69 protein-coding genes and 2 pseudogenes (2 of these 71 only partly in view) are annotated in these 115,343 nt (G+C 47.7%); 46 read left to right on the forward strand and 25 right to left on the reverse strand.

The genetic code is table 11. The annotated features are described in order from the left end of the window. The 14 genes from NYE26_RS05655 to NYE26_RS05720 form a co-directional block, all read left to right on the forward strand. A protein-coding gene (locus NYE26_RS05655) for an NAD(P)-dependent oxidoreductase (RefSeq protein ID WP_339254505.1) crosses the window boundary here: on the forward strand, nucleotides 1–58 show its 3' end. Its footprint begins 920 nt before the window's first position; 58 of the gene's 978 nt are visible here — the last part of the coding sequence; its start codon lies off the left edge, out of view; the stop codon is at nucleotides 56–58. 11 nt (nucleotides 59–69) lie between these two features. Next, entirely contained in the window at nucleotides 70–699 is a 630-nt protein-coding gene (locus NYE26_RS05660; RefSeq protein WP_339254507.1) for a lysophospholipid acyltransferase family protein, read from the forward strand. 133 nt (nucleotides 700–832) lie between these two features. Continuing rightward, a complete protein-coding gene (locus NYE26_RS05665; RefSeq protein WP_339254509.1) occupies nucleotides 833–2,944 on the forward strand; it encodes an MMPL family transporter in 2,112 nt (703 codons plus the stop codon). 15 nt (nucleotides 2,945–2,959) lie between these two features. Further along, on the forward strand, nucleotides 2,960–5,545 hold the full coding sequence (locus NYE26_RS05670) for a PEP/pyruvate-binding domain-containing protein (RefSeq protein ID WP_339254511.1): 2,586 nt from the start codon (nucleotides 2,960–2,962) through the stop codon (nucleotides 5,543–5,545). Further along, nucleotides 5,542–6,348 (forward strand): 4'-phosphopantetheinyl transferase superfamily protein, encoded by an 807-nt coding sequence (locus NYE26_RS05675; protein WP_339254513.1) that lies wholly within the window; start codon nucleotides 5,542–5,544, stop codon nucleotides 6,346–6,348. Before NYE26_RS05670 ends, NYE26_RS05675 begins: the two co-directional genes overlap by 4 nt. Continuing rightward, nucleotides 6,348–7,259: an acyltransferase domain-containing protein gene (locus NYE26_RS05680; protein WP_339254515.1), complete on the forward strand. Its 912-nt coding sequence runs from the start codon at nucleotides 6,348–6,350 to the stop codon at nucleotides 7,257–7,259. The genes NYE26_RS05675 and NYE26_RS05680 overlap by 1 nt, the downstream gene beginning before the upstream one ends. A 57-nt stretch (nucleotides 7,260–7,316) precedes the next feature. Beyond that, nucleotides 7,317–9,581 (forward strand): ACP S-malonyltransferase, encoded by a 2,265-nt coding sequence (gene fabD / locus NYE26_RS05685; protein WP_339254517.1) that lies wholly within the window; start codon nucleotides 7,317–7,319, stop codon nucleotides 9,579–9,581. A gap of 28 nt (nucleotides 9,582–9,609) precedes the next feature. Further along, nucleotides 9,610–23,139, forward strand: coding sequence for an SDR family NAD(P)-dependent oxidoreductase (locus NYE26_RS05690; RefSeq protein WP_339254519.1), 13,530 nt, complete (start codon nucleotides 9,610–9,612; stop codon nucleotides 23,137–23,139). A gap of 40 nt (nucleotides 23,140–23,179) precedes the next feature. After that, entirely contained in the window at nucleotides 23,180–33,418 is a 10,239-nt protein-coding gene (locus NYE26_RS05695; protein WP_339254521.1) for an SDR family NAD(P)-dependent oxidoreductase, read from the forward strand. Between the two features lie 3 nt (nucleotides 33,419–33,421). Next, nucleotides 33,422–36,724 (forward strand): beta-ketoacyl synthase N-terminal-like domain-containing protein, encoded by a 3,303-nt coding sequence (locus tag NYE26_RS05700; RefSeq protein WP_339254523.1) that lies wholly within the window; start codon nucleotides 33,422–33,424, stop codon nucleotides 36,722–36,724. Nucleotides 36,725–36,766: 42 nt separating this feature from the next. Continuing rightward, nucleotides 36,767–37,036, forward strand: coding sequence for an acyl carrier protein (locus NYE26_RS05705; RefSeq protein ID WP_339254525.1), 270 nt, complete (start codon nucleotides 36,767–36,769; stop codon nucleotides 37,034–37,036). 99 nt (nucleotides 37,037–37,135) lie between these two features. Continuing rightward, entirely contained in the window at nucleotides 37,136–38,320 is a 1,185-nt protein-coding gene (locus NYE26_RS05710) for a pyridoxal phosphate-dependent aminotransferase family protein (RefSeq protein WP_339254527.1), read from the forward strand. 6 nt (nucleotides 38,321–38,326) lie between these two features. Further along, nucleotides 38,327–39,001, forward strand: a complete 675-nt coding sequence (locus tag NYE26_RS05715) for an isoprenylcysteine carboxylmethyltransferase family protein (protein WP_339254529.1) — start codon at nucleotides 38,327–38,329, stop codon at nucleotides 38,999–39,001. Nucleotides 39,002–39,924: 923 nt separating this feature from the next. Next, the gene (locus NYE26_RS05720; RefSeq protein WP_339254531.1) at nucleotides 39,925–40,293 is read left to right on the forward strand and encodes a hypothetical protein; all 369 of its coding nucleotides are present in this window, start codon (nucleotides 39,925–39,927) and stop codon (nucleotides 40,291–40,293) included. Between the two features lie 162 nt (nucleotides 40,294–40,455). Here NYE26_RS05720 and NYE26_RS05725 read toward each other — a convergent pair. The 5 genes and pseudogenes from NYE26_RS05725 to NYE26_RS05745 form a co-directional block, all read right to left on the reverse strand. Next, nucleotides 40,456–40,896: pseudogene (locus tag NYE26_RS05725) on the reverse strand (transposase); the annotation flags it as partial. A gap of 516 nt (nucleotides 40,897–41,412) precedes the next feature. Continuing rightward, a complete protein-coding gene (locus tag NYE26_RS05730) occupies nucleotides 41,413–42,081 on the reverse strand; it encodes a tyrosine-type recombinase/integrase (protein ID WP_339254533.1) in 669 nt (222 codons plus the stop codon). After that, nucleotides 42,078–42,422, reverse strand: a complete 345-nt coding sequence (locus NYE26_RS05735) for a site-specific integrase (protein WP_339254535.1) — start codon at nucleotides 42,420–42,422, stop codon at nucleotides 42,078–42,080. Before NYE26_RS05735 ends, NYE26_RS05730 begins: the two co-directional genes overlap by 4 nt. Continuing rightward, the gene (locus tag NYE26_RS05740; protein ID WP_339254537.1) at nucleotides 42,409–43,395 is read right to left on the reverse strand and encodes a tyrosine-type recombinase/integrase; all 987 of its coding nucleotides are present in this window, start codon (nucleotides 43,393–43,395) and stop codon (nucleotides 42,409–42,411) included. Before NYE26_RS05740 ends, NYE26_RS05735 begins: the two co-directional genes overlap by 14 nt. After that, entirely contained in the window at nucleotides 43,388–44,623 is a 1,236-nt protein-coding gene (locus NYE26_RS05745; RefSeq protein ID WP_339254539.1) for a site-specific integrase, read from the reverse strand. The genes NYE26_RS05740 and NYE26_RS05745 overlap by 8 nt, the downstream gene beginning before the upstream one ends. 906 nt (nucleotides 44,624–45,529) lie before the next feature. Here NYE26_RS05745 and sigK point away from each other — a divergent pair. After that, nucleotides 45,530–46,036, forward strand: a pseudogene (gene sigK, locus NYE26_RS05750) (RNA polymerase sporulation sigma factor SigK); the annotation flags it as partial. A gap of 87 nt (nucleotides 46,037–46,123) precedes the next feature. Here sigK and NYE26_RS05755 read toward each other — a convergent pair. Beyond that, nucleotides 46,124–46,972 (reverse strand): AraC family transcriptional regulator, encoded by an 849-nt coding sequence (locus NYE26_RS05755; RefSeq protein WP_339254541.1) that lies wholly within the window; start codon nucleotides 46,970–46,972, stop codon nucleotides 46,124–46,126. A 139-nt stretch (nucleotides 46,973–47,111) separates the two neighbouring features. Here NYE26_RS05755 and NYE26_RS05760 point away from each other — a divergent pair, with 139 nt between their 5' ends. After that, nucleotides 47,112–50,195: a glycoside hydrolase family 2 TIM barrel-domain containing protein gene (locus tag NYE26_RS05760; RefSeq protein WP_339254543.1), complete on the forward strand. Its 3,084-nt coding sequence runs from the start codon at nucleotides 47,112–47,114 to the stop codon at nucleotides 50,193–50,195. 242 nt (nucleotides 50,196–50,437) lie between these two features. On the opposite strand, the gene NYE26_RS05765 is transcribed toward NYE26_RS05760, so the two are convergent. Beyond that, nucleotides 50,438–51,265 carry an AraC family transcriptional regulator gene (locus NYE26_RS05765; protein ID WP_339254544.1) on the reverse strand — a complete coding sequence of 276 codons (828 nt, stop codon included), beginning with the start codon at nucleotides 51,263–51,265 and terminating at the stop codon, nucleotides 50,438–50,440. Between the two features lie 336 nt (nucleotides 51,266–51,601). Here NYE26_RS05765 and NYE26_RS05770 point away from each other — a divergent pair, with 336 nt between their 5' ends. The 4 genes from NYE26_RS05770 to NYE26_RS05785 all read left to right on the forward strand — a co-directional run bounded on the left by NYE26_RS05770 (nucleotide 51,602) and on the right by NYE26_RS05785 (nucleotide 56,768). Next, nucleotides 51,602–53,299: a hypothetical protein gene (locus NYE26_RS05770; RefSeq protein WP_339254546.1), complete on the forward strand. Its 1,698-nt coding sequence runs from the start codon at nucleotides 51,602–51,604 to the stop codon at nucleotides 53,297–53,299. A 76-nt stretch (nucleotides 53,300–53,375) separates the two neighbouring features. Beyond that, nucleotides 53,376–54,293, forward strand: coding sequence for an ABC transporter permease subunit (locus tag NYE26_RS05775; protein WP_051478221.1), 918 nt, complete (start codon nucleotides 53,376–53,378; stop codon nucleotides 54,291–54,293). Between the two features lie 16 nt (nucleotides 54,294–54,309). Beyond that, nucleotides 54,310–55,218 carry a carbohydrate ABC transporter permease gene (locus NYE26_RS05780; protein WP_036727859.1) on the forward strand — a complete coding sequence of 303 codons (909 nt, stop codon included), beginning with the start codon at nucleotides 54,310–54,312 and terminating at the stop codon, nucleotides 55,216–55,218. A 53-nt stretch (nucleotides 55,219–55,271) separates the two neighbouring features. Further along, nucleotides 55,272–56,768: an alpha-L-fucosidase gene (locus tag NYE26_RS05785; RefSeq protein ID WP_339254549.1), complete on the forward strand. Its 1,497-nt coding sequence runs from the start codon at nucleotides 55,272–55,274 to the stop codon at nucleotides 56,766–56,768. Nucleotides 56,769–56,940: 172 nt separating this feature from the next. On the opposite strand, the gene NYE26_RS05790 is transcribed toward NYE26_RS05785, so the two are convergent. Next, complete coding sequence (locus tag NYE26_RS05790) at nucleotides 56,941–57,423, reverse strand: ATP-binding protein (protein WP_155991596.1); 483 nt, start codon at nucleotides 57,421–57,423, stop codon at nucleotides 56,941–56,943. A gap of 21 nt (nucleotides 57,424–57,444) precedes the next feature. On the opposite strand from NYE26_RS05790, the gene NYE26_RS05795 reads away from it, so the two are divergent. The 6 genes from NYE26_RS05795 to NYE26_RS05820 all read left to right on the forward strand — a co-directional run bounded on the left by NYE26_RS05795 (nucleotide 57,445) and on the right by NYE26_RS05820 (nucleotide 65,404). Further along, nucleotides 57,445–57,657 carry a family 1 glycosylhydrolase gene (locus NYE26_RS05795; RefSeq protein WP_339254551.1) on the forward strand — a complete coding sequence of 71 codons (213 nt, stop codon included), beginning with the start codon at nucleotides 57,445–57,447 and terminating at the stop codon, nucleotides 57,655–57,657. Next, a complete protein-coding gene (locus NYE26_RS05800; RefSeq protein WP_339257339.1) occupies nucleotides 57,653–58,570 on the forward strand; it encodes a family 1 glycosylhydrolase in 918 nt (305 codons plus the stop codon). Before NYE26_RS05795 ends, NYE26_RS05800 begins: the two co-directional genes overlap by 5 nt. Before the next feature lie 217 nt (nucleotides 58,571–58,787). Next, the gene (locus tag NYE26_RS05805) at nucleotides 58,788–60,095 is read left to right on the forward strand and encodes a DUF2399 domain-containing protein (protein ID WP_339254553.1); all 1,308 of its coding nucleotides are present in this window, start codon (nucleotides 58,788–58,790) and stop codon (nucleotides 60,093–60,095) included. Continuing rightward, nucleotides 60,071–61,525, forward strand: a complete 1,455-nt coding sequence (locus tag NYE26_RS05810; protein WP_339254555.1) for a hypothetical protein — start codon at nucleotides 60,071–60,073, stop codon at nucleotides 61,523–61,525. Before NYE26_RS05805 ends, NYE26_RS05810 begins: the two co-directional genes overlap by 25 nt. Continuing rightward, nucleotides 61,509–62,183, forward strand: a complete 675-nt coding sequence (locus tag NYE26_RS05815) for a hypothetical protein (protein ID WP_076076691.1) — start codon at nucleotides 61,509–61,511, stop codon at nucleotides 62,181–62,183. Before NYE26_RS05810 ends, NYE26_RS05815 begins: the two co-directional genes overlap by 17 nt. Further along, nucleotides 62,183–65,404 (forward strand): chromosome segregation protein SMC, encoded by a 3,222-nt coding sequence (locus NYE26_RS05820; protein WP_339254558.1) that lies wholly within the window; start codon nucleotides 62,183–62,185, stop codon nucleotides 65,402–65,404. Before NYE26_RS05815 ends, NYE26_RS05820 begins: the two co-directional genes overlap by 1 nt. Nucleotides 65,405–65,820: 416 nt before the next feature. Here the strand turns inward: NYE26_RS05820 and NYE26_RS05825 are convergent, their stop codons facing one another. Beyond that, complete coding sequence (locus NYE26_RS05825; RefSeq protein ID WP_339254560.1) at nucleotides 65,821–68,934, reverse strand: amidase family protein; 3,114 nt, start codon at nucleotides 68,932–68,934, stop codon at nucleotides 65,821–65,823. A 318-nt stretch (nucleotides 68,935–69,252) separates the two neighbouring features. Between NYE26_RS05825 and NYE26_RS05830 the strand changes: the two genes are divergently transcribed. Continuing rightward, nucleotides 69,253–69,897 (forward strand): hypothetical protein, encoded by a 645-nt coding sequence (locus NYE26_RS05830; RefSeq protein ID WP_339254562.1) that lies wholly within the window; start codon nucleotides 69,253–69,255, stop codon nucleotides 69,895–69,897. Nucleotides 69,898–69,962: 65 nt separating this feature from the next. Here the strand turns inward: NYE26_RS05830 and NYE26_RS05835 are convergent, their stop codons facing one another. The 5 genes from NYE26_RS05835 to NYE26_RS05855 all read right to left on the reverse strand — a co-directional run bounded on the left by NYE26_RS05835 (nucleotide 69,963) and on the right by NYE26_RS05855 (nucleotide 75,471). Further along, nucleotides 69,963–70,973 carry a glycoside hydrolase family 130 protein gene (locus NYE26_RS05835; RefSeq protein WP_339254564.1) on the reverse strand — a complete coding sequence of 337 codons (1,011 nt, stop codon included), beginning with the start codon at nucleotides 70,971–70,973 and terminating at the stop codon, nucleotides 69,963–69,965. 65 nt (nucleotides 70,974–71,038) lie between these two features. After that, entirely contained in the window at nucleotides 71,039–71,989 is a 951-nt protein-coding gene (locus NYE26_RS05840; protein ID WP_339254566.1) for a DUF1861 family protein, read from the reverse strand. A 31-nt stretch (nucleotides 71,990–72,020) separates the two neighbouring features. Continuing rightward, on the reverse strand, nucleotides 72,021–73,583 hold the full coding sequence (locus tag NYE26_RS05845; protein ID WP_339254568.1) for an extracellular solute-binding protein: 1,563 nt from the start codon (nucleotides 73,581–73,583) through the stop codon (nucleotides 72,021–72,023). A gap of 58 nt (nucleotides 73,584–73,641) precedes the next feature. Beyond that, nucleotides 73,642–74,514 carry a carbohydrate ABC transporter permease gene (locus tag NYE26_RS05850; protein WP_339254570.1) on the reverse strand — a complete coding sequence of 291 codons (873 nt, stop codon included), beginning with the start codon at nucleotides 74,512–74,514 and terminating at the stop codon, nucleotides 73,642–73,644. Nucleotides 74,515–74,535: 21 nt separating this feature from the next. Continuing rightward, nucleotides 74,536–75,471, reverse strand: coding sequence for an ABC transporter permease subunit (locus tag NYE26_RS05855; RefSeq protein ID WP_339254572.1), 936 nt, complete (start codon nucleotides 75,469–75,471; stop codon nucleotides 74,536–74,538). A 226-nt stretch (nucleotides 75,472–75,697) separates the two neighbouring features. Between NYE26_RS05855 and NYE26_RS05860 the strand changes: the two genes are divergently transcribed. Continuing rightward, entirely contained in the window at nucleotides 75,698–78,022 is a 2,325-nt protein-coding gene (locus tag NYE26_RS05860) for a helix-turn-helix domain-containing protein (protein WP_339254574.1), read from the forward strand. A 152-nt stretch (nucleotides 78,023–78,174) separates the two neighbouring features. Here NYE26_RS05860 and NYE26_RS05865 read toward each other — a convergent pair whose 3' ends face one another. The 5 genes from NYE26_RS05865 to NYE26_RS05885 all read right to left on the reverse strand — a co-directional run bounded on the left by NYE26_RS05865 (nucleotide 78,175) and on the right by NYE26_RS05885 (nucleotide 84,544). Next, on the reverse strand, nucleotides 78,175–78,891 hold the full coding sequence (locus tag NYE26_RS05865; RefSeq protein WP_339254576.1) for an ABC transporter permease: 717 nt from the start codon (nucleotides 78,889–78,891) through the stop codon (nucleotides 78,175–78,177). After that, complete coding sequence (locus NYE26_RS05870) at nucleotides 78,891–79,841, reverse strand: ABC transporter ATP-binding protein (protein ID WP_339254578.1); 951 nt, start codon at nucleotides 79,839–79,841, stop codon at nucleotides 78,891–78,893. The genes NYE26_RS05865 and NYE26_RS05870 overlap by 1 nt, the downstream gene beginning before the upstream one ends. A gap of 121 nt (nucleotides 79,842–79,962) precedes the next feature. Then, nucleotides 79,963–81,006, reverse strand: a complete 1,044-nt coding sequence (locus tag NYE26_RS05875; RefSeq protein ID WP_339254580.1) for a HAMP domain-containing sensor histidine kinase — start codon at nucleotides 81,004–81,006, stop codon at nucleotides 79,963–79,965. A gap of 1 nt (nucleotide 81,007) precedes the next feature. Next, entirely contained in the window at nucleotides 81,008–81,703 is a 696-nt protein-coding gene (locus NYE26_RS05880; RefSeq protein WP_339254582.1) for a response regulator transcription factor, read from the reverse strand. Between the two features lie 135 nt (nucleotides 81,704–81,838). Continuing rightward, nucleotides 81,839–84,544: a cation-transporting P-type ATPase gene (locus NYE26_RS05885; RefSeq protein WP_339257341.1), complete on the reverse strand. Its 2,706-nt coding sequence runs from the start codon at nucleotides 84,542–84,544 to the stop codon at nucleotides 81,839–81,841. A 291-nt stretch (nucleotides 84,545–84,835) separates the two neighbouring features. Here NYE26_RS05885 and sbnA point away from each other — a divergent pair, with 291 nt between their 5' ends. From sbnA to NYE26_RS05940, 11 genes are read left to right on the forward strand one after another with little or no spacing between them, the layout of a single operon-like run. Then, on the forward strand, nucleotides 84,836–85,807 hold the full coding sequence (gene sbnA, locus NYE26_RS05890) for a 2,3-diaminopropionate biosynthesis protein SbnA (RefSeq protein WP_076076638.1): 972 nt from the start codon (nucleotides 84,836–84,838) through the stop codon (nucleotides 85,805–85,807). 39 nt (nucleotides 85,808–85,846) lie between these two features. Next, a complete protein-coding gene (locus NYE26_RS05895) occupies nucleotides 85,847–86,938 on the forward strand; it encodes a glycoside hydrolase family 88 protein (protein WP_339254584.1) in 1,092 nt (363 codons plus the stop codon). After that, complete coding sequence (locus tag NYE26_RS05900; RefSeq protein ID WP_339254586.1) at nucleotides 86,938–87,210, forward strand: hypothetical protein; 273 nt, start codon at nucleotides 86,938–86,940, stop codon at nucleotides 87,208–87,210. The genes NYE26_RS05895 and NYE26_RS05900 overlap by 1 nt, the downstream gene beginning before the upstream one ends. Continuing rightward, nucleotides 87,207–87,938: a CoA ester lyase gene (locus NYE26_RS05905; RefSeq protein WP_339254587.1), complete on the forward strand. Its 732-nt coding sequence runs from the start codon at nucleotides 87,207–87,209 to the stop codon at nucleotides 87,936–87,938. Before NYE26_RS05900 ends, NYE26_RS05905 begins: the two co-directional genes overlap by 4 nt. Nucleotides 87,939–87,947: 9 nt before the next feature. After that, nucleotides 87,948–89,189 carry a hypothetical protein gene (locus tag NYE26_RS05910; RefSeq protein ID WP_339254588.1) on the forward strand — a complete coding sequence of 414 codons (1,242 nt, stop codon included), beginning with the start codon at nucleotides 87,948–87,950 and terminating at the stop codon, nucleotides 89,187–89,189. After that, nucleotides 89,186–90,142 carry a triphosphoribosyl-dephospho-CoA synthase gene (locus tag NYE26_RS05915; RefSeq protein ID WP_339254589.1) on the forward strand — a complete coding sequence of 319 codons (957 nt, stop codon included), beginning with the start codon at nucleotides 89,186–89,188 and terminating at the stop codon, nucleotides 90,140–90,142. The genes NYE26_RS05910 and NYE26_RS05915 overlap by 4 nt, the downstream gene beginning before the upstream one ends. Continuing rightward, entirely contained in the window at nucleotides 90,082–90,600 is a 519-nt protein-coding gene (gene citX, locus NYE26_RS05920) for a citrate lyase holo-[acyl-carrier protein] synthase (RefSeq protein ID WP_339254591.1), read from the forward strand. The genes NYE26_RS05915 and citX overlap by 61 nt, the downstream gene beginning before the upstream one ends. After that, nucleotides 90,597–91,835, forward strand: a complete 1,239-nt coding sequence (locus NYE26_RS05925) for an MFS transporter (RefSeq protein ID WP_339254593.1) — start codon at nucleotides 90,597–90,599, stop codon at nucleotides 91,833–91,835. Before citX ends, NYE26_RS05925 begins: the two co-directional genes overlap by 4 nt. Then, nucleotides 91,823–93,049, forward strand: coding sequence for a hypothetical protein (locus NYE26_RS05930; protein ID WP_339254595.1), 1,227 nt, complete (start codon nucleotides 91,823–91,825; stop codon nucleotides 93,047–93,049). Before NYE26_RS05925 ends, NYE26_RS05930 begins: the two co-directional genes overlap by 13 nt. Next, the gene (locus NYE26_RS05935; protein WP_339254597.1) at nucleotides 93,027–94,268 is read left to right on the forward strand and encodes an ATP-grasp domain-containing protein; all 1,242 of its coding nucleotides are present in this window, start codon (nucleotides 93,027–93,029) and stop codon (nucleotides 94,266–94,268) included. The genes NYE26_RS05930 and NYE26_RS05935 overlap by 23 nt, the downstream gene beginning before the upstream one ends. A 13-nt stretch (nucleotides 94,269–94,281) precedes the next feature. Then, nucleotides 94,282–95,256, forward strand: coding sequence for a 2,3-diaminopropionate biosynthesis protein SbnB (locus tag NYE26_RS05940; RefSeq protein ID WP_339254599.1), 975 nt, complete (start codon nucleotides 94,282–94,284; stop codon nucleotides 95,254–95,256). Between the two features lie 91 nt (nucleotides 95,257–95,347). On the opposite strand, the gene NYE26_RS05945 is transcribed toward NYE26_RS05940, so the two are convergent. Continuing rightward, the gene (locus NYE26_RS05945; RefSeq protein WP_036723873.1) at nucleotides 95,348–95,554 is read right to left on the reverse strand and encodes a hypothetical protein; all 207 of its coding nucleotides are present in this window, start codon (nucleotides 95,552–95,554) and stop codon (nucleotides 95,348–95,350) included. Between the two features lie 104 nt (nucleotides 95,555–95,658). After that, the gene (locus NYE26_RS05950; protein ID WP_036723871.1) at nucleotides 95,659–96,048 is read right to left on the reverse strand and encodes a MerR family transcriptional regulator; all 390 of its coding nucleotides are present in this window, start codon (nucleotides 96,046–96,048) and stop codon (nucleotides 95,659–95,661) included. 118 nt (nucleotides 96,049–96,166) lie between these two features. On the opposite strand from NYE26_RS05950, the gene NYE26_RS05955 reads away from it, so the two are divergent. Next, entirely contained in the window at nucleotides 96,167–97,216 is a 1,050-nt protein-coding gene (locus NYE26_RS05955) for an NAD(P)-dependent alcohol dehydrogenase (RefSeq protein WP_036723869.1), read from the forward strand. A 105-nt stretch (nucleotides 97,217–97,321) separates the two neighbouring features. Here NYE26_RS05955 and NYE26_RS05960 read toward each other — a convergent pair whose 3' ends face one another. Further along, nucleotides 97,322–98,602 carry a glycoside hydrolase family 27 protein gene (locus tag NYE26_RS05960; protein WP_339254602.1) on the reverse strand — a complete coding sequence of 427 codons (1,281 nt, stop codon included), beginning with the start codon at nucleotides 98,600–98,602 and terminating at the stop codon, nucleotides 97,322–97,324. A 109-nt stretch (nucleotides 98,603–98,711) separates the two neighbouring features. After that, nucleotides 98,712–99,593, reverse strand: a complete 882-nt coding sequence (locus NYE26_RS05965) for an AraC family transcriptional regulator (protein ID WP_076076568.1) — start codon at nucleotides 99,591–99,593, stop codon at nucleotides 98,712–98,714. A gap of 108 nt (nucleotides 99,594–99,701) precedes the next feature. Here NYE26_RS05965 and NYE26_RS05970 point away from each other — a divergent pair, with 108 nt between their 5' ends. Further along, complete coding sequence (locus NYE26_RS05970) at nucleotides 99,702–100,769, forward strand: SGNH/GDSL hydrolase family protein (protein WP_339254605.1); 1,068 nt, start codon at nucleotides 99,702–99,704, stop codon at nucleotides 100,767–100,769. Between the two features lie 295 nt (nucleotides 100,770–101,064). On the opposite strand, the gene NYE26_RS05975 is transcribed toward NYE26_RS05970, so the two are convergent. Next, complete coding sequence (locus NYE26_RS05975; RefSeq protein WP_339254607.1) at nucleotides 101,065–103,119, reverse strand: ATP-dependent DNA helicase; 2,055 nt, start codon at nucleotides 103,117–103,119, stop codon at nucleotides 101,065–101,067. A 285-nt stretch (nucleotides 103,120–103,404) separates the two neighbouring features. Between NYE26_RS05975 and NYE26_RS05980 the strand changes: the two genes are divergently transcribed. From NYE26_RS05980 to NYE26_RS05990, 3 genes are all read left to right on the forward strand, one after another. Beyond that, entirely contained in the window at nucleotides 103,405–104,694 is a 1,290-nt protein-coding gene (locus NYE26_RS05980; RefSeq protein ID WP_339254609.1) for a DUF1963 domain-containing protein, read from the forward strand. Nucleotides 104,695–104,782: 88 nt separating this feature from the next. After that, entirely contained in the window at nucleotides 104,783–106,012 is a 1,230-nt protein-coding gene (locus NYE26_RS05985) for an ATP-binding protein (RefSeq protein WP_339254611.1), read from the forward strand. A gap of 4 nt (nucleotides 106,013–106,016) precedes the next feature. Next, a complete protein-coding gene (locus NYE26_RS05990; RefSeq protein WP_339254613.1) occupies nucleotides 106,017–111,725 on the forward strand; it encodes a HAMP domain-containing protein in 5,709 nt (1,902 codons plus the stop codon). A 128-nt stretch (nucleotides 111,726–111,853) separates the two neighbouring features. On the opposite strand, the gene NYE26_RS05995 is transcribed toward NYE26_RS05990, so the two are convergent. Beyond that, a complete protein-coding gene (locus NYE26_RS05995; protein WP_339257343.1) occupies nucleotides 111,854–112,891 on the reverse strand; it encodes a LacI family DNA-binding transcriptional regulator in 1,038 nt (345 codons plus the stop codon). Nucleotides 112,892–113,208: 317 nt separating this feature from the next. Between NYE26_RS05995 and NYE26_RS06000 the strand changes: the two genes are divergently transcribed. Together NYE26_RS06000 and NYE26_RS06005 are read left to right on the forward strand one after the other, a co-directional pair. Beyond that, entirely contained in the window at nucleotides 113,209–114,741 is a 1,533-nt protein-coding gene (locus tag NYE26_RS06000) for a DUF5605 domain-containing protein (RefSeq protein ID WP_339254615.1), read from the forward strand. A gap of 1 nt (nucleotide 114,742) precedes the next feature. Then, a protein-coding gene (locus NYE26_RS06005) for a Gfo/Idh/MocA family oxidoreductase (protein ID WP_339254617.1) crosses the window boundary here: on the forward strand, nucleotides 114,743–115,343 show its 5' portion. 437 nt of this gene lie beyond the right edge of the window; 601 of the gene's 1,038 nt are visible here — the first part of the coding sequence; its start codon is at nucleotides 114,743–114,745; the stop codon falls past the right edge of the window.

The raw sequence follows: 115,343 nt of genomic DNA on the forward strand, positions 1-115,343 counted from the left end.
GTATAAGGGGATATATTATACTTACCAACACTATATTAATTTAAAAAATAATAACTAAGGAGACTTATCTTGTATAACTTTATAGGCGGATTGATTTTTCTTTTCTTAAAGAGAATTAGCAAGCATCAATTCGTTAACAGGGAGCGTTTACCGAAAACCGGAGCGTATATCTTAGCAGGAAGGCATACCACATGGATGGACGTTGTGTGGTACGGATGCGCTGCATTGCCTCGTAATATTCATTTTATGGCAAAGGAAGAGTTGTTTAAAAATCCTGTGAGTTCATGGTTATTTAGAAAAATCAATGCTTTTCCTGTTAATCGTGATAACCCAGGACCAAGTTCATTAAAAGTACCAGGTAGACTTCTCAAAAAGGGAGAGATTTTTGGTATTTTTCCAAGCGGGACTAGGGAAAATAATACGGCGCTAAAGCTTGGTGTTGCCTCCATCGCGAGAAGGGGAAATGTTCCTATCTATCCAGTTGTGTACATCGGTCCTGAAAAATTTAAGTTTAAGAATTTTTTTAAACGTCCGAGGGTGATTCTGATCATTGGTGACCCTATCTATCCTCGAAACTATTTATCTGTTGAATCCAATGAAAAAGAGGAGAGAATACGACTTTTATCCAGCTTAGATCAAAAGATTGAGGAATTGTATCAAACTGGATTGACTGTATTAAGTACATTTGACAAGGAGTGAGTAGATAATCATGCGGCAGCCCTTTTTTGAGCGGATAGGATCTGGAATTTACAGGCGCCGATGGATCTGCTTGACGATCAGTGTCTTAATTCTTTTGATTTTCGGAAGTTATGCTGTGAAGGCAACTGATCGTATGAACGATTCCGAATACATTCCGAAAAATAGCGAATCCGAAAAAGGTCAGATCATATTGTTGGAGCAATTGAAGTACTCTCCAACTAAAATTATTCTCGTATATGAGAGCGAATCTAAAATTTCTAGTTCTACAATTAAGGATAATTTAAATAATAATATTCTCAAATCAATAAAGGAATTGGAAAAGCTTAATTATTTCACAGGCTACTCTTCAAAGCAGCCAACAGAAAGACAAGTTCTATCTACTCGGGATTTATTTATTTTCGAGTTATATTTTAATTTATCCACGGATGAGGCCTTGAATCATTATCAGGAAATTCAAGCGCAGGTCAGTGAAGTTAAAGGAACAAAACTGTATTGGACTGGAGATGTTCCCACACTTTATGAATCTCGTGAAGCCGGGAAGAAGGATATTTCTCGAGCAGAGCTTATTGGACTGCCTTTGACCTTAAGTGCTTTACTTTTCATTTTTGGAAGCGTTGGTGCTGCCATTCTTCCAATCATTGTAGGCATTACTACTGCTGCTATCACCATGGGGATTGGTTATTTTATCGCTGGACATATGCCTATTTCAAGTCATTTCCCTAATTTGGTAACTATGCTTGGCTTGGCGCTTGGTATTGATTATGCGTTGTTGATGGTTAATCGGTTTCGAGAGGAACTGGGGAGAAACTTATCTATTGAACAAGCTGTTGTTAAAACTGCAGGATCAGCAGGGCGGTCAATTGTTTTTTCAGGTCTTGCAGTGACGGTGGCTCTGGCAAGCATGTTTCTGATTGATCTATCCTTTTTTCGTTCGATTGCGATAGGAGGGGTGTTGGTCGTCTTTTTTTCGGTTTTGGTGAGCAACACTGTGCTTCTTTCCCTTTTAAGTATTTTTGGTAAACATCTGGATTTTCTTTCTGTTCTTCATAAAGGATATTTGAATTCATCAGATGAGAGTGGGTTTTGGAAAAAAGTCGCATTCTTCGTTACTAGAAAAAAACCGATTGTTTTGGTCCTAGCTACGTCCATCTTCTTGTTAGTAACGATTATTCCTGTATTCACCATGAAAATGGGGATTCCAGAGCCGAATACCCTTCCCAGTGATTACCCATCCCGCCAAGGATATGAACGGTACCTATCTGTATATGGAGATGTAGGGAATAAACAAATTCAAATAGTCGTAACGCTGGAGGAATCATTAGACCATTTAGCTCCGGCTGAAGCCTTGTACAATCTGACCAAAAAAATTCGTGGCGTTTCGGATATCTTAACTGTATCAAGTCCATTCGAGCTTGTCGGTGGATCTACAAAACAGGAATCGATTGTGAACATCCAAAATTCGGATAATCTGAGACGTCTGGAAGAGCTAAGAGTTGTTCATGATCGTTATGTTGTCATTACAGCAGTCAGTGCATACAATTACAACGATGCTAGAATCGATCGTGTTATTCAGGATATTAGAAATCTGGAATTTGAGAACGTTGAGGTGCATGTTACCGGATCGGCAGCGGTTAAGGTTGATCTCATAAATCGAATCAAAGAACGTGTAGATGCAGTTCTGTACTTCGTTTTTTTCTCAACGTTTATTATTCTGTTTTTTGCTTTCCGTTCTCTAGTGTTGCCGTTAAAAGCGGTATTATTAAATTTCTTGAGCATTGGCTCAAGTTTGGGGCTTATTGTGTTAATTGTTCAATATGGGATAGGTTCAGAACTATTCCAAATGCCATATACCGGGTTTATTATGCCAGCCGTCCCCATTATACTCTTTTGCGTCGTGTTCGGTATATCAATGGATTATGAGGTTTTTCTGCTATCACGGATTGCTGAAGAATATAAGAAGAGTGGTGATAATACTACAAGTACGGAACGTGGGCTTATTCATACTGGAAACATTATAACTAGTGCAGCATTTGTTTTCATTCTTATTGTGGGAGTGTTCATCTTTACAGATATCGCTCTTATCAAAACAATAGGATTAGGACTAGTGATTGCTGTCTTTCTAGATTCGACACTTGTACGAATTGCTCTTGTCCCGGCGTTAATGCGATTACTTGGTCAAGCAAACTGGTGGATGCCACAGCGATTTTCATCGAATCGAAAAACCAGTCTCAAAAAAGATTTATAAAAGGAGGTTGGTAGCTTGTATAAGGGATTTTTTGCTACTTGGGAGGAGTTGGGGAAATCCTCCCATAAACAATTTGGCGGAAAAGCTGTGAATTTAGGGCGACTGTATGACAATGCGATTCCTATTCCATCTGGATTTGCGATTTCCTCTAATTGGTACAATATTTATGTGAACCATAATCGTTTAGAAAGAGATATCGATGTGATTCTCAATCTTACTAAGGAAGGGGCTATGGACGAGGAGCGTTTAAAAATATTTGCACAAAAACTTCAATTAAAGATACTGGAAGGAACATTTCCTGAAGATTATATAAAAGAGTTGTTTCGTCATACGGATATTCACGGTATAACAAACAGATCAGTTGTTGTTCGGTCATCTGCCTCAGATGAAGATTCCGTTCAGCATTCATTCGCCGGAATATATGACTCAATTTTAAATGTTGTTTCTCCAGATTCAATTTTAGATGCCATCAAAAAATGCTATGCATCTTTGTGGAGTTGGAGAGCGATAACTTACCGTGTCAAAAAAAAAATACACCTATATGCACCTAGCATGGCCTTGATCTTAATGGAATTTGTGGAGGCCCAATCATCGGGTGTTTGTTTTACTATTGATCCACTTACTAATGAAAAAGATATGCTTGTTATACAAACTAACTATGGCTTGGGGGAATCACTAGTAGGTGGGCATGTAGATCCTGATGAATACCGAGTTGATATTGGCAATTTGCGCCCATCCATTACAAGTAAAAGAATAGGATTAAAGGAGAAAATTTTTATAAAAAATAAAAACAAAGGGATTGAATCAGTCAATCTTACGGAGACAAAGCGCTCCAAATGCGTCCTTAGCGATTCTTTAATTTTAAATTTAAGCGAGTTCGTGACCAGGATTTGGGACGCGCTAAGCCTAAGAGAAGAGCATCTTGATATCGAGTTTTTGTATGATGGAGAAAAATTCCTTTTCCTTCAAGCTCGTCCGATTTCCACCCCTGTTTTGTCTATATATCGAAAACTATCTGATCAGTCAACGATTTGGTCGAATGCAAACTTTCGTGATGTTATGCCGTTCGTACAAACTCCACTGGGATGGAGCTTAATGAAAAAGCCCCTTGGGCAGATGCTTACTGCTCCTATTCGCTCCGTTGGTTATCGGGTCGAGCCCCAAGTCCAACATGTAAAGCTTCATAATGGAAGAGCTTATATGAACTTAAGTGCACTTCAGTGGGAAATGTATGATGTTTTTGGCGTTGCGCCTGCTCAATTTAATGATGGTATTGGCGGACATCAGCCTGAAATATCTGTGCAGCATAAGACGTTCACAGGTAAAGTTTTTGAGTTAGGAAGGAAAATGTTCTTCGGTTGTACAATTGCCTTTATATTATGTAGGTTAAATAAATTTTTCAAAGAAATTCACCAGTATGTTAATGAAGAAGTGGACAGGGAAGTGAGTCTTGACGCAATTGATCGCACACATAAAAAAGCGAGTGTTTTAAATCCGAAAGTCCAGCTAATCAATATTTTTTCAGGGCTTGTCTTCCAGCTATTTATGGTACGTATGAATTCAAGATATGGTGAGGAAGCCGGTCGCATGGCTAACCAAATTCTTAGGGAAGCTGGTAATATCTCCACGGCAGAAATAGGTTATCGTTTAAGAGATTTGGCCCTTCTGGCTTCGACAGAGGGTTTAAACTTGCATAATATAGACAAGGAATTCATCATAAAATGGACAGCGGAAAATAAAAGCCAATTTTGGGAAGAATTTTCTTCTTTTTTAAAAGATTATGGACATCGTTGTATTAATGAGTTGGATTTGAGTGCTCCCCGTTGGAACGAAAATCCCCTTTATTTGATACAGATAATTAGTTCTATGATGGATCAAAATATTGTTTCTAATTACTCCAGCCCAAACGAACTTGCTCTCCCTAATTCGATTTTCGAAAAATACGAACGTATTTTTTTAAAGAAGCTGACTACTTTTGCTCTGAGAAAACGAGAAACGGCGAAATCTACTATGGTCAAATTGCTCGAAAAACTTCGTTTCCAGCTTCGAGAGCTCGGTTGCGCATTATGTGCAAGGAATCTTTTAGATAATCCAGATGATGTATTTTTCGTAAACTGGTATGAACTTGTCCATTTGTTCGAACAGAAGTGGGATGGTCAACAATTAAAGTTGATGATTAACGAACGAAAAAGAAGCAAAGTAAAATTCGAAGAAGCTGAGTATCCTGATTTTTTCACAGATGGGCATCTAACATCTATAAAATTTGAAACTATATCCCCGAATGTCCGGCTATTGAATGGACTCGGTGTCTCCTCAGGTGTGGCAACAGGGAGTGCTATTTGTATCAACGATCCCAATGAGGCAACTGCTCTTACTAAAGGTCAAATCTTAGTAGTTCCATCTACGGATCCAGCATGGACTCCACTTTTTCTTAATGTTTCCGCCATTGCTATGGAAACGGGTGGATACTTGTCACATGGAGCCATAGTGGCGCGAGAATACGGAATTCCTGCAGTCGCGAATGTAAAAAATTTAATGAAGAAAATTAATGGTGGTCATACCATAACGGTGGACGGTGACAAAGGGAAAATATATATATGAAATTTCAATCTCAATGTAAAGTAAATGTACTGAAGTCGATAGAGATGAACGAAGAATCGGTATGTTTCCCCATCTCTGTTGATCGTAAGATTGGGCTAACTTTCGTTGATACACCTGCGAATTTTAATGCAAGTGTTCTCCAGTCACATCTTCATCCACAAGAGATGAACTATTATAAGGGATTAATTACTGATAAGAGAATTTTTAGCTATATGATAGGTAGATATGTTGCAAAAAGGTCAGTATCTCTTCTGACAGAGGAGCGGCTTCTTGAAAGAATATGGATTGATCAGGGAATACTCAACCAGCCAATCCTTCGCTATGCTAATTTGTGTAACCATCAGGTCAGTATTTCTCACAGCGGTGGATTAGCCGTCGGTTTGGTTTACCCAGAATCTTTTCCTATGGGAATAGACTTGGAGGTCACACCATCCTTACGAAAAGCCAATTTAATCAAAAGTTATATGACTGAGTCTGAGATAATGTTAGCAAAACGTATTATATTTCCTTTTAATGAAGTTATTACATTATTATGGACTATGAAAGAAGCGTTATCTAAGGTGTTGAGAGTAGGACTAACTACGCCACTTAGTTTATTAGAGATCAATAAACTTGAGCTATCAAGTAAAGGTTTTGTCACGGGGAGTTATACACATTTTACTCAATATAGCTCTTATTCTTATATAGGTGAAGAATTTATTTCTTCAATTGTCGTGCCAAAGCAATTGGCATGGGATGGTCAGGAATTCAAACAGTTGTTTCATAGCTTTTCTCAAAATCATAGAGTTATAGGAGAAAATTAATGAGTAGAAAGATTGTTTTCTTGTTTGAAGGTCAAGGCTCACAATACCTTGGGATGGGGAAATCACTCTATGAGAAAAATGCGGTCTTTAAAGAATGGATGGATTGTTTAGATCAATTCGTTATAAACAGGACAAATGAGTCTATTATTAAAAGTTTGTACATACATCCAAATAAAATGGCGATCCATAGAACATTATTCACACATTCTGCAATTTTCATGGTGCAATATTCAGCTGCGCAAATGATTCTATCTAAAGGGATTATACCTACCCATGTATTGGGTATTAGCCTGGGGGAATTTACAGCAGCTGCAATAAGTGGTGTGTTGAAATTTGATGAAGCCATTGATATGGTTCTGGAACAGGCAACAATAATTGAAAAATTATGCCCTCCCACTGGTGGCATGATGGCGATTCTTCAATCTCCCACCTTTTATGAGCACTCAACAATACTTAAACAACATGTCGATCTCGTTTTACCGGTTGACTCTTCTCATTTCGTAGTTGCTGGAAGCGATAAACAATTAGATATAATCAGTAAATGTATGGAAAATGAAGGCATAAGTTGCTATCGTCTACTTCTTAGACATGCCTTTCATTCAAAATGGATTGATGCTGCAGCAGATCCGTACAAGAGATATCTGGAACAAAGAACTTATTGTTCCCCCCGTACCATATTCTTGTCTGGGCTTTTCGGTCGAGCACTCACTAATGTTACACAAAATTATTTTTGGGATGTTGTACGTAATCCCATATGCTCGCTATCTACATTGCTCGATCTGGAGTTAGGCTCCGATAGAGTCTTGTATTTCGATATAGGTCCGTCAAGAATGATGACAAACATCATTAAACGTATGAATTACAGGCAATCAAATTCAGAAATACAATCTGTACTATCGGTAGTGACTTAAAAGACGGTCTGTATTTTTTCTATCCCCAGATTTCAAATAAGAAAGGCAGGCAAAACAATGAGTGCATACTTGTTTCCCGGTCAAGGATCCCAATTTAAGGGGATGGGGAAAGGGCTCTTTGATGAGTTTAGTGAATTAGTTTCAAAAGCTAATAAAATTCTTGGTTATTCTATTGAAGAACTTTGCCTCACAGATCCCAATAATAATATAACTGAAACTAAGTATACTCAACCAGCACTATTTGTTGTAAATGCATTAAGTTATTTACGAATACGTAATGAAACCGGTAGTAATCCGAAATATGTTGCAGGCCACAGCCTGGGTGAATACAATGCATTATTTGCAGCTGGTGCATTTGATTTCGAGACCGGCCTCCAACTTGTAAAAAAAAGAGGAGAGTTGATGTCAAAAATTACAGGTGGAGCCATGGCCGCAGTTTTAGGTTTAAATGCGGATCAAGTCCAAGACATATTGATACAGAAAGGTTTTTCTACTATTGACATTGCTAATATTAATACCCCTGAGCAAATCGTAATATCAGGTCCTAAAGTAGATATTCTAGCTGCGCAAAGCATTTTCGAATTAGCAAATGCTAAAATGTTTATTCCATTGAAGGTTAGTGGTGCGTTTCATTCGCGTTATATGCAATCAGTTTCGGATGATTTTAAAGAATTCATTAAATCCTTCCAGTTCTCAAAGATGACTATTCCGGTTATATCTAACATTTATGCTAAGCCTTACGGAGAACAAGAACTTCGTGAAAATTTGGTGCTTCAGATTACAAATACAGTAAAATGGACTGAAACAATCCAATACTTATTGAATGAGAAAATAACCGAGTTGATGGAGATTGGACCAGGGAATGTATTAACAAAAATGTCAAACGAGATCCGTACGCTATACTTCGATGTCAAGAAAACGGAAGAAATCCCTCCTGCCTCTCATTTCTCAGCATCAGTAGTGCAGGATTCAGATCTGTTATTAACGGCTGAAACATTGGGAGATGAAGGATTCAAGCAGGATTATGATTTGAAATATGCTTATGTGGCCGGATCCATGTATAAAGGAATAGCTTCTGAAGAGATGATCATTCAAATGTCCAAAGCTGGAATGCTGGGGTTCTACGGATCAGCTGGACTGAGTTTAGAACAAATTGATAATTCTATTCAATTTATACAAAAATCTCTCCCGGATAAAAAAAATTATGGATTTAATTTACTACACTATCCTGATAATGCCTTTCGGGAAGAGCAAAATGTAAATCTATTTCTAAAGCGTGGGGTCCAATTGATTGAAGCATCTGCATTTATCGATATTACTCCCGCCTTGGTGCTATACCGTGCTAAAGGATTGTGTAAAACGAATAATAAGATTATTCGGAAGAATCGTATCATTGCTAAAATTTCAAGACCTGAAGTGGCAGAGGCTTTTTTAAGCCCTGCTCCGATACATATAGTTAATACACTTCTGAATGATATGAAGATTACACAATTTGAAGCTGAATTACTACGTATGGTTCCAGTTGCGGATGAATTATGTGTTGAAGCTGACTCTGGTGGTCATACCGATCAAGGAGTTGCGTATGTACTTATGCCATCTATAATTAGACTCCGTGATCAAATAATAGATACTTACCGTTACGACCAAAAGATAAGAGTCGGAGCAGCTGGTGGAATCGGAACACCGGAGGCTGCAGCAGCAGCGTTTATACTTGGAGCTGAATTTATTGTTACTGGCTCAATTAATCAATGCACTCTTGAGGCTAAAACGAGTAATGCAGTAAAAGATATTCTCGAACATGTTAATGTGCAAGATACGGAATATGCTCCTGCGGGAGACATGTTTGAGTTAGGAGCCAGAGTTCAGGTCTTGAAGAAGGGGTTGTTCTTTCCATCAAGGGCGAATAAGTTATACGAATTGTACAACAAGCATTCTTCTATTGAAGAGTTAAACACTAAAGACAGGCAAGTTCTCGAACAGCGTTATTTTAAACGAAGCTTGGAGGAAGTATATCAAGAGGTGAAATTATATAAAACTTCTAGGGAAATAGAGATAGCGGAACAGAATTCAAAATACAAGATGGCGTTAATATTTAAGTGGTATTTCGCTTATTCCACAAACATTGCTCTGAGTGGTGCTAGCGATGATAAGGTCAACTATCAAATTCATTGTGGACCATCGTTGGGAGCATTTAACCAATGGGTAAGGGGATCTAATTTAGAAAGCTGGAGAAATAGAAATGTCGCTGTGATTGGTGAAAAAATTATGACTGGGACTGCAGATTATTTAAACAATCGTTATCAATCGTTATACGGTTTATAAAACCTTGTTAATTGGAGTGGGTGAAACAATGCTACCTTTTATGAAAAATTATTACAATGGTTTAATTGTTATACCTGTTATTCTCGCTTTTAGAAAGCATGGAGTATTTGATGTATTATCACAAGAAAAAACGATTACTCTTAAACAATTGGTAAAAAAAACAAAGTCTAATGAAGTGTATTTAAGGATAGCTTTATCTGTTTTGGAATCTTTGAGATGGATTCATCGGATACCTAATACGGATAAATATTTGCTGAGCGATGATGTGGATCATTCTATTTTTAATATGGACGACTTTACTGAATTGTTGAACTTTCCTATGACAGAGTATTTGAACAATTCGAATAGTACTCAGTCAATAAATCGTTGGATAGAGTATTCAAAAAAAAAATGGGGGATTCAAAATTCACAACTGCAAGTGTATCTCGATGGATGTTTAATTGTTCCCCTTCTACAAAATTTAAAAAAAAGAAATAGTATAGAGGATATTTCTGGAAAATCTTTTCTTTCAGAGCTCTCCCTTAAGGCTAGGAAAGAAGTTACTGAATTATTAATTAATAAGGGTTGGTTATTGGCAGAGAAAAAAAGGGGGGGACTCACTGATCTGGGAAGAAAGGTATTTGAATATATCAGCGATACAGGTCCTGTTTTTGAATCGTGGATGTTTGAAATAGAAGAACTTATATTTGGAAATAGTGGTTCCGTATCAGTCTCCACCGATTTCACATCTTTAGCCTTTGCAAGAAACAAGTTAGAGTCGGATCTCGAAACCATATTCGTTTCTATATTCAGTGATCTCCCTTTTGATACTCAACCTAAATACATAGCGATTATAGGGAGTAAAGATGATACAATGATGCGAATCATTCAAGAAATCATTTTGTCTAAGACTGCCAGAGGTAGAGTGCAGACGCTTTATCCACTTCAGATTCTCAGGATAGATGTAGAGAACGCAGGGAATCCCGAGAAATTGATGAAGTATTTGTCCGCTCACGGATTGACAGACCCAGAAGATATACTGTACGTAAGAGAATCTGTCACTCGGACTGACCAGTTGAAGAATGAAGATTTAATCATAAACCGGTTCGGACTGATTACGATTGAGATACATGGATTAGAGCCGAGTACAATAGCTCAGTACTTACAGCAGAGTGACTGTTTGTATTTTGATTTCTCACGCAGATTTGCACAAGGGTATCTAGAAGGGGCAGATTCTTTTTTATTAACAAATGCTCAAGTTGGATTATTTCCACATCCAGAGACTTTTTCTAAATTTCCCCCAGAAACATCATTTACACAGATTACATTGAATCATTTCATGCGGAAAAATTATAGCATTCGTATAGCCAGACAATCGGACCTTCCCAAGTTATTGGAACTGGAAAAACTTTGTTGGGATGCCGACCTAGCGGCTTCAGGCCAAACCATAGCAAGGAGAATAAATAAATATCCTGAAGGTCAGGTCGTTTTGGAAATAGATGGAGTTGTAAAGGGGGCAATGTACAGTCAAAAAATTGAACATGTGGACATCGTACATAAGGCAACCTCAAAAACTGTGGAATCTCTTCATTCAGATAAAGGTACAAATATACAGTTTTTAGCAATTAATATTATGCCCGATGTGCAAGATCAAGGCTTGGGCGATCATATGCTAGAATTTATGCTCCAACGTAGTGAAGTAATAGAAGGGATTAAATCTGTGGTTGCAGTAACTCGCTGTAGAGATTATGGAAGATATCCTAACGTATCTAAGGCTGAATATATAAAAATGAGGACTGATACAGGGTGGCTTATTGATCCAATTTTAAGATTTCACGAATTACACGGTGCTCAAATCAAGGGGCTTGTACCTGGATATCGTCCCAAAGACAACATTAATGAAGGTAACGGGGTTCTAGTAGAGTACGATATTAATAAGCGGAATGGTCATAATTTCAACTGGGATATTATTTATGAATTGGATGAATATATAGATTTTGAACAAAAAGATGGAAATACTCGAACGCATGACAACAAAATTAATACTACTGTCTTATCACTTATCAATAGCATTCTAGGCAAGGAAGAGACAGACAATTCATTCGATGTTAATACTCCCCTAATGGAAGCAGGAATGGATTCCTCGGATATATTTGATCTCAAGGAACAGCTGAGTCAACTTTACGATATATCTTTGGGAGCTTCCTTCTTTTTTAAGTACAATACTCCTGCAAAGATTATATCTTTTTTACTACAACATACGAATCAAGGTCCTCAAATAGAAGAGAAGGAAGTAGAAGATGTTCAAGCTGATGAAAATGAAGATTCTGATTATAGAGGAATAGCAATTGTAGGAGCATCATGTCGATTGCCTGGCGGTATACGGACAATTACTGAGTTGTGGAGTCTTTTAGTTCGTGGTGAAGATAAGATTAGCCAATTGCCTTCCGAACGTTGGGAGTGGCCTTCCTCCATTGATCCGGCATCAGAACACCTTGGCATTGATTACGGGGGATTTTTAGATCGTTTGTATGAATTTGATCCATTCTTTTTTAGGATCCCCAAGCATACTGCAGAGTGGATGGATCCTCAACAGCGAATGCTTCTAGAGCTTGGTTGGGAGTGTATCGAAGATTCGGGTTACAACGCCAAAGATTTATGGGGAAGCAATACAGGCGTCTTTATTGGTGCAAGTGGTTCCGATTATCAGCGACTTACGGAGGGGTTACAGGAAGTAGACGAAAGTTACGCTCAGGGTACTGCAATGTCAATTCTGCCAAACCGAATTTCTTACTTTTTCAATTTCCATGGACCTAGTCTACTTATTGACACAGCTTGTTCAAGTTCGTTGATTGCCGTTCATGAGGCAGTCAAGGCGATTGAATGCGGAGAGTGCGAGCAAGCCTTAGTAGGTGGTATCCATTTGATGTGTCACCCTTCAAACAGTGTTTCATATTACAAGGCAGGAATGCTATCTAAAGATGGTAAGTGCAAAGCATTTGCTAATGATGCCGACGGATATGTTAGAGGGGAGGGAGGCGTAGTCCTCCTAATTAAACCGTTGAAAAAAGCAGTCGAGGATAAAGATGCGATCATGGCAGTCATTAAAGGAACTGCTACAAACCATGGTGGGCAAGCAGGTGGATTAACGGTTCCAAATCCAGATATCCAAGCTTCCTTAGTAGCGAATGCTTTACGTTCAGCCAATATTTTGCCGCAAATGGTTAGTTATATAGAAGCGCATGGGACGGGAACCCCTTTAGGCGATCCGATTGAGTTGGACGGGTTGAAAAATGCATTTAACCATTTTCCTGGTAATTTGTGCGTAGAAAATTCCTGTGGGATCGGTTCGATTAAATCGAACATCGGCCATTTAGAGGCCGCTTCAGGCATTGTTGGTTTGCTAAAAGTGGTTTTAAGCATGCAGAACCAGATGATCCCGTCATCTATAAATTGTAAAGAAGTGAGTACTTCGCTGGAATTAGAAGACAGTCCCTTCTATATAATGCGTGAAAATATGCCATGGGAGCGAAAAGAAGGGCTGAAGCATCTTTATGCTGGTGTAAGCAATTTTGGATCGGGTGGTGCTAACGCTCATGTGGTTCTGGAAGACTACTACTCACCAAATAGAGAATCTTCACCTGCTGAGAAGCCGTGTTATTTGATTGTCTTGTCTGGCAAAACCAAAGAAGCACTTAATCGTAGATTCTTACAATTAGATAATTGGATTGAACAGGAAGGATATCATTACCCTATACAGAGTATAAGTGCAGCATTGTTGCTTGGCCGGGCTCACTTCAAAGAGAGGGCCGCATTTGTTGTGAAAGATGCTGTGGAGCTGAAAACAAAACTGGCAGAAGTTCTAAATGACGGAAAAACCAAACAATATATATGTGGAACCATTGCCGAAGGGGGTAATGACGAAAGTTTTGAGCGATTAGCAGCTCAGATAGTATACGATCTCGGATTCTCTAATCCAATGCTTTCGACGGGAAAGTATAGGGAGACCATGGTGGAGTTATCTAATTTATATGTCAAAGGGTGCGAGTTTGATGGGAGGCCTTTGTTTCAAAATGTTCTCTGGCGTCATGTAAAACTTCCATACTATCCATTCGCGTCGGAGTTGTTTTGGCTGCCTACTAATCGCAAGATAAAGAAAAAGGGCCATGATCTATCTGGAATGCATCTGCACCCATTGATTCATCAAAATATTTCAAATATGCATGAGCAACTTTTTCGTTCATCCTTCAAAGGTGAAGAATTCTTTCTGGTAGATCATATGGTAGACGGGCAGAAAGTTTTACCTGGAGTGACATACTTGGAAATGGCCCTGGCGGCGACTGAAATTTCCATGGAAGGTACAGGTAAAGAATCTAATTATTCCTGCTTGAGCGAAGTAAACTGGATTCGTACTTATTCTCCAGAAAATAACCAGTATGATGTTCGAATAAAGCTGCTGCCCACTGAGGATTCCAACATGAGTTTTGAAATATTCGGCAATTGCCCGGAGCATGGCCCGATCATATATTGTGAGGGAATAGTTAAAAATGTAGGAAACGTGTCGCCTATAGTTCCGGAACTAGCAGATCTTCAATCCCGTTGTTCTAAAAAAGTCTTATCTGCAGAAAAATGTTATGAATGGTTGAAAGACAATGGCCTTTCTTATGGTGATCGCTTTCGCGGAATTCATTCCATTTATGTGGGGGATGAAGAGGTTTTAGCTGAGATATCTCTTTCTAAGCAGAATGGTATAGAAGGAGAGTTTAGGCTTGTGCCGGGACTTATAGATTCGGCATTGCAGGCAGTTTTGATTTTTAATATAGAGAAAGATGGAACGGTAATTAACAATCCGATGCTTCCTTATTCTCTTCGTGAAATGGAAGTTTACGAGCCCTGTACTTCTCATATGTGGGCTTGGGTAAGACATAGTGGTAAAAAGGGAGGAGACAAAGGTGAAACACCGTTATTTGATATCAGCTTAATCAATGATAACGGAAATCTTGCTGTCAGGTTGAAAGAATTGGTATTTCGTCGAAGAGGATCGGATAAGTCGATTGAGTCTTCGTTGAATAATGAACCAGTTGTGGAATCCCAGAAATTAAGGATTGCGCAGAAATCACTCTTGCAGGCTGTACAACGTAGTGTGACTCTCAAATTAGCCGAATCTTTAAGTGTAGATGTTGATTCAATTGATTCTGAGGAATCATTTATGGACTACGGAGTAGATTCTATTACGGGTATTCATTTGGTTAAAGTGATCAATCAGACACTCTCGGTCCAGCTGCGAACAACCGATTTGTTCGACTATAGTTCAGTGAATAAGCTTTCGGCTTATATTATAAAGAAATTCTCAGAAACCCTTCAGCCATTGGCGGATTCTAATTCCTTTTTACCTGAATTATTGAAAATCGAAGAAAAGGATGAAAAATCCAAGTTCCGTATACGTAGTTCAGAGTCTAAGAATGTCGATTCAGGGAAAGAATCAATCGCCATTATTGGTATGAGTGGGCGATTTGCGAAGTCCCAGGATCTGCAAAATCTTTGGGAACACCTTGTATCAGGGGATGATTTGGTTGAGGAGATAACCCGCTGGGATTTATCGAAGCGCTATACCGAGGGGGGAGTTGATCGAAAGAATTATTGCAATCATGGCAGCTTTTTGGAGGATGTTGATTGTTTCGATCCGATGTTTTTCAGTATTTCGGGAGTAGAGGCCTCATACATGGATCCTCAGCAGAGGGTTTTTCTGGAGGAATCGTGGAAGGCGCTTGAAGATGCGGGTTACGCCGGCAGTAATATGGACGAAAAGCGATGTGGAGTTTATGTTGGTTGCCAAGAGGGAGATTACCACCATTTATATGGAGATCATGCTCCCGCTCAATCTATGTGGGGACGAGCCAGTTCCATTATTCCGGCACGCATTGCGTACTATCTCAACCTTCAAGGGCCGGCGGTCACGGTTGATACGGCATGTTCCAGCTCTTTGGTAGCCATACATCTGGCATGCCAGAGCCTGTGGTCGAAAGAGACAGAAATGGCACTTGCGGGTGGTGTAACGATCCGAACTACACCCGAATTTATCATGAGTGCCGAGAAGGCAGGCATGTTGTCCCCAAAAGGCCATTGCCACGCATTTGATGAAAGCGCCGATGGTTTCGTATTCGGAGAAGGCGTCGGTGTCGTTGTCCTCAAGCGCCTACAGGACGCTTTAGCGGACGGTGACCACATTCACGGAGTTATTCGGGGCTCTGGTATTAACCAAGACGGAAAAACCAACGGTATTACCGCACCGAGTTCTAACTCCCAAGAGCGTCTGGAGTGCCAAGTCTATGAGGATTTCCACATTGATCCTGGCAAGATCCAAGTGGTGGAGGCGCACGGAACTGGCACCAAGCTGGGGGACCCAATCGAATTTGAGGCGTTGACTCGTTCGTTTCGAAAATATACTGGTGAAACGGAATACTGTGCGATAGGTTCTATCAAAACGAACCTCGGACATACAGTAACGGCAGCGGGCGTTGCGGGTGTGCTGAAAATTTTACTTTCCCTGAAACACAATCAGATTCCGCCATCTCTCCACTACCGTGTGGAGAATCCAAACATTACGTTTAAAGGAAGCCCTTTTTATGTAAATACCCGTCTGAAGGATTGGGAGATCGAGGAAGGTAACAAACGGATTGCTGCGGTGAGCTCTTTCGGATTTAGCGGGACAAACGCACACCTGGTTATCGAGGAAGCTCCGCGACGAGAGACAGCCCCCGCAGAAAAGCCAGGATATTTGATCGTATTGTCCGCCCGTACAGCCGTTCAATTGAGAGAGCAGGCCAAACGATTGATTACCTACGTTAAGCAAGAGTCTAAGATTTCTTGCGCTAATATGAGCTTTACTTTGTTAAAGGGAAGGAAGCATTGGAATCACCGTATGGCTTGTGTAGTCCGTGACCGTGAGGACTTGCAACAGGTATTGGAGGATTGGCTGGACCAGGGGGAAGCAGCTAACGTTTATATTGGGGAAATTCAGGACAATGCGCAACCGGTACAGAAGGAGGAAGCCTTGATCAATCGAGGTAACCAATGCCTTCGGAAATGTAATCAGGGGTGCCAGACACAAGAATATTTGGAAAACCTGGTCGTCGCAGCAAAACTATTCACGACAGGATATGAGCTGGATTTTGATGAACTATTCAGAAACGAAAAATATTTCCGTGTTCCCCTACCGGTATATCCGTTTGCCAAGGAGCGTTATTGGGTACAAGAGGCGGTAGGAAAAAGAGATGTTTCGAGCAGGACATATCTCGAAACGAATGAGATGCTTCATCCTTTACTGCATCGGAATACATCGACCTTGAGCGAGCAGCGGTTCTCTTCGTTATTCACGGGCAACGAATTTTTCTTGCGAGATCACGTGGTTAAGGGCCAGCGAGTATTACCGGGAGTGGCGTATTTGGAAATGGCTCGTGCAGCCATCGAACTTTCGACCGAGCTTGACGAAGAATCTGCTACCGATGTGCGGCTATATGATGTTGTATGGCTTCAACCCTATGTATTCGAAGGTCATGAAATACCACTGCATATTCGCTTGTTTAATGTGGAGACAGATAAGATCGGATTTGATATATACAGTGAAGCTCCTGGTGGTGCACCGCTTGTGCATTGTCAAGGTGCGGCTCGAATTGTACCTACTTCGAATAGTTGGCAGTTACGGGACTTGGCAGAGGCTCGATCCCGATGTTCTATACGGGATATGTCCTCGGAACAGATTTATCGGAATTTCGAATATTCTGGCCTCTCTTACGGAAAAACATTTCAGGGTGTCCAAAAGCTATTTGTAGGTCGTGAAGACGTGCTTGCAAAATTAGTTTTTTCAAAGGCTGGCCTTGCAAGCGAATCTGGATTTCGTCTTCATCCAAGCCTGTTGGACAGTGCTCTGCAGGCGTCCACCGGATTTACGGGAAATAGTGAAGGCTCTTCGCCAATGTTACCTTTTGTTCTTGAGGAATTGGAGTGGTTGGGACCTTGCGAATCATCGATGTGGGTATTCATGACAGCTAGCAACATGTTTGACAACACGACTGTGAAAACACGGAAATATGATTTGGAACTATGTAATGGTGAGGGACGCGTTTGTCTTCGAATAAAAGGACTGGTTCTCCGTCAGAGTGAAGAAAGTGGCTACAAACTAGAGGAGATCTCTGCTGATGAGAATAATGATACAGGCCAAGCTTATACATTAGTTCCGGTGTGGGATGCCGTAACTTTTGAAAAACAACCCATAAATACTGTACAAACTGTCCGTAAAGTTATGATCGGCGGGACTCCTGAACAGCAGGAGGAAGTTCGTCGAAACGAACCATATATAGAGATATTAGAGTTAGGACAGCATGCAACAGTTAATGAGATAGTTGGACGGCTGGAAGGGGAAAAGTCAATTTCCCGTTTGATGTGGGTGGCACCAACTGAGGGCCTGCATACCGGAAGGTTTGAAAATATAATCGAGGATCAAGGTGTCGGCGTTGTTCAGCTATTTCGCACCGTGAAAGCTCTGCTTCAACTGGGATATGAGTCGAAGGAATTAGAATGGGTTGTGATCACGACACAATCCCAGCAAATTCAACCGGAGGATGCCATTCATCCTACTCATGCTTCAATGCATGGATTTGCCGGTTCAATGGCTAAGGAATATCCGGACTGGAAAGTATGGATCCTGGATTTGGAATATGGTGAGTCGTGGCCTGCTGAAGAAATGGACAATTTAATGAAAAAGGAGACAGGCTTATGGGGAATCCGTAGGGGAGAATGGCACCGCCGACATCTGGTTTCAGTGTCATCTACAATAGCTGGAGTGCAGGATCGTCATGTATACCGGGATGCCGGCGTTTATGTGGTGATTGGCGGCGCAGGTGGCATAGGAGAGGCATGGTCGGAATCGGTTATCCGAAAATATGGTGCACAAGTAATTTGGATAGGACGTCGTGAAGAAAGTGAAGAGATTCGCAATAAACAAGAGCGACTGGGAAAGTTGGGGCCAAAGCCTCTATATTTAAAAGCCGATGCAACTGACGCAGAAGAATTGCGTCAGGCATATGCTGAAATTCGTCGTAACTTTGGCAGGGTTCACGGAGTTGTCCATTCAGCGATTGTGATGCTTGATCAGAGCTTGGCGCTTATGGACGAGGAGAGATTTCAATCCTCTCTAGCGGCGAAAGTAGATACGAGTGTACGGCTTGCGCAGGTTTTTGGCAACGAGCCCCTTGATTTTGTTCTGTTCTTTTCTTCAATTAATTCGTTTTTATATAACCCTGGTCAAAGCAACTATGTTTCAGGATGCACGTTTAAAGATGCGTTTGCTCAATGGTTGGGTCAATTATGGTCTTGCCCGGTGAAGGTGATTAATTGGGGTTTCTGGGGCAGTGTGGGCATTGTCTCCTCTAAAGATTATCGTAAGCGCATGACTCAGGCCGGGTTCGGATCAATCGAGCCTGAGGAAGGTATGAAGGCCTTGAACGAGCTATTAACAGGAACGTTCCAACAAACCGCTTTTATCAAAATAACTAAGCAGAGAATACTGGATGAGTTGGAAGTGCACGAAAGTTTGATTCAAAATGCTGAGGCCCCTTCTTGCTTGTTAGAGGTTAGTGCTTCAACTCCGGATGAGAGAGAACATGTACCATTCCTTGCTTCACTAATAATGGAGGATATTCTGTGCAAACTCCTTTGGGGGCAGATGCATGCAGCCGGATTATTCGGTAAGTCTAGTGGAACTGTTGAAGAACTGCGAGTACAGCTAGGACGTCAGGATCATTTTTATGGGAAGTGGCTCACCGAAAGCCTATCTTTTCTGGAAAAGAAAGAGTATCTCACATTCGATGGAACGACATACTGGCTTGGGAACCGGGACGTGCCTGATCTGAATATGATATGGAAAGAGTGGGAGGAACACAAGGTTTCCTGGATGGAGGATTCAGACACAAGGGCGCGGACACTCCTTGCGGAAATGACACTGCGCGCTATCCCGGATATATTAGCGGGTGCAGTGCAGGCAACGGAGGTGATATTCCCGGATGGATCAATAGATTTGGTGGAAGGTATATATAAGCAAAATCCGACTGCTGACTTCTACAATGAAACCTTGGCTGATACGGTGGAGGCATACCTGAGGGAACGGATCCAAATGGACAAGCATACCGGTATACGGATCCTTGAAGTGGGCGCTGGAACGGGGGGGACTACGGCTTCCGTTTTGGCAAGGTTAGGCCTATACCGGAAGAATATCGTTGAATACACCTATACCGATATGTCGAAAGCATTTTTAATGCATGCGAAGGATGAATTTGGATCGCGGCACCCGTATCTAAGCTATCAAATCTTGAATGCAGAAGAGGCATATGACGGCCAAGGAATCGAGAGAGGAAGCTATGATCTGGTGATTGCAGCGAACGTCCTGCATGCCACACGAAACATTCGTCGTACTTTAGGCCATGCTAAGGCTGCATTGAAAACCAATGGATTACTGATTCTTAACGAGATCACAGAAAATACCATATTTAATCACGTAACATTCGGCCTACTGGAGGGGTGGTGGCTGGCCGAGGATACTGATTTACGATTACCGGGATGCCCATGTCTTTCTTCTCTGTCATGGAAATCGGTTTTGGAGGAAAAGGGATGGCAATCAGTCAGGTTCCCAAATAGTGGGCCGGGTCGTGAAGGACAACATGTGATCGTAGCTCGAAGTGATGGGCGTATCCGAGTTACTAAGACTAATATTGGGGCATCGTTCTCGCTAACTGGAAATGAGCTTGACGCCGCCAAACTCGTAAATTGCGATACCAAATCAGATGCTTTTTACTTTGAGAACGCAAAACACATATTGGATAAGTGCAGAAGGTATTTGATTCGTCTCATGGCGGAATCCTTGCAACTTTCCGAAGACTCGATGGATCCATTAAAATCCTGGGAGCACTATGGTATTGATTCTATTCTAATAATTCAATTAACGAACGAACTTCAGAAAGCTTTTGGTGTGTTAAGCAAGACACTTCTATTTGAATATCAAACTATTGATCAGCTTGCGAGTTATCTAGTTCAGGCAAAGAAGGATGTGCTTCTAGAGTTTTTCTCAAAGATCGAAACAGAGATCGGACATATTGCCTCCAACAAGCAGGATTCGTTCCATTCTGTTGTTCTTCCTTCGAAAAAGGCCACTCATCGATCTCGTTGGTTTAACAGTCGAGCGATAGGTGGAATGTCGGGAAATCCTGCTGTTTGCAACAATAAAAGCCAACAAGTTGCCATTATAGGCTTGGCCGGACGGTATCCGCAAGCAGAGAATATGGAAGAATTTTGGGATATTCTAAAGCAAGGCAGAAATGTCATTACGGAAATTCCATTTGAACGTTGGAATTGGAAAAATTACTATGATCCGGAGAAAGGCAAGGAAGGCAGCTCATATAGCAAATGGGGAGGTTTTATCTCAGACATTAACAGGTTTGATGCTCTTTTCTTTCAAGTTTCGCCTGCCGAGGCGGAGCAGATAGATCCCCAAGAGCGGCAATTTCTTGAAGTGGCATATGAGAGCATACAAGATGCAGGTTACACTCCCTCTACACTCAGTAATAACAAAAAGGTAGGAGTATTCGTGGGAATTATGAACGGATACTATCCGACTGGATCCAGGTATTGGTCCATAGCCAACAGAGTTTCTTATTCACTTGATTTTCAAGGGCCAAGTATCGCTGTTGACACCGCCTGCTCCTCCTCATTAACCGCCATTCATTTGGCAGTCGAAAGCTTGTCGAATGGAGGCTGTGATTGTGCGGTCGCTGGTGGGGTTAGCCTGATTTTGAGTCCGCAGCACTTAATCAGGCTATCCGAGTTGACGATGCTGTCCGAGAGCAACACTTGCAAATCCTTTGGAGAGAATGCCAACGGCTTCGTGGATGGGGAAGGTGTCGGTGCCGTTGTTCTTAAACCGTTAGAAAAAGCAATTCGGGATGGAGACCACATTTATGGTGTTATAAAAGGAAGCACGATCAATGCTGGTGGGAAAACAAGTGGATATACGGTTCCCAATCCTGTAGCGCAGAGTGAGGTGATTTCCGATGCGCTTAATAGGGCTGGTGTTCATCCACGAATGGTAAGCTACATTGAGGCACATGGTACAGGAACTGCACTTGGAGATCCTATTGAAATCAGGGGATTGTCTCGTTCATTTGAGAAAGACACTTTGGATAAACAATTTTGTGCATTGGGTTCTGTTAAGTCAAATATAGGGCATAGTGAAGGTGCAGCGGGCATAGCAGGTCTTACCAAAATATTATTGCAGCTGAAGTATAAACTTTTAGTTCCTTCCCTGCATTCCTCAAGACTAAACCCCTATATTGATTTTGACTCATCTCCTTTCATAGTGCAGCAGGAATTATCAGAGTGGAAGAGACCTATGGTGGAACTGGGTGGCAGAATACAAGAATATCCCCGGATTGCAGGGATATCGTCATTCGGCGCTGGTGGTGCGAATGCCCATTTAATCATTGAAGAATTTCCTTCGGAAAAGGGAAATATCGAAAATGATCTGAAGGAATCGCAAGAGTCTGTACTCCTAGTTCTCTCCGCGCGAAACAATGAGCAACTTGTTCAACAAGCACGGAGATTGCAGCATGCTATCAGAATAGGTGATGTTACAGATCAAAATCTATCAGACGTTGCATATACCTACCAAGTTGGACGGGAAGCTATGGATGAACGTTTAGCTATTGTAGCGAAGTCGGTTAGTACCCTTGAGAGACTTCTTCTTGATTGGGTAGAACACAGAGAAGACGGCATTAGTCTTTATCAGGGAAATATCAAAAGAAACAAAGAATTGATATATCTTGTTTCCGGGGATGAAACCTGGTCGGAGTTGGTGGAGTTATGGGTTGAGAAAAAGAATCTCGAGAAAATAGCCGAACTTTGGACTAAAGGATTTGAGTTGAATTGGGAGCGACTGCATAAAGAAAGAAGAAGAAGGGTACCACTTCCAACGTATCCCTTCGGCGGAAATCAGTATTGGTGTTCTGTGGAATCATCTGGGTTCTCACCTTTTAAGGATGACGTGTTAGTCAACCAAAGTCGGAATCAAGTGCAGGAAGCGTCGGACGGAATGACTGATGAAATGACAGTGATGAATACAGGTGCACTTTATTCACATATTCAGAACATACGCGAAATGCTTCCGAAAAGAAGCTTTAAAAAGGGGATAGTAGAGCATCACGCAATACTTATTCCACCCGTGAATGATTCTTATGAGAAGGAGTGGCTTAAGCGGATAGAAGTAGACTTTGTTCAAGCTGTAGCATCATGTCTAAATGTTCATCCGAGTGATTTGGATCCCGATACGAAAATAAATGAGTATGGATTTGATCGATTCCTATTTGAACAGCTCTGCAATAAGATTAGTTGGCAATTCGGCGTAGTATATAGATGTGCTCTTGATCATGTAAATGGATTTCCCAGCATAAGACAAATGGTGGCATTGTTTGTTTCTGAATTTCGCGACCAGATAGTTTACCCAGCAGAATTTGTCGCTTTTCCTGCCGAGTAAATAATGAATCATAGGAAGATTTGGGAGGAGAATGTTCGAAATGGAGAATTTTCTGTGCAAACTCCTTTGGGGGCAGATGCATGCAGCCGGATTATTCGGTAAGTCTACTGGAACTGTTGAAGAACTGCGAGTACAGCTAGGACGTCAGGATCATTTTTATGGGAAGTGGCTCACCGAAAGCCTATCTTTTCTGGAAAAGAAAGAGTATCTCACATTTGATGGAACGACATACTGGCTTGGGAACTGGGACGTGCCTGATTTGAATGTGATATGGAAAGAGTGGGAGGAACACAAGGTTTCCTGGATGGAGGATTCAGACACACGGGCGCGGACACTCCTTGCGGAAATGACACTGCGCGCTATCCCGGATATATTAACGGGTGCAGTGCAGGCAACGGAGGTGATATTCCCAGATGGATCAATAGATTTGGTGGAAGGAATATATAAGCAAAATCCGACTGCCGACTTCTACAATGAAACCTTGGCTGATACGGTGGAGGCATACCTGAGGGAACGGATCCAAATGGACAAGCATACCGGTATACGGATCCTTGAAGTGGGCGCTGGAACGGGGGGGACTACGGCTTCCGTTTTGGCAAGGTTAGGCCCATACCGGAAGAATATCGTTGAATACACCTATACCGATATGTCGAAAGCATTTTTAATGCATGCGAAGGATGAATTTGGATGGCAGCACCCGTATCTAAGCTATCAAATCTTGAATGCAGAAGAGGCATATGACGGCCAAGGAATCGAGAGAGGAAGCTATGATCTGGTGATTGCAGCGAACGTCCTGCATGCCACACGAAACATTCGCCGTACTTTAGGCCATGCTAAGGCTGCATTGAAAACCAATGGATTACTGATTCTTAACGAGATCACAGAAAATACTATATTTAATCACGTAACATTCGGCCTACTAGAGGGGTGGTGGCTGGCCGAGGATACTGATTTACGATTAACGGGGTGCCCATGTCTTTCTCTTGAAAATTGGGAAACGGTTTTGACAGCAGAAGGCTTCCGCTCGGTGTTCTTTGTCGTAGCAGAACCAAACGAAGGCGGACAGCAAATTATTGTAACGGAAAGCGACGGTTGGATAAAAGAAGCACGTTCCTTTACCGAACAGTCTTTCGATATCTTTGAAGCCACCGATAGGGCCATAGCAGTTAATCCCATCCCTACAGCGCCAACAACACAGGAAGTGGAGTACCGTAACTTGACCAATTATGTGAAAGAGACAGTTATTGAGAAGCTTTGCGAATTGTTAAAAGTGGATGCTTCCTTAGTTGATCCGGATGAAGCTTTTTCTGATTATGGTCTAGATTCTATTACTGGTGTTCGTCTTGTGCAGAGTCTAAATCGGTTCTTATCCATTGAGCTTAGAACCACAGACATCTTCAATTACAGTACTGTTAATCAACTTGCAGATCATATTATGCAAACTTGTCATAAGAGAATCGTAGACAATACACATGTAGAGAAGGTCCAGACCTCAACACATGAAATCAAACGGGAGAGTGAGGAACTAAGCAAGAAACAGCCTGTAGGGAAACAGGAAAACTCTCTGAACTATGGAGTCTTTGAAAAAGGACCAATCGCCATTATTGGTATGAGTGGGCGATTTGCGAAGTCCCAGGATCTGCAAAATCTTTGGGAACACCTTGTATCAGGGGATGATTTGGTTGAGGAGATAACCCGCTGGGATTTATCGAAGCGCTATACCGAGGGGGGAGTTGATCGAAAGAATTATTGCAATCATGGCAGCTTTTTGGAGGATGTTGATTGTTTCGATCCGATGTTTTTCAGTATTTCGGGAGTAGAGGCCTCATACATGGATCCTCAGCAGAGGGTTTTTCTGGAGGAATCGTGGAAGGCGCTTGAAGATGCGGGTTACGCCGGCAGTAATATGGACGAAAAGCGATGTGGAGTTTATGTTGGTTGCCAAGAGGGAGATTACCACCATTTATATGGAGATCATGCTCCCGCTCAATCTATGTGGGGACGAGCCAGTTCCATTATTCCGGCACGCATTGCGTACTATCTCAACCTTCAAGGGCCGGCGGTCACGGTTGATACGGCATGTTCCAGCTCTTTGGTAGCCATACATCTGGCATGCCAGAGCCTGTGGTCGAAAGAGACAGAAATGGCACTTGCGGGTGGTGTAACGATCCGAACTACACCCGAATTTATCATGAGTGCCGAGAAGGCAGGCATGTTGTCCCCAAAAGGCCATTGCCACGCATTTGATGAAAGCGCCGATGGTTTCGTATTCGGAGAAGGCGTCGGTGTCGTTGTCCTCAAGCGCCTACAGGACGCTTTAGCGGACGGTGACCACATTCACGGAGTTATTCGGGGCTCTGGTATTAACCAAGACGGAAAAACCAACGGTATTACCGCACCGAGTTCTAACTCCCAAGAGCGTCTGGAGTGCCAAGTCTATGAGGATTTCCACATTGATCCTGGCAAGATCCAAGTGGTGGAGGCGCACGGAACTGGCACCAAGCTGGGGGACCCAATCGAATTTGAGGCGTTGACTCGTTCGTTTCGAAAATATACTGGTGAAACGGAATACTGTGCGATAGGTTCTATCAAAACGAACCTCGGACATACAGTAACGGCAGCGGGCGTTGCGGGTGTGCTGAAAATTTTACTTTCCCTGAAACACAATCAGATTCCGCCATCTCTCCACTACCGTGTGGAGAATCCAAACATTACGTTTAAAGGAAGCCCTTTTTATGTAAATACCCGTCTGAAGGATTGGGAGATCGAGGAAGGTAACAAACGGATTGCTGCGGTGAGCTCTTTCGGATTTAGCGGGACAAACGCACACCTGGTTATCGAGGAAGCTCCGCGACGAGAGACAGACCCCGCAGAAAAGCCAGGATATTTGATCGTATTGTCCGCCCGTACAGCCGTTCAATTGAGAGAGCAGGCCAAACGATTGATTACCTACGTTAAGCAAGAGTCTAAGATTTCTTGCGCTAATATGAGCTTTACTTTGTTAAAGGGAAGGAAGCATTGGAATCACCGTATGGCTTGTGTAGTCCGTGACCGTGAGGACTTGCAACAGGTATTGGAGGATTGGCTGGACCAGGGGGAAGCAGCTAACGTTTATATTGGGGAAATTCAGGACAATGCGCAACCGGTACAGAAGGAGAAAGCCTTGATCAATCGAGGTAACCAATGCCTTCGGAAATGTAATCAGGGGTGCCAGACACAAGAATATTTGGAAAACCTGGTCGTCGCAGCAAAACTATTCACGACAGGATATGAGCTGGATTTTGATGAACTATTCAGAAACGAAAAACATTTCCGTGCGCCCCTACCGGTATATCCGTTTGCCAAGGAGCGTTATTGGGTACAAGAGGCGGTAGGAAAAAGAGATGTTTCGAGCAGGACATATCTCGAAACGAATGAGATGCTTCATCCTTTACTGCATCGGAATACATCGACCTTGAGCGAGCAGCGGTTCTCTTCGATATTCACGGGCAACGAATTTTTCTTGCGAGATCATGTGGTTAAGGGCCAGCGAGTATTACCGGGAGTGGCGTATTTGGAAATGATTCGTGCAGCCATCGAACTAATATTTGAAGTAAAACACAAAATGGAATCTGTCATTTGTCTAAAAAATGTGGTGTGGTTACGTCCGTTTTCGATTGATGATCGGAATGAGGAGCTACATATCCGATTGATGCAGGAGGAAAAGGGCAATATCGATTTTGAAATTTATGGTAATTCATCGGACGGTGAGCTTCTTGTTCATTGTCAAGGAACAGCGTTCGTTTCCATTAATACGCGTCGAGCCCAAGTATGGGATTTGGCCGCAGCTAAAGAACGTTGCGATAAGTTTGTAATTTCTTCGAGTCAGGGTTATGAAAAATTGGAGAATGCCGATTTGCGATATGGCCCTGTTTTTCGGGGACTCGAAGTTATTTTTGTAGGGGAGAACGAAGCACTGGGTAAGTTGACTCTGCCAAAGAAAGTTTTTGATATTGGTTCAGAGTACATGCTACATCCCGGAATCATGGATGCTGCGCTGCAGACAACTTTAGGTCTTATGCTGGGTCATAATTTATCAACTGAACTGAAAACAATGGTACCTTTCGCGTTACAGAGACTGGAAGTATTATCTCCTTGTTCCCATACCATGTGGGCGCTGGTCTCCCGTGTGGAACATGAGAACCGGGATGAAAAGATGAAAGAATTTAATATTACTCTTTACGACGAGCATGGGCACACTTGTGTGACGATGACAGGTGTACTTCTTCGGGTGATAGAATCAATCCAATCTGACCGGTCAGTACCGGTGCAAGAACCCGAGCCAGTAGGAGAGGCGATCTATCATCCGGTGTGGAAGGAAGAAGCTGCACCAAAGGCCTTGGAGCTACATGAGAGTTTCTCCCGCCATATGCTGATAATGTGCGAACCTTCAGACGTGTCTCTTGAGGAAATTCAGCGGAAAAACAATGGAATTCACGGCCTCGTTCTTTCGGGACGAAGAGGAGGGATCGCGGAGCGATACGAATCCCATGCCCTTCGGATTATGAAAGAAATGCAGGAGATTCTTCGTTCCCCAGAGGAACAGAAAGTGCTTGTTCAACTGGTGATATGGCCTGAGGGAGAGCGGCAGCTATTAGCAGGGCTTCTCGGTCTGTTAAGATGTGCGCGTGCGGAGGATTCTCGACTGACTGTCCAACTCTTGGAATTAGAGCGAGAGGACGATCCGGTAAGCATTTCAGAAAAATTGAAGGCCGAAAGTCATATGAGAGCAGAGCATGTTCGTTATTCGGAAGGCAAACGAAAAGTTATAAACTGGACAGAAGCCCCGCGGTTTCCAGAGTCAGCTTCACTCCCATGGAGAGAGAATGGTGTCTATTTAATCACAGGCGGCGGCGGTGAGTTGGGACGCATATTTGCACGTGAAATTGTACACCAAGTGCAAGGGGCGAGAATCGTATTGACAGGGAGATCCGCACTGGAAAAGAATATGCAGGACTTCATGGATGAGCTGAATCGTACAGGGGCTCAGGTGGAATACCGGCAAACGGATATGACCGAAAAAAAGCAGGTGGACCGACTAATCAAAGGAATCGCGGGGGAACACGGGGAACTGCATGGAATTATACACGGTGCAGGAGTCATACGGGATCGAATGTTGATGAACAAAACCTCGGAGGAATTCCGAGAAGTGCTGAATCCAAAAGTAAAAGGACTAGTTAATTTGGATAAGGCAAGTAGGAGTATGCCGCTGGATTTCTTTGTGCTGTTATCTTCATGGGCCGGAATTGTAGGAAACGCCGGGCAGGCGGATTACGCGGCAGCTAATGCTTTTATGGACGCCTATGCAGACTACCGCAGGGAGGCGGTAACTTCAGGCGTAGGTAGCGGGAGGACGGTATCCATTTGCTGGCCGCTCTGGGAGGAGGGAGGGATGAAGCCCAGTGAAGCCGATGTCCGTATCCTGGCTCAAAAAACGGGTATGAATCCCATATCAACCCAAGCAGGTATTTCTCTTTTTTACGGGGCAATGGAGACAGGAGTGTCGCGGTTGCTAGTTGCAGAAGGCTCGATTGGAATGATCAAACAAACTCTTCTGTGGTCCTATGCAACAGACCCTAATGATGTTAGAGGTGCTTCTATAGCAAGTCTTCAGGAGGGTGAGCCGAGTATCCATATCGATATGCTGCTGCAGGATATAAAGAAATCAGCCGCACTTCTATTAAAGCTTAAGCCGGAGCTCTTGGACGGTTATACTGAGCTCAGCGGTTATGGTTTTGATTCAATTATGCTCGTTGAATTTGCAGATTTACTGAATGATCAATTCGACCTGAAGCTGACGCCTGCTCATTTCTTCGAATATACGACCTTGCAACGACTGGTCGAATATCTAGCAAAGGAATACAGGAATAAATTGGTTGATAAATATGGAAGTGGAGAAGCACATGCATATACATCTCCTATAGAAGATACCTACGATGTTAAGGATAATCAAGTGACTCACCAGCAGAGTATATGGTTTGAAGCTCCAAAGAAATCGGAAATGAATTCGACTTTGGTGGCAGCCGAGCCTATTGCCATAGTGGGAGTAAGTGGTGTATTCCCTATGGCGAAAGACACTGATGATTATTGGAATAATTTGATAAATGGAAGGGATTGTATTTCAAAAGTTCCGGCTAATCGCAAGGAATGGTTGGCTTATGCAGATAAGCCAAGAAACAATAAACATAAGACGAACGTAGAATGGGGGGGATTTCTGGAGACAATTGATGAGTTTGATCCTTTCTTTTTTGGGATCTCACCCAAAGAAGCGGAATGTATGGATCCTCAACAACGTCTACTTATGACTTATGTATGGAAAGTAATTGAAGATGCGGGTTATTCTGCACAAACCCTTTCTGGAACCAGAATGGGAATTCTCGTTGGCACTGCAGAGGGAGGTTACTCTAAACGGATTCAACAGGCTGATGTTACTCTTGATGGACATACTTCTACCGGAACAGTTCCATCAATTGGGCCTAATCGGATGAGTTATTTTCTTAATATTCATGGTCCCAGTGAGCCTATCGAAACAGCTTGCTCCAGTTCTCTGGTTGCTATTCATCGAGCGGTCTCAGCAATTCAAGATGGGAGTTGTGAGATGGCGATCGCTGGAGGGGTAAACACGCTTGTCGATCCGTTGATATCGGTTAGCTTCGCCAAAGCAGGGATGTTATGTCCCGATGGAAGATGTAAGACATTCTCCGGTGAGGCAAATGGGTATGTGCGTGGCGAGGGAGTGGGCATGCTCTTTCTCAAACGACTAAGCGCAGCAGAACGAGACGGTGACCATATTTATGCTGTGATTCGAGGAACCTCAGTAAACCATGGCGGTCGTTCTAATTCCTTGACGGCACCAAATTCTAAAGCGCAAGCCGACTTGCTGATAGATGCTTACCGTAAAGCTGGTGTTGATCCGAGGACCGTCACTTACATTGAAACTCATGGTACTGGCACAAAGCTTGGAGATCCGGTCGAGATTAACGGGCTTCGGACAGCTTTTCAGAAGTTGTACGAAGAGACTGGCGATTCACAGGTGGAGGAAGAAAGTTGTGGATTGGGAGCAGTCAAAAGTAACATTGGTCATCTTGAGTTGGCAGCGGGAGTAGCCGGAGTCATCAAAGTGTTGTTGCAGATGCGACATAAAACGTTAGTCAAAAGTCTACACTGCGAGAATATCAATCCCTATATAGAACTGCAAGGTAGTCCTTTCTATATCGTCCAAGAAAATAGGGAATGGAAAGCGTTGAGGGACTCAAGCGGCCGTGAGCTGCCTCGCCGAGCAGGAGTCAGCTCTTTCGGCTTTGGGGGTGTGAATGCTCACTTGGTGCTGGAAGAATATATTGGCGGTAACGAGGAGGTAGTAACTTCTTCCATCACTCAGCATAATCCCGGAATATATTTGTTGTCGGCGAAAAATAAAGACCGACTCAAAGAGCAGGCTGGACAACTTCTTCAAGCCATAGAGACAGGAGTGCTTGGCGAAGAACAATTGGCGGATGCTGCATTCACGTTACAGGTAGGGCGGGAGCCCATGGAAGAGAGACTGGCCATTGTGGCAGATTCCGTCAAGGGGCTTAAAGAAAAACTAAGCGCATTTATGGCGGGAAGGGAGGATATTCCTAATCTATACCAGGGACAGGTGCAGCGTAATAACAAAATGCTAAGCTTGCTGTCGGACGACGATGATCTGAATGAATCGATTCATCGTTGGATGCGACGAAAAAAATATGTTCGCCTTCTAGAACTTTGGGTTCAAGGTTTAAATGTAGACTGGAACCGACTATATGAGGGGATAAAACCACGGCGCATCTCCTTGCCTACATATCCTTTTGCTCGAGAACATTATTGGATGTCGGCATCTGATGGACGAAAGGTTGTTGATAAAGAAGAATATGTGAAGAATATAGTTGGAATAATCCACCCGCTTGTCCATTTGAACACTTCAACTTTTACTGAACAAAGGTACAGTTCAGTCTTCATGGGCACCGAATTTTTCCTGTGTGACCACAGGGTTAAGGGGAATAAGGTACTGCCAGCCGTAACTTATCTTGAAATGGTTTTGAATTCATTAGTACACGCCTTGGAACTTGGTGATGATGAAATTTCGACGATTCAGTTTAAGGATTTTGTATGGATTCGGCCATTATCTATTGGAGAGGCTGAAGTAACGCTTCATATACGCCTTATGCCAAAAGTTGATGGAGAAATTCATTGTGAGTTATTTACTGAAACAGAGGATGGTGTTTCGAGGACTCACTGTGAAGGTACGGCGTGGTTGGATAAACGTTCTGAGATGCCCTTAATCGATCTTGCTGCAATGCAGAATCGCTGTAGTGAATCCGTTTTGTCAGCTGAGGTTTGTTATGAAATGCTAGATGCACTTGGAATGACCTACGGCCCTCAAATGCAAGGAATCGAAAGAGTATACGTTGGAGATAAGGAAGTTCTAGCGAAAATATCTTTGTCGGAGTTGTTGTTCGAAGGTGTTAATCAGTATATACTTCACCCAACAATCTTGGATGCGGCCTTACAGGCTGCAATCGGATTCTTTCCGAAGACTTTTGGCGATAAGATAGTCGCTCCGATGCTTCCATTTACAATGGAAAAACTTCATGTGACAAGACCTTGCTCCTCAACAATGTGGGCCTTTGTGTATCCAAGTAAGAATGGATCAATGACTGAGAAACAATGGCAACTAGATATGGATTTGATAGACGAGGATGGGCGCATTTGTGTGACGATGACAGGTGTACTTCTTCGGGTGATAGAATCAATCCAATCTGACTGGTCAGTACCGGTGCAAGAACCCGAGCCAGTAGGAGAGGCGATCTATCATCCGGTGTGGAAGGAAGAAGCTGCACCAAAGGCCTTGGAGCTACATGAGAGTTTCTCCCGCCATATGCTGATAATGTGCGAACCTTCAGACGTGTCTCTTGAGGAAATTCAGCGGAAAAACAATGGAATTCACGGCCTCGTTCTTTCGGGACGAAGAGGAGGGATCGCGGAGCGATACGAATCCCATGCCCTTCGGATTATGAAAGAAATGCAGGAGATTCTTCGTTCCCCAGAGGAACAGAAAGTGCTTGTTCAACTGGTGATATGGCCTGAGGGAGAGCGGCAGCTATTAGCAGGGCTTCTCGGTCTGTTAAGATGTGCGCGTGCGGAGGATTCTCGACTGACTGTCCAACTCTTGGAATTAGAGCGAGAGGACGATCCGGTAAGCATTTCAGAAAAATTGAAGGCCGAAAGTCATATGAGAGCAGAGCATGTTCGTTATTCGGAAGGCAAACGAAAAGTTATAAACTGGACAGAAGCCCCGCGGTTTCCAGAGTCAGCTTCACTCCCATGGAGAGAGAATGGTGTCTATTTAATCACAGGCGGCGGCGGTGAGTTGGGACGCATATTTGCACGTGAAATTGTACACCAAGTGCAAGGGGCGAGAATCGTATTGACAGGGAGATCCGCACTGGAAAAGAATATGCAGGACTTCATGGATGAGCTGAATCGTACAGGGGCTCAGGTGGAATACCGGCAAACGGATATGACCGAAAAAAAGCAGGTGGACCGACTAATCAAAGGAATCGCGGGGGAACACGGGGAACTGCATGGAATTATACACGGTGCAGGAGTCATACGGGATCGAATGTTGATGAACAAAACCTCGGAGGAATTCCGAGAAGTGCTGAATCCAAAAGTAAAAGGACTAGTTAATTTGGATAAGGCAAGTAGGAGTATGCCGCTGGATTTCTTTGTGCTGTTATCTTCATGGGCCGGAATTGTAGGAAACGCCGGGCAGGCGGATTACGCGGCAGCTAATGCTTTTATGGACGCCTATGCAGACTACCGCAGGGAGGCGGTAACTTCAGGCGTAGGTAGCGGGAGGACGGTATCCATTTGCTGGCCGCTCTGGGAGGAGGGAGGGATGAAGCCCAGTGAAGCCGATGTCCGTATCCTGGCTCAAAAAGCGGGTATGAATCCCATATCAACCCAAGCAGGTATTTCTCTTTTTTACGGGGCAATGGAGACAGGAGTGTCGCGGTTGCTAGTTGCAGAAGGCTCGATTGGAATGATCAAACAAATACTTCTGCAGTCTGATGATTCACATTCATCGTTCCCAGTACTTGATCTTCAGGAGAGTTCTAATCCAAATTTGGAAAGCGTATGTCTTTTTCTCACCGACCAGATCTATAAAGGGGAGATTACGGAGGATGAGTTGTTGCAGATTATGAATTATATGTAAAGGATGGTGGGGAAATTGAAAGAAAAAATTCATAATTTGGTGAGTGAATTGCGGGAGAATAAAATCAGTGTAGAAAAGGCTGCCGCAGAACTCAAGCTATTGAGTTTAATGGGAGGAAGACAGCCCATGGGTAGCTCTTCAAATAAATCGGCTGTTGGAAATCTGACCATTATGTTCGAGGAAGATTTGAAGGAAATAGCCTCAAATCTACTTAAAGTAGACAAAAAATTACTGTCAGGTAATTTTGAATTAAGTGAGTTTGGATTCGATTCATTTTTGTTCACCCAGTTAACCCATCAATTAAACAGTAAGTACCAGTTGGAACTCACGCCAGCAGTCTTTTTTGAATATTCTTCTTTACAGAGTTTGACTAAATATTTAGTTTCCGAATATTTCGGAAGGCTATCTGTTTATTATGATCTTCATGTTCATAATACCGAAGGAATTAATAATCATAGCGGTCTTGAGTATGTAAGCGGTGAAGAGTTAATAGAACCTAAGGAGATAAAATCCAGATATTTTACCAAAAAGAGGGCAAACGATGCTGTAGAAGTTAAGTCTCCAAGTATTATAGAGCCTATTGCTATTGTTGGCTTGAGTGGAAAGTTTCCATTAGCACAGGATATAGATGAGTTTTGGCTCAACTTATTGAAAGGTAGAGATTGCATTGAAGAAGAGCCCGAGAATCGCTTTGATTGGTGGAATAGCGATGCGAAAATTAAATGGGGAGGATTTTTAGATTCAATTGACGAGTTTGATCCTCTCTTTTTTGGGATCTCTCCTAAAGAAGCGGAATGTATGGATCCTCAGCAACGTCTACTTATGACGTATGTATGGAAAGTAATCGAAGATGCGGGTTATTCTGCACAAACTCTTTCGGATACAAATACGGCAATCTATGTGGGTACGACAAGTAGTGGATACTATGATCTCATTCATCGCTCAGTCAAGTTTGGAGTGAAAAGCTACTCAGTAACCGGAACAGTTCCATCAATTGGGCCTAATCGGATGAGTTATTTTCTTAATATTCATGGTCCCAGTGAGCCTATCGAAACAGCTTGCTCCAGTTCTCTGGTTGCTATTCATCGAGCGGTCTCAGCAATTCAAGATGGGAGTTGTGAGATGGCGATCGCTGGAGGGGTAAACACGCTTGTCGATCCGTTGATATCGGTTAGCTTCGCCAAAGCAGGGATGTTATGTCCCGATGGAAGATGTAAGACATTCTCCGGTGAGGCAAATGGGTATGTGCGTGGCGAGGGAGTGGGCATGCTCTTTCTCAAACGACTAAGCGCAGCAGAACGAGACGGTGACCATATTTATGCTGTGATTCGAGGAACCTCAGTAAACCATGGCGGTCGTTCTAATTCCTTGACGGCACCAAATTCTAAAGCGCAAGCCGACTTGCTGATAGATGCTTACCGTAAAGCTGGTGTTGATCCGAGGACCGTCACTTACATTGAAACTCATGGTACTGGCACAAAGCTTGGAGATCCGGTCGAGATTAACGGGCTTCGGACAGCTTTTCAGAAGTTGTACGAAGAGACTGGCGATTCACAGGTGGAGGAAGAAAGTTGTGGATTGGGAGCAGTCAAAAGTAACATTGGTCATCTTGAGTTGGCAGCGGGAGTAGCCGGAGTCATCAAAGTGTTGTTGCAGATGCGACATAAAACGTTAGTCAAAAGTCTACACTGCGAGAATATCAATCCCTATATAGAACTGCAAGGTAGTCCTTTCTATATCGTCCAAGAAAATAGGGAATGGAAAGCGTTGAGGGACTCAAGCGGCCGTGAGCTGCCTCGCCGAGCAGGAGTCAGCTCTTTCGGCTTTGGGGGTGTGAATGCTCACTTGGTGCTGGAAGAATATATTGGCGGTAACGAGGAGGTAGTAACTTCTTCCATCACTCAGCATAATCCCGGAATATATTTGTTGTCGGCGAAAAATAAAGACCGACTCAAAGAGCAGGCTGGACAACTTCTTCAAGCCATAGAGACAGGAGTGCTTGGCGAAGAACAATTGGCGGATGCTGCATTCACGTTACAGGTAGGGCGGGAGCCCATGGAAGAGAGACTGGCCATTGTGGCAGATTCCGTCAAGGGGCTTAAAGAAAAACTAAGCGCATTTATGGCGGGAAGGGAGGATATTCCTAATCTATACCAGGGACAGGTGCAGCGTAATAACGAAATGCTAAGCTTGCTGTCGGACGACGATGATCTGAATGAATCGATTCATCGTTGGATGCGACGAAAAAAATATGTTCGCCTTCTAGAACTTTGGGTTCAAGGTTTAAATGTAGACTGGAACCGACTATATGAGGGGATAAAACCACGACGCATCTCCTTGCCTACATATCCTTTTGCTCGAGAACATTATTGGATTCTGGATTCGCGTTACAAGAAGAAAATAGAAGACCCGCCCGTAAATGTTATTCATCCACTAGTTCATAAAAATGTTTCAGATTTCACAAATTACCGATTTAATACCACATTGTCTGGTGAAGAATTTTTCTTGAGGGATCACATAATTAATGGTAATAAAGTGTTGCCTGGAATGGCCTATTTAGAAATGGTTCGTGCAGCTTTGGAACAGTTATCATCCAGTATACATGATGAACGGTACTACTTATCATTGCGTAATGTTATTTGGATAAAACCTCTCCATGTTAATAGTCATTCGGATATTCATATTACTATAGTTCCTAAAAAAGAACACATGTTCCACTTTGAGATTTTCAGTAGTGTAGGACTGATTTCAACTATACACTGTCGAGGAGTGGCAATTTTTAAAGAACGTCATGAACAGACGTTTAATGATTTGGATAAAATTCACACTCAACTAGATGCCCAAAAGCAAAATATAGGTATGTATTATGACATTTTGCGAAAATGGGGAGTGGATTTGGGTTCAAGCCTACAAGGTCTTTTGGGTATTTACGAGTTTAATAGTGATATCTTTGTAAAGGTGGGGATCCCCAAAAAACTCGTTGGTTCTGAAAGAAACCTCTACCTACACCCAAGTTTATTAGATTCTACACTTCAGGGGGCAGTTCTGTATGCCATCCAAAGTCTTAAAGGTCAGTTAAGTCCAATGCTTCCCTTTTTATTAAAAGAGGTAGATATTTTTGGACCATGTACCTCATTAATGTGGGCAAAAATATGCTTCAACGGTTCTTTAAACGATAGCGATAAAATACCAAAATTGGATATTTACTTGTTTGATGAACATGGTGCACTCCAAATCAGATTTAAAGGGATAGCATCTAAAACTCTGAAAGATACGGGAGTTGCTCTCCCAGTTATGGTGGATTGAGAAGGAAATTAAGTATGAACATCTTTAAAGGAGGTTATGATAATGAGCAACGAAAAAATGGAATCGGACATTCTGTTGATAATTATGGAAGAAACATCATTAAAGGTAGATCAAATAAGTGGGGATGCGACAATTCGTTCGCTAGGGATTGACTCGTTGATTTTAGCAGAAGTAATTACCTCAGTAGAAGAAAAATATGGAGCCAAAATTGACATGCATCAGATTATGGATAATTATCTTAATGATATTAGTTTGAAAGAGTTAACAGATGCTATTGTACAGGCGTTAAAGGATGAAGATGGAAATAATTAATACTGAATTTTAAAAATTTCATCCAAATAAATTTATGAAATTTCAGAGAGTAAGTGATTAAATGCGATGGCATTACTTTACAATGGGAGGTAATTTCTAATGATTCAATCGGTTGAACCACTTTATGATTTACTGAATAAATGGCGAAATGCAGAAGAATACCCTTATTTTCCGGTTATTGAGGAAATATTGGGTAGTTCGGTAGCGGTCGAAGAACAGAACGGTGAACTGTCCTATTTAATGTTGGCATCCTGCGATTATTTGGGTATGTCAAGAGATGATGATGTTAAAAAAGCTGCTATAAAGGGCATTGAAATATTCGGAACCAACACGTTCGGTGCTCAAATTTTTAGTGGGTATACGAGCATCCATCGCGATCTTGAAAGAAAGCTCGCTCAATACATCGGAAAAGAAGTCGCACTGCTTTTTCCATCGGGTATGCATGCGAATATTGGGACAATAACAACGATGATGGGTCAGGATGACGTAATAATCAACGATCAGTATAACCACGCATCTATCCTGATGGGAAGCAAGTTATCTGATGCGCAAGTACGGACTTTTCCTCACAATAACATGCAGCGATTAGAGAAATTGTTGGAAAACTCACAGGATAAAAGAAAAAGAATGATCATTGTTGATGGTTTGTTTAGTGCTGACGGAGATTATGCTCCCCTTGACCGCATTTGTGACCTTGCAGAGCAGTATGATGCTCTTGTGATGGTGGATGAGGCACACTCCATGGGCGTTTGTGGGCCAACTGGAAGAGGAGCTTGCGAATTATTTAACGTTATTGATAGAGTAGACATAATCATGGGTACAATGAGCAAGGGAATTGGAAGTGTAGGCGGATTTATTGCTGCTAGTCATGAGATCGAAGATGTTCTTCGACATTTTTCTGTACCTTATTTAAACTCTCGTGGGCTCAGTCCTGCTGCTGCTGCTGCTGCTCTTGCATCTCTTACTAAGTTATCCACTCATGGAGATAACATTAGAGAGAAATTGTGGAAAAATACTCGCTATCTTATCGAACAATTCAGAACCCAGAATGTTAACATACTGAATACAGAAACACCAATTATTCCAGTCATAGTTGGTGACTTTGGACTCACTATGAAAGTTGTGCAATGGCTAAAAAAGAAAGGGATTCTTGTATCTGCTATGGTATATCCTTCAGTACCTACAGGCCGTTTACGTCTTGGGGTTACTCCATGGTTAACTGAGGAAGACTGTAAGCGCACCGTTGAGCTTATATGTGAAGCGAAATTAATTTTTGGTTTTTAGTAGAGGATGAAAGAAATGAAAAATAAAAAATATTTTAGATACGACGTAGCATGTTCTGTGTTAATTCCTTTTCTTTCTGGCATCCTTTGGATTTATCTGTCAAATCGGACGGCATGGAACAGTCACATTGTGTTTTACACAGCTGTGACTTTTACGTTGTTCGGTTTATTGCTAGAATTTCCAAGTTTCTTTGATGAAGGAGAAAGAAAGGGAGCTAAAGATAACGGGGTTATCAGTGGACTAATCGGAAGTTTAAGTATTTTGGGATTGGCAGCGAACACATATTATGATGGGGTGTTATTATTTTCTAAAGATGTTTGGTTTATAAGTCTTTGTATTGGTTCTCCTCTTTTTATCGGAGGTGCGTTTTTGAGGTATCTGGCGAAAAGAGAGTTAGGGAAACACTTTTCCCATTCTGTACGTATCATGGAGAATCATTCTTTACAAACCAGAGGTATTTATCGCTATATTCGTCACCCTGCTTATTGTGGAAGTACTTTAATTATTATCGGAGTTTCAATTATGTTTGGATCGTGGATGGGGGGATTAATAATTATAATTACTGCCCCTCTTTGTATTAAACGCATGGAAAACGAAGAAAAATTACTATTACAAAATTTTGGTAAGGAATTTGAATGTTATATGAAAAATACCAAAAGAATCATACCATTTATTTATTAGCACTTTAGAGCAATAAACCTGAATTTTGAAAGTAAGAATTACAAATCATTTTAAAGGCACTACACTAAGGGATTTCTTGCTAAAAACAAAACAGCTTGCACCAAATGGGTTAAGGATAAAGGGGGGGGATCCCTTGTCTTATCTTGATTTGTTCAATTCACTTTCGAAATTCAGGATAAATAATGTTTTCCTTACTATATGAGTGTTTAGCAATATGATTTGAAATAAAGAACTTCAAATTGGCAGAAGTGCTGGAGGTGAAGTTTGGAACTGTTGGAGGATAGAGACTGCCTTTATGTACCGTTGTCAACGGTTTTTATCAAGCCGAATATGACTAACCGGAAGTCCAAACATTTATCGCAGTCACGACGAATGTCGATTTGGTAAATCAAAAATTCAGCTTATGTAGTTGAATATAGGCTACAGAGAGTGGATATCATCTTCATAAAATGCTGAGATTTGCTGCGGAAAATGCCAAGGTTTCCTTACCGATCCAAAAGTTACTGCGAATATGCCCGCCTCGTAGCTTTCAAACGTTATAAGGTAGGGTGACTTGCGTGCCTGACCAAGTTTCGCTCGCCGTCTGTCCCGTTCTGGATGTATTTAGCTGCATCTCATGCTATTGCAGTGGAGGCTTCGCAGATGTTCGAAAATATCCAAAAGTCCTGTCCTAATGGTGATACTGCCCGAAACATTCGCTTTTCTCGAGCATTCTTATGTCATTGTTATGGGACAGACCATGAATACGCTGTTGGATCAGAACAGTTATTTTCACTTTTCAAGTAGGGAGGATTTGATTTCGGATGAGTGACAATCAGAGTTCGTTGCTTAATTTCAAATAGGCCACATAAAAAGAGGAATATGCAATACGGTATATTAATGAGAATTGTATTATACAACAATATAAAAAGGGAGAAGAGGTAATGACGGAAAACCATCCTATCTACCTTGTATCAGAACATGCTGTAAATGGCGTGTTTTTAAAACAGTTCGATTTGGAAATCAAGATAACTTGTCCGCTTTGCGGCAATGACATCAACGGTTATGTTAAATGTGCGAATAATATCATACAACAAATCCATTTTCATTCCTGTAAATGCAACAATACAATAGAGATGTGTCAATTGATAGAACTGCTCTTTAGGGACCTATCAATAGATGATTTATATGACGAAGCTTTTGTCACACGGTTTACCAAGCAATTGTCCTCTTATAGTTTGGAGATCTACGATACAGGATTAAGCCTTCCAGATAAAATTCTTTACGCTTTCTATAATAGATATTTTGCGTGATTTCAAAAGTACTGCAGAACACTTCTCATGTGTGTTGCTGCTTACTTCTAATCTTTTCCAACGGAGGTCTGGATGGGGATTGACGTAGAAGGCTTGGATAAAGCGAACAATATGACTGTAGAAGTCCAGATGATTAAACTTAAAAAGTTATATAGAACACAATTAAGTTAATAACCTGCTAGGAGACGATTTTTTCGTTTCTAATGGCTGCTTGTTGATTCGCTTCATAAATTGACTTACATAAAGCCTAATCTTATAAAATTTTTCAAAAAAGATGTTGTTCACCACATCGGCTTTGAGCCACAGCCAAAACCCCTTGACTGGATGGGAATTTGGACTGTAAGGTGGTAGAAAAACCAGTTGTAGATGCGGATGTTTCTTTAAAAACGGCTGTAATCCTGTAGCGTGATGAACTCGACTGTTATCGAAAATCAATGCCAGTTTACCCTTAGAATTAGCAGAGAGAAGATTCTGTAGAAATCGAATAAAAGCTGCAGTGTCCGCTTTTTCTTCTTCTTGGTGATGAACTTGACCCGCTTCATAGTTTATGGCACCAGATAATTTCGCTCCTTCGTGTTTGCCGTACGTTGGCACTTTGCGTTGTTTACCGCGAGGAAATCAATTGTACTGAAGGGCTTGATACGAGTAAATCATGGACTCGTCTTCAAAGAGCAAATGGTCCATTTGTTTAACTTCCACTTATTTCTTGAGCTGAACGAATCTGTGCTATCTGAAGAAGGCCTGAGCCTCCTCGTTGGTATTAGCAAGCGTGTACGTGGCTTTGGTAAAGCTGAAGTTCATCCGTTTTAGCATCGCGCTAATGCTACGCACGCTCATGGTAACGCCAGACTCTCTTTTCATCCATTACGCCACCAGCGGCAGGGTCCAAATAACGGGCCTCAAAATCCACATCAGCAGGTGCATGTTGCTCCAGTTGAGCGGATAAGTGACGGAAGAGTCTTGTAATTGGTCAGGCAAACGCTCGAAGCAGTGTATATGGAGGACGGAAAGAAATACACGGCACCGAACGGCACACCGCAAGGTTCACTATGCAAAGTAAACCTCCAAAAGTCCGTAGTTATCAGGTTTTCGGTTCATTTACTTTGCATAGTATTTCGGCTACAGCTCTGAAAGCCAAGAAAGCAGCACCTGATCTTGGTTCCAGTCCGGCAGTTGGGGATCTACCAGGTCAGGATAGGCTTGTTCAATCGCTTTTCGCTTCGTTTCTGTATCCGTTCTGGCATAGACCTCTGTCGTTTTTAGATCTACATGGCCAAGGAAGTCGCGAATGTAGATGAGATTAACGCCTGCTTGGAGCAGATGCATGGCCTTGGAGTGCCGTAACATATGAGCTCGCACTTTCGGTGGCACAATTGTCGATGTTTTTCTTGCTGTGTCCACATATTTGGCGAGGATGTGCGCAACACCTTCCTTGGTCAATTTGTTATGCTGGCTGTTTGTAAACAAAGGATGCTCATTCTTTGACGGACTGTCCAGCTTCTGTTCAAGCTTGTACCGCTGTAATAAAAGAACCGTGTTTTTCATCAGCGGGACTCGGCGGGTTTTGTTGCCTTTTCCGGTCAATTGAACGACCGCCGGCGTTTCCAGAAATGTATCGCCGGCTCGAAGGTCAATGAGTTCTTGCACTCTGGCGCCGGTGTCGTACAGCACACTCATCAAGGTTAAATCCCGTCGGCCCCTCAAGCTATTCCTGTCCGGCTGCGCCAAAAGCAATTGCACCGCCTCCGGCGACAAGTGTTCCACCATCGTTTTAGGCGCTTTTTTCATAGGGACGGACATTGCTTTTTGGAGATGAAAGAGTCCCGCGGGCTCCTCGTACTGTACGTACCGAAAAAAGGAATGGATGGCCGTAAGACGCAGGTTTCTCGTGGTGATGCTGCATTTCTTTCAGACTCCAGCCAATCCAGAAATCCTGTAATCAAATCGTTCGTCAACAGGTTCAATTCCAAACGTTCCGCCGGGATCTGCTTCACTTCCTGGCAATAGCGCAGGAACAGCTTAAAGGTGTCGAGGTAGGAATAGATCGTGTTTTTACTGACGTTTTTTTGTGACGTCAGATACGTCTGGAAAAATGCCGTCAGATGTTTGGCGAAATCAGTCGGCTTCATCGTCAGCACGTTCCAACATCGGAATAAGGTCCGGGTATCGCCCTTCCAGCTTCAGCGTAAGATCAGGGAATACATCCGCTGTCAGTCGCAGGTAATAGGCGGTTTCCGCAAATGAATCATGACCCAAATAGGTTTTCAGCACTGGCAGATAAGCGGCCAGATCTCTGCCCTGCAAGACCCATTGTTTTAAGCAGTGACAGGCGTAGGTGTGGCGAAAATCATGAATTCTCGGTCCCTTGCCTTTGCCGCCGTGCGAAATGCCTGCTCGCCATAGAAAGCGCCGAAAATTGTGGTAAACGTTTGTCAGCGTCATCGGCTTTCTTCCCAGTGCCGGGAAGAAGGGCTCCGTAGCGCTTGGATAAAGATGCACCTGTCTGGCATAGCCGCGGCATCGTTCTGCCAGTTCATCGGACATGGGGACAAGCCGACTATTGTCCTTTTTGGAGTGGTGCACCAAAAGGATGCCTTGCTCCAAATCCACATCAGCTACGGTTAGCAGCCGGGCTTCGGAAACACGCAGTCCGCAAGTGTAAATCATGCGAAAAAACAAAGGCATGATCAGATGGCGGTCCGGACATTCATAACAATAACGGCAGCGATTCGTTTCAGCAAAAAAGCGTTGCAGTTCGCCAGCCGAATAAATGTAGGGTACGTAAGGCGCTCCCGTGGGATAATATCCCTTGGGAAGCACATAAGCGGCAACACCAATGCGATTCAAATGGATACCGAATTGGCGTAGGATCGATGCGCTGGTACATTGGTTTGCTTGTGTTTCATGTACTTTTTTGCTGCACCAGTCCAAGACGATCCCCTTGGACAGCGTCGTGGCTTCCGGGTACCTCTCCAACGTAAATCGATCAAAACGTGCCAAATGGGCGGCGTCGGTTTCGTACTTGTACCCAATGGCTTGCTTCAAGGCAATATGGCCTTGAATATAGTCTTTAAACGGTCCGGTATACCGATCGCTATTCATGGGTCGCCGCCTCATCCAAACGGAGCGAGCAAGCCCGTAGTTTTTCAATGTCGACCTTCAGATAGACGGCGGTTGAGTCGGGATCGACATGCCCGAGTATGTCTGAAATGGTGGAAAGCGGCGTGTCCTGTTCCAAGAGCCTGCTGGCCATCGTATGCCGGAGAGAGTGCATGCCACGCCTTTTTTTGAGCGTCGGCAAATGTGCCAGTTCCATATAGCTTTTAATCAACTGGTTGAGATGATCCTCCTCGGAAAAGGGGAGAAATGGCGCCATGTGCCGGACAAACAGAACGGAGCTGTCGACTTTGGGACGGCCGTATCTCAGATAGTCGATCACAGCCCAACCGACCTCCGGGGGAAGCGGAAGAGACAGAGGCTGCCGGGTCTTCGACTGGATAAAGATCAGTTTCTTCTCTTCCCAGCGGAAGTTCGTCATTTGCAGATGCTTAATGTCGGTGCAGCGCATGCCTAACCGACAAGCCAGTAGGATGATGGCATAATCCCGTTTTCCTTTTGGACTTCCTCTGTCAATTGCGGCGATCAGCTTTTTTAATTCATCCGCGGTCCATACGGAAGGAATACGCGTCTGCTTTCTGGCTTGAATCATCGGCATTTGCGCTGCAAAGTCGGTTTGGACAACTTCCGTTTCCAACAGGAACCGGAAGAAGGCGCGTAACGCGCAAATGACTTGCTCCACCGTCTTGTAGGTGTAGCCGGCCAATGTTTTGAGGTAATCATAGATAAGGCGCAAATCAATGCCTTTGCAATCCGTGACTTTCTGCGAAACCAGATAGTCCATGAAACGGGCAGACTGTTTGACATAATGATCCGTTGTGACTTTCGTGTACGACTTACTCGCGCAATAGTGCATGAAGCGTTCGTTTATGGCGGTGAAATAGGCATCTGTAAGGATTTCCTTGTGCTTGTAATAGCGACGCAGTACCGTGTGGTGCAGCTGGAAATCCCCGATCATCCGAATAATTCGTAATTCTTGCGTTTCTGACTGGGCCAAGGTGCGCCCGAAGTCTTTTTCGAAGATCTGAAAGTGGTGCTCGACAAACGCAATGCCCAGTTGTTCGGAATAGCAAGCCTCTCCGCGTTCTTCTGCAAACCGAAGCAGCATCCGCCAACGCCTACGGTAAAACTGCATGGAACCTTCGGTGTAGCCAAGGCGCAGCATCTCTTGCTCCAGTTCATCAATCAGTTCAACCAATGCCTGTTTTTTCATATTCATGCCTCCCGAAAATGATTGTGGAGCGCGATGCGCTCACTCTCATTTTCGGACACTATGCAAAGTAAATTGCAACAAATCGTTGATCTGGCGGGCTTTTAGGTCTGATACTTTGCATAGTAACTTTCTTGGCATAAGGTAGTGTAGTAAGTCCGCTGTTCAGTAATATTTACCTAAATCATTCCGACCATAAAAGTAGGGACAGAGGGTATCGACTGATGCGCTTCGTGGACGATTGGGTGGTGCACCGTAAGACACGAGTGGAAGCTGCGCAGACGCTCCGTGATGCAAAGAATCATTCCGGAGGCTTCACCCAGATAAAACAAAGATCAACCACATTAAGTGGGGATTAGAGTTTCTGGACTACAAGCTCAAACAGGGGAAAGGTTTGTCGCTGCCACGGGGAAACGTGAAGAAGCAATCGAAGATGAATATCTTTACCTATCCCTATCCCAAAGACAAGTCTATCCAATCGTTCATGGACACCATTTGAGCCCGAACGCGTAGACACATCCTGCTAACCGTATTTGAGCTTATCAACTCCATAAACCCCGTCATCCGAGGTTAGGGCAATTATTTCCGCAATTCCCACGTCAGAAAGCTGTTCAATCGACTTTAATGGTGGATCATAAAGCGGATATGGAGTCACCGATTCAAATGCTGGCGCAACGCGGGATGGAAAAGACTGCCGGAATCCATTCTCTATTCCAATTACAGGTTGATAAATCTCTTAATATTACTTCCGGATTTCAACCTACGAACTGAACCCAGAGGGTAACATAAAGGAAAGCGGATTGCGGGAAAATTGCACAATCCGTTGATTGAGCGGATGGAGGAAGACGCGGGCCGACATCCTCGACTCTATATAAATATGCTGTATTTACATCGCATCGTGTCCATAACCTCAAGAAATTCGACAACACCGGCGAAGACATGGAGGACCTGATCTCCATCGGCACCATTGGGCTGATCAAGGCCATCGAGAGCTACCGCCCGAACAAGGGCACTAAGCTGGCTACTTTTGCCGCCCGTTGTATCGAGAATGAAATCCTGATGCACTTACGCTCGCTGAAAAAAACCCGCAAGGACGTATCCCTCCACGATCCGATCGGAACGGATAAAGAAGGCAACGAGATCACCCTGATCGATATCCTAGGATCTGAGGCCGATGATGTGATTAAGGAAGTGGATCTGAAAATTGAGAAGAGCAAGATCTATCGGAATCTGGATATCCTAGATGACCGGGAGAAGGAAGTTGTGGTCGGGCGGTTTGGCCTGGACACCGGCGGGGAAGAGCGGACGCAGCGGGAGATTGCGAAGGAACTGGGGATCTCGCGGAGTTATGTGTCGCGGATTGAGAAGAGGGCGCTGATGAAGCTGTATCATGAGTTTTATAAGGTGAAGCGGTAAACTGGAAATTACAAAGTAACATCCGCTGCAAAAGGAACGTTTACTATGCAACTTGTCTACGGATGAGTTGCTTTTTGTTTCTCAAGCTTAATTTTGACCAGGTTTTGTTTTACGGATATATCGTCCGGGAGATACCCCTTCTGACTTCGTAAATTGTTTGGTGAATGAATATATATCCCCGTAACCAAGGCTAACAGCTACGTGTTTGATGGGAAGTCCGGATAGCAGCATCATTTTGGCCTGTCTCATTAAATGTTCAGTGTGGTATCGCTTAGGGGAAATCCCCGTAGTCTCTTTAAAAAATTTCCGGAAGTTCTCGTAGCCCATATTCACGGCAGATGCCACTTCCTGAATATCAAAGTGAATATCATTGGAGACACTAATCAGCTCGCAGGCTTTTGTTATTTTACTTTCAATTTCATTGCTATGAGCATTATGAATGCTACTGTGCAATCTGATAATCAAATCCTGAGACTTCATTAGCAGGGAGGGAAGACTTTCATCTGTTGCACTTTTCAAGGCTTTCAGCAAGGAAACAAAATCAAAGAAAAAATCATTCGTATGCTGTGCCGATTGGACTTCCTTATCGGAATTAATAATTCCGAGTGTCTTTAAGTATGAATAGACAGGATACCCGACACTGATATAAAATTCGATCCAATTCCCATCTGGTTCAATTGCAGTAGAGTGCAAACGTTCAGGTAAACGTTGAACAAGATCACCTGCTTGCATAGGAGTAACGGTACCGTCCGCAGAAATAAATGTTCCACTGCCTTGCAATACTACAAAACAGCTGTAATATCCTATCTTAAAATCATATTGAGAACGCTCTGCTGATCTTTTCCGCATAAAGCCGCAAGATAAAATACCCTGATTAAAGTCTTTGCCGATACATCGGTAGATTACATCATTTTCATTAATGTCTGCAAAATTCATGTATTCACACTCCTACCAAAATGGATAAATGAAATACCATACTCAACATTTAATATAAGGAATTTTCCTTATATTATAGGGGTATCTACATTGAAAGATCAACCAATTAGAACAATGGATGGGAGTGTTATTTAAGCCGATGAAGCTAAGCAGAGATTGGGAAAATCAATATGTTACTCAAAAAAACCGTTATCCCATGCATGAGCCCTACGGAGTATACGAAACCGTAGAACAGGCTTTAAGCGGAGACCGGAGAAAGTCTAAATACGTAAAAAGCCTGAATGGAATGTGGAAGTTTAAAATGTTCGGATCTCCCGATGAAGTAACGGATGAATTCTATAGTCCTGAACATGATGTTTCCCATTGGGATCATATTCCGGTTCCTTCCCATTGGGAGCTTTCGGGGTATGGAAAACCTGTATACACCAATATGTTGTATCCCTTTGTTCAAAAAGGGGAGGGTTCAAGTCACGAAATTCAACTCAGGAATAATGAATACATTTTGAATCCGCCTCATGTGCCAGAGAGTAACCTTACCGGTTGTTACGTTAGAACGTTTGAAGTTGACGAACATTTTAACGAAAGGGATATATTTATCGATTTTGGAGGTGTAGAATCGTGTTTTTATCTGTGGTTAAACGGCAAACTGGTTGGTTATTCTCAGGATAGTAAGCTTAACGCTTCTTTTGATATCACGGATTACATTCAAAAGGGACAAAACCTTATAGCTGTTCAGGTGATGCGGTTTGGAGCCGGTACTTATCTGGAGGATCAGGATTACTGGCATCTCTCGGGGATCTACCGGGATGTTCTCATTTATGCAAAACCACGTATGCGCATTCATGATTATAAGATCGAAACCCTCTTTTCAGGGAATTACAACAATGCCGAATTAAAAGTGACGGTTGTACCTAATAATCAAGTGAATGGTTATGGTGAGGCTCATGTGCGGTTGTCCCTGTATGATAGCGAACAGAAATTGGTTACTGAGTTTGAAACGCCAAAGTTTGCGGATTGTGATTCCTACCTGCGAGAAAAATATGTAGCAAAGGTTACGAAAACCATTTCAAATCCTCACTTGTGGAGCGACGAGAGCCCTTATCTCTATAAATTGGTGTTAGAAATGATTGATTTGTCTGGAAATGTAGTTGATATTGAGAGCGCGAATGTCGGCTTCCGTGAAGTGAAGATCGATCGAAAAGGGGTCCTGAGAATTAATGGGAAGCGTCTCATTATACGGGGAACCAATCTTCACGCCTTTTGTCCTGAAACAGGACGAGCCGTAACAACAGAATATATGCGCGAGCAAATCAAGGTCATGAAATCGCTGAATATCAATGCGGTAAGAACAAGTCACTATCCGCACGCAATCGAATGGTATGACTTGTGTGATGAACTGGGCATTTACCTGGTGGATGAAGCCAATATTGAAACACACGGTCTTGGCGGCCAGTTAAGCGCATCCCCCGAATGGACAAATGCGTATATGGAACGGGCTACACGGATGGTTCTGAGAGATAAAAATCATCCATCCATTATTCTCTGGTCTCTGGGTAATGAATCCGGTTATGGAGCGAATCATGCTGCGATGTACGGCTGGATTAAGGAGTATGACAAAACAAGGTACGTTCAGTATGAGTCTCTGAATCCTCCGGCAAACATCTCCGATATTATGGCGCCTATGTATCCTCAGAAAGATTGGATCCTGGATGTCATGGCTGAAAGCGAGGATTTGCGTCCTTTTATTATGTGTGAATATGCGTACGCGAAAAGCAACAGTAACGGAAACTTTAAGGAATTTTGGGATCTCATTCATAAATTCCCGCGGTTTCAAGGAGGATTTATTTGGGATTTTCAGGATAAAGCGCTGGTTAAGCAGGATAAAGACGGAAATAAAAAGTATGTCTATGGCGGGGCATTCCAGGAAGAGGTTACTGATCCTGCACCTGATATGTGCCTGAATGGTATAGTTTTCCCAGATCTCACTCTCAAGCCGGCTGCGAATGAAATCAAAAATGTACAAGCTCCTATCCAAATGGATTACATGCCTGGGAATGATGGCTATCGAATTTATAATCATTACACGCATCGGGATTTAAGCCATTTGAATATGGCTTGGGAACTGGTTTGCGATGGCAATGTGATAGAAAGCGGTAGTTTGCCTAAATATCACACAGCGCCCGGATCCGTTGATAAGCTTCAAGCGCCATACGATTCGTCTAAAGTCTCCGGGGAAGCTTTTCTTAATTTCTATGCTTATTTGGACGAGGACACCTTTTATTCGAAGAAGGGAACCTGTATTTATGCCTGCCAGATAGAGATTAAGGATTCTGTGAATAAAGTGCATACCGGAGATATAGAAAAGGATAGCTTGAAGTATGATGAAACGACAAATGAAATTCATATCTATAATGAAAATACAACGGTTCTTTTCTCGAAAGAAACCGCAGAGTTCATCTCTGTAAAATACAATCACAAGAATTATTTCACGGGAGGAACCAATAACTTCTATCGCCCTCCAACAGGAATTGATGGAGGTATTCATCTTGAATCGTCCAATTATGCAGATGAATGGAAAGCTCTCGGGCTCAATTCCAATGAGAAAGAAATCAAGAATATTCGGGTATTTGCAGCACCAGCTGCTGTTATCATTCAAGTTCATTGTATCTATCATGGATGCATTGAAACCAAAACCAATTATACCGTCGGCGGCAAAGGTATAGAAATCACAAATACAGTTGTGAACAATGCCAAGGTCGACACCCTCCCGAGAATTGGACTAAGCTTTAAGTTCTCTGAGGCTTGGAAGAAGATGAAATGGTATGGCCGCGGGCCATGGGAGAACTACGCGGATCGTAAATCTGCCGCATTCGTTGGAGTATATGAGAGTACTGTAGAACAGCAGCACGTACCCTATATCTTACCGGTAGAATGCGGTGGTAAGGAGGATGTCCGGTATTTATATTTGTCATCCGAAGAACAAGCAGTAAAAGTCTCGGCAGCGGGACATTTCCATTTCGATATTCATGGACACAGTATTGAGCAATATGACAACGCCGCCTATGAAGACGAGCTGGGAAATTCAGATTCTGTTTATCTTAATATTGATCACAAACATGCAGGTCTTGGCGGAGATACCGGCTGGACCAAAAATATTCACGATCCCTATCAAATTAAGAAAGGTATCTATGTTTATACGGTAACTATAGAAATCATTTCTTAAGAAAAACTAATTTTTGACTGGCTGAGTAAGGGAAGGATTGTGAAAGAGGTCCGGTTCAAGCAAGCTGGGAAATCCGTAGACCGGATATATTACCGTATTGGGGTATTATAAGGCGAAGCGGTGAGAGACAAAGCAGACCTGCCATAGGCGGGTCTTTTTTGTTGGTCTATAAACAATGTCACATTTAAATAACGAGTAATAAACCCAGAAGAGGTTCCGGTTTATTGATATTTACAGCATCTTCAATTAAGCTCCCGGAAGCGCTGGGGCGTAACGGCCTCGAATTTGCGGAAGGTGGAGATGAAATGGCTCGCGTCCAAAAAACCGACAAGTGCAGCAATGGCTTTGATGGTCAGGTGTTTGTCCAGAATCAGGTGCTCCTTGGCCTTTTGAATGCGTAAATGAATCAAATATTGATAAGGGCTCATCCCGGTGGTTATGCGGAATAAATAATTTAGCCGCTGCGAACTGAGGCCGGTGAACTCGGAAAGATTGGCCAGACCGATGCCGGGATCATGAAAATTATTCTCCAAAAACTGAATCATGGGTAGCAGACGTTTCGAATGCTGGGAATAGGAGCGCTGGTTATCCACTTGTCCAAAGCGCTTTAGATCGATCAGGAAGCGATAGACGAAAGCCGAGCTGTCCATTCCGCTGAATTCGGATGGCCGTTGCTCCAGATGGCGCGTTCTGTAATGAATCTTGGACAGCCTGGAGCCGGGCTCCCAGCTAATGACCGTAGATGTAGCCAATCCCAATGAGGAGATAATGGTCGGAGCTAAATTACCATTGAAGGTAACGTACCAGGTGGACCACGGGTGTGATAAGGTGACATAACGATGCGGGACATGCGGAGGAAGCAGGATTCCCTGGTTCGGTCCAAGCGTAACCGTGGTTCCCGAACATTCGAATTGGCCTTCCCCGCTTACCGTATGCAGCCAGTGATAGCAGTGATAGCCCTCTGGCCGGTCAAATTCCTCTTGCCATTCATTATAGCCCGTCAGTTCTATATAAATCGGCAGTGTCCGATCCAAAGTGGTGACGAGAAATTGCTTCATGTAATGCTTCATATAACGCTCCATGGACCATCAACAACTTTCATTTTTTTATATGATACTTTAATTTTACCTGATTTTACTCTGAACTGCCATCCCTTATAATCAAGACAAAGTTTGAACGAAATGCAGCACCTAACCTTCTGTTTATTGGACTAAAATAATGGCTAGAGGTCTGTTTATCCTTCATCAACAGTTTTGAAAGGGTATTCATTTTCATTCCGCTACAGTTATTGTTTGTCTGAAGCAGCAGTGATAATCTTATATAATTTTAAGAATGGATTATTCAGTTTAAGGGGGTGATTCGCAGTATCGTTGTACAGCATGAATAAAATAGAGGGGGCTTCAAGGATGAACGGGAAACGCAAAACCGTAATTTTAATGTTAACGATCATGGTCATTATACTGTTAGCCGGATGTTCGCAAAGTAATAACGGTAAAAAAGAAAGCGCTACCACGCCGGCTGGTGTATCGGGTACAAACGCAACGGATCCGACGGACTCATCCGGACAAGGCAAGCCTGTCACTGTCAATCTGTTCGCCGGCACTTCGAGCACCAACGGGAATATGGATACCAACTGGTTCACAACGTATGCCGAAGAGAAATTTAATATAGATATCAAGTGGTCAACTGTACCTAACACGGATGTTACGACCAAGCAGCCGCTGCTGCTGGCCAGCGGAGATTATCCTTCGATCTTCTGGGCAGGGCAGTTCACCAATGAGGACCTGCTGAAATACGGCAAGCAAGGCGTATTTGTGCCCTTAAACGATCTCCTGAAAGAGTATGCGCCTAATGTCTGGAAGGAAATCGAGAACACGCCGGCGCTCAAGCAAGGGGTATACGCTCCGGACGGCAACATTTACGGCCTGCCGTTCTATAACTACTGCCTGCACTGCTACTACTCCAGCAAGCTGTGGGTATATGAGCCGCTCCTGGAAAAGTACGGTCTTAGTATTCCGACGACTACGGATGAATTCGAGCATATGCTGGAGGTTTTTAAGTCGAACGGCATCCTGCCGCTTACAGGGTCCACGGACGGCTGGAACTCCGATCCGACGACGTTCCTGATGAATGCCTTCGTGTATAACGACGGCGGGAACCGCCTGGAGATAAATAACGGAAAGCTTGAATTTGCCGCAATCAAGGATGAATGGAAAGACGGGCTCTCCTATATTAACCGCTTGTACAGCAAAGGTCTGATCAGCAGTGCGGCATTTACCCAGACGAATGATGTGCTCAGCAAGCAAGCGATCAATCATGAAGTGGGCGTAGTGCCTTGGGGCTGCATCAACTGCGTCGTCGGGGCCGAGAACATGAGTGAAATCATTGACTGGGTCACCATCCCGCCGCTCAAAGGTCCGGGGGGCGCCCAATACGCGGCATTCAGCGGCAATGGGGTCAGTGGAGCCGTCTTCACCATTACGAATAAAGCATCAGAAGAAGAGAAAATTGCCATCATGAAGCTGCTGAATTTCATCTGGACGCCGGAAGGCGCGACCATGGCGAACATGGGGCCGGAAGGCGAATACTGGACTAGAGCTAAGGAAGGTGAAACCGGACTGGTCGGGACACCGGCGCTGTTCGATATTGATTTTCAGCCGCCGACACCGTTCACCCGGGGCTGGAATCAGCTGGGGCCGATCTACCAGTCGGAGGAATGGCGCAACAGCATCGTCGCCAAATCCCCGTTCACGCCGGATGGCTCCGGCTCGGAAGCGCTGCTGCACTACTATACGGAGAAGGATTACAAAGGCAAGCAGCCGGCGCAGGTTGTGCCAGCCTCAATCTGGATCGATCCCGCCAAGTCGCAGCAATATTCCCAGCTGAAGACCAACATTACTTCATACGTCAACCAATGGACCGCCGAGTTCATCGTCGGCAATAAATCGATCGACAAGGACTGGGATGCATATGTGGAGGGTGTGAAGAAGCTGGGTCTGGCAGACTTCCTGAGCATCACCGAAGAAGCGATCGTGAGCCCGTTTGATACGAGCAGCTACCAGCGCGATGATGCAGTGGTGAAGAATCTCGAATCGCTGCACTAAAGCGGCATGGGCATCATCCGCTCCGCGGTACTCCGGAGCGGATGATGCAACTTTTTTAAGCGAGGAATGATCGACGATGAAACCGAATTCTGAATTACGGCAACGCATAGTCCGGCACTGGCCGCTGTACGCCATCATCGCGCTCCCGACAGCTTTTCTGCTCGTGTTCAGCTATTGGCCGATGGTTGGCGTTCAGATTGCCTTCCGCAACTTTAATCCGGTTCAGGGTATCTGGGGGAGTCCCTGGGTCGGCCTTCAGCAGTTCGAGCTGTTTCTCTCGTCACCGTATTTCTGGCCGCTGGTCAAGAATACGCTGGTCCTGAGCCTGTACTATCTGATCGTGTCGATCCCGTGCTCGCTCATTCTGGCGCTGGCGCTGAACGAAGTGAAGCATGTCCGCTTCAAAAAAACCGTGCAAATGTTTACTTACGCGCCGTATTTTATCTCGACGGTTATCCTGGTCGGTATGATCCAGATCATGCTGTCGCCGACGAGCGGCCCTCTGGCGCTGTTCTCCAGTCTGCTCGGCAACAACAATCCTCCGAATGTCTTGGCAAGCGCCGACAGCTTCTCGTCGGTCTATGTCTGGTCGGGCATCTGGCAAGAAACCGGGTATGCGGCAATTATCTATCTTGCGGCTTTGGCCAGCGTCAATCCTGAATTGTACGAGGCGGCAAGAATTGACGGAGCCAGCCGGCTGCAAAAGATCCGCTATATTGATCTGCCAGGCATCAGCTCCACCATTATTATCCTGATGATTCTCAGCGTGGGCGGGCTGCTCAGTATCGGCTTCGAGAAAGTATTCCTGCTCCAGAACAACCTTAATCTAAGCAGTTCGGAAGTTATATCCACGTATGTGTACAAGATCGGACTGGTTAACGCCGACTTTAGCTTTGCGACAGCGATCAGCTTATTCAACTCTGTCATCGGCCTGATCCTGATTACCGCGGTCAACTATAGCGCCCGTAAAGTTTCAGACAGCAGTCTGTTCTAGGTTAGGAGGAAATTTCATGCGTCGCACATCCGCGATTCGAGAGTCCGGCTCAGACCGCATCTTTTTATTTTGCGTGTACACCGGATTAACAATAGTTCTGCTTTTGGTGTTGTACCCGCTGATCTTTATCGTCAGCTCCTCTTTCAGCTCGGCAGCGGCGGTACAGGGAGGCAAGGTCTGGCTGCTGCCGGTGGATTTCACGCTGGACGGCTATATCGGTGTTTTTCAATACAATGCGGTGTGGACGGGATTCGTCAACTCGCTGCTCTACACGGTGGGCGGCACCCTGCTGAGCGTATCGCTTACTGTCATGATGGCCTATCCATTGTCAAGAAAAGAGATGGTTGGACGCAACATCTGGATCTGGGCGATTCTGTTCGCGATGCTGTTTAACGGAGGACTTATTCCTTTCTATCTTGTAGTCAAGGATCTGGGGATGCTCAATACGCCATGGGCGATTATCGTGCCGTCGGCACTCAATATTTACTCGATTATCATTGCGAAGACGTTCTTCCAGAATTCGCTGCCGAAGGAAATGTACGAGGCTGCCCAGCTGGATGGCTGCGGGGACTTCAAGTTCCTGACCCGTATCGTCTTGCCGTTATCGAAGCCGATTCTTGCTGTCCTGATGTTATGGTCGGCGGTGGGGTTATGGAACTCATATTTTAATGCACTGATCTTTCTGAATTCACAGTCTCTGTATCCGCTGCAATTGGTGCTTCGCCAGATTCTGGTCGAGAACAAAATCGACTACACCAGCATGTCCGCGTCGCTCGACCCTCAGAGGTTGACCATGATGAAGAACATGGAGACGCTTTTGAAATATTCACTGATCGTCATTACAACTGTTCCCATTCTGATCATTTATCCTTTTGTGCAGAAGTATTTTGTGCAGGGGGTCATGATCGGCTCGGTGAAAGAATAGGTACAGGCATATTCCCCGTCTCTAAAACACAAAGCGAATTGGAGGAACGTTCAATGAAGACATCTGCTAGGGTCAAAGGACCGTTTGAGCCGAAGCTTGCTTCCCTGCAAACCTTCGAATGTCCAGCCTGGTTCCGGGATGCGAAGCTGGGAATCTGGTCACACTGGGGAGCGCAGTCCGTGCCAATGTTCGGTGACTGGTACGCCCGTAACATGTACTTTGAAGGTTCGGACCAATACCGCTATCATATCCGTCATTACGGCCATCCGTCGGTCTTTGGCTACAAGGACATTATCCAGCTCTGGAAGGCAGAGAAGTTCGATCCCGAAGAGCTGATGGATCTGTATCAGGCTGCGGGTGCCAAATATTTTGTGGCACAGGCGATGCACCATGACAACTTCTTCAATTACGATTCCAGGCTGCACCGCTGGAATTCCGTTCAAATGGGACCCAAGAAGGATATCGTGGCCTTGTGGAAAGCAGCAGCAGACAAGCGGGGCTTGCCATTCGGCCTGACCGAGCATCTTGGAGCAACGTTCAGCTGGTTCCAGAGCAATAAGGGACAGGATAAGGAAGGCCTGTACAAGGGTGTCCCATACGATGGCAATGATCCGCAATACGAAGACCTGTACCTGCCCAACCAGATGTATTATCACGCAGATAAAAAGATGTACGATCTGGATCCGTGGTATGCCACCGAGCCGGAGTGGCATCAGCGCTGGCTGGATGTGATGATGGAGCTCATCGATCTGTACCAGCCGGATCTGCTGTATTCCGACGGAGCACTTCCGTTCACTGACATCTTTCAGGATGCGGCCACTGCGCCGGACGAGGCGGTTATGGCGGCAGGGCTTCATGCGGTTGCCCATCTCTATAACAGCAGCGCCGCCCGTAACGGAGGCGTGAATAAGGCGGTCTATAATCAGAAAGACCGCAGGAAAGCAGTGTACTCGGTCGGCGTCCTGGATATCGAACGCAGCCAGGAGCCGGGTATCAAGGAAGAGCCCTGGCAGACGGACACCTGTGTCGGTGAGTGGTTCTATAATGCCAAAGCCGTATACAAGAGACCGGATCACGTGATTGAAATCCTGATCGATATCATCTCCAAGAACGGCAATCTGTTGCTAAATATACCCCAGAGACCGGATGGAACAATTGATGACGAATGCCGATATATTCTTCAGGAGATGGCACAGTGGATGGCTGTATCTTCGGAAGGCGTCTACGGGACGAGGCCGTTCCGCGTGTCTGGCGAAGGGAATTCGCGCGTGGTTATCGAGCAATACAAAGAGGACAGGGTGGAGTGGGATGCGACCGATTTCCGGTTCACGCAGAAAGGGAATACGGTCTACGCCTTCCAGATGAAGGCGCCTGTTGACCGGCTGGCCGTTATACGGTCGTTCGGACCGGGAGAACGGGTTAGACACGTGCGTCTGCTCGGTGCAGGACCGGTAGAATTCAGCCAGGCATTAGGCCCGCTGGTTGTATCTTTGCCGGAACATCTGCCGACGCCGTACGTGCATTGTCTTGCGGTCGAACTGGAAGGATAGAGAAAGCGGGTATCATCCTCATTCAAGGATGATACCCGCTTTTGCTTCACTGTCCCAAACAAAGTGTACGAAAAGTGTTCTAGGCCAATACTTCCATAGGGTGCTAACGGATAGTCGATCGTAATACGCCGCACTCAACTCATGACGTCCGAGCTGCTAACTGTGACTTTACTTATTCTTGGAAGAGCGCAGGCAAGATGAGTTCACTTACGGCGCCGTTTTGATTATAAAAGCGCCATTTTGCTTTTCCCTCAAATAACAAGGAGAGACGCTGCAGGGTATTACTGACTCCAATATGCTCAGCCTTGCTATCAACTATAGCTTTCCCTTGATTCAATTGCTCTAGTTGAGCTGCAGGATATCCGTTTCCTGTGTCGGAAATCATTATTTTAGCAAATGGGTAGAAATCGAGTTCGATCGCGACAATTTTAACTGAAATATGTGTTGATTTATCGGGTTGTATAGCATATTTAATGGAGTTCTCTACAAAATTTTGAATAAGCATAGGTGGAACAAGCATATCCTCGATCATCTTATCGGTTTCAATGGAATAGGTAAACCTGTCTTTATAGCGGATTGACTGAATCTGAAGATAAGTGTTAACATGTTTGATTTCTTCATAAAGTGGGAGCAAATCGACCTCTATTTTGATCATGTACCGATAGAAGTCGACAGAATGAACAATCAATTTCTGAGCGGACGTTTAGCCGCACTTGGCCTCAATTCTTATCGCTTTTCCATCGAGTGGGCCCGGATTGAACCGGAGGAAGGGCAATTCGATGAAGCAGCCATGGAACATTACCGGGATGTATTAAGAACTTGCAGCAACTTGAATGTAAACCCCGGTCGTAACGCTTCATCATTTCACCTCCCCGCAATGGCTTATTAGCGCCGGAGGCTGGGAAGCTGAAGGTACGCCAGCAAGGTTTGCACGTTATTGTGCTCATGTCATGAGCCAATTAGGAGATCAAATTCCTTATGTATGTACAATCAATGAGGCAAATATTTCTATTGGAATTGCAAAAGTTATGAAGCAGTATCAGCAGGGGGGATCTGCAGCAGGACAACTTGGCATGAACATGGATTTTCAAGAACAAATGCGGGACTACTATGCTGAATTGTCCCAAGCATTTGGTATACCACCCATGGAGGTGCATACCTTCCTGTCACCACGTTCCGAAAAAGGCCTGCACATCATCTTCCAATCGCATGTGGAGGCAAGGGCGGCTATCCGGCAGGTTAGTCCGAACACTAAAATCGGATTAAGCATGTCGCTCTTTGATTTTCAGTCCGTCCCTGGTGGAGAAGAACAGGCTGCTCATGAATTACATGAGGAATTTCTACAATTCCTTCCTTATATGGAGGACGATGATTTCCTGGCCTTACAGAACTATTCACGTGAGATCTACGGACCGGATGGTCTCATCCCTGTACCTGCTGATAGAGAGCGTACCCAGATGGGTTACGAATTCTATCCCGAAGCTCTAGAGAATGTTATTCGTTGTGCTTCGAAGCATCTGAACAAGCCGATTATCGTAACGGAGAATGGTGTTGCTACGGATGATGATACACGCCGTGTTGCTTTTATTGATCGGGCTTTAAAGGGTGTGGCTGCATGTATTGCTGACGGGATTCCAGTTAAGGGGTATTTGCATTGGTCACTACTTGATAATTTTGAATGGCAGCTTGGATTCTCCAAGCGTTTCGGGTTAATTGAAGTAGACCGGCAGACACAGGAGCGCACTCCTAAACCTAGCGCTTATCATCTTGGAAAGATTGCCCGAGCTAATATTATTTATTAGTGTGGATTTTCTATAACCTTACTAGCGGACGACATAGAAGCTTCCGCTGAGGATAATAGCCTGTAGAGATGAGAGAATAACGTCTCATTCCTACAGGCTATTTATGTTTCTATATCATGAACAAATTTTGGGTATCATCGTAGAGCATTCTACTTTCCGCTATACTTATCTAAGCAGCTTGAATATGTAATTAAAGAGCTTAGGGTAGGAGGCAAAAGTGAATACTTCAGATGATATCCTTTCGTTTATAAGCCGAAATTATTTGAAAAAAGATGAGCAACTGGAGATGCCAACGGTAATAAGTGATGATTCTCTTGTTGATATAGATATTGTAAAAAGGACTGCCCGTACGCTACGAAGAGTAGGGATCATTACCGTTGCATGGCAGGATGGCTTAAGTGCCGAAGAACCTCCGGAGCAGCAGCTGTTACGCTGGACAGTGGGGAAGCGTGCCTTATTAGATGACAATCAACAAACTTTTGACTGGCTGAGTAAGGGATGGATTGTGAAGGAGGTCCGGTTCAAGCAAGACGGGAAATCGGTAGACCGGATATATTACCGTATGGGGTATTTATTATATGTTCAACTGATAAATAAGCAAAAAGACACAGAAAGGGATATAATAGATCAATTTACGTTTTATCAGTCAGAAGCTGCCCGGCGAATGGAAGAAATAATGTGTGTACCGGGCGAACGGATGCTTCAGTTAAAGGGTTTGACAATATTCTTAACGGATAGTTTAGCGTGGAGTATTGGTACGTTGAAGGATCAGGTTGTTTTCCCTGCGAATTGGAGCGTATCTAAGAGAATCCATTCATTACACTTTTTACTGGCTTTTGGCATGATTTCTTGTACCAAAGAAATATTTGACTGGAAAGAAATTGGCGCGCAGTATTACCCGGGTATTGGAGGCTCTAAGGCATTTGATCTGTCTAAAATAGAGTTTCTTAACATGCTAGAGACGCTAAGCGGTCAGCCAGCTGAAGCATTAGGAATGATAAGCGGAGGGCAGATTACGCCGATCTATTTTGCCAGTACCCTTGAAGGGAAATGGTCCAATTTCCAGGCAGGACCTGTTCATGCCTTAACCAATATTTCAGTATCCCAAGACCAGTATTCAACCACAGCAACTACGCTATGGTTAGTCGAGAATCGGGCTGTTTTGACGCGGATGTCAGCAGAGCCCCATTTCCTGCAAGAGACTAATTCTATGATTGTATGTGTAGACGGCCATATTCGGAGTGTGCACCGGTATTTTATCAGACAATTATTGAATAACAGCGCCATTGATCAAGTAATCATGTGGAGTGATTATGATGAGGCGGGGCTGCAAATTGCACGAGAAATGTACCAGTCGCTTAGTGGACATGATGTGCGGCATAAATGGATCTGCCCTGATCACTCCATACTAACGAGTTGGCCGGAGTATCAACAGCGTCTGGAGGATTTGCTGCAGTATACGAAGTTGGAACAAGAGATTGTGTTAGGGGAGGCAGAGGATTGGAGAAGCTGGATCAACCATTAATTTCAATTTTTCAGACTGATGAATCCGGGCCGGAAGTGCACCAGGCCTTAAGGGATATTGCTCTGTTGTCCGGGGTACTGAATGATCTGGGCTCTCAGAACTTTCTGCAGACGCCTATCGAAATTTTACGGTTCTTACGTATTATTCAACTGCTCAATGAGGAGGCCCTGGGGCTGGATGAACCGATTGAGAACGTAGATACCCTGTATTTTCGTTACCGGAACCGCTATGAGGACCTCGACCCGCCAAGCAAGAAAAAGGTTGAACAAATTGTAAATGTCCTGGTGAAGTATAACTGGATATCCAAACAAACCAGGCAGCTAAAAATGCGTGATGTAGGGAAGCGGATGATGGATACGCTCATACGGCTTGCCAATGATTCTTTAGCCTATTATATGCATGATGATATAGGTCGATCGTTATTCCAGGCCAGACGGGATGCCGAGCTTAGCGAAGCCTATGATGATCATGGCATTTCCGGCGGTAACAAAATTGCCAGTATGATTCGCAACGTGGAAAATGCTATACAACTGATGAAGGAACGTGAATTAGAAATGCTGGCGGACCGTAATGCACTGCCTCAGTTAGAGATTATCCATCAGTTGATGCAGGAGCTGGAGATGAAGCTGACAGAGCGTCTCCGTAAGTTTCATACATTAGAGGACAGTCTGGTGCTCAGTGATTTAATGCAGGCAGGAACATCTGCACTTGCCGATGGCACGAATCTGAGCATGGGGATGATTAATAAATATCTCAAATTTACGATGATGAAGCAAACGATGCTCTTGTCCTCGATTAATCCCGAAAAAGTTCGGATGTTCATTACTCAAATGTATGACCCGCCTCCAGAATCAGACATTCCTAATGCTCATCAGATTATGAGCTTTATGGAGCAGAATGAATACGAGGGGGAGTCCATGGATGGTCTGTGGATGCCTGTTAAATTCGCCGCGCCGCTGTCCGGTGCAGCTATTAGTGAAGCTATTCATTATCTTGAGGACTATGAGCCGCTAGTGGATCGAATGCAGGAAGATATCCAGGAGACCCAATATATCCATGAGGAGATTGATATTACACAATTAGAGGATATGATGGGAGATTCAGCGTGGTTGCTGACGAAATCTATGATTGAGACGGACGCCATTGAAGGATTCATGCAGGAAGTGGAGCAAGCTCCGCTAGAGACGGTAATCATTGAAGCAACATCTGCGGAGTGGGGCGATGCGATTAACGCACTTACGGCGTTATCTGCGTTAGTAGGCAGCAAGAAGCTGACAATGGAGGAAGCGGCGGCGGAATCAGAATCCCAAGCCCCCCGATATGACAAGGAATGGGACTGGATGAATCCGAAGGATATTAATCAAGTCGTTAAGCATAACAAAGCTTCAATGAACAGGCAGAAGAGGAGTGACGATGAGCTTGACGGATGAATGTAATGTAAATCCGCTTAATGTCATGCAGGCAATCAAAGGCATGTTAACCGAGGCGGAAGAGATCGTGTTCATGAATCTTTTATTCTCATCCTCTGCAACAATACGTGTGGGCAATTTCGGCTTATCCCGGCGCGAGGTAGAGAAGCAGTTAAAGATATCTAATGATGATGAGCAGTTCAATTCATTTTTAATGCGGGTTAATCAGGCGGTAAGCCGGTATTTCAAAGTAATCTATGATGTGAAAAGAGATCAGGTGATCGTGATGATGCGGGTTCCTGCCCGATCGGCACGCAGTACATTGTCCAAAGAAAGTCTGGCCATTCTCTTGTTTATCTTTTATCAGCAAGAAGTGTTGCAGCATGAGTTCACGCTATTCGATCAGTTGCTAAATGCTCTTGGACATGAGACGACAAAGGCAAATCAGCGTTTGATTCTAAATATTGACCAATTGAAAAAAATCGGTGCACTCGAAGAATATGATACCAATTCAAATGAGAAGGCGTATACCATCACTGGAATTGGTGCTAATATGTTCTCGGATTCCTTTCTGCGGCGTACGGTTGAATTCAGTCAATCCAATCAATTAAACAAAGAGGAAGTACTGAAGTTTTTCAAACGATATAATCTGTATCAGGAAGGAACTGACGAAGCATAATGATACCTTGGAAAATGTGGTTTACTGGCATTCGGGATTATCAGCCAACGATGATGGACTTGTCAGGACAAGAATCACATATCTTGATCACCGGCCCGAATGGAGCAGGGAAATCTACCATAACGTACTGCATGGGGGTTGTTTTGTATTCTTCCAAGGTAGATTTAGAGGGTCTGAAATCCCGCAATCTCCTTCCGGATGATACGTGGAAAGCTCACATTCGGCTATTGTTTAAGAATGAGGGAAGCGTGCGCATGGATGCCCCTGCCTTTATCGAATTCTCTATTTATATTGTGCAGGAACCGGGACAGCCGGCCAAGAAGGAATTTATCATTCAATCGGGGGATGATCCGGAGCAATGGGATGAGACTATTAAGTATACTTCAGGTGACCGGCAATACAATTTCACTACGTACAAGAAGGACCTCCAGTACAAATACAAAATTGATCCCGACCTGTTCTACCTGATTTGGTATCAGCAGGAGGTTAATCAATTCGCGGTCATGGACCCGCAGGAGCGGTTTCGTATTTTTGCTGAAATGCATGGCATTAATCAGGTACAGCACAACTGGGAAGAAAGTATGGAGAAGTTGAAGGAAGTGCAGGAGAGTCTAAGAACAGCTGATATTAACGTTTCCAATAAAAAGCAATGGCTGGGAATTGCTAAGGCAGCGCTGGAACGGTATGAGGATAATCGCAAGCGTCTTGTACAAGGAGGCCGGATGTACGCTGGAGCACTGCTGAAATTAGAAACCTTTTATAAGCAGGAACAACAGCATTTATTAGCCAAACAAGAACAATTGCTCGTGGACCAGGAAGCAACGAAGGACAACCTTGACCTATTGCAGGAGCAAGCCGAGCGGATTACTTATGAGCTAACGCAGGTCCAAGCGGAAAAAGAGCAGATTAACGAGGAAATCACTTTATTACAGGAGAAGCTATCTCTTGTGAATAATGAAATAAATGAAACCACGAACGTTATTAATGAATTGAACCACCGGCTGAAGGAGCTCAATCAAGAAAAGTCTGGAATTACGCGCACTGAAGAAGAGGTACAGGCGCAGCTCGAGGCAATCACTTTACAGCTTCAAGAACGGAATCGTGACTTGGCGAAGGCTGATGCAGACATCCAGGAATCCGAGGGTATGATAGCGAAATTAATGAATTCAAGCTATATTCTGCATGCGCAGATTCAGCAGGATAAGGCACTGGAGTACGAACATCAGGGACGGTTATGGCAATATCACAGCAGTTATGATGTGGATAAGAATATTGCAGCATTAGAGCAAAGAATTCGAGACTTTAAGCATGAACGAGATAAGAAGGCGAAGCTGCTTCAGGCATTAACGGAAGAGGGATTTCAGCTTGAGCATAATCAATTATGGTCGGACCGCCAAAGAGAATCACTTGCGCTATTTAAAGCGAATGGGGTGCGTGCTTATACCTTAAATGAGCTGGTTGAATTACACGAGTCCGCCCGGCCCGCAGCAGAGGAGCAATTCGAAGCTATTAAATATACAGTATTTTTTGATGGTATGCATGTACAGGCTCCGAATGATTTGTATCATGTTCCTCTGCGGAGTATCGTGCCGGATCGATCGGTTACTGACATTCAGGAGCTTCAGATTCATTTGAAAAAAGGCATCAGTGATGATGTGTTCCCACATGCAGTTAAAGCTCTATGGTGGGTTGAGCAATTCTATCAGGCAGGAGAAATACGTGTAGAGAAGGGTCTGCTGATTGATCCGAGGGGGATTCGCGGGCCACAGGAGAAGAAGAACTATATCCTAAGCCAGAAGGCTCTGCAGAAACGTAAAGAGGAAATTCAGAAGAAAATTAGCCAATTAAATACAGTGCTTGCGGATATCGAAGACTCCATTAAGAGTGATACACAGACTATGCAGGAATTGCATGCGATTATTCAAGCTGTTCGTGAATCCGAAGCTTTCCTCACCAAGAAGCATGAACGTGAAGGACGTGCTGCGAAATATGCACTTGAAGTGCTACGTCTTGACGAGCAGAAGCAGCAGCTTCAGGAAATAAAGGTTGTGCACAAAAAAATCCTCGAGAAACAGGTCAAGCTGGAGCATACACAGGAAATTTTGCAGCAGGAAGCGAATTTTTATGTACGCTTGGGACAGCAGAAGGAAAAGTATGAGACGTTGCAGCAGAAGACAAAGCACCGCCAGAGCTTAGCCGCGCAACAGGATATGATGAAGCAGCAATCTGACACTCTTGAAGAACAGCTTGATCGTATAGACGGTAATGAACGCCGGCAAAACCGGAATTTTGCCAAGAATCAAGATGATGTTGAACAGGTAACGCGTACGTTGCAGCAAATGAATATCCAATTAAAAGATACCCATGAGGCGCTTGAGACATCACAAATAAATCTGCTTACGGCCATCGAAGAAATTGAGAATTTCAAAGGAACAGCCCGGTTTATTTATGATGAGCTGGTTAACGAGCCTGAACCAGAACTTAGTAATGTGAAAAAACCGCAGTCAGTTACCAAGCTCCGTCAAGAATATGAGTCCGGGAAGGTTACATTTGATAATGCCAGGTATGAATCGGGTCTAGACCCTGCTGCACCTGAGAATTACAAAGTCATTGAAGAAGAGGTTCACCGGCTGCAGGATGAGTATAAGCGGACAAGCTTATTGTATGAAGAGAATCAAGAACGGGCTGAGACGCTCAGGGATCAATTGGAGACAACCATTAATATGAGAGTGCTTGAAATTCAGCAGCGATTCAAGAACTACATGAGCGGTTTTCAGTTCGAGGGGCAGATTGATTGGAAGCAGCAAGAGGATCGCAAAGGACGGGTGCTGTTCCATTTATTCATAAGAGCCCGTAAGGAAGGGCACCGGGGAACGTTAGAGGATGTCAGTGTTAAGGCGCGGGGAGGAAGAGTTGGCAAGGGTGTCTCTGGCGGGGAGGAGTCGCTTAGTTCACTACTGTTTGCACTCGCTTTGTTACAGAATCTGCAAACGGCACCGGGGTTTATTGTGATGGATGAATTCGATAGTGCGTTAGATGAGCAGCGGAAGTTAAAAGTATTTGATCTCTATGCGAGCGAGCTAAAGCGCAAATTAATTATCCTATCTCCGAAGTCACATGAGAACTCCTACCTGGACCGCTTTTCCAAAGCCTATATTGTGCAACATGACCCTACCGTACCTTGGAGTAAGGTGACGGGGTTGATTCTAAAGCGTGAATGAGAGTGGGTGAATAGAATTGGCCCGTTAGAGTGAGCTTAACATTATTGGGTCTAGCGGGTTGGTTTGTTCTGTGATGCAAACTGTTACTATTTTGAAAAAGTACAATTATGTTGATCCATCAAGCATGATTACTATAATACCAGCGTTTATAGCACTACTGAGTATCCCATTACTATCCCTATCCTCCTTAAAGTTGATAGAAAGAAAACCGGAATTGATGAGGATTTATAATCATGTAAAAATTAGCTTGATAATATTCACAATTTTTTTTGTTATGTTTATAATTCTCGTTATTTTTGCATTCACTAAATGAAACTTTAACCACAAGCAGCAGTACAAATCAAGAATTTGTTACAGCAAGTTAAAGGCCATCCCTTTCGGGATGGCCTTTCCTGTGAATTCTATACTTTTAATAATTACTTCCCACTCTCCAGCAACCTCGCCACCATGGTAGCGAACTCTGCCCGGGTAATGTCTTTTGCAGGCTTAAATGTACTGTCTTCGTAGCCGGTAATAATTTTATTGGATGCTAGTGCATCAATGGAGTTATAATACCAGGCGTCTTTTTTAACATCTTTGAATGTGGTGTTTCCGGTACCAGTCAGCTTGAAGGCTCTGGCGATTAGGGTTGCTAATTCACTGCGGCTAATCTTCGCATTAGGGCGGAAGGTGCCGTCGCTGTAACCATTCATCAGGCCGGCACTGGCGGCTGCGCCGATGAACTTGTTCGCCCAATGTGCTCCAGATACATCGGTGAAGCTGCTTGCTTGTCCGTCAAGCCCCATGTGCGTTGTAATGACCTTAATGGCTTCGGCACGGGTCAAGCCTGCATTCGGACGGAAGGTTCCATCTTCATAACCCGTCAGCAATCCTTTGGAGATCAGCAGGTCAATGCTTGCTTTTGCCCAATGATTCAGTGTATCTGTAAAACTTACCACTTCCGGCGCAGGTGTTGGTGCTGTTGTTTCTGCTGGTGCTGGTGTTGCTGTAGGAGCCGGTGTTGGAGTAGGCGTTGCTGTTACCGGTGGAGTTCCGGTACCTCCTCCAGGACTTGGATTGCTTGGTTCATTGTCTACTGGATCAGGATCAGTAGGGGTTGGAACATATGGGAGTGCTGGAGCATAGGCGGTAAGCAGTCTGGCTTGACTTTGCTGCTCAAGTGCATAGCCCATACCCAGAACTTTGGCATCGTCCCATGCTCTGCCCACAAGCTGCATCGAGATTGAATATCCGCTGTCGTTCGTTCCTACAGGAACCACTACCGTAGGGAGGCCGACATTAGATGTTAATACACCCGTGTTGCGGTCAGAGCTTAATTGAGAGGCTGAGGCGTCATTGTTATATACGTCACTGATAAATCCTGCATACACAATAGCATCCACGCCATTCTCGTCCATCCAGCCTTTGATCACTTCTTTATAGTCCGTTCTATACTTGATGTAATCTTGTACAGCCTGTTCCGTCATCCGCGTAGGTGCAGTATATCCTCTCTGATTATAGATAAGCACCTTATCTGAAGCGAGTACACTTGCTCCATCCGTGTAAGGGAAGGCCTTATGAAGCTCGATATAGCGCGCCCAGCCTTCCGTAGATCCGTTAATGCCTTGAGGACGGGTAGGGGCTGCTGGCATTTTTGACATTTCAACCATTTCCGCTCCCGCAGCTTGCAGCTCAGAGAACTTATTCTTTACTGCCACTCCGGTATCATCATCTGCGTAGCTGGAGACAAAGGATTCGGGGATGTATCCGATTTTCTTTCCTTTCAATGCGCCGGCATCCAGCGACTCCTTCCAGTTCTCCGGACGTTTATGATCTGCATCAGCAGTTACGGTGAAAATATCCTGCGGGTCCGTACCCGTTGTAGTATTCAGCATAATAGCCAGGTCCGTTACGGTTTTGGCAATGGGTCCCGCATAATCCTGTCCCCAAGTGAGCGGGAGCACACCTGTCGTACTCGCCATGCCGTCTGTACCACGGAAGCTTTTTAGACTGGCGCCTGTTGTAGGTGCATAGAGAGATACCCCGGTCTGCGATCCCATAGCTGCCGCTGCGAAATCAGCTGCAACCGATACTGCCGATCCTCCGCTGGAGCCGAAAGAGGTTTTGGAAGGATAGAGTGCGTTCCATGTCTGCATCCAGCCGCTTTCACTAAAGCTTCCGCTGTTCGCGAACTCCGAAGTATTCACTTTACCAATAATGACCGCGCCGGCTTCCCGCAGCTTATTCACCTGGAAGGCATCCGATTCAGGGCGCCACCCTTCAAGTGCTTTACTGCCGCCTGTAGTCGGCATGTCCTTGGTGTCATAGATGTCTTTGATCGCAATCGGAATTCCCAGCAGATCGCCCTTGGCGCCTTGTGCACGGGCTTCGTCAGCCGCTTTGGCCTGAGCCAGCGCAGTTTCGGATACATGCAGGAAGGCATGGAAGCCGAGTTGCCCCATATCGTATGCCTTGATTCGATCCAGATACGCTTGAGTAATTTGTACAGAAGTCGTTGTACCGCTAATCAGATCCTGCTGCATCTGTGCAATGGATTTATTCACAACATCGTAAGGGGAGGAAGTGATGAAGCTTTGCGCTGCAGGAGCCTCTGGAACGAACAGGGTATCTCCAGTATTAAGTCCCTCTATGCCTGAGATATCCCAGTTGCTGATGGAGCGGATCTGTGCAGGGGTTAAGCCGGATACATCCAGCTGCTGATTAAGTCCATTAAGCGTGGCAACCAGATTGTTCAGCCCGGCTTCACCAGCTTCTCCAACTTGTACAAAATTCACCAGGGATTTCGACTGGCCCGGTTCAAGGTTCAAGGTATTAATGAAGCCATAGAAATTCGCCTCATTACCGGACTTGGCCAGAGGTGTGGTGAATGGATTCTGCTGTTGATTCCCTAGAGCGGTTAATCCATTATTAAATGGATGTGGAGACCCGACCGCAACACCTAGAGGTTTATTGTTTCTGGCGCTGCTGTCGACCACAATCCATGAATCGTCTGTAGTCACCTCCAGATCATTGGAGTAGGTTGCCTTGACCACTGAAGCATTGGCCGCTGTGCCATAGCCTAAGGAGCCGCCGAAGGATACATCTACTTTTACAGCCATATCATTCTTATTGGTAAAAGTATCAAAGAATCTAGTCCGATTATTGATAGTGTCCACATACACATCACGGGTGACGGTGACATTTCCCAGATTGACAGATTGAGACGAAGTGAATCTATTAACGCCATCGTACTTGAGGTCGAACCCGCGCATCATTTGTCCATTCATCAGGGAAGCTGAAGGTGAGGATACTTTAACAAAGATATTACCGAATCCCTGCACTTGTGTAGTACCGACGGTACGCAAGCTACCTGTGTCTAAGCTGGGTGCAAAAGCATCGTGGATCTCCCATACGGTGCCACTAGATGAAGTAACCCTCGTTAAAGCATCGGCCGTTTGAAACGGAATGACTCCCGAAGCAATAACAGATAACGCAATGGAAGTAGCTATAACTTGCCTCTTCGTTCTACGCAGACGTTTCAACTTACTCATGTAGGCAATCTCCCTTTCCTCTATGTATATTATTAACTGTGTTAAGAAATATAACATTGTATATTAATTCAGTCAATGAATAATATGAATTTGAACTATTTTTAGAGATTTTAACAAAGGGAGAGTACTTTATTTATTAAAAAGTGCATGAAAAATAATATAAAGGTGTTTTATATAACTTTTTATGTTATGTATATGGTAGTTATCCTGATTAGTTTTTTCATAAGCCTACTTTTATGCTGATAGATTATGGAATGTGCTACAATATTTTAAATGGAATTTTTGCTTGTATAGGATGACACTCAAAGGAGATTTAGAATGAAACGCTATCGATGGAGCATTACGGTTTATTTCATGCTGTTCGTGTTTGTCTTATTCACATTATTCAATGACTATTCACCAATCCTGATCGTAGTGGGCGCTGTGGTGGCTACTCTCATTGTTTTTACAATTCAATTCTATTATCCGGCAGTTTTGGACAAGCGTGTGGACCGCGTGGAGTCTTTTTTGCGCAGCCAAAAAAGTAATCCAGCCCTTTATATTCAGTATGTTCTTGCGAACAGGCTTGAGGATGAAGCGGGAACGGTTATGGAGCAGCTGATGAGCAAGCATAAAAGGGTAGCAGTACAGGCAACATTCAAGGCGGGTTACGGACTGTACCGCAAAGACATGGCTGCTGTTCAGGAAGCCGTGCCGTATATCCGCCATGCTGATTACCGAGCGTACTATGAAGTGGTTCTGCTGTTGGAGGAAGGGAAAAGTGCACAGGCGCGGGAACATCTTGAGTCCATTATGAAGCAATGGATGAGATCAGCTCTGCTCGCAGAAATTGAACTCAAAGCAGGTAACATTGAAACTGCTATCACTCATGCGAGGGAAGCAGTAGAGGCTTCGAGGGGCGTCCAGCGTTATGTGTTATATAAGGAGTACGAAAGAACGTTACCGCAAGCGGTTGAAGCATAGTTTGAAAAACGGGTATCATCCTCATTGAAGGATGATACCCGCTTCTGTTAGTTAAGATGTCAGTTTTACTGCCCCAAACAAAGCCTGATCAAATCATCGACATGAGCGGTGGCCAGGCATTCCACGGTGTCGGCAGCGCCGTAATAGATTTTGACTTCGCCATCGTCCTCCAGGATCATGCCGCCGGGGAAGATGACATCATTACGGAAGCCTCCGTCGATTTCGTAGGGGGCTTCAGGGGCGAGCAGCGGCGAGGCGCTCATTCCGAGGATTTTCTTCGGATTGTCCAGGTCCAGTAGCATAATGCCTGCCGTATACCGCTTCTTCCAGGACGGCTCCCAGCCGTTCTTCCCTCTGGCGGGATCAACATCCACCGCATGGAAGGTGGTCAGCCAGCCCTTATCTGTCTTCACGGGCGGTGCTGCTGGACCGATCTTGTCATTGGCGAACGGGACCTGCTCCACCGCCAGCAACAGATCGGACCGGCCCCAATAGATGAGATCCGGCGACTCCGCGATCCAGGTGTCGAACCGGTCCTTGCCTCCGCGGCTGTAGACGGTGAACGGCCGTTCCAGCCGCACATAATTGCCGTTGATCTTCTCCGGGAACAGCACCATATTCCGCAGGTCCGGCGTAGACAAGCTCAAGATTTCAAAGGATTCGAAGTCATCCGTGACTGCGATCCCGCCCCGGATACCATGCCGCGTATCTACAGCGAAGCACATGTAGCAACGGCCGGCAATTACCGTCAGACGCGGATCGTACGCGCGCACGAACTCTTCGTCATACAGCTTGAACACCGGCTTCGGCCCGGCCGTCCAGTGGATGCCGTCTTCACTGAATGCGATTCCGAGATCCGTTGTATGAGACGGCTCAAGGGTCTGCTGCTCAAGGGAGCCGTAGTCATTGCGGAATACCATCACATACCGGCCGCCAAACTTAACCACTCCCGCGTTGAACACAAGTGCGGTGGGGTAAGGGACCCGCGCTTCATCCAGCACAGGGTTGGCCGGATGACGGCGGATGAGCGGGCTGGAGACCAAAGCTCCTATGATGGGTGTATTGTTAGAATTCATCGTTGAATATCCTCCTTGAGTGTTGAACTGCATTTTCTTTAACTTGAATTTTTAGTTCAATCTATTTAAACAATACTTCCGTAAGATGCGAACGGATAGTCAATCGTAATACGTCCGGCCTGGCAGTCGCCAACCCCGCTGTACAGATCGGCCTTGCCGTCGTCGCGCATCACGATCCCCGCAGAGAAGACGCAGTCCGTCAAATACGGTGCCTTGGCCGGTCCGGGCGGGTAGCATGAACGGCTTCCGATCAGATGCAGGTCATGGGATTCCCGGGTCACCGGATCGAAGATGAAGGACATGTTCATATAGACCTTGATTTCCTGCCCGCTCTCCTCCTGATGCGAGTAACAAATATGGCCGATGATTCCGATCTTGCCGCTGCTCAGCAGGTAAGCCTGGTTGACACCTCCCCATTCACCAGCTCCGAAGATACCATAAATGTAGGGGGCATTCTCAATGACTTCAGCAGTCAGATCCTCCAGCTTGTCAACCACCGTGAAGCCGATCATGGATTCGCTGCCATATTGGCCCTTCACCTCATGGCCCCGGGGACGCGAGAAGACGCCTATTCTGCCGTCCGCCAGCGCAACCAGGCGAATATCCTTCATTTTGTTAGGACCAGTGGTGAAGTAGTACAAGTCGTGGAGATCCGTCCCCCGGTAAAAGTAACCGAAATACGTGCTGTATTTGCCCCTTTCATATTGCACATGCGTTCCGCCCAGTACGAGCTCATCACCTATTTCGCTGATATACGGGTCCTCCAGCGTATAGATCATGCTGTTCTCCACCAGAGTCCACTCATCCTGGCCTGTTTCCTTGAACAGACGGACCCAGGAGCGGGCCCATTCCTCCCGGCGTTCTACCCGGCCGAACAAGTAACGCTTGCCATCCCGTTCAAAAGGAATCGAAATATTATAGACATCGAATCCGTCCACGTTTTTAAATACCAGGGTTGCGCTTTCATAAATGGCTTTTGTCGCTTCAAATGCTTGTTTTTGCTGATGCAGGCTCACTATTTCTCCGCTCCTTTGTGTAGCAGCTCTTTTATTGCATAGAAGCTTGATATTCCTTGAACTGTTTTTGATATTCGGCAATGACCTTATCCAGACCTGCCTTCTTCATTTTATCCAACGCTTCGGGGAAGGCCTTGTCGTAGTCCAGGACCCCCATATAGATTGGAGTGATGCTGGCTGAAGCTTCCGAGAGAATATTGGTATATTCGGTTCTTACATTCGTCGGGTCAAAAATAAAGTTGGCTGCAATACTGTTGACCGCACTCGGATTAGGCTCGAATAAGACCTTGTTATTCTCAGGAATACTGCTCTCCGGGTCGAAGCGCATAAAGTTCACATTGCCGTTCTGCGAATCTGAGCCTCTGTACCGCGGATTATTATTGTTGTTCGGGTCTCTGATCGGCTTTAAGCCTTTGTCGCCATCTTTGGTGTAGTGCTCACCCTCGATGCCGTATTGAACGAGATCGTAGTTATCCTGGCTGGCCAGCATCCAATCCATAAATTTAACAGCGGCCTCCGGATGCTTGCTGTTCGCCGGTACGGCATTTCCGTTCTTGAAGGAGAGGGGGCGCAGATACTCTTTCTCCGGGTTAAACCACACTACGCCGATATCGTCCACTTTAGCATCCGGGTTGTATTTCTGGAGTCCGTTCAAGCTTCCGCCGGTTCCCAGGCGCACGAACCACTCCCCGCTGTCGAGCTGGGCATCTACCTGTTCCTGCTTCATAACCAGGATGTCAGGATTCGTAATTCCCTTGCTGTACAGCTCGTGCATGAAGGCGGCATCCTGCTTGAATTCGTCGGTTTCAATCCAGGATTTGACCTCTCCGTTCTGGTTGACATAGAAGAACTTATCCTTAACCGTGAACGGGAAGGTGTCATAGGTCCGGTGCAGGATGGAGGTATGCAGATTGATCGGGTCAAAATCGGCCCGGGTGCCTAAGTAAGGCTTGTTCTTTCCCTTCCAGTTCTTCATCACCGTCTCCCAGGCGCTGATCAGCTCAGCTGGAGTTGTCGGCTCCTGCAAATTGTTCTCGCGGAGAATGTCGCGGCGGATATTGAATTGGCCCTCGCTAGCCATTTCAACCCAATAGGAGGGCACGATATAATATTTCCCGCCGATAGTCGCCCCGTTGAAGATGTCCTCCGGGATATTCTTTTTCAGGTTAGCTCCATACTTCTCAATTTCCTCTGAGATATCGGCCAGTGCACCCCGGGTATAATAGTTGGAAAAAGGAGTACGGTCCTGCATGACATGAAACAGATCGAACTCTTCACCGGTGGACAGCATCAGGTTCAGCTTCTGGTCCCAGGCATCCCAGGGAATAAAGACTTTCTCTACGGCAACTCCGACACCGTCTGCGGCCAGCTTCTCATTGACCTTCTCGAACACCTTTTGGTAATCCTTAGGCTCGGTGCCGGGAACCACGTATTTGATCTTGACGACCTCAGAGGCATTGGTATTCTCTGCATTCGGGGATGAAGCATTGCTTGCTCCATTTGCGCCAGGGCTGGCATTATCGGCCTTGCCACACCCAACCAGGGTGGACAGGGCAAGCACCACAGCTAACAGGGTTGCATAGGATTTTCTCATGAATAATACGGACCTCCTCTTATGTTGTCTTCTATATGTTAACCCCTAAGGGATGACATCAGCCTTTCACTGAACCGATCACGAGCCCTTTCACGAAGTACTTCTGTAAGTATGGATAGAGGAAAACAATCGGCCCGATGGTTACGATGGCTGTCGCCATCTTGACCGACTCCGAAGGAAGCGTAACATCGCTTGTTCCGGCCAGCATGGCCATATCGTTCAGCATACTGATCTCCGATTGCATCTGCAGCAGCATGAATTGCAGCGGGTACAGGTCTTTCGTGTCAATCAGCATGATCGCATTCCACCAGTTGTTCCAATAATCCAGTCCATAGAAGAGGGCAATCGTCGCCAATACCGGTTTACATAACGGAAGATAAATCTTAAAAGCAATGACAATATCACTGGCTCCGTCTATGGTGGCGGATTCCCGCAGCGAGTCAGGAATGCCGTTCATGAAATTGCGTACCAGGAAGAGGTTGAACGGGCTGAACAGGAGCGACGGAATAATCAGAGCGAGAATATTATCGGTTAATCCGAGCGCCCGGTTCATCAGATACCAGGGCACAATGCCGGCGGAGAAAATCATGGTGATAAAAAAGTAAAGGGCCAGCAGATTGCGGTGCCTCACATTTTTGTTAGCCAGTGTATAGCCTGCCATAGAAGTAATCAGCAGGGCCAGCGTGGTGCCGACGAGTGTGAGAAAGATCGAAATGCCGTAGCTCTGAATGACCTGGGAGCCGCTCGTAAAGATCAGCTTATAGGCATACAGAGAGAATTTCTCCGGAAACAGGCTGTAGCCGTTCTTAAGAATGGCATCCTCATCCGTGATGGAGATCATTAGTACGAGCAGCATCGGAAGCAGGCACAGCGTCGAATAAACCGCAGTCAGCGTGTACATGACCGTCCTGCTGATTGAAATTCTTTTCATTCATACTCCTCCTTCCTGGATTTAATATAAAGCGCCATCTTTGAAGTACTTGCGGGTAATGGCATTGGTACCAAAGACAAGGATAAATCCGATAACGGACTGGAACAGTCCCACGGCCATGGCTTCGGAAGGGTCGCCGATCTGGCGCAAGGAGCGGAACACATACGTATCAATAATATCCGTAGTCGAATACAGGGTGCCGTTGTCCCCGATGAGCGCATAGATCATCCCGAAATCGCCGTACATAATTTTGCCGACCGAGAGCATCGTCAGAATAATAACTGTTGGCATCATTAGCGGAAGCGTAATCCGAAAACACATCTGCAGGCGGTTCGCCCCGTCAATCTCGGCTGCTTCATACAACGTCTCGTCAATGCCGGTAATGGTCGCCAGGTAGATGATCGCGCTCATGCCGGCCCCCTTCCACACATGCATGATGGTTAGAATCGCCGGCCAGGACTGGGCTTCGGTATACCAGTTCACGGAGGTCATTCCGAATTGGTTCAGGATTCTATTGATCACGCCCATATCCATGGAGAAAAGCGCATACAGCACATAGCTGATGACGATCCATGAGATGAAATTCGGGAATAACATCAGCGACTGGCTGATCTTCACAAACAGCTTCTTGCGCAGCTCGTTCAGCACCAGTGAAATAGTAAGCGCCATCAGCGTGCCGAAAACAATAAACAGTAAATTAAGGTAAATGGTATTAAAGGTAACTGTAAGCGCTTTATTTGAACGGAAGAAAAACTCAAAGTTTTTGAAGCCCACCCATTCGCTATGGAAAATTCCCTTTGTATAATTGAAGCGCTGGAAAGCAATAACCATATAAGGATAGGTCATATAGCCGAAAATAAACGTGTATGCCATGGCCGGCAAAACCAACAAATAGGACGTACCATTCCTGCGGATGTCTGACAGTATGCTGAGCCCTGGACGCCGTTTTTTCTTCAATTCCTGTTCCCCCCTATTTGTTTGTTATAGATGACTGTTGCCTTGATTTCAGCTTAGCTATAGCCGCAGTAAGAGTCTATTTTAAAACCCGGCAAACGCTTTCAAATTTGCTCATAAGGCTTTCAAAAAAACGGAATGGCTTTCATTTTCGCCTGATTCAGTACCGTTCAAGCCGGAAATGTACTATATTTAGAAATGATACCGAGCAGCAGGGGAGGAATACAGCATGCGGGCAACCATCAAGCGGCTTGTTCGATACAAGGCCTTTCAAAAACTCACCATTTCATATTTCCTGCTCGTTCTGCTAACTGTAAGCCTGCTGTCCAGCGTACTCTTCTCCTTGTTCTCCCGAAGTGCCATCAAGGAGATCGAACGCAATTCCCGGGCCATGTTATCCCAGATCACATATGCTTCGGATGTCGTCTATAACCAAGTCATGACGATCGGAAATACACTGCTGATTCAACCGGAGATCCTGTCCTTTCTGGATGAGACGGCGGAGAACAAGGTGAGCAATTATCATATTCATCAGCAGATCGAACAGATTGCCAATCTGAACCCGTATATCCACAGCATCGGAATCCACCGGCCTTCTACAGGCACGACCATCGATACCGCCGGACTTCCGTTCGACGCATCGCTCACCGCGCTCAGTGCGAAACAGTATATGGAGTTCAATCCGCGCAGCCTGAAGGTTGCGGGCCGGAATAACGGCAGGCCGTTACAGTTCCTGACCTTCTTGCTGTATCCGAATTTCGCATACCAGACCACAGGCAGTCCGCTGATCTATATCAATGTGGAGGAGCAGTCGATTCTGACGACGATCCGCAAGATCGGCAAAGCGGACGCGGCCAATAATGTCTTCGTGATCAATAATGAAGGTAAAGTGCTGTCTCATACCGATTCCAATCTGTTCCTGGATGACTTATCCGGGGAGGAGTATGTACGGACCATATTAATAGAGAACCAACCGGAGAACAGCTTCACCACAACGATCGCAAACGAAAAGAATCTGGTCACTTATGTGAAATCAGAGGAACTGGACTGGTATTTTGTAAGCGTTTCACCGTATTCTGAGCTCATCACTGACATTGACCAGCTCCGGGGGATTACGCTGCTGCTCACAGCCGGTATTGTACTTGCAGGTCTGTTGATCTCTATCCTGTTGACCTCGAATATGAATAAGCCCTTATCGGCACTGCTGGAGAAGGTCATGCCAACCCCGGCCAAACCCGCATCCGGCCTGGCGCTGATTGATGAATACAAGATGGTGACCGAGGTGTTCCAATCCTATCATGAACGTGAGAAATCGATGCAGTTCGTTATCAGCCATTCCTCCCGGACGGTCCGTGAGCATTATCTTCATGCCTTGCTGCGCGGTCAATCCCTGGAGGACTCGGTCTCAAGCGACATGATTAAGGAGATCGGCGAGGAGGTTGCGGGACCGTTCTTCGGCGTGCTGGTATTCAAGATTAATGAGCTTGAGCCTGCAGGGGAGAGGGTAGAGGGGAAACAGCAGTCTTTGCTGCGCTTCGCACTTGGGAATATCGCCAAAGAGCTGCTGGAGCATATCGGCCCCTGCGATGTTCTTATTATGGGAGGAAACGAAGCTGCCGCCATCCTTCAATACACGAAAAATCAGCTGCCGGAGGAACTGGTGCCTGCCTTGCGTAATGTTCAGAGCTTCCTGAGCCGTTACTTCAAGGTGACTGTATCGATAGGTGTCGGAGATATCTCCTTAGGCAAGGGGAATATTCCGTCCTCGTATACATCAGCCCAGCAGTATGTGAAATACCGCTTAATCTATGGGAAAGAAGCGATTCTGGACGCGGCAGCGACACGGCACCATGTGTTAACGGCCTTAAGCTATCCAAGTAGCTACGAAAAGAATCTGATTGATGCTGTGCAGCAGGGCAAGCCGGAGCCTATCGCTGGCGCCATCGAAGAATTTATCGATACTATATCCGGCGGATCTGTTCATCAGATCATCACCTTCAGCACGCAGCTCATGTTGTCTTTGCTTAAAGCTTTTGACTATTTGCAGCATGTGCCGGATTCTAATTTCAATGATTATCTGCAGGCGGTAACCGAAATTGAAGGTGCTGAGGATCTCACGGAGATCCGTAACCTGTTTAACCGCTATTGCTCCACCATCTGCAAGTTAATTGAAGACAAGAATCACTGGATGAATGCCAAGAAGCATAATAGTCTCATTGAAAAAGTACAGAATTATGTCCATGAGCATTATGCCGAGCCTAACATCTCACTCGATCTGGTGTCCAAAATCGCCGGCCTGTCACCCAGCTATCTGGGCAAGCTGTTCAAAGGAGCGACCGGGCAATCCTTCAGTGAATACCTGAACAACACCCGGCTGGACAAAGCGAAGGAGCTGCTTGCTGCAACTCCTGACACGGCGGCTAAGATCAGTGAAGCGGTAGGGATATACAACATCACTTACTTCTCCACCTTGTTCAAGAAAAAGTACGGGCTAACCCCTTCGGCCTTCCGTGAGCAGGAGGCGATGAAGAGTGCTGCAGGTGATGATGAGTGATTATTTCCCGCTTAAACAACGGTCCGTTTGCGGAGCGTCCATCTAAGTGCTCACGTTGATCCTGCACCGCAATAAAAAGCTGTCCCAAGCAGCCATTTCATGGCTTTGGGAACAGCTCTTTTCTTCGTATGATTTGAGACGATCCGGTCCGGTTATGGCTGCTCCGCATATCTCCACCAGGCAAAGGTTCCGGCAATTCCGATAATCCCGGTATACGCAATGATGATGATACTGCTTAACTGTAGCGAACCTGTGCTTAGAAATACCGACGGGATCGTCCATGGGAAATAGGGTGCAAATCCAAAGGAGCTGAGCACATTGGACAGAATGACGATGATCAGGATGAGTCCCAGAGGGGCCAGGTAGCCCTTGGTCACATTGGCCAACAGAATGCTTGGTGCGGTTACCAAAATGAACAGCAGCGAGGTAATGAGGAACTTAAGGAACAAGCTCCAAATGAACGCGGCGGACCCGCCTGCAACACCCAGGATAGCTCCTACGGCAAGGCCTACGGCAAACATATAGATGGACAGTAACAAACACCATGCTAAAATGACCAGGAACTTGGACAATACAATTTTCGCCCGGGAAATGGGCTTGGCCAGTAAATCTTTGATGGTCCGATCCGAGAATTCCCTTCCGAATACCCATGCGGCCACGAAGGTGTAGCCGATCAGTCCCAACGGGGCAAGCGTCTCCAGCAATCCGTTTAAATACGCTTCCCAGGTGACACCGCCGGCGTCACTGGATAATACATTTCCGACGCCCATCATGATGGGCCCGAAGCCTAGAACCAGGAACATGATCCAGAACACATTGGAGCGGATAATCTTGCGAAGCTCACAATGTAACACCGATAGAATATTCATTATTTAATCCCCCTGTTAACCCCGATGGTGCGGAGAAAATAGCCTTCCAGGTCCTCTGTAACTACCCGAAGCGACGTTGGCGGCTGATTGCTTTGCACGAGCAGTTCGGCCAGCCGTTCCGGATGATCTGCGGCATGTTCATTGGTGAGTTTAATGGAGCCGTCTGCCGTATCCGCAAAGTCATAGCCATGCGCCTCCAGCACCTTCTTTAAGGCAGGCTTGTTCCGGCCGTTCACGACCAGGCTTTTCTCCAAGGACTGCTCCAGCTTGTCCATCGCGACCTCTTGCACCAGCTTGCCGCCATGAATAATCCCAATCCGTGTGGACACCTTCGAGAGCTCCTCTAACAGATGGCTGGATATAAACACCGTGATGCCGAAATTGTGCGCCAGATTATATAACATATTCCGTATCTCCGCTACGCCTGCGGGATCAAGGCCGTTGATCGGCTCGTCCAGAATCAGAATCTCAGGGTTATGAATCATTGCTTTGGCCAGTCCCAGGCGCTGCTTGTTCCCGAGGGAGAGATGCTTTGCTTTTTTCTTTTTGTGCGGCTCCAGCCCCAACTTATAGATCACCTGCGGTACAGCATCCTTGTCCGGCACCCCTTGCATCCGTCTGGCGATCTCCAGATTCTCCGTTACAGTCAGATCCGGATAAAAGGTCGCCTCCTCCAAATACCCGACTTTGCTCCATAGTTTAGAGTTTCCGGCGTCGACCTTCTCACCTAACATATAGAGCGAGCCCGAGTTAGGCTTGATCATCGCCAGCAGCATCTTGATCGTCGTTGTCTTCCCGGCGCCGTTCAGTCCCAGGAATCCGAAGATCTCACCCCGGGTGACCTCCAGCGAAAGATTGTTTAATATGGTATAGTCGCCAAACCTTTTGTGCACTCCGTCAATTTGTATCGCGGGCGTGCTGCCGATTCTTTTCTTGGATAGAATACTCATTCTTCCTCCGACCTCCTGCTTGGTTCCAGTGATTGTTGTATCCTGCTACAACCTATTGTCACATCCAAACATGAAGCTTCATTAAAGGAAAAATAAACAGATCTGAAGAGAATATAAAAAACTATAAAGGCAGGCTGAATCTGATCCCGAGACCGCCATACTCCGAGGAGAAGGCCGTAATCTCGCCTCCATGGTGCTCAATAATCGATTTACAGCTGGCCAGCCCCAGCCCGAGTCCGCCCTTCCGGATCTGCCGCGACGGGTCCACCGTGAAGAATTTGAGGAACAGTGAAGACATGTCCTGATCCGGTACGCCAATTCCATTATCTTCTATTTGAAAATAGGCATGATGCTCCCGCAGATATCCGGTCATATACACCTTCAGATCCGGCTTCCCGCCATATCTAACGGCATTGCTGAACAGGTTGCCGAACACCCGGCGGAGCATCGGTTCATTCACCGTCAGCCATATGCTGTCCGTGAAGGAATGGCGGTAAACCAGTTCAATATCAAGTCCCGCCAGCTCATACTCATATTCAAAAGCAATGTCGGCGAACAGCTCTGTCGCTTTTACAGGCTTAGCGATCATGGATTCAAGCTCCGATTTTTCTTTGGTGAAGCTGGAGAAATCATTGAGGAGTTCAACCATATAGGCTGATTTCCGCTGAATCAACTCATAATATTCCTGCTTCTCAGTTTCGGGTAAGTCCTCATGTGTGGCCAGCAGTTCAGTAAATCCGTTAATCGAGGTCAGGGGTGTCTTCAAATCGTGGGCGATGGCGGCAAGCATATCGGTCTGTTCTCTGTGGGCGAGCTGAAGCCTGTGCTCCATTTTATTGAAATGGTTATACAGCTCTCCGATCTCGTCCTTACGCTTCAAAGCCAGCGGAGGCAGGGGACGGACCACATTGACTTCCTCCAGCCGGGCATTCAGACGCCGGATGGGCTGCTCAATGCGGAAGTGAATATAGATGATCAGAATGGAAAATATGCAGCCGGCGATGACGAAGATGGGCAGCAGTAATACTACATAAGGTGAGTCCAGCAAAGTGGTACGTATGGGGGAATATACGGCAAAGATAAACTTTAAATACAAACCAATCGAGAACATCAGAATCAGCAGCATCAGCAGGAATAACAGGGGAAGCTTGATTTTCAGTTTCATCCTATTGCTCTCTTTCCGTGTATTTATAGCCTATGCCCCAAATGGTTTTGATGAAATGTTGCTCAGGACCCAGCTTCTTGCGGATATTCTTGATATGGACCGTTACGGTATTGATCTCTCCGTATTCGTCTCCCCAGACGTTCTCATAGATCTGCTCACGGCTGAGTACCTGATTGGGGTGACGCATCAGGACAGACAGTATTTGAAATTCCTTCGCGGATAATTCGAGCTTCCGGCTGTAGAGGAAGGCTTCATACGTTTTGTCATTCAAAATGAGTGGAGCATCGGCCTTGTCTTTGGCAGGACTAAGCTCGCCCCACTCTTTGTGCAGCCTGTCCACTTTGCGGAAATGAGCCTTGATCCTGGAGGCCAGCTCCTGAATACTGAACGGCTTGGTCATGTAATCATCTGCGCCGATTTCGAGACCGACAATTTTATCAATGTCCTGATCCCGTGCGCTTAACAACATAATCGGAACATTATAAGACGACCGGATCGTTCTGCAGACATCCAATCCGTTCATATCTGGCATGACGACATCGAGAACAATGAAATCAATAGGGTGATCCTCCACCGCAGATAGGGCTTCTCTCCCGGAGCTTGCCGTAATTACAGCGAATTGCTCGTACCTTAGCGTCTTGGTGATGAGTTTTACGATTTCTTCATCATCGTCTACCACTAGTATTGTTTTGGACATATTACTACCTCCCGGGGCACTAACCATTCTGAGGTTAATCATAATTGCTTACCCTTGTTGTTGCAATCCTTGCCAAACTATACTGTGGAGTGCTGGTGAGGATGAGATGCCGGGAGATAAGAGGTAGTGGAGTACTCAAGCAGCAGCCGAACGGTCACCATTCCCGCTGGCGTCTACACTCTCATGACGGGGGCGGATAATTCCGCGCGTAACCGTTTTTTCAAGCTCAATAATTACGAACAGCGCAGCTCCCATGAGGAGCGGGAAGGACCAGTAGGGCAGGCCGATCGGCACTGTGTCGAACACCCGGTTCATGAACGGCAGATAGGTGATGGACAGCTGGAGTACGACCAGCAGGCCGGATACGACGAAGACCGCTTTATTGTCGAAAAATCCCTTGCGGATTGCCGGTCCCAGCTCGGTGCGGCAGTTGAAGAGATGGAACATTTGCGCAAGGACGATGGTCTGCATGGTCACTGTATTGACGACAGCCTGTTCATATCCATTGCTGAGCATGGACATGTTCATGGCCAGGGTTCCCCCGCCGAGCAATACGGATACGAACAGAATGCGGAAGATATAATAGCCGCTGAGCAGGGGGGCCGCCGGATTGCGCGGGGGCCGCTTCATCGCTCCGGGCTCAATCCGCTCAAACGCCAGTGCCAGGGAGACCGTGACCGAGCTGACCATATTGACCCACAGAATCTGGATCGGCGTCAGCGGAATCATCGTGCCCAGCAGGATGCTTGCCATGATCAGGAAGCTTTCTGCACCGTTGGTCGGCAAAATGAACAGAATGGTTTTCTTCAAATTGTCGTACACACGCCGGCCTTCCTTGACAGCCTTGACGATGGTGCTGAAGTTGTCGTCGGCGAGCACCATTTCCGAGGCATCCTTGGATACTTCGGTGCCTTTGATGCCCATAGCTACGCCCACATCTGCGCGCTTGAGCGCCGGGGCATCATTCACTCCGTCACCGGTCATGGCACAGATATTGCCGCTGCTCTGAAGCGCTTCGACCAGCTGGAGCTTGTTCTGCGGACTGGTGCGGGCGAAGATGGAATACTTCTGTGCAGCTTCCTTCAACTCTTCCGCAGACAGGTTGTCCAGCTCCCGGCCTTCAATCGAATGCTTCCCATCGCCGATGCCCAGCTGTTCACCGATAGCCATCGCTGTCTCTTTATGGTCGCCTGTAATCATCTTGACCTCGATCCCAGCGTTCTGGCACTCGCGGATCGCATCCACGACTTCATCACGCGGCGGATCGACGATCCCTGCCAGCCCCAGCAGCACCAGTCCTTCCTTCAGATCATCATGGTCTATCTGCTCAGGGGAGGAGTCCTCCGGCAGCTCCTTCATCGCCAGTCCGATGACCCTTTGTCCCTTGCGGGCATGGGCCTGCATCTGGCCGTTCCAGAAATCAGCATCGAACGGAGTCTCGGCTTCGTCGTCCGCCTGCCGGTCTGCCATTTCAAACAGACGGTCCGGCGCACCTTTGATATAAATGACCGAACGTCCTTCGTATTCTGTCAGGACCGCCATGTATTTGTATTCGGAGTCGAATGGGAGCTTGGAGCGCGTCTTCAGTTCAGTAACTTCAGATTGGGCCTTGCCCGCAAGCGTCAGCAGGCAGCCTTCTGTAGGATCGCCTTGAAGCTTCCACTCCCCTTGTTCTTCCGTCAGCACAGAATCGTTGCAGGTCACCCCGCATATCAGCAGATGCTTCAGCGTCCGGTCCAGCTCTAGATCGGCCTCCTTGTCTTCATCCCGTATAATTTCACCTTCTGGCGCGTATCCGGTTCCCGTAACCCCGTATTCATGCATGGATGTTACTACAGAGGTGACGGTCATTTCGTTTTTGGTCAGCGTTCCCGTTTTATCGGAGCAGATGACGGAGACCGCGCCCAGCGTCTCTACAGAAGGCAGATTGCGGACGATGGCCTTTCTCCGTGCCATATTCTGCACACCGATTGCTAATATAATAGACAGAATGGCAGGTAAGCCTTCGGGGATGGCCGCTACAGCCAGTCCGATGACCGACAGCAGCAGCTCTCCGGTCTCATAGTCGCGCAGCCCGTAGCCGAATCCGAACATCAAGGCGGCCACGGCTACGATAACAACCGACACCATTTTGCCGAAACGGGCGGTCTGTTGCAAAAGCGGGGTGCGGATCTCCTCCACGGAGGCGATGGACTGGTTAATTTTCCCGAGCTCCGTCTTGCCGCCGGTTGCCACCGCTACTCCAATTCCTGTCCCGGAAGCAACGGTTGTGCCCGAGAAAACCATGTTGGTCCGGTCACCAAGCGGACAGTCCTCCTCCAGCGCTTCCGTCTGCTTCTCCACCGAGGTAGATTCGCCGGTCAGCGCCGATTCCTCGGCCTTCAGATTACTGCTGCTGAGCAGCCTGAGATCTGCCGGGATTCGGTCGCCCGTATTGAGCAGCACGATATCGCCCGGCACCAGCTCTGCCGCTTCGATGGCCGCCGGGCTGCTGTCCCGCAGTACCTGAGCTTCCGGGGACAGCATATTCTTGATGCCCTCCAGCGCTTGCTCGGCCCGGTGTTCCTGCACGAAACCGATGGCCGCGTTGACGATGGCTACGATAATGATGACGATGGTATCGGTCCAATGGCCGAGCAGGGCCATAATGACGGCAGCAACTAGCAGAATGTAGATCAGCACATCATTGAAATGCTTCACAAATTTAAGGGCCGCCGGCGATTTTTTACCTTCCGGCAGCTCATTCCTTCCATAGCGGTTCAGCCGCGCGGTTGCCTCGCTGCCGCTCAATCCCTGTTCCCTGCTTGTCTCCAATGCTTCCAGCGTACGCTGGCTGTCCATGGCATGCCACAGCTTGTCCTGCTTCTTCGCCAAGTCAGTCGCCTCCTCTGGTTCAAATCTTCCCATTCATTAAACGGGAACCCGTCCGGGCAAACGCTTTAGAGGGAAGTCGTTGCGAAATGTTCACTAATAGAAAATACAAGGTGATGGATTTTTATAGAAGTTTTGAATCAAAGTGATAAAAATTTTTAATATATTTACATTTATTAGGATAGAAGTGTATGATGCAAATGTATTTATTTTACTTTTTATAGAAAAATCTATGAGAATATGCCTTGGGAGGTGATAGGTTTGATCTACGACAATGTGCTGCAATTAATTGGGAACACGCCTATTGTTAAACTGAATTATCTTCCGGACCCGTATGGGGCGCAGGTATTCATCAAGCTGGAGGGGCTTAATCCCGGCGGCAGCATGAAGGACCGCACGGCGCTCTACATTATCAGCCAAGCGGAGGCAGCGGGACAACTGAAGCCCGGCGGCACGATTGTTGAATCCTCCTCCGGGAATCTGGCCATCGGACTGGCGCTTGTGGCACGGCAAAAGGGGTACAAGCTGATCTGTGTGGTCGATCCCAAGATCAGTCTGGTCAATCTCAGTATTATCCAGGCCTATGGTGCGGAGACGGTAATGGTTGATCAGGCTGATGAGTATGGCAACTATCTTAGAGCCCGCCTGGACAAGGTACAGGATCTCGTCAAGCAACTGGGAGCATTCTGGCCTAATCAGTATAATAACCCGAGTAATCCTGAGGCACACAGACAAACGACCGCGCTTGAAATCTATGAGGCGTTCGGTAATGAGCTTCAGTGGGCAGTGATACCGGCAGGCACCTGCGGTCTCATTACCGGGTGCAGCCTGGGGCTGAAAGAACATATTCCGCACATAAAGATTATGGCTGTTGATGCTGCTGGCTCGGTTACCTTCGGGAAGCCGCCGGGTGTCAGACATCAGATTGGCATTGGTTCAGCTATAGTACCGGGCAATGTGCGAAGAGAGCTGTATGACGAGATTACGCATGTCTCGGATGCAGAGGCCTTCTCCACCACCCGCAGGCTGGTTAAGGAAGAAGGGCTGCTGGTCGGCGGCTCCGCAGGTGCAGCGGTGTTCGCGGCCCTGAAGCTTGCCCGCCGCCTGCCTGGCGGGGACAAAGTGCTTGCGATTCTTCCAGATCGTGGAGACCGGTACTACAATACTATTTTTTCGGATGAATGGCTGGAGCAGATTGGAATTGAACTGGGTAAAAGCGCTGTGAAAATATGATCGGGGGTGCTGGAGATTACCGTTTCCTTACGTAATGAGGTGATTGACCGTGCCGTCAGACAGACCCGCAGGCAGCTTGACAAGCTTGCTGCTATACCATCCTCCGGTGAGATTAGGCTTCCTTATGTTACTAACAACGGAAGATATATGCTGGAGGATAAGTGGTCCTCCGGATTCTTCATTGGACTCCTCTACCAGCTCTATCAGTTGACCGGCGATACTCTTTATATTGAGGAAGCTGACCGCTGGATGGGCGGGATTGAGTCTTATAAGAATCAGGGGGATTATCAGGATATTGGCTTCCTGTTCTATTATTCTTATGCGTTCGGGTACGATCTGACCGGTAAGGAAGCATACAGAACGATTGCGCTCGAAGCTGCTGACAGCCTCTTTGATTCGCGTCTCCCGGGCGGTTATCTGGAATGCAATTGGCTGCCCGAGGGGAAGCGCTATGCAGGCGTCGACAGTATGATGAACATCCGGTTGTGGCTATGGGCCTATCGGATAACCGGTGAGGAGCGCTATCGTGCCGCTGCCATCGAATCAGCACAGATTACAAGTGCTGCGCTGATGAGGGAAGACGGCTTCACTTACGAATATATGAGAATGGACACACTTACGGGAGCCCCGGAGCAGCCCTACAACAAGAACGCCAAATTCAGCTCAGCATCGGTGTGGGCCAGAGGCCACACATGGGCACTCTATGGAGCAGTTCAAATGTATGTGCTGGGTCATGAAGAGGAGTGGAGAACAAAGGTTGAGCGGCTCTCTGCATTCTACTTAGCCCATGTCTGTTCGGATGGTGTTCCGGCCTGGGATCTGATGCTGTCCCATCAGGAGACGGCTATGAGGGATGCTTCGGCTGCTGCGATCGCTTGCTCTGCATTCTACCAGTTTGCCGCAGCCTTAAGCCCTGATGATCCCTTAAGCCAGCAGTTCCGGCAAGAAGCAGAGAGGGTGCTCGATGTTCTGATTTCTGGGGAGTATGCGCCCCCGGGTCCGGAGCATGAGGGACTGCTGGTGCATGCCAGCACGCCGCTGCATGTCGTTCAAGCCGCAGGAGAGTCCCAGATCTGGGGCGATTATTTTCTGCTGGAGGCTCTATATTACTCATTGGAGGTCGGTTCTTAATGAATGTCAGTGCCGGATCGATAGAATCTAGCGATATTAAAATTGTCATCGAAGAAGGCCACGCTGCAATGCAATGCATGAATATGGTGCCGGAGCTTACGGACCGCCAAGTCTATGAATATGTTGTTCCCATTCTGAAGCAGTATGGCTTGGCGGATCTGTCCCCCCAGATCTGGTTCAATGGAGCCAATGAGTGGGTCATCCGCAGCCGCTGCGAAGCCTTGGCCTACTCTCTGAATCTGGTTAATCAGCGGGAAGGTGTAACAGGATGAGTGTAGCTGCCGAACCCTTAGTCTATTTCTATGTTCCGGGATACAAACCGAATTACATAGAGTACGCTATGACCTTCTATCCTATGAATATTATTCTCTGTCTGGAAGACGGTACGCCGGAGGATAAGAAGCTTGAAGCAAGATACGTGGTCAAGAATGCCCTTCAGGAATTCAGCAGCGACTCGGAGCATACGCTCATTGTCCGCGTGAATAGTGTTCTTACCCCTCACTGGGAGCAGGATCTGGAAGAGCTTGTGCCAGAGCGCCCTGCCCGAATCCGGCTGCCCATGGTCCGGACGGCTGAGGATTTACGGCAAGTGGAACGCAAGGTGCAGGATGTTATACACCAGCGTAGCTTGAACTATTCACCCAGCTATGAAGTCATGATTGAATGCTGTGAGGCTATTGCCAATCTCGGAGAGATTCATCAGGCCAGCCGGAATATTTATGCTTTTACCTTTGGAGGAACAGATTATTTCAATGACTGTGTGGCTAAGGGGCTTCGGGACCCGGCCCTGGAGGTCCGGAAGGCCAAGCAGAAGCTGGGGGAATACTGCCGCAGTGTGGGCCTTCAATGCTTTGACACCACTTACATGGCTTATCGTGATCTGGAGGGGTTCCGCGAGGATTGTCTGCTCTCCAGGGAATACGGCTTCACGGGGCGTTCCGTAATCCATCCGGACCAGGTTGCCGTCGTCCAAGACATATACGGAATTTCAATAGCGTAGGAGGCTGTTATGTTCACAACATACCGATTGGAATTGCCTGAGCCTGTGACTCTGAATAAGCTGCAAATCCCTGTGTTCACCCATATGTTCCTGCAAAATGTATCTGCCCATAAGGTGCAGGTCGACCCGATTCAAGGGAAGCGGATCAGCGTCACCTATCTATCGTCTTATCCCAGGGAGCAGATTGAGCGGGAGGTTGCTATTTTCCTGGAGCGGTTCACCCCGGAGCATGATGAGGCATCCGCATCATCCGCTGAAATACTGGAGCCTGAGCTGAATATGGTGGAGCTGCATGAGCCGCCGCTGGAGAAGCTGTGCTCCTGCTGCACGCCGGGCAATCAGCGGAATATCTCGGATGATCTGCTGGAGCAGAGATGGCTGACTTTATTGAAGAATCAGGAGCTGGCGTACCATCGTCCGATCATCACTCTGCTGGAGTATTTTGACCAGAGTTATGTGGATTATGTCGGCCGGAGAATTGGGGATTGTCAGCAGCGGCAGTATTCGGTCTTGTTGCCTGCTTCGTTCGCCGAGAAGATGAATTACTTCCATAGCGCACCAATGCATTTGCTGCTGGCCACCCATTTAAGCCATGATCATGAGACAATGAAATCCTTCGCTGCAGATGTATCCGCGAATAACGGGAAGCTGCCGCAGGACTGCGGCCCTTATCTGGAGACGCCTCCCTATATTCTGCAATCTGCACCCTGCTATAAAGTCTATATGGAAATGGAGGATCAGGTGTTTGAGGACAATACCGCTTTTGTACTCAAAGGCCAGTCCTTCCGCAATGAGGGCAAACGTGTATATCTGCTGGAACGGTTGTTGAATTTCACCATGCGGGAATTCGTGTTTCTGGGTACTCCCGAATACGTCACCCGGATGCGTGACTTGACATTAGAGTGGACCGTGGAGTGGATGGAAGCGGTAGGGCTGAAAGGCGAGTGTGCCTTAGCCAATGATCCATTCTTCCTGCCGGGTAAGGTGAAGCAGAATTTCAAAGTGCCCAAACATGTGAAATACGAGGTTCGTGCGGATATCCCGTATAAGAACGACACGATTTCGATTGCTTCCTATGACACGCACGGCGATTTTTTTGCAAAGACCTTTAACTTTAGACTGAGGGACAACGCTGAGACATGGTCGGGCTGCATCGGGCTTGGCCTGGAACGGGTAGTATGGAGCTTTCTGCAGCAGTACGGTCTACAGAGTGAACACTGGCCTGCGGCTATCCCGGAGAGCGTAAAGTGACCGCTTCCGGCCAAGATACAGCAGCCTGGATTGCCGAAACGATGGTCTACAGTGTTCTGGCCGAGGCTGTGAGCTGGCCTTCCCCCGGATTGGTGTCGGCGGTCAGCAACGGATGCCACGGGGATATGGATATTTACACTTTTCTGAGAAGCGCACTCCGCATTCAGCCGTATTACCAGGATGCTGCGCGCCTGGGCATAGAACAATCCGGGGGCCGAACCGGCAGGGAGGATTTGTTCAGGATGCTCCAGAAGACCGGGCGGCGGGCCGAGGCTGACATGCTAAGGGCTACCGGGGGAGTGAATACCCATAAAGGAACGATCTTCCTGGGGCTGATTCTATGCGCGGCTGCCGGAATGAAGAGTCAAAGTCCATCAAGTGCAGTAGAACCGCAGGAGATATGCCGCTTGGCTGGAAGGCTGGCTGAGTATCCGCTGCGGGCACAATTGGCGGACATTCTGGAGGAGTCGCACAGTGCAAGCACGGGCGGACGCGCATACAGGGAGTGGGGGATTAGAGGCATACGGGGCGAGGTTATAGACGGATTTCCGTCCATTCTTCAGCAGGGCTTGCCTGCCTTGCGGGAGGCGCTTCAACAAGGAGCGGATTTGCGGACGGCGCTGATCCACTGCTTGCTATCATTGATGACTGTGGTACAGGATACCACGCTGCTGAACCGCAATTTCGACAGGACAAGGATTGACTATACTCAGGCGAGTGCATTAGCGGCGTTGGACCGGGGGAGTCTGTTCACCTCTGAAGGCAGAGCCTACATCCGCACCATGGAGGAGGATTTTCGTCTCCGTTCCTTATCTCCCGGCGGATCAGCCGATCTGCTGGCCATGACGCTTGCTTTGCATTTGTGGACTGAGAATCAGGGGGAGGAAAGAGTGTGGCGAACGATTCCGCTGTATCAGCCATCCTTCGTGACCGGGAGCGCCTCCATGAGCTAAGAGAGGCCCGGTATCCGGCAGCAGGCTCGCTGATCCAGGTTATGATGAATATTCCGGGGCCGGATAAGAGGCTGGCTGTTGCCTATGAACTATTCGAGCTCTGTATGGAGGCTTTACAGGAAGCTCTGGTGGTTACAGCTTATAAGATACTTGCGCTGGAGCGGATCGAGTTGGCGCTTGGTCCGGTTGCTTATCTTCAGGTATCTGCGGATGCGGCGGCATTGAAGCTATTCTGTCTGTCCTTTGAAGGGGAGCATCCGCTTAGCGCTTATTGGGATATGGATATTTATGATTCATCGGGAAAAGCAATGGGCAGGCATGAGCTGGAGGCTCCTTCACGCCGCTGTTATCTGTGCGGCCAGCCTGCTAAAGTGTGCGGATTCCTGCAGCGTCATTCGCCAGAGGAATTAATCGGACGTATGGCTGCTGACCTGGCGGCAAGGAAGGCAGTCACATGAATCTTTTCCGAAACTTAAAGGTGCCCCGGCCGGTGTTTGCCATTTGTCTGAACACACTGGTTACCCATCTTGGCTTCTACGCTATGACGGCGATATTAACGGTCTATCTGTCTCAGGTCAAAGGACTGCCGCTGTCGGTTACCGCTGTAGTTACCATGATCTTCACGGTGTCTTACCGCAGTGCGAGATTCCTTACCGGACCTCTGCTGGACAACATGGACCCGTTCAAATGCATGTGGTTCGGCTGCCTGCTAACAGGGGTCTCCATCGCTATGGTAGATTTCTGGCAGTCTCCGGTGTTGATTACTATACAGCTTATCATTGCCGGGATCGGCTACTCTGTCCGAGGCTTATCCTCCAAGGCTTCTTTATCCTTCGTGGGGAGTAAGGATGGCAATGCCCTGTTTTATTTTGCGAATTCCAATATGTATACGAACGGTGCAGCCATTGCCGGGCCCTTAATCGGCTCCTTTCTGCTGACTAGCTCCTTGAAAAGCTTCACGTTGACCTTCGTTGGAGGGTTTTATGTGTTAGGTGCCATCCTGCTCAATATCTTCCCGCCCGGGTGTAGTCTGATGGGCCGGGATCGGAAGCCGGTAAGCTTCTGGAAAGGCTATCAGACCGTTCTGCTCGATAAAAGCTTCCGTAAAGTGCTGCTGTTCAATATGATCGGCTGCTTCTTCTTCACCCAATTGTTCAATTCCTTTCCTTATTTAATCGGCACTTATTATAACGCTCCGGAAAGGCTGGGAAGTCTGCTGATGCTGAACGGAATCCTCGTGGTGGCGCTGCAGATTCCGGTCGGGCGCTGGATGAATACCGCGTTGTCAGGCCAGCGTGAGGGATACCGGCTGATGCTGGCGTTTCTGCTATTTAGTGTTTCTTTCTCAATGAATGCGATCATCGGTTCGATCTGGGGCTACTACGTATTCGTCGCGTTGTTCACCCTTGCAGAAATATTATTCATCCCTACGATAGATGCGTATGTCTCTAACGCTGCCCACCCGGATCTGCGTATCACATATTTCAGTGTCATCGGATTGTCCACAGCCCTTGGAGAAGGAATCGGTGTATATACCGGGCTGCAATTCATACATATGTGGAGCATCTACGGAAAGCTGTCCTATTTCTGGTTGTCCCTGGCTCTTCTGTCTGGACTGTCTCTTGTACTATACGTAATGCTAAACCGTTCACCTGTTCATCACAAGGAGGAGGAGAAACTATGGCGGTATTAATTCTGAATCAGAGGAGGCGGGCCTTCGCTCCTTATCTGACCTGGCTGGAGGATCTGGATGAAGAAGTATACCTGTATACTTCGCCGGCATATGGTGAGATAACGGAACCCTTTGCCCTTGTGCAGGTGTTCGACAACTGGGTGAGCAACGACCGGGTAGAGATCGATGCGTTACGATTGTATGAGGAACATCCTTACCGTCTGATCATCGCTCTCGATGAGAGTGATCTGATTCGTGCGGCCCGGCTGCGTGAACGGCTGCACCTGCCTGGTCAACAGCTGGAGAGTGCAGTGGCTTACAGGGATAAGGCGGTGATGAAAAGCTTACTCAGCCCGCAGGTATCCTGCCCGGCATTCCGCAGACTGGCTTCACCGCTTCACTTGTATGATTTTGTGCTGGAGCACGGCTTGCCGGTTGTGGTTAAACCGGTGGACGGCATGGGCTCCATGAATACGGACATTATACAGACCCGGGAGCAATTGAACGATGTATGGGAACGCGGCCTCGGCAGCGGCTTAATGGTTGAAGCCTACGTAGAGGGAGAAATGTATGAGATCGATGGGCTCATGATGGGCCAGGAGATCCGTTTCGCTTCTGTGGGCAAATATTCCTGCAAGCCCCTGGAGATTCTCCAGCAGGATTGCTTCGTGGAATTGCTCAGCCCCGGCTGCGCGGTGTATGAGCGGCTGGTTCATGAAGTTCAGCAGGTCATTGAAGCCTTGCCCTCACCGGGAGTTTCGACCTTTCATTGTGAAATGTTCCATACCCCGGAGGATGAATGGGTATTCTGTGAAATTGCCAGCCGGACCGCAGGCGGGCGGATCAGTGAGTCGATCAGCGCTATGTATGACGTTGATCTGAACCGGGAGTGGGTCCGGGGGCAATGCGGACTGCCGCTGAAGCTGCCGGTGCCAAGGCCGTCACAGGTAGCGGGGGTATATCTAATGCCGAAACGTCCAGGGATAGTAAAGACCATTCCGCAGACGCTGCCCTTTGAATGGGTGGAGGAATATGTTCCCCGCGTCAGAGCAGGCGAACAGCTGGACGCGGCTCATTCCAGCGTGGATGCCGTGATGACTGTAATCATCGTTGGCGAGAATTCGGCATCACTGCAAGCCAGGCTGTCGCAATTGCTGCGGTATCTTGAGCAAGAAGTGCAAATTCTGCCCGTTTACAAGGAGGATGCAACCCATGAAGCACCTGTTATTAGTTGAAAGCAATGAGTCTATCGCAGGTATCCAGGCCTGCAAGGAGATGGGGTACACCGTAACGTTGCTGACCCAGAATATTCAGCATTACCTGAAGGGCCAGCCGCTGGAGTCCCACCCGCTCCGGTTGGTAGATTACATTCATGAAGTGGACACCTTTAATGAAGAAGCTGTGGTTGACTTTGTCAAAGCGTATCATCAAGCGAACCCTTTGACCGGAGTGATGTCGTTTGCGGAATTCTACGTGGTTCAGGCAACGGCAGCTGCGCATGCGATTGGTGTGCCGACCATGCAGCCGCTGGCGGCCAAGAATGCCCGGAATAAATATAAATCCAGAGAAATCTGCGTTCAGAGCGGCGTTCCGGTTCCCCGTTCACTGCTCGCAAGCAGTATAGAGGAAGCTTGCCGGCATGCCCACTCCATGGGTTATCCCTGTATCGTTAAGCCGTGTGACGGGGCTATGAGTATCGGGGTGGTCTTTGTCAACAATGAGCGAGAGCTGCGGCAGGCTTACGACAGCTATGTGAACAACCGGAATTTTGGGCGTAATCTCTATGGAAGTACGGATGTGCTCATTGAGGAATATGCAGCCGGACCTCTGGTCAGTGTGGAGATGGTCACTTATCAAGGGCAGGATCACCTGATCGGGATTACGGACCGCCGTCTGGTTGGATTTCCGTATTTTGTAGAGACTGGCGCCAGCTTTCCGGTTCGGTTAAGCCATGAGGCGGAGATCGTGGAGGTGGTCCGCCGGGGACTGCATGCGCTTGGGGTTGACTTTGGCCCCACACATACAGAGGTTGCTCTCACTCCTGAAGGTCCCAAGATTATTGAATTTAATCCGCGGATGGTAGGCGGGCCTGTTCCGGAGATGATTAAATACGCAACCGGCATTGACCTGCCGCGTGAAGTGCTTCGTATGCATATGGGGGAGGCCCCGGAGTTGACGCCGAGCGTCACGCGTGGTGCTGCTTCACGGGAATTCTGTTCGCCGGTTGACGGCAGGCTGATCGAGGTTACGGGGCTTAAGGAATTAGAGGGGCGTGCGGACATTCTGCGATCGCATTTCATTGCTGCCGGGCGCGAGGTGTCCTTTCCGAGATCTAATTTTGACTGGATTGGCCGAGTGATGGTTGGAGGGGACGATGCAGAGCAGGCTGAGCAGAAGTGCAGTGAAATCCAGAATACGATCGGCTTGCACATTGCAGCCAGACCTATAAGCTGAGGAGGCCTTGAGCATGTTATATCTGAATACCACAAACCTGGAGCAGATGAATCTTCCCTGGGCACTGTGCATGGATACGATACGGAGTGCTGTCCAAGTGATGGCAGCGCACGAATTCTCCCAGCCGATTAAACCCTATCTGCTCTTTGATAAAGATCCAAGCAGCAGGATTATTGCCATGCCCGCTTATGTGGGCGGAGAGATCGGGATGGCAGGCATCAAGTGGATCGCCAGTTTTCCCGGTAACCATGGCAGGCAGCTTCCCCGTGCCCACTCGGTGACGATACTGAATGATTCCGGCAGCGGGAAGCCGGTGGCTATCATCAACAGTCCGCTTATCTCCGGGATTCGTACAGCTTCAGTCAGTGGGCTGATGATCCAGGAATACGAGAAGGTACACCCTTTTGCCGGTAAAATGATTGCCGGTATTGTCGGGTTCGGACCGATCGGTCAACTCCATCTGTCGATGCTGAATCAGCTGCTCGGGGACCGGCTGGAGGAGGTTCGGATCTTTGATCAGAATCCGGGTGCTCTGGATCATATCCCGGAAGAGCTTGGGACAAGGGTGCGGCCTGTGGATTCCTGGAAGGAAGCCTACGAAGGGGCTGATCTGTTCATCACCTGTACAATTTCCAGCTCCGGCTATATTGACCGCAAGCCCAAAGAACAGAGTCTGCTGCTGAACGTGTCTCTGCGCGATTTCACCCCGGCTATCTTAAGCTACACCTCGGCCATTATTGTCGATGACTGGGATGAAGTGTGCCGTGCGAATACGGATATTGAACATATGCATCATCAAAGAGGGCTGCGGAAGGAAGACACGGCGTCCATCGTCGAGGTGGTCTGCGGCAACGCGCTGGCGAAATTCCCGAAGGAGGAAGCGGTCATGTTCAATCCGATGGGAATGGCTGCCTTTGATATTGCCATTGGATCACTATATTATCGTGAAGCGCTGAATCGCGGGTATGGTAAGGAGTTGGAGGAGTAGGAGCAGGGGGCAAAATCAGCATACAAAATAAACGGGCCGGATAAGAGATATCCTCTTGTCCGGCCCGGCTGTGTACTGCCTCATCACAAGGCTATGGATTCTTGCGGTGCTTCTTCTCTTCCGGATCTGGTGCAAGGCCAGGAGCTGACACCTCTGGGTCATTCCCCAGCACGGCGCCTACGACCTCATCCAGCTTATCTGTTTCCGATTGACCGTCCGCCGGACTGGGTTCGCCCTCCGGAATCGGGTGGACGCCTGCGGTGCGTCCGTCGAGCGGTGCTTTTTTATCATCCTTCATCTGTTAGTCTCCCTTCTAAGTGCAAATTCTGTCTTAGGATGTGTCTGCGGTAACCGTTCTATGTATCGATAACCGCAGCGGAGGCTGATGAACCATACGGCTGGTTAGGATTGGTGGACCACTTCCATACTCTTTTCCAGGGCAGTCTTATAGTAGTGGCATTTATGGTCTATGACTTCCATCGTTTTTCTTAATTCCTCCATCTGCGCTTCTACGGAAGCCTTCCGCTCCAAGAACATGTCGTATCGGCGCTGCAGGGTGGAATCTCCTTCGGAGCACCATTCAATGAAATGCTTAATCTCTTTGATGGGCATCCCGGAGGCCTTCAGGCATTCAATAATCCGCAGGGCCTCCATATCGGAGGGCTTGAATACGCGTTTGCCGCTGGGAGTTCTCTCTATAGAAGGGAGCAGGCCCTCTTTGTCATAATAACGCAGGGTATGCGGGGTCATGTTGAAATGCGCTGCCGCTTCGCTTATGGAATAGGTCTTCATCATCGTTCTCCTGTCCTGGATATTTCGGGCTTGACTTAGAGTTAACTTTAAGGAATATCATAGGCTTTGTAAAGCTTAAAGAATGATGTCTACTATTCTATTGAAAAGAGGTCTCACTATGATACAAGTTAACGCACGCGCTGCATTCAGCCAGGAAGGCCCGTTCAAGCTGACTACGATCGAACGCCGGGAGCTGCTGCCGCAGGATGTTCTGATCGAGATTAAATACGCCGGTATTTGCCATTCCGATATTCATACCGTCCGCGGGGAGTGGGGACCGGTGAAATATCCGCTGGTTCCGGGGCATGAAATTGCAGGTATTGTCAGCCAGATCGGTTCTGGAGTGACGAAATATGCAGTTGGCGACCGTGTCGGGGTAGGCTGTATGGTCGATTCCTGCGGAGAGTGCAGCAGCTGCCGGCAAGGCGAGGAGCAATATTGCCTGGAGGGGAACACGGGAACCTATGGAGCGACTGACCGCCACGGGCACTATACGCAAGGCGGATATTCCACGCATATCGTTGTCACTGAAGACTTCGTGGTGCGGATTCCCGACAGCCTTCCGCTTGACGCTGCTGCACCGCTGTTGTGTGCCGGAATCACTACTTACTCACCACTGCGCCACTGGGGAGCTGCTCCCGGCAAAAAGGTGGCTGTAGTGGGTCTCGGCGGGCTGGGGCATATGGCAGTAAAAATTGCTCATGCCATGGGGGCTGAGGTTACGGTGTTATCCCAATCCCTGAAGAAGAAGGAAGACGGCCTGCAATTGGGCGCAGATCATTATTATGCCACCACTGATCCGGAGACATTTAAGCAGCTGGCCGGTTCCTTCGACCTGATCATTAATACGGTCAGTGCGCAGGTGAATATCAATGCTTTCCTGTCACTCCTGGCGCTGGACGGGACGTTGGTGAATGTCGGTGCGCCTGCTGATCCTTTGGCTGTTAATGCCTTCTCGCTGATCGGACACCGCCGTTCCTTTGCCGGTTCGATGATCGGGGGAATCCGCGAGACACAGGAGATGCTTGATTTCTGCGCTGAACATCAGATTGCTTCCGAGATCGAAGTGATTTCGGCTGACCAGATTGATGAAGCCTGGGAACGTGTGCTGGCCTCGGATGTGCGTTACCGGTTTGTGATTGATATCAGCACGATGGGGAAGGCCTAAGTATTTAGAGGAGCAAGATTCTTAATCTATATTGTTTGAAAAACAGCCTGCAGGAATGGAACTACTCCATTCCCGCAGGCTGTTGGTATTTCTGCCTAGCTTCTCCTACGAGAAGCTATATAATCGCACCCCGTGCGGAGGCACGGTGGTCTGCAGCACGCCGCCGCTAAGCTCAGCAGGCGTCTGGCTCCACAGCTCCGTACCTGCGGCCACGCCGCCGAGGCCGATCTCTTCGAGGTTCAGGTCAACCGGCAGCGGACTGTTGCTGGTGTTGAAGACGGCCGCATACCGGGTGCCATCGTCATGAGCAGCGGTCCAGACGATCAGCTCATCCTTGTAAAGGGCTTCTCTGGCGCTATGGCTCTCGCGCTGCATGCGCAGCACCTCGCGGTTGGTGAGCAGCGAAAGGGTCCAGTCGTCATTGTCCCGCAGCTCGCCGCCGAAGATCAGCGGCGAACGGAAGATGCTCCAGAGCGACATCATCGTCAGCTGCTCGTCCCGGGTGAAGCGGGTCCAGCGGTCATCCCCGCCGCCGTCAACGGAGCGGACGCCGATGTGGCCGAGCGGCAGCATGTCGCAATCCGGCCAGGAGCCGGCCTGCGGGACGCCCTGCCAGCTGCGGCAGCGGCTGAACATGTCCAGCAGCAGCTCCCAGCGGTCCCAGAAATCATCCGTGATGCGCCACATGTTGGCATGCTCGGTGAAATGTTGTGCATATTCTACCGGAGCAGGGCCGGGGGAGAGACTCAGGACCATGGGGCGGCCGCAGTTCTCGATTGCCCGGGAGATCAGGGTAATCTCCGGCTGATGGGTATCGTATAGTCTGGAAGCGGCGATGTCATCCACCTTGACCAGATCGACGCCCCACTGCGCGTACAGTTCAAAGAGTGAATTATAGTAGGCCTGAGCGCCTTCCTTGGAAGCGTCGACACCGTACATATCAGTATTCCATGGACAGATGGAGTTCGTGTGCGCGATCTCGCGGGCAGTTGCCTCCGTCCCCAGAATCGCGGTGCCTGCATGGGCGGCCTGACGCGGAATGCCGCGCATAATATGAATACCGAACTTCAGTCCCAGGCTGTGGACATAGTCAGCCAGCGGCTTGAAGCCCTGACCGCCCGCTGCCGAAGGGAAGCGGTTCTCGGCTGGCATCAGCCGGGAGTATTCATCCATGATTAGAGGGACGAAGGGGCGGTACAGAGAGGACACGGCACCAGGCTCATACCACTGGATATCAACGGTGATATAGCTCCAGCCGTAGTCTTTGAGATGCTCGGCCATATATTCCGCATTACCGCGGATTTCCGCTTCGGTTACGGCTGCGCCGTAGCAGTCCCAGCTATTCCAGCCCAGCGGGGGGACAGGTGCTGCAAGCTTATGATTCATTGTGTAATCTCCTTATCAGATGGATTATTGCTCCTCATAAGTCCATCATAATCAAGGAGAAATCCAATATCTATAGTAATGTTGCAAGTGGAATAGCACTATATTGCGCTTAATCGAAAAAGAGCTGGCGGTAGATCAGGCTCTCGCCCCCGCTGCGGAAATCGCCTGGTGTCAGTCCGGTCAGGCTGCGGAAGGCCTTGATAAAGTAGCTTCCGCTGGAATAGCCGATCTGCTGTGCAATAGCTTCAATGCTTAAGCTCGTCCCCCGGAGCAGCTCCATCGCCTTCTCCGTTCGGACCCGGGTCAGATAAGCGCCGGGTGTCAGGCCGGTGCTGGCCGAGAAACGGCGGATGAGATGATATTTGGACAGGGAGACATGCTCCGACAATTGGTCGATGCTGATCATCTGCGGGTAATGCTGCTCGATGAATGCAGCGGCGCGCTTAATATTCTCTGACCATTTGTCCCTGTCGCGCAGCGTAGCTGTCTGCATTCGGGTCAATTCGGTCATGAATTGATAGACGCTGGATGAGGCGATCAGCGGATCGGAGATTCTGCCCGCTCCGGCATCCATTACAATCATCCGCGCCAGCCGGACAGGGGCACAATCTGCGGGCAGCCGGGGCACCTCGCCCGCTTCGCGCAGGAATCTGCGCCAGTGGGGCAGGATCAGGCTTGGGCGCAGCAGGAGGAACAGGAACTCCCAGGGCTCTGCCGCATCCGGCGGATAGTAATATCGGTGAGGTCCCGGGATTTCCGCCAGCAGAGCCTGTCCGGCCCGGACCCGGTAGGTCCGGTTCTCTGACTCGAACACGCCCTCACCGGAGAGCGTGTACTGGAACAGCAGCAGCGGGCCGTCGCTGCGCTCCATCCCGTCCCAGCGGTATGCGGGATCGGAGACGGAATCATAACCGGCTGCGAACAATACGCACAGCTGCAGCTCCTTATCTTCGGCAAAGCGAAAGCCATAGGTCCCTCTGGGGATGTCCATTGAGATCCTCCTTTTCTCAACAATTACTTAATATCTTAACATATCATTGAAAATATAAAGCGCCTTTGCTACTGTTACGAATAGAAACGAGAGAAGGAAGGTTATGGAATGTCCCAGATGCAAACGTACCAGCCGGCAGCTAATCATGTCAGACTCATCGGACGGACCCACTGGATGGGAGAGGTGCTGTGGCTGGCTCTTTCCGGGAGCGGGGTGGAATTCTCATTCTACGGCCGGGCGGCCCGGATCACTCTGCAAGGCGATGATATTGCTGCAACCGGCAACAATCTGGCCCGGATTGGAATCAGTGTTAACGGCCAGCAGGTGATAGACGATCAGGTGGATCAGCTACGCAAAACGTATACAGTGTTCGAAAGCGACACCGGGCAAGAGGTTACTGTAAGAATAACGAAGCTGTCTGAAGCAGCCATGTCAACGGTTGGCATTGCGGAGATTGCGGTGCAGGCTGAGGAAGGAATTAAGCCGACTCCATCTCCGCAGCATACGATCGAATTCATCGGCGATTCCATTACCTGCGGGTATGGTGTGGATGATGAAGAAGCGTTGCATACCTTTTCTACGGCTACAGAAAATGTAACGAAGGCTTATGCCTACCTGAGTGCAGAGCAGCTTGGTGCGGATTACAGTATGGTGTGTTACAGCGGATACGGCATTATTACCGGCTATACAGAAAATGATCAGAAGCTCACCACGCATCTTCTGCCCGATTACTACGAGAAGGTAGGCAAGTCTGAAGGGAGGTTCGGCGGCAGTCTGCTGCCTCAGGAGATAGCTTGGGATTTCAGCAGATTCACGCCGGAGCTGATCGTTATTAATCTGGGGACCAACGACGATTCGTACACGAAGGATGACCCTGCCAAGCAGGCGGATTATGCAGAGAACTATGTCGCTTTTCTACAAATGGTCAGACGGAATAATCCCGATTCGACCATTCTGTGTACGCTCGGGATCATGGGGGACAGGCTGTATCCTATCCTGGAGCAGGCGGTGGACCGCTATGCCCGGGAAACCGGCGACAGCAGAATCTCGGTGATGAAATTCGAGGTGCAGCTAGAGGCGGACGGCCACGCTGTCGATTATCATCCTTCGCAGGTGACGCATCGCAAAGCGGCGGATAGACTGGCGTCAGAGATCAGGAAGCTGATGAAGTGGTGATATGAGCGGATTAAGGCTAGCGAGTTGGGGAAGCGGGCTGGCTGGTGAAGAAATGGAGCGGGTAGTCCAGTGGTGATTGCACTAGGTGCAATAGAAATTCATAAAATACCACTAAAAATAGTCCCTATTGTATTTAGTACAGTAGAATACTGGAGAGAGGCCCAATATGGGCAAAATCTCTAAATTCTGCTGTACATAATACAGTAGAAAGGCTAGAAGGGTAGTTTTATAGCTCGATCTAATGTACAAAGTACAATAGGCACATACGACTCAGCACTCCAACTACCGTCCCTCATCACCGGTGAATTCCCTTCTCACGCACAAACCTCTCCAGCACCCCGAACTCCTCTGTCACCTTGGTGAACGGCAGGGCGGCAAGGACCTGCTCCCGGTACGGGTTACGGGCTCCGGCCGCCAGGCGGGAATCCAGGATGCTGAGTACACCGAGGTCTGTCTCGCTGCGGATCAGGCGCCCGGTACCTTGTCTTAAGCGCAGCAGCATGTCCGGCACGTAGACCTCCATGAGCGGATTCTTCGCCTGCGCAGCCTTGTATTCGTAGACAGGATCAGCCGGAACCGGGAACGGCAGCCGGAAGACGATCAGATGCGACAGATCTGCACCCTCGATATTCACGCCTTCCCAGAACACGCCGGTACTCAGCAGCACGCCCTTACTCGCCCGGAACTCAGCGATCACCCCGTCCTGCGACGAGCCTTCCCGCTGCATATGCAGCGCCCAGTTCAGCTTCTCCGCACTCAGCTTCTTGTGAATGTACTTCATATCCTCTTTGGCCGAAAAAAGCACCAGGGTCCGCCCGTCCGTTACATTGCATAGCCGCAGCAGCTCCTTATACGCCGCTTCCAGATAAGCCTCCCGGTTGTTGTGGTTATAGTAAGGAACGTCCTTGGCAATATACATCATCGTGTGGTTGTCATAATCGAACGGTGAAGCTTGACGCTCCATATACTCCCCCCTGTAGCCCAGCGAACGGGACAGATAAGCGTATTGCTCCTCCAGCGTACCGCCGGACTGGCTGAGGGTGGCGGAGGTCAGGATGACAGAGGTCTTGCCGCTAAATAGACTGTATTTCAGGAATTGGCTGATCCCCTTGGGGCAGATGCTGACGGTAGCTTCTCCCCGGGGCTGGCTGGCCCAGAGCAGATAGTTGTCCTCCGTCCCGGCCAGCACCTGGAAGAGGTCAATCATTCCGTTAACCGCTTCAAAGGTGTTGTCAATCTCCCGCTCATGCCGGGAGGTCAGGACCGAGAGACTGAGGCGGAACTCCTGCAAAATCTGCACAGCCTGCTGCAGCGGGACTCCGGTAATCGCCGATACTTTAATCCGGTCAGTGTCCTGCTTGGCCGTGTGCAGCAGGTCTGCTTCTATCTGTCTGAATAACTCTTTGGCACAGCGACGGACGAATTGGCAGGACTTCATCAGGCTGCGGTCCGCCGACTGCTTGAACAGAAGCTGCAAGGCATCCTCCAGCACCCGGGAGATCTGCCGGAAGGTGAATTCAAGCGTCTGGGCATCCCGGACCTTGGCCTCAAGATTATGCGCTTCATCTATAATGATCAGCGCAGGCCGCTCTGTGATCAGGCCCTTGGTCCCTTCCTTTTTCTTGATCAGGTCTCGGATCAGCAGGTCCTGGTTCACGATGATGATATCCATCTCGCCCGGGGCGGCATTGATCTTGGCCCGCATGTCATAGAAGGTGCAGGTGTGCTTGTAGTGGCAGTGCTCGAACTTACAATCTGTCACACACACGTTAGACCATAAGGCATCACTGACTCCACCCTTCAGATCTGCCCGCTCGTTGATTTCTGCATTCAGGATACGTTCTGCCATTACCGTGAGCGGGGAGCCGGACTCGCCGGACGGGAACAGGTCCGCTGCCCGGTACCGGCAGGCATATTGCCCCATGCCCTTGCCGACTACAGAGCGGACCATGGAGAAGCCGAGCCGGCTGCCGATGAACCGCAGATCCTTATGGATCTGTTCGGAGAGCTGGATGGACGAGGTGGCGATAATGACCGGCTGCCGGGAGAGCTGGTTGATGAGTAGGCCGGGAATCAGGTAGGCGAAGGATTTGCCGATACCGACTCCGGCTTCAATCATGGCATTGCGGCCATGGACATAAGCGTCGGCAATATCCAGCGACATATCCTGCTGGCCGAGCCGTTCGGTGAGACCGAGCCGTTTGAACCGGTCGTACATGCGGAAGATGGCATTGACCAGGGCAGGCTCGGCGTTTTTGGCCGGCTCCTGCTTCTGTAATTTGTAGAGATCATTTAACCAGTTGATAACGACCGCCCCTTTTCCTGAAATATAAGGTTTTATAGGTTTCACATTATAAATGTTCCTTCTATTTCTCGCTGAAACAGTGCCATCCCTAAAAGGACAGCAAAGCTGTTTCCACTTGTCAATGTTAGTCTTGTCCTGCATGATATACGGCAGAGGTTGTTATTATCTTAGATGGCGGGCGAACAGTCAAGGGTAAAGGGTAAATCTGTCTTCTAGATCCTGGAAGTCTGTCCCTTGCAGGCGGGAGCGGGGCTACATTCGATCGGAAGGTCCATATCTATTATAATGAGGGCATAGTCTGCGTACTGATCACGAAGGGAGACAGAACATATGAGCGAACGTCTGCCTTGTCAGACCCCGGGCTGCACGGGAAGCATTCTTCCTGCAACCGCACTGAAGACCGGAGGTATCTGTATGCCCTGCCAGCAGCGGAAGCTTGCAGAGGAGAGACAAGCTTATATTGAGCAGAACCGTAAAGAGGTGAACAGGTACGCCGGTATCCATGATCCGGTTGAAATTCTCACCATGCTGCACAGCCCGCGGAAGCCTGATCCGCTGATCAAGGAAGTCCCCTACCCCCGGACCGCACAGGAGCTGTATCACGGACTGACGGAGGAAGAGAGAGGGCGGATGGAGAGCTACGCCGTTCATTTATTAGAAGAAGAGGATATAGACCAGGCGGAGACGGTGCTGGTGTCACTCCTCTGCTTCACGGATACACGGCTTGGGCCGGGTCTGGAAATGCTGCTCCGCACAGGGAATTATGCGCCCGCGATCCTCTTCAAGGGTGCTGACGCGCAGGTCAGGAACCGGCTCATAGCTCAGGTGGAGTCCGATTTGGCTAACCGTAATCTGCTGCTGCTGGCGCTGGCCTGGATTGGCGATGAAGAGGTGGTCAGGCTGTTCGCGGCATGGCGGCAGTCCCCGCCGGAGTGGGCGTCAGGGTTATATATAGCTCCCGAGATGTATGCCCGTGAAGCGGGCTGGGAGCTGGATGCCGGAGGCGGCAAAAGGCAGCTGTATCATCCTGAATGTTACCCCTTCCTGGTAAGCAGGGAAGACACTCTGGAAGCGCCCGGTGCTCCGGCGGCTGTTCAAATGCTCCAGGCAGGAACGCACGCCTGTCCTTGGTGCGGAGGTGCGCTAACCGTTTTATTTGATTACGATTTGCAGCATCCGCAGGTTAGGTTCATGGAGCTTCCCGGCAAGCGACTAAGAATTGCAGCCTGTATGCACTGCAACTGTTATGGCACTGTATATATGAAGGCTGATCTGGAGGGCGGGTATGCATGGAGTGAATATAATGTTGTTCCTGGATATCTGCCTGACAATACTGGAGGAGCATTGGCATTCAACACGTGGCATGTAATGCAGCTGTCGGAACAGCCGGCAGGTACTTATGAGAGTGCATACTGGGTTCTGGAGGCACCGGCCTCGCAGATCGGAGGTCATCCGGCCTGGATTCAGGATGCGGACTATCCGGCCTGTCCCTGCTGCGCACAGACGATGACTTTTGCGGCGCAGGCGGATATGGGCCAGGTGGCGGAGGACGAGGGAATTTATTATGCTTTTCTGTGCCGGGAGTGCCTGATTACAGCGGTGAATTACCAGCAGACCTGAGTTTCGTTATTTGAAATTTTGGGTATATAAGCTATATTTTCGAAATATAAACGCAAGGCATGCTACAACCTGGAAAGCGAGGGTTCTCATGGATTTTCCAGTCAATATCCTGCTTGTAGACGATCATCCCGAGAACCTGCTTGCCCTTGAGGCCGTTCTCCGCGGAGAGCCTTACCGGTTGTTTCGGGCCTATTCCGGGATTGAAGCTTTACGTTGTCTGCTGGAGGAGGAATTCGCCGTCATTGTGATGGATGTGCAAATGCCGGATATGGACGGGCTGGAGACGGCGCGCCTTATCCGTACCCGGGAGAAGAATCATGTGGTGCCGATTATTTTCATGTCCGCTAACAGTACGACGATGGAGGATATCTTCGCAGGTTACTCTGTGGGTGCGATGGATTACATGACGAAGCCCTTCGTCCCGCAGCTGTTCAAGTCCAAGATTGAGGGCTATGTCAGCATGTATGAAGCGAATAAGACGCTGCAGCTCCAGAGCGAAATGCTGAAGCAGCAGGCGCGGCAGCTGGAGAAGACGAATCAGGAGCTTCGGGAAGCGAAGGAAGCGGCAGAAGTTGCCTCCAAGGTGAAATCTGAATTCCTGGCGATGATGAGCCATGAAATCCGCACGCCGCTGAACGGGATCATCGGGATGTCTGATCTGCTGCTGGCCTCGGATCTGCCGGAGGAATATTGTGAGATGGCGGGGATTATCCATACAAGCAGTAATGCCCTTCTGTCGGTGATCAATCCCATTCTCGATTATTCCAAGCTGGAATCCGGGAAGCTGGTGGTGGAAGAGGCGCCGTTCTCCCTGCAAGACTGCCTGAGCGAGACGGTTGCCCTGTTCACCGCGAGGACCCGTGAGCGGAAGCTCGATATGGTGGTGGAGATTGATCCTGCTGTGCCGCCTGATCTGGTGGGAGATGTGAACCGCCTTCGCCAGGTGCTGAATAATCTCGTAGGCAATGCCGTGAAGTTCACCCATGCAGGCAGTGTATACATAATGGTTAACAAGCTGGAGGGACTGGCAGAGAAGCTTACACTTGAATTCACAATCAGAGACACAGGAATCGGGATTCCCCCGGATAAAATCGGCGAGCTGTTCCAGCCCTTCTCCCAGCTCGATGCCTCTACCACACGCAGGTTCGAAGGCACGGGGCTTGGTTTATCGATCAGCAAAGCTCTGGTGGAGCTGATGGGCGGAAGCATCCGGGTAGAGCCATCGGAGGAGCCCGGGGCTACGTTTGTTTTTACAATTGTCGTTCGTGAGCATCTTGGATTGGAGCAAAAATACGTGCTGAATAAGGGGCAGGGTTGATACTATGAGCGATGACAACCAAATCAAAGAAAACCAGGGCGATGGAATAGACGCCGGTGAACTGCTGAGCGCCTTGATGGCGATGAAGAAGGGCAATTTCTCCCACCGGATGCCGTATGACCGGACGGGAATCGCCGGTAAGGTAGCGGATACGTTCAACGAGATTATGGAGATTCAGGAGAGCCTGGTGAACGAGGTTCAGACGGTGGCCAGAGTGGTCGGCAAGGAAGGGAACCTGTCCAGACGGTTCGTGCAAAAGAATCTGGGCGGGTCCTGGGAGACGGTGACCGATTCCTTGAACGGACTGGTGATTGACCTGATTCAGCCGACCAGCGAGATGGTCCGGGTCATTAATGCCGTAGCCAAGGGCGATCTGTCCCAGCAGGTGGAGCTGGCGATTGAAGGACGGCCGCTTACGGGCGAGTTCCAGCGAACGGCAAGCAATATCAATATGATGGTCAATCAGCTCAGCACGTTCGCCTCCGAGGTTACACGTGTAGCGCGTGAGGTGGGTACCGAAGGTATTTTGGGCGGACAGGCTGATGTGAAGGGGGTCTCCGGCACCTGGAAGGATCTGACCGACAGCGTCAATTACATGGCGACGAATCTTACGGATCAGGTGCGCAACATCGCAGCGGTGACAACGGCGGTAGCAAACGGCGATCTGTCGAAGCAGATTACGGTCAACGCGCGCGGCGAAATCATGGAGCTGAAGAATACGATCAACACAATGGTGGACCAGCTCTCCATGTTCGCCTCTGAGGTGACCCGGGTGGCGCGCGAGGTCGGGACCGAAGGCAAGCTCGGCGGACAGGCCGATGTGAAGGATGTCTCCGGCACCTGGCGGGATTTGACCGAGAGCGTCAACTATATGGCGTCCAACCTTACGAATCAAGTACGGAACATCGCGGTGGTGACCACGGCGGTGGCCAACGGCGATCTGTCGAAGAAGATTACCGCTGATGTGCAGGGCGAAATTCTGGAGCTGAAGAACACGATCAACATCATGGTGGATCAGTTATCGACCTTTGCTTCCGAGGTGACCCGGATGGCGCGTGAGGTGGGTACGGAAGGGATTCTCGGCGGGCAGGCTGATGTGAAGGGCGTGTCCGGCACCTGGCGGGATTTGACCGAAAGCGTCAACTATATGGCGTCCAACTTAACGAATCAGGTGCGCAATATCGCGGAAGTGACCACGGCGGTAGCCAAGGGCGACCTGTCGAAGACGATTACCGTCGATGCGAAGGGCGAGATTCTGGAGCTGAAAAGCACCATTAACATCATGGTGGACCAGCTCAGCAATTTCGCCTCCGAGGTCACGCGTGTGGCGCGCGAGGTATCTACAGAAGGAATTCTCGGCGGACAGGCCGATGTGAAGGGAGTCTCCGGAACCTGGAAGGATCTGACCGACAGCGTGAACTTCATGGCGGGTACGCTGACGGATCAGGTGCGCAATATCGCTGAAGTGACAACTGCCGTGGCGAAGGGGGATCTGTCGAAGCAGATTACGGTGAATGCGACCGGCGAGATTCTGGAGCTGAAGAACACCATTAACACCATGGTGGAGCAGCTGTCGATCTTCGCCTCCGAGGTGACGCGCGTGGCGCGTGAGGTCGGCACTGAAGGCATGCTGGGCGGACAGGCGCAGGTGAAGGGCGTAGCCGGGACCTGGCGCGATTTGACCGAGAGCGTGAACTATATGGCGTCCAACCTGACGAATCAGGTGCGTAACATCGCGGTCGTAACGACAGCGGTGGCGAACGGGGACCTGTCCAAGAAAATCACTGCGGATGTGCAAGGCGAAATTCTGGAGCTGAAGAATACGATCAATACGATGGTCGACCAGCTCTCCATGTTCTCCTCCGAGGTGACGCGTGTAGCGCGCGAGGTCGGTACAGACGGCAAGCTCGGCGGCCAGGCGCAGGTGAAGGGGGTCGGCGGCACCTGGAAGGACTTGACCGAAGGCGTAAATAACATGGCCCGCAATCTGACGGACCAGGTGCGTAATATTGCAGATGTGACCACGGCGGTAGCCAAGGGCGATCTGTCCAAGAAGATCACCGTAGACGTCAAGGGCGAGATTCTGGAGCTGAAAAATACGATCAACACGATGGTGGATCAGCTCTCCATCTTCGCCTCCGAGGTGACGCGTGTAGCGCGCGAGGTGGGTACGGACGGCAAGCTGGGCGCGCAGGCCGAGGTGAAGGATGTGTCCGGCACCTGGAAGGATCTGACCGATACCGTCAACTTCATGGCGAGCAACCTGACGATTCAGATGCGCAATATTGCCGGTGTAACCACGGCGGTAGCGAACGGGGATCTGTCCAAGAAGATTACGGTGGATGTCAAAGGCGAATTGCTTGAGCTGAAGAACACGATCAATACGATGGTGGATCAGCTGAATTCGTTCGCCTCTGAGGTAACGCGTGTAGCGAGCGAGGTCGGCACGGACGGTAAGCTGGGCGGACAAGCCCAGGTGCGCGGTGTCGGGGGCATCTGGAAGGATCTGACCGACAACGTGAATATTATGGCGACCAATCTGACCGATCAGGTGCGGGGAATCGCCAAGGTCGTGACGGCAGTGGCAAACGGTAACCTGAAGCAGAAGCTGACGGTGGAGGCCAAGGGCGAGATTGCCGAGCTGACGGATACGATTAATAACATGATCGAGACGCTGGCCACCTTCGCTGATCAGGTCACTACCGTGGCCCGCGAGGTTGGAGCCGAAGGGAAGCTGGGCGGTCAGGCCAGTGTGCCGGGGGCCGCGGGTACCTGGCGTGATCTGACGGACAACGTCAATTACATGGCGAGTACGCTGACCACACAGGTGCGGGCCATCACCAATGTGGCTACCGCAGTGACCAACGGCGATCTGTCACGGGCGATTGATGTGTCCGCCTCCGGGGAGGTTGCCACGCTCAAGGATAACATTAACGAGATGATCCGTAATCTGAAGGAGACGACCCGCATCAACACCGAGCAGGACTGGCTGAAGACCAATCTGGCCAAGTTCTCGCGGATGCTCCAGGGGCAGCGCGATCTGTATGCGGTCAGCCGGATGATCCTGTCCGAGCTGGCTCCGCTGGTATCGATGCAGCATGGCGTCTTCTACATTAATGAACCCTCGGGCGGGGAAGCGGTGCTGAAGCTGTTCGCCAGCTATGCTTATCAGAACCGCAAGCATCTGGCGAATGAATTCCGGGCGGGGCAGGGGCTGGTCGGCCAGTGCCTGATTGAGAAGCAACGGATTCTGCTGACCAATGTTCCGGGCGACTATGTGATGATCTCGTCCGCGCTGGGCGAAGCAACGCCGCTTAATATCATTCTGCTGCCGATCATCTTCGAGGATCAGGTGCTGGCGATTCTGGAGCTGGCGACCTTCCGGCCTTATAGCGATATCGACATCGCCTTCCTGGATCAGCTTACGGAATCCATCGGCAGTGTAATCAACACGATGCAGGCGAACCAGCGTACGGAGGAGCTGCTGATCCAGTCCCAATCGCTCACCGAGGAGCTGCAGAAGCAGCAGCTGGAGCTGCGGAGCACGAATGACGAGCTGGAGGATAAGGCGAAGCTGCTCGTACTCCAGAAGGCGGAGGTGGAGAGCAAGAACCATGAGGTGGAGGTGGCCAAGCGTTACCTGGAGGAGAAGGCGGAGCAGCTTGCCCTTACCTCCAAGTACAAATCCGAATTCCTGGCTAACATGTCCCATGAGCTGCGCACGCCGCTCAATTCCTTGCTGCTTCTGGCAGAACAGCTGGCCGAGAATCCGGATGAGAATCTGCATGAGCTGCAGGTGAAGTTCGCCAAGACAATTCAGGATTCCGGGCTGGAACTGCTGAACCTGATTAATGATATCCTCGATCTGTCCAAAATCGAATCCGGCACGATCACGCCGGATTTCAGCGAAGTCTCGCTGGCGGAGCTGACGGACGGGCTGGACCGTACTTTCCGCCATATGGTGGATGCTAAGAAGCTCGACTACCGGATCAAGATTGATCCCGGTGTACCGGCCAGCATCGCCACGGATTCCAAGCGTCTGCTGCAAATCCTGAAGAACCTGCTGTCGAACGCCTTCAAATTCACCGAGCAGGGGCAGATTATGCTGCAGATCCGCAAAGCGGCTGACGGGTGGCACCCGGATAAGGAGTCGCTTGAGCGGGCCACCACCGTAATCTGCTTCTCGGTAAGTGATACGGGAATCGGCATTCCGGCGGAGAAGCAGCAGATTATCTTCGAAGCGTTCCAGCAGGCGGACGGCAGTACGAACCGGGAATACGGCGGAACGGGTCTCGGGCTTGCCATCTCCCGCGAGATCGCCGAGATGCTCGGCGGAGAGATTAGCCTGTACAGCGAAGTGGGCAAGGGAAGCGTATTTAACCTGTACCTGCCGACAGATGCGGAATTCACTGAACATGAGCCTCCGAAGGCTCATGTTCCGGAGGTCATTGACATTACCCCGGCCAAACGCAGAAGCAGCCTTGTCAAGCCGGAAGAGGAGCCCTTCGCGGATGACCGCGATGGGATTGAACCGGGAGACCGGGTGTTCCTGATCGTTGAGGATGACCAGAAGTTCAACGAGATCATTCTGGGGATGCTCCACAAAAAAGGAATCAAAGCGGTTATCGCCACCAGCGGCTGGGATGTCCTGGAGCTGGTTCAGAAATACCAGCCGTCGGCCATCACGCTGGATCTGCATCTTGGCGGAGATACGGACGGCTGGCTGGTGCTTCAGCAGCTCAAGAACGATATCGGGGTGCGGCATATTCCGGTCTGCGTAATGACCGTGGATGAAGACGAGGTGCAGCTGCTGCAGAAGGGGGCTTACGACTACTTCCGCAAGCCCGTGACCAATGAGGAGCTGGAGAATGCGCTGGACCGGCTGAACCGGTTCGCGGATCACACCACGGCTAATCTGCTGGTCGCCGTCCAGGATGAACAGGAGCGCAAGCATATAGCCGAGCTGCTGGACAATCCGGATCTTACACTCACCGCCGTAGAGACCGGGCGCAAAGCCTTGAACCAGTTGAACAGCAAGACGTTCGATGCGATCGTGCTGGACAGCAGCCTGGCAGACATGAATCTGATCCGCTTCCTCCGGGAGATGTACAAGAACGCCAGGAACAAAAGAATCCCCGTGCTGGTGCAGATGAACCGGAAGCTGACGCCGGAGGAAGAAACCGAATGGGATGAGCTGGCCAAGATGGCGGTGCTCAAAGAGGTGAAATCGGATGCCCAGCTGATTGATGAATCCACCCTCGCCCTGCACCGCAAGGCAGAGGATCTGCCGCCGCTCTCCAGAGACAAGCTGGTGAAGCTGTATCAATCGGATGAGATGATCGAGTATAAAAAGGTGCTTGTCGTGGATGATGATATCCGCAACATCTTTGCGCTTACCTCCATTCTGGAGCGCCATCAGATGAAGGTGATCCCTGCGGAGAACGGCCAGGATGCGATCACGCTGCTGGAGCAGACGCCGGATATCGGAATTGTCCTGATGGACATCATGATGCCGGGAATGGACGGCTACGAGACAACCCGGGCGATCCGGGAGAAGCCGGAGTGGAGGGACCTCCCGATTCTTGCGCTTACTGCCAAGGCGATGAAAGGGGACCGGGAGCTGTGCCTGGAAGCAGGCTGCTCGGATTATATTACCAAGCCGGTGAACAGCGGACAGCTGTTATCGATGATGCGTACCTGGCTGGACGAATAGAGCAGGACGATTAGTACGGACCCTGAAACAGGTGCATGGAACAGGAACAGGAGCCAACCCCTTAGCCGCGATGATGCGGTTAGGGCTGGCTCCTGTTTTTTTTGCAAATAGGCTGTGAGTGTAGCTTATTAATCCGTAGAGGGTTCGAGCCGCCGGCAGGAAGCTCTCTCGATCAAGAGGGTGTCGACTTTGACCTTGGTGCTGACTGCGGACTGCCGGTGAAGAGAAGCGGTGAACAGATCCACTGCCCATGCGGCCATCCGTTCTTTCTCTACATGAACCGTGGTCAGCTCCGGGGCTACAATCTGCGATTCATTGATATTATCGAAGCCGATGACGGATACATCCTTCGGGACGGAGAAGCCCAACTCGCTGAGCGCCTTGATCGCGCTGATGGCGATGTAGTCACATTCACAGAAGAAGGCGGTGGGAAAAGGCTGGCCGCTGTCCCTGAGCTGCTGCAGCTTGTCCCGTAAAGGTCCCTGGGAGGAAAATAAAGTCGGCGGCACCGCCAGCAGGCTGCTCCGGGGAATCTCCACCCGCGCCTCCGCCATGGCGTCCATGAACCCGCGCTGCCGTTCCCCGAAGTTATGAATCCGCTCCTCGGATGCGATATAACCGATTCTCCGGTGCCCGTGGCCGGTCAGATAGGTGCCTGCCTGATAAGCCCCCATATAATTGTTGATCTCGACAAAATGGACAGGCAGCGCATCGAAGCAGGTGTCCAGCACGATCAAGCCGGGCAGCTTGTCCGCAATATCGGTTATTCTGGCCGCATCCAGGCTGGTCCCGAGCAGAATCACACCGCTGGTGGGCTCCTCCATCACTGATTGAATGCCCTGCTCATAGTTCTTCTCTTCAAGCGCTGAGAACATCAGACTGTAGCCCCCCATCCGGCAGCGTTCCTCGATATGATGAATCAGCTCCCGGAAGAAGGGCTGCTGATAATACTCCTCATGAACCAGCCCGGCATTGGTGAACACCAGGAACCGCAGGGTGGTGGCGTTCGCTTCGGCGGCCGCTGCTCTTCCCCTGCCGGTGTATCCGTAGGTCTCCGCCAGGCGCAGGATTCGCCCGCGTGTCTCCGGCCCGACCCCCGGCTTTCCGTTCAGCGCCAGCGAGACGGCCCCTTTGGAGACCCCGGCCAGCCGGGCAAGCTCCTCCATATTCAATGACAAGACCTCCATTCAGCATCGTAGCTTAAGTATGTTTAGTGTAAGGGAAGGCGCCAATTTTAGCAATGAAGCGTAAATTGTATTTTTGTTTAGTTATGTTTAGTTAATTTGTCATATCATCGAGGTTAATATAATAGTTGAATAAGCTGGTTTTTAGCTTAAATAAGAACGTTGACGATGGCGTGAAGGTGTTGTAGGATTGCTTTATAATAAATTTATAGTTAGTGATATTAGTTTTGTTTAGTTATTGTTTAGTTTGATGTTGCTATTTGTATATCTTAGGATTCATACAGAAGGGAGCAGGATTTATGGCTAATCCGAAGGAAGCAGGGCGGGCTGAAGCATTTCAGGGGAGGGTCTCCGTATCGGTGCCTGACCAGACTTCACAGTGGGGCGTATGTGAAATTGTATTGCACGGAGGCCCTGCCGGGGGCAATCCGTTTACGGAGGTAGCGCTGCAGGCGGAATTTTCGATGGGAGAACGTTCGGTTCTTGTTCTGGGCTTCTATGATGGAGACGGGGTATACCGCATCCGCTTCATGCCGGAGCAGCAGGGGAAGTGGACGTTCCGGACCAGCAGTAATGAGCCTGCGCTGCATGAGCTTGAAGGGGAACTGGAATGCACGGCTGCGGCAGGCGGGAATCACGGTCCGGTCCGGGTGCGGAATACCTTTCATTTTGCCTATGCGGACGGAACGCCCTATCTTCCTGTCGGCACGACCTGCTACGCCTGGACCCATCAGGGGGAGGAGATGGAGCGCCAGACGCTGGATACGCTGAAAGCGTCTTCTTTTAACAAAATAAGAATGTGCGTGTTCCCGAAATCCTACTCCTATAACGAGAATGAACCGGAGTACTATCCCTATGAAGGCTCGGCCCGAGCAGGCTGGGATTACAGCCGGTTCAACCCGGCGTTCTTCCGGCATCTGGAGGAGCGGATTGCAGACCTTGGCGAGCTGGGCATCGAGGCCGACCTGATCCTATTCCATCCGTATGACCGTTGGGGCTTCGCAGATATGGGCAAGGAGGCGGATGACCGCTATCTCCGGTATCTTGTAGCCAGGCTCTCGGCGTACCGCCATATCTGGTGGTCGCTGGCCAATGAATATGATTTTATGAGAAACAAGGTGCTGGCCGACTGGGAGAGGTACGCGCATATTGTAACGTCTTATGATCCTTACGGGCACCTGATCTCTAATCATAATGGCATTGCCTTCTATGATTTCAACCAGCCCTGGGTTACGCATTGCAGCATTCAGCGTGTGGATGCTTACAAGACCTCTGAGCATACGGATGAATGGAGACGGCGCTGGAATAAGCCTGTCGTGATCGATGAATGTGCCTACGAGGGTAATGTCGAGCATGGCTGGGGGAATATTACCGGGGAAGAGATGGTCCGCCGTTTCTGGGAAGGCGCGGTCCGTGGAGGGTATGTCGGACATGGGGAAACCTATCTGCACCCGGAAGATAAGCTCTGGTGGGCCAAGGGCGGCCGGCTGTATGGCACGAGCCCTGAACGGATTGCTTTTCTGCGCTGCGTGCTGGAAGAAGGGCCTTCTGAGGGTCTGAACCCGCTGCCTTCGGAGTGGGATCTGCCCAGAGCCGGGGTGGAGGATGAATATGTTCTCTATTATTTCGGATTCAACCGGCCGAAGTTCCGCCAGTTCACGATGAACCCGGAGTTCCGCTATAAGGTGGAGCTGCTGGATACCTGGAACATGACGGTGGATGAGCTTGCGGGCAGCTATCAGGGAACCTTCAGGGTCGATCTGCCGGGACGGACATATATGGCGGTGAGAATGACGCGCCTGCACGATGAGCATGACTTGGAGGTTAAATAGGATGTGGAAGATTGGTGTTGTGGGTGCCGGGTATTGGTCGGACAAGCATTTGCAGGCATGGCAGCGTATCCCCGGCGTTCAGATTCAAGGCCTGTGCGACCTGGATTCGGTTAAGCTGCACAGTAAGGGGGAGGCATACGGGATTCCCGGGGACATGCTGTACTCTACACTGGAAGACATGCTGTCTTCTGCGGAGCTGGATATTATAGATATTGTTACCGCGCCGGATACTCATCCTGAGCTGGTCGGACTGGCCGCACGGGCCGGGAAGCATATCCTGTGCCAAAAGCCGTTTGCCCGCTCCATGGAGGAAGCCTGTGAGATGGTGGAAACGGCCCGTGCTGCGGGCGTCCGGCTGATGGTTACAGAGAACTGGCGCTGGCTGCAGCCGATTCAGGCCATCCGCAAGCTGCTGGATGAGGGAGTGGCAGGACGGCTCCAGATGATCCGCTATATCCACACGGATTATTATTCACCGCGGTTTGCCCCTGAGAATGAGCTTCCGCAGCCGTTCTTCCGGGAGATGCCGAAGCTGCTGTTCTATGAGATGGGGGTTCACTGGTATGATACGTGGCGTTTCCTGTTCGGGGAGCCTAAGCGGC

Source organism: Paenibacillus sp. FSL P2-0136 (genome assembly GCF_037975325.1).
GTDB classification, from domain to species: Bacteria; Bacillota; Bacilli; order Paenibacillales; family Paenibacillaceae; genus Paenibacillus_AQ; species Paenibacillus_AQ silagei.

Excerpts from the sequence above, each read along its gene's own strand:
- NYE26_RS05710 (WP_339254527.1), top strand. The coding sequence starts at position 37,136 with ATGATTCAATCGGTTGAACCACTTTATGATTTACTGAATAAATGGCGA.
- NYE26_RS05735 (WP_339254535.1), bottom strand. The coding sequence starts at position 42,422 with ATGAAGCCGACTGATTTCGCCAAACATCTGACGGCATTTTTCCAGACG.
- NYE26_RS05865 (WP_339254576.1), bottom strand. The coding sequence starts at position 78,891 with ATGAATATTCTATCGGTGTTACATTGTGAGCTTCGCAAGATTATCCGC.
- NYE26_RS05965 (WP_076076568.1), bottom strand. The coding sequence starts at position 99,593 with ATGGACATCCCCAGAGGGACCTATGGCTTTCGCTTTGCCGAAGATAAG.
- NYE26_RS05785 (WP_339254549.1), top strand. The coding sequence starts at position 55,272 with ATGAAGACATCTGCTAGGGTCAAAGGACCGTTTGAGCCGAAGCTTGCT.
- NYE26_RS05665 (WP_339254509.1), top strand. The coding sequence starts at position 833 with ATGAACGATTCCGAATACATTCCGAAAAATAGCGAATCCGAAAAAGGT.
- NYE26_RS05960 (WP_339254602.1), bottom strand. The coding sequence starts at position 98,602 with ATGAATCATAAGCTTGCAGCACCTGTCCCCCCGCTGGGCTGGAATAGC.
- NYE26_RS05680 (WP_339254515.1), top strand. The coding sequence starts at position 6,348 with ATGAGTAGAAAGATTGTTTTCTTGTTTGAAGGTCAAGGCTCACAATAC.
- NYE26_RS05695 (WP_339254521.1), top strand. The coding sequence starts at position 23,180 with ATGGAGAATTTTCTGTGCAAACTCCTTTGGGGGCAGATGCATGCAGCC.
- NYE26_RS06000 (WP_339254615.1), top strand. The coding sequence starts at position 113,209 with ATGGCTAATCCGAAGGAAGCAGGGCGGGCTGAAGCATTTCAGGGGAGG.
- NYE26_RS05675 (WP_339254513.1), top strand. The coding sequence starts at position 5,542 with ATGAAATTTCAATCTCAATGTAAAGTAAATGTACTGAAGTCGATAGAG.
- NYE26_RS05930 (WP_339254595.1), top strand. The coding sequence starts at position 91,823 with ATGGCGGTATTAATTCTGAATCAGAGGAGGCGGGCCTTCGCTCCTTAT.
- NYE26_RS05885 (WP_339257341.1), bottom strand. The coding sequence starts at position 84,544 with ATGGACAGCCAGCGTACGCTGGAAGCATTGGAGACAAGCAGGGAACAG.
- NYE26_RS05705 (WP_339254525.1), top strand. The coding sequence starts at position 36,767 with ATGAGCAACGAAAAAATGGAATCGGACATTCTGTTGATAATTATGGAA.
- NYE26_RS05955 (WP_036723869.1), top strand. The coding sequence starts at position 96,167 with ATGATACAAGTTAACGCACGCGCTGCATTCAGCCAGGAAGGCCCGTTC.
- NYE26_RS05845 (WP_339254568.1), bottom strand. The coding sequence starts at position 73,583 with ATGAGAAAATCCTATGCAACCCTGTTAGCTGTGGTGCTTGCCCTGTCC.
- NYE26_RS05880 (WP_339254582.1), bottom strand. The coding sequence starts at position 81,703 with ATGTCCAAAACAATACTAGTGGTAGACGATGATGAAGAAATCGTAAAA.
- NYE26_RS05770 (WP_339254546.1), top strand. The coding sequence starts at position 51,602 with ATGAACGGGAAACGCAAAACCGTAATTTTAATGTTAACGATCATGGTC.
- NYE26_RS05940 (WP_339254599.1), top strand. The coding sequence starts at position 94,282 with ATGTTATATCTGAATACCACAAACCTGGAGCAGATGAATCTTCCCTGG.
- NYE26_RS05825 (WP_339254560.1), bottom strand. The coding sequence starts at position 68,934 with ATGAGTAAGTTGAAACGTCTGCGTAGAACGAAGAGGCAAGTTATAGCT.
- fabD (WP_339254517.1), top strand. The coding sequence starts at position 7,317 with ATGAGTGCATACTTGTTTCCCGGTCAAGGATCCCAATTTAAGGGGATG.
- NYE26_RS05745 (WP_339254539.1), bottom strand. The coding sequence starts at position 44,623 with ATGAAAAAACAGGCATTGGTTGAACTGATTGATGAACTGGAGCAAGAG.
- NYE26_RS05740 (WP_339254537.1), bottom strand. The coding sequence starts at position 43,395 with ATGAATAGCGATCGGTATACCGGACCGTTTAAAGACTATATTCAAGGC.
- NYE26_RS05690 (WP_339254519.1), top strand. The coding sequence starts at position 9,610 with ATGCTACCTTTTATGAAAAATTATTACAATGGTTTAATTGTTATACCT.
- NYE26_RS05910 (WP_339254588.1), top strand. The coding sequence starts at position 87,948 with ATGTTCACAACATACCGATTGGAATTGCCTGAGCCTGTGACTCTGAAT.
- NYE26_RS05700 (WP_339254523.1), top strand. The coding sequence starts at position 33,422 with ATGGTGGGGAAATTGAAAGAAAAAATTCATAATTTGGTGAGTGAATTG.
- NYE26_RS05900 (WP_339254586.1), top strand. The coding sequence starts at position 86,938 with ATGAATGTCAGTGCCGGATCGATAGAATCTAGCGATATTAAAATTGTC.
- NYE26_RS05760 (WP_339254543.1), top strand. The coding sequence starts at position 47,112 with ATGAAGCTAAGCAGAGATTGGGAAAATCAATATGTTACTCAAAAAAAC.
- NYE26_RS05995 (WP_339257343.1), bottom strand. The coding sequence starts at position 112,891 with ATGGAGGAGCTTGCCCGGCTGGCCGGGGTCTCCAAAGGGGCCGTCTCG.
- NYE26_RS05950 (WP_036723871.1), bottom strand. The coding sequence starts at position 96,048 with ATGAAGACCTATTCCATAAGCGAAGCGGCAGCGCATTTCAACATGACC.
- NYE26_RS05925 (WP_339254593.1), top strand. The coding sequence starts at position 90,597 with ATGAATCTTTTCCGAAACTTAAAGGTGCCCCGGCCGGTGTTTGCCATT.
- NYE26_RS05835 (WP_339254564.1), bottom strand. The coding sequence starts at position 70,973 with ATGAATTCTAACAATACACCCATCATAGGAGCTTTGGTCTCCAGCCCG.
- NYE26_RS05870 (WP_339254578.1), bottom strand. The coding sequence starts at position 79,841 with ATGAGTATTCTATCCAAGAAAAGAATCGGCAGCACGCCCGCGATACAA.
- NYE26_RS05765 (WP_339254544.1), bottom strand. The coding sequence starts at position 51,265 with ATGAAGCATTACATGAAGCAATTTCTCGTCACCACTTTGGATCGGACA.
- NYE26_RS05755 (WP_339254541.1), bottom strand. The coding sequence starts at position 46,972 with ATGAATTTTGCAGACATTAATGAAAATGATGTAATCTACCGATGTATC.
- NYE26_RS05715 (WP_339254529.1), top strand. The coding sequence starts at position 38,327 with ATGAAAGAAATGAAAAATAAAAAATATTTTAGATACGACGTAGCATGT.
- NYE26_RS05990 (WP_339254613.1), top strand. The coding sequence starts at position 106,017 with ATGAGCGATGACAACCAAATCAAAGAAAACCAGGGCGATGGAATAGAC.
- NYE26_RS05980 (WP_339254609.1), top strand. The coding sequence starts at position 103,405 with ATGAGCGAACGTCTGCCTTGTCAGACCCCGGGCTGCACGGGAAGCATT.
- NYE26_RS05775 (WP_051478221.1), top strand. The coding sequence starts at position 53,376 with ATGAAACCGAATTCTGAATTACGGCAACGCATAGTCCGGCACTGGCCG.
- NYE26_RS05905 (WP_339254587.1), top strand. The coding sequence starts at position 87,207 with ATGAGTGTAGCTGCCGAACCCTTAGTCTATTTCTATGTTCCGGGATAC.
- NYE26_RS05875 (WP_339254580.1), bottom strand. The coding sequence starts at position 81,006 with ATGAAACTGAAAATCAAGCTTCCCCTGTTATTCCTGCTGATGCTGCTG.
- NYE26_RS05860 (WP_339254574.1), top strand. The coding sequence starts at position 75,698 with ATGCGGGCAACCATCAAGCGGCTTGTTCGATACAAGGCCTTTCAAAAA.
- NYE26_RS05780 (WP_036727859.1), top strand. The coding sequence starts at position 54,310 with ATGCGTCGCACATCCGCGATTCGAGAGTCCGGCTCAGACCGCATCTTT.
- NYE26_RS05970 (WP_339254605.1), top strand. The coding sequence starts at position 99,702 with ATGTCCCAGATGCAAACGTACCAGCCGGCAGCTAATCATGTCAGACTC.
- NYE26_RS05850 (WP_339254570.1), bottom strand. The coding sequence starts at position 74,514 with ATGAAAAGAATTTCAATCAGCAGGACGGTCATGTACACGCTGACTGCG.
- NYE26_RS05730 (WP_339254533.1), bottom strand. The coding sequence starts at position 42,081 with ATGAAAAAAGCGCCTAAAACGATGGTGGAACACTTGTCGCCGGAGGCG.
- NYE26_RS05985 (WP_339254611.1), top strand. The coding sequence starts at position 104,783 with ATGGATTTTCCAGTCAATATCCTGCTTGTAGACGATCATCCCGAGAAC.
- NYE26_RS05815 (WP_076076691.1), top strand. The coding sequence starts at position 61,509 with ATGAGCTTGACGGATGAATGTAATGTAAATCCGCTTAATGTCATGCAG.
- NYE26_RS05935 (WP_339254597.1), top strand. The coding sequence starts at position 93,027 with ATGAAGCACCTGTTATTAGTTGAAAGCAATGAGTCTATCGCAGGTATC.
- NYE26_RS05830 (WP_339254562.1), top strand. The coding sequence starts at position 69,253 with ATGAAACGCTATCGATGGAGCATTACGGTTTATTTCATGCTGTTCGTG.
- NYE26_RS05945 (WP_036723873.1), bottom strand. The coding sequence starts at position 95,554 with ATGAAGGATGATAAAAAAGCACCGCTCGACGGACGCACCGCAGGCGTC.
- NYE26_RS05795 (WP_339254551.1), top strand. The coding sequence starts at position 57,445 with ATGAACAATCAATTTCTGAGCGGACGTTTAGCCGCACTTGGCCTCAAT.
- NYE26_RS05790 (WP_155991596.1), bottom strand. The coding sequence starts at position 57,423 with ATGATCAAAATAGAGGTCGATTTGCTCCCACTTTATGAAGAAATCAAA.
- NYE26_RS05720 (WP_339254531.1), top strand. The coding sequence starts at position 39,925 with ATGACGGAAAACCATCCTATCTACCTTGTATCAGAACATGCTGTAAAT.
- NYE26_RS05820 (WP_339254558.1), top strand. The coding sequence starts at position 62,183 with ATGATACCTTGGAAAATGTGGTTTACTGGCATTCGGGATTATCAGCCA.